The sequence below is a fragment of the Altericroceibacterium endophyticum genome, assembly GCF_009827595.1.
GTDB lineage: Bacteria > Pseudomonadota > Alphaproteobacteria > Sphingomonadales > Sphingomonadaceae > Altericroceibacterium > Altericroceibacterium endophyticum.
Genome location: NZ_WTYT01000002.1, coordinates 287,748 through 402,059, shown reverse-complemented (window position 1 = coordinate 402,059; position 114,312 = coordinate 287,748). Strand labels below are relative to the sequence as shown.

At 59.1% G+C, this 114,312-nt stretch carries 105 protein-coding genes and 2 tRNA genes (2 of these 107 running past the window's edge); 53 read left to right on the top strand and 54 right to left on the bottom strand.

The window, feature by feature from the left end; all coding sequences use genetic code 11:
• The 5 genes from GRI91_RS05900 to GRI91_RS05880 form a co-directional block, all read right to left on the bottom strand.
• Window positions 1–190, bottom strand: the beginning of a protein-coding gene (locus GRI91_RS05900) for a spinster family MFS transporter (protein ID WP_160735691.1). It extends 1,088 nt beyond the left edge of the window; 190 of the gene's 1,278 nt are visible here — the first part of the coding sequence; it begins with the start codon at window positions 188–190; its stop codon lies beyond the left edge, outside the window.
• 5 nt (window positions 191–195) lie between these two features.
• Complete coding sequence (locus GRI91_RS05895; protein WP_160735690.1) at window positions 196–1,824, bottom strand: thiamine pyrophosphate-requiring protein; 1,629 nt, start codon at window positions 1,822–1,824, stop codon at window positions 196–198.
• Between the two features lie 74 nt (window positions 1,825–1,898).
• Window positions 1,899–2,819, bottom strand: a complete 921-nt coding sequence (locus GRI91_RS05890; protein WP_160735689.1) for a TauD/TfdA dioxygenase family protein — start codon at window positions 2,817–2,819, stop codon at window positions 1,899–1,901.
• Window positions 2,820–2,888: 69 nt separating this feature from the next.
• A complete protein-coding gene (locus GRI91_RS05885; RefSeq protein WP_160735688.1) occupies window positions 2,889–5,258 on the bottom strand; it encodes a TonB-dependent receptor in 2,370 nt (789 codons plus the stop codon).
• Window positions 5,259–5,501: 243 nt separating this feature from the next.
• The gene (locus tag GRI91_RS05880; protein WP_160735687.1) at window positions 5,502–6,269 is read right to left on the bottom strand and encodes an IclR family transcriptional regulator domain-containing protein; all 768 of its coding nucleotides are present in this window, start codon (window positions 6,267–6,269) and stop codon (window positions 5,502–5,504) included.
• Between the two features lie 243 nt (window positions 6,270–6,512).
• On the opposite strand from GRI91_RS05880, the gene GRI91_RS16230 reads away from it, so the two are divergent.
• Window positions 6,513–7,172, top strand: coding sequence for a TonB family protein (locus GRI91_RS16230; protein WP_337190329.1), 660 nt, complete (start codon window positions 6,513–6,515; stop codon window positions 7,170–7,172).
• A 15-nt stretch (window positions 7,173–7,187) separates the two neighbouring features.
• Here GRI91_RS16230 and GRI91_RS05870 read toward each other — a convergent pair whose 3' ends face one another.
• Both GRI91_RS05870 and GRI91_RS05865 read right to left on the bottom strand, forming a co-directional pair.
• A complete protein-coding gene (locus tag GRI91_RS05870; RefSeq protein ID WP_160735686.1) occupies window positions 7,188–9,764 on the bottom strand; it encodes an HWE histidine kinase domain-containing protein in 2,577 nt (858 codons plus the stop codon).
• Window positions 9,761–10,354 carry a biliverdin-producing heme oxygenase gene (locus GRI91_RS05865; protein WP_160735685.1) on the bottom strand — a complete coding sequence of 198 codons (594 nt, stop codon included), beginning with the start codon at window positions 10,352–10,354 and terminating at the stop codon, window positions 9,761–9,763. Before GRI91_RS05865 ends, GRI91_RS05870 begins: the two co-directional genes overlap by 4 nt.
• A 110-nt stretch (window positions 10,355–10,464) precedes the next feature.
• Between GRI91_RS05865 and GRI91_RS05860 the strand changes: the two genes are divergently transcribed.
• Window positions 10,465–10,923, top strand: a complete 459-nt coding sequence (locus tag GRI91_RS05860) for a DUF2721 domain-containing protein (RefSeq protein WP_337190328.1) — start codon at window positions 10,465–10,467, stop codon at window positions 10,921–10,923.
• Window positions 10,924–10,935: 12 nt separating this feature from the next.
• Here GRI91_RS05860 and GRI91_RS05855 read toward each other — a convergent pair whose 3' ends face one another.
• Genes GRI91_RS05855 through GRI91_RS05845 form a run of 3 tightly spaced genes read right to left on the bottom strand, consistent with a single transcriptional unit; the run spans window position 10,936 to window position 13,201 of the window.
• Window positions 10,936–11,244 (bottom strand): polyhydroxyalkanoic acid system family protein, encoded by a 309-nt coding sequence (locus tag GRI91_RS05855; protein WP_160735684.1) that lies wholly within the window; start codon window positions 11,242–11,244, stop codon window positions 10,936–10,938.
• Window positions 11,244–11,993 carry a hypothetical protein gene (locus GRI91_RS05850; RefSeq protein WP_160735683.1) on the bottom strand — a complete coding sequence of 250 codons (750 nt, stop codon included), beginning with the start codon at window positions 11,991–11,993 and terminating at the stop codon, window positions 11,244–11,246. The genes GRI91_RS05855 and GRI91_RS05850 overlap by 1 nt, the downstream gene beginning before the upstream one ends.
• Window positions 11,993–13,201: a toxic anion resistance protein gene (locus GRI91_RS05845; protein ID WP_160735682.1), complete on the bottom strand. Its 1,209-nt coding sequence runs from the start codon at window positions 13,199–13,201 to the stop codon at window positions 11,993–11,995. The genes GRI91_RS05850 and GRI91_RS05845 overlap by 1 nt, the downstream gene beginning before the upstream one ends.
• 166 nt (window positions 13,202–13,367) lie before the next feature.
• Here GRI91_RS05845 and GRI91_RS05840 point away from each other — a divergent pair, with 166 nt between their 5' ends.
• Window positions 13,368–14,900, top strand: coding sequence for a TIGR00341 family protein (locus GRI91_RS05840; RefSeq protein ID WP_160735681.1), 1,533 nt, complete (start codon window positions 13,368–13,370; stop codon window positions 14,898–14,900).
• 88 nt (window positions 14,901–14,988) lie between these two features.
• On the opposite strand, the gene GRI91_RS05835 is transcribed toward GRI91_RS05840, so the two are convergent.
• The gene (locus GRI91_RS05835) at window positions 14,989–16,728 is read right to left on the bottom strand and encodes a fatty acyl-AMP ligase (RefSeq protein ID WP_160735680.1); all 1,740 of its coding nucleotides are present in this window, start codon (window positions 16,726–16,728) and stop codon (window positions 14,989–14,991) included.
• Between the two features lie 142 nt (window positions 16,729–16,870).
• On the opposite strand from GRI91_RS05835, the gene GRI91_RS05830 reads away from it, so the two are divergent.
• Genes GRI91_RS05830 through GRI91_RS05815 form a run of 4 tightly spaced genes read left to right on the top strand, consistent with a single transcriptional unit; the run spans window position 16,871 to window position 18,974 of the window.
• Complete coding sequence (locus tag GRI91_RS05830) at window positions 16,871–17,482, top strand: regulatory protein RecX (RefSeq protein ID WP_160735679.1); 612 nt, start codon at window positions 16,871–16,873, stop codon at window positions 17,480–17,482.
• Window positions 17,479–18,009, top strand: a complete 531-nt coding sequence (locus GRI91_RS05825) for a DUF192 domain-containing protein (protein WP_337190327.1) — start codon at window positions 17,479–17,481, stop codon at window positions 18,007–18,009. Before GRI91_RS05830 ends, GRI91_RS05825 begins: the two co-directional genes overlap by 4 nt.
• A gap of 45 nt (window positions 18,010–18,054) precedes the next feature.
• Complete coding sequence (locus GRI91_RS05820) at window positions 18,055–18,453, top strand: NADH:ubiquinone oxidoreductase subunit NDUFA12 (RefSeq protein WP_160735949.1); 399 nt, start codon at window positions 18,055–18,057, stop codon at window positions 18,451–18,453.
• Between the two features lie 2 nt (window positions 18,454–18,455).
• Window positions 18,456–18,974 (top strand): DUF2155 domain-containing protein, encoded by a 519-nt coding sequence (locus GRI91_RS05815; protein WP_237437684.1) that lies wholly within the window; start codon window positions 18,456–18,458, stop codon window positions 18,972–18,974.
• Here GRI91_RS05815 and aat read toward each other — a convergent pair.
• Window positions 18,926–19,621 carry a leucyl/phenylalanyl-tRNA--protein transferase gene (gene aat, locus GRI91_RS05810; protein WP_160735678.1) on the bottom strand — a complete coding sequence of 232 codons (696 nt, stop codon included), beginning with the start codon at window positions 19,619–19,621 and terminating at the stop codon, window positions 18,926–18,928. The genes GRI91_RS05815 and aat overlap by 49 nt on opposite strands.
• A gap of 115 nt (window positions 19,622–19,736) precedes the next feature.
• Here aat and GRI91_RS05805 point away from each other — a divergent pair.
• The 3 genes from GRI91_RS05805 to GRI91_RS15860 all read left to right on the top strand — a co-directional run bounded on the left by GRI91_RS05805 (window position 19,737) and on the right by GRI91_RS15860 (window position 21,587).
• Window positions 19,737–19,812, top strand: a tRNA-Trp gene (locus tag GRI91_RS05805).
• Between the two features lie 159 nt (window positions 19,813–19,971).
• Window positions 19,972–21,255 carry a 3,4-dihydroxy-2-butanone-4-phosphate synthase gene (ribB, locus tag GRI91_RS05800; RefSeq protein ID WP_237437683.1) on the top strand — a complete coding sequence of 428 codons (1,284 nt, stop codon included), beginning with the start codon at window positions 19,972–19,974 and terminating at the stop codon, window positions 21,253–21,255.
• Between the two features lie 182 nt (window positions 21,256–21,437).
• Complete coding sequence (locus GRI91_RS15860; RefSeq protein ID WP_202385473.1) at window positions 21,438–21,587, top strand: hypothetical protein; 150 nt, start codon at window positions 21,438–21,440, stop codon at window positions 21,585–21,587.
• 43 nt (window positions 21,588–21,630) lie between these two features.
• Here GRI91_RS15860 and GRI91_RS05795 read toward each other — a convergent pair whose 3' ends face one another.
• Entirely contained in the window at window positions 21,631–23,142 is a 1,512-nt protein-coding gene (locus GRI91_RS05795) for an alanine/glycine:cation symporter family protein (RefSeq protein ID WP_337190326.1), read from the bottom strand.
• A gap of 376 nt (window positions 23,143–23,518) precedes the next feature.
• Between GRI91_RS05795 and secE the strand changes: the two genes are divergently transcribed.
• The 4 genes from secE to rplA all read left to right on the top strand — a co-directional run bounded on the left by secE (window position 23,519) and on the right by rplA (window position 25,645).
• The gene (gene secE, locus GRI91_RS05790; RefSeq protein ID WP_160735677.1) at window positions 23,519–23,713 is read left to right on the top strand and encodes a preprotein translocase subunit SecE; all 195 of its coding nucleotides are present in this window, start codon (window positions 23,519–23,521) and stop codon (window positions 23,711–23,713) included.
• 61 nt (window positions 23,714–23,774) lie between these two features.
• Window positions 23,775–24,311: a transcription termination/antitermination protein NusG gene (gene nusG, locus GRI91_RS05785; protein ID WP_160735676.1), complete on the top strand. Its 537-nt coding sequence runs from the start codon at window positions 23,775–23,777 to the stop codon at window positions 24,309–24,311.
• A gap of 196 nt (window positions 24,312–24,507) precedes the next feature.
• Window positions 24,508–24,939 carry a 50S ribosomal protein L11 gene (gene rplK / locus GRI91_RS05780; RefSeq protein ID WP_160735675.1) on the top strand — a complete coding sequence of 144 codons (432 nt, stop codon included), beginning with the start codon at window positions 24,508–24,510 and terminating at the stop codon, window positions 24,937–24,939.
• A 4-nt stretch (window positions 24,940–24,943) separates the two neighbouring features.
• A complete protein-coding gene (gene rplA, locus GRI91_RS05775) occupies window positions 24,944–25,645 on the top strand; it encodes a 50S ribosomal protein L1 (RefSeq protein WP_160735674.1) in 702 nt (233 codons plus the stop codon).
• Window positions 25,646–25,721: 76 nt separating this feature from the next.
• Here rplA and GRI91_RS05770 read toward each other — a convergent pair whose 3' ends face one another.
• The 6 genes from GRI91_RS05770 to GRI91_RS05745 form a co-directional block, all read right to left on the bottom strand.
• Window positions 25,722–26,501, bottom strand: coding sequence for an SDR family NAD(P)-dependent oxidoreductase (locus tag GRI91_RS05770; RefSeq protein ID WP_160735673.1), 780 nt, complete (start codon window positions 26,499–26,501; stop codon window positions 25,722–25,724).
• Window positions 26,502–26,543: 42 nt separating this feature from the next.
• Window positions 26,544–27,506 (bottom strand): DUF8021 domain-containing protein, encoded by a 963-nt coding sequence (locus GRI91_RS05765; RefSeq protein ID WP_160735672.1) that lies wholly within the window; start codon window positions 27,504–27,506, stop codon window positions 26,544–26,546.
• 84 nt (window positions 27,507–27,590) lie between these two features.
• Window positions 27,591–28,352, bottom strand: coding sequence for a competence/damage-inducible protein A (locus tag GRI91_RS05760; protein WP_160735671.1), 762 nt, complete (start codon window positions 28,350–28,352; stop codon window positions 27,591–27,593).
• A 44-nt stretch (window positions 28,353–28,396) separates the two neighbouring features.
• The gene (gene folD, locus GRI91_RS05755; protein WP_160735670.1) at window positions 28,397–29,281 is read right to left on the bottom strand and encodes a bifunctional methylenetetrahydrofolate dehydrogenase/methenyltetrahydrofolate cyclohydrolase FolD; all 885 of its coding nucleotides are present in this window, start codon (window positions 29,279–29,281) and stop codon (window positions 28,397–28,399) included.
• 21 nt (window positions 29,282–29,302) lie between these two features.
• A complete protein-coding gene (purU, locus tag GRI91_RS05750) occupies window positions 29,303–30,145 on the bottom strand; it encodes a formyltetrahydrofolate deformylase (protein ID WP_237437682.1) in 843 nt (280 codons plus the stop codon).
• 58 nt (window positions 30,146–30,203) lie between these two features.
• The gene (locus GRI91_RS05745; protein ID WP_160735668.1) at window positions 30,204–31,076 is read right to left on the bottom strand and encodes a methylenetetrahydrofolate reductase; all 873 of its coding nucleotides are present in this window, start codon (window positions 31,074–31,076) and stop codon (window positions 30,204–30,206) included.
• Between the two features lie 118 nt (window positions 31,077–31,194).
• Between GRI91_RS05745 and GRI91_RS05740 the strand changes: the two genes are divergently transcribed.
• The 3 genes from GRI91_RS05740 (at window position 31,195) to GRI91_RS05730 (ending at window position 35,082) form a co-directional block, all read left to right on the top strand.
• On the top strand, window positions 31,195–31,884 hold the full coding sequence (locus GRI91_RS05740; protein WP_160735667.1) for an alpha/beta fold hydrolase: 690 nt from the start codon (window positions 31,195–31,197) through the stop codon (window positions 31,882–31,884).
• A 45-nt stretch (window positions 31,885–31,929) separates the two neighbouring features.
• Window positions 31,930–33,333: a syringate O-demethylase gene (gene desA, locus GRI91_RS05735; RefSeq protein ID WP_160735666.1), complete on the top strand. Its 1,404-nt coding sequence runs from the start codon at window positions 31,930–31,932 to the stop codon at window positions 33,331–33,333.
• Between the two features lie 201 nt (window positions 33,334–33,534).
• A complete protein-coding gene (locus GRI91_RS05730; RefSeq protein ID WP_160735665.1) occupies window positions 33,535–35,082 on the top strand; it encodes an MFS transporter in 1,548 nt (515 codons plus the stop codon).
• Window positions 35,083–35,109: 27 nt separating this feature from the next.
• Here GRI91_RS05730 and GRI91_RS05725 read toward each other — a convergent pair whose 3' ends face one another.
• From GRI91_RS05725 to GRI91_RS05715, 3 genes are all read right to left on the bottom strand, one after another.
• A complete protein-coding gene (locus tag GRI91_RS05725) occupies window positions 35,110–35,874 on the bottom strand; it encodes an IclR family transcriptional regulator (RefSeq protein WP_160735664.1) in 765 nt (254 codons plus the stop codon).
• A 2-nt stretch (window positions 35,875–35,876) separates the two neighbouring features.
• Window positions 35,877–37,004 carry a cobalamin-independent methionine synthase II family protein gene (locus GRI91_RS05720; RefSeq protein WP_160735663.1) on the bottom strand — a complete coding sequence of 376 codons (1,128 nt, stop codon included), beginning with the start codon at window positions 37,002–37,004 and terminating at the stop codon, window positions 35,877–35,879.
• 209 nt (window positions 37,005–37,213) lie between these two features.
• Window positions 37,214–37,609, bottom strand: a complete 396-nt coding sequence (locus GRI91_RS05715) for a nuclear transport factor 2 family protein (RefSeq protein WP_160735662.1) — start codon at window positions 37,607–37,609, stop codon at window positions 37,214–37,216.
• Between the two features lie 94 nt (window positions 37,610–37,703).
• Here GRI91_RS05715 and GRI91_RS05710 point away from each other — a divergent pair, with 94 nt between their 5' ends.
• Genes GRI91_RS05710 through GRI91_RS05695 form a run of 4 tightly spaced genes read left to right on the top strand, consistent with a single transcriptional unit; the run spans window position 37,704 to window position 41,045 of the window.
• Entirely contained in the window at window positions 37,704–39,362 is a 1,659-nt protein-coding gene (locus GRI91_RS05710; protein WP_160735661.1) for a GMC family oxidoreductase, read from the top strand.
• The gene (locus tag GRI91_RS05705) at window positions 39,359–39,748 is read left to right on the top strand and encodes a nuclear transport factor 2 family protein (protein ID WP_160735660.1); all 390 of its coding nucleotides are present in this window, start codon (window positions 39,359–39,361) and stop codon (window positions 39,746–39,748) included. Before GRI91_RS05710 ends, GRI91_RS05705 begins: the two co-directional genes overlap by 4 nt.
• Before the next feature lie 17 nt (window positions 39,749–39,765).
• Window positions 39,766–40,515, top strand: coding sequence for an SDR family oxidoreductase (locus GRI91_RS05700; protein ID WP_160735659.1), 750 nt, complete (start codon window positions 39,766–39,768; stop codon window positions 40,513–40,515).
• 11 nt (window positions 40,516–40,526) lie between these two features.
• Window positions 40,527–41,045 (top strand): DUF3237 domain-containing protein, encoded by a 519-nt coding sequence (locus tag GRI91_RS05695; protein WP_160735658.1) that lies wholly within the window; start codon window positions 40,527–40,529, stop codon window positions 41,043–41,045.
• A 63-nt stretch (window positions 41,046–41,108) separates the two neighbouring features.
• Here the strand turns inward: GRI91_RS05695 and GRI91_RS05690 are convergent, their stop codons facing one another.
• Complete coding sequence (locus GRI91_RS05690) at window positions 41,109–41,534, bottom strand: hypothetical protein (RefSeq protein ID WP_202385472.1); 426 nt, start codon at window positions 41,532–41,534, stop codon at window positions 41,109–41,111.
• 129 nt (window positions 41,535–41,663) lie between these two features.
• Window positions 41,664–43,079, bottom strand: coding sequence for a lignostilbene-alpha,beta-dioxygenase NOV2 (locus tag GRI91_RS05685; protein WP_337190325.1), 1,416 nt, complete (start codon window positions 43,077–43,079; stop codon window positions 41,664–41,666).
• Between the two features lie 219 nt (window positions 43,080–43,298).
• On the opposite strand from GRI91_RS05685, the gene GRI91_RS05680 reads away from it, so the two are divergent.
• On the top strand, window positions 43,299–43,799 hold the full coding sequence (locus GRI91_RS05680; RefSeq protein ID WP_337190324.1) for a MarR family winged helix-turn-helix transcriptional regulator: 501 nt from the start codon (window positions 43,299–43,301) through the stop codon (window positions 43,797–43,799).
• Between the two features lie 14 nt (window positions 43,800–43,813).
• Here the strand turns inward: GRI91_RS05680 and GRI91_RS05675 are convergent, their stop codons facing one another.
• Entirely contained in the window at window positions 43,814–44,359 is a 546-nt protein-coding gene (locus GRI91_RS05675) for a TetR family transcriptional regulator (RefSeq protein WP_160735655.1), read from the bottom strand.
• 99 nt (window positions 44,360–44,458) lie between these two features.
• Between GRI91_RS05675 and GRI91_RS05670 the strand changes: the two genes are divergently transcribed.
• Window positions 44,459–45,517 (top strand): aromatic ring-hydroxylating oxygenase subunit alpha, encoded by a 1,059-nt coding sequence (locus GRI91_RS05670; RefSeq protein ID WP_160735654.1) that lies wholly within the window; start codon window positions 44,459–44,461, stop codon window positions 45,515–45,517.
• Entirely contained in the window at window positions 45,514–45,945 is a 432-nt protein-coding gene (locus GRI91_RS05665) for a nuclear transport factor 2 family protein (protein ID WP_160735653.1), read from the top strand. The genes GRI91_RS05670 and GRI91_RS05665 overlap by 4 nt, the downstream gene beginning before the upstream one ends.
• A gap of 56 nt (window positions 45,946–46,001) precedes the next feature.
• Here GRI91_RS05665 and GRI91_RS05660 read toward each other — a convergent pair whose 3' ends face one another.
• The gene (locus GRI91_RS05660) at window positions 46,002–47,276 is read right to left on the bottom strand and encodes an MFS transporter (RefSeq protein WP_160735652.1); all 1,275 of its coding nucleotides are present in this window, start codon (window positions 47,274–47,276) and stop codon (window positions 46,002–46,004) included.
• Window positions 47,273–48,163, bottom strand: a complete 891-nt coding sequence (locus GRI91_RS05655) for a DUF8021 domain-containing protein (RefSeq protein WP_237437681.1) — start codon at window positions 48,161–48,163, stop codon at window positions 47,273–47,275. Before GRI91_RS05655 ends, GRI91_RS05660 begins: the two co-directional genes overlap by 4 nt.
• 192 nt (window positions 48,164–48,355) lie before the next feature.
• Between GRI91_RS05655 and GRI91_RS05650 the strand changes: the two genes are divergently transcribed.
• From GRI91_RS05650 to GRI91_RS05635, 4 genes are read left to right on the top strand one after another with little or no spacing between them, the layout of a single operon-like run.
• Window positions 48,356–49,120, top strand: coding sequence for an SDR family NAD(P)-dependent oxidoreductase (locus tag GRI91_RS05650; protein ID WP_160735651.1), 765 nt, complete (start codon window positions 48,356–48,358; stop codon window positions 49,118–49,120).
• Between the two features lie 15 nt (window positions 49,121–49,135).
• Window positions 49,136–50,698 carry an FAD-binding oxidoreductase gene (locus tag GRI91_RS05645; protein ID WP_160735650.1) on the top strand — a complete coding sequence of 521 codons (1,563 nt, stop codon included), beginning with the start codon at window positions 49,136–49,138 and terminating at the stop codon, window positions 50,696–50,698.
• Window positions 50,695–51,144: a c-type cytochrome gene (locus GRI91_RS05640; RefSeq protein WP_160735649.1), complete on the top strand. Its 450-nt coding sequence runs from the start codon at window positions 50,695–50,697 to the stop codon at window positions 51,142–51,144. Before GRI91_RS05645 ends, GRI91_RS05640 begins: the two co-directional genes overlap by 4 nt.
• On the top strand, window positions 51,141–51,689 hold the full coding sequence (locus GRI91_RS05635) for a hypothetical protein (RefSeq protein ID WP_160735648.1): 549 nt from the start codon (window positions 51,141–51,143) through the stop codon (window positions 51,687–51,689). The genes GRI91_RS05640 and GRI91_RS05635 overlap by 4 nt, the downstream gene beginning before the upstream one ends.
• A 78-nt stretch (window positions 51,690–51,767) precedes the next feature.
• Here GRI91_RS05635 and GRI91_RS05630 read toward each other — a convergent pair whose 3' ends face one another.
• The 3 genes from GRI91_RS05630 to GRI91_RS05620 are packed head-to-tail and all read right to left on the bottom strand — an operon-like array spanning window position 51,768 to window position 56,398.
• Window positions 51,768–53,237, bottom strand: coding sequence for an aldehyde dehydrogenase (locus GRI91_RS05630; RefSeq protein WP_160735647.1), 1,470 nt, complete (start codon window positions 53,235–53,237; stop codon window positions 51,768–51,770).
• Between the two features lie 39 nt (window positions 53,238–53,276).
• Window positions 53,277–55,487: a PQQ-dependent dehydrogenase, methanol/ethanol family gene (locus tag GRI91_RS05625; RefSeq protein WP_202385471.1), complete on the bottom strand. Its 2,211-nt coding sequence runs from the start codon at window positions 55,485–55,487 to the stop codon at window positions 53,277–53,279.
• A complete protein-coding gene (locus GRI91_RS05620; protein ID WP_160735646.1) occupies window positions 55,484–56,398 on the bottom strand; it encodes an SDR family oxidoreductase in 915 nt (304 codons plus the stop codon). Before GRI91_RS05620 ends, GRI91_RS05625 begins: the two co-directional genes overlap by 4 nt.
• Window positions 56,399–56,496: 98 nt before the next feature.
• Here GRI91_RS05620 and GRI91_RS05615 point away from each other — a divergent pair, with 98 nt between their 5' ends.
• Complete coding sequence (locus GRI91_RS05615) at window positions 56,497–56,991, top strand: nuclear transport factor 2 family protein (protein ID WP_160735645.1); 495 nt, start codon at window positions 56,497–56,499, stop codon at window positions 56,989–56,991.
• A gap of 76 nt (window positions 56,992–57,067) precedes the next feature.
• On the opposite strand, the gene GRI91_RS05610 is transcribed toward GRI91_RS05615, so the two are convergent.
• The gene (locus tag GRI91_RS05610; RefSeq protein WP_237437680.1) at window positions 57,068–57,607 is read right to left on the bottom strand and encodes a nuclear transport factor 2 family protein; all 540 of its coding nucleotides are present in this window, start codon (window positions 57,605–57,607) and stop codon (window positions 57,068–57,070) included.
• Window positions 57,608–57,715: 108 nt separating this feature from the next.
• Between GRI91_RS05610 and GRI91_RS05605 the strand changes: the two genes are divergently transcribed.
• Complete coding sequence (locus GRI91_RS05605) at window positions 57,716–59,731, top strand: TonB-dependent receptor plug domain-containing protein (protein WP_160735942.1); 2,016 nt, start codon at window positions 57,716–57,718, stop codon at window positions 59,729–59,731.
• Between the two features lie 173 nt (window positions 59,732–59,904).
• Entirely contained in the window at window positions 59,905–61,305 is a 1,401-nt protein-coding gene (locus tag GRI91_RS05600) for an aldehyde dehydrogenase (protein WP_160735644.1), read from the top strand.
• Here GRI91_RS05600 and GRI91_RS05595 read toward each other — a convergent pair.
• Complete coding sequence (locus GRI91_RS05595) at window positions 61,293–62,216, bottom strand: helix-turn-helix domain-containing protein (protein WP_160735643.1); 924 nt, start codon at window positions 62,214–62,216, stop codon at window positions 61,293–61,295. The genes GRI91_RS05600 and GRI91_RS05595 overlap by 13 nt on opposite strands.
• A gap of 98 nt (window positions 62,217–62,314) precedes the next feature.
• Here GRI91_RS05595 and pobA point away from each other — a divergent pair, with 98 nt between their 5' ends.
• The 16 genes from pobA to GRI91_RS05515 all read left to right on the top strand — a co-directional run bounded on the left by pobA (window position 62,315) and on the right by GRI91_RS05515 (window position 87,627).
• Window positions 62,315–63,481 (top strand): 4-hydroxybenzoate 3-monooxygenase, encoded by a 1,167-nt coding sequence (gene pobA, locus GRI91_RS05590; protein WP_202385470.1) that lies wholly within the window; start codon window positions 62,315–62,317, stop codon window positions 63,479–63,481.
• A 106-nt stretch (window positions 63,482–63,587) separates the two neighbouring features.
• Window positions 63,588–64,073 carry an RNA polymerase sigma factor gene (locus tag GRI91_RS05585; RefSeq protein WP_160735641.1) on the top strand — a complete coding sequence of 162 codons (486 nt, stop codon included), beginning with the start codon at window positions 63,588–63,590 and terminating at the stop codon, window positions 64,071–64,073.
• Window positions 64,070–64,993, top strand: coding sequence for a DUF4880 domain-containing protein (locus tag GRI91_RS05580; protein WP_160735640.1), 924 nt, complete (start codon window positions 64,070–64,072; stop codon window positions 64,991–64,993). The genes GRI91_RS05585 and GRI91_RS05580 overlap by 4 nt, the downstream gene beginning before the upstream one ends.
• Before the next feature lie 128 nt (window positions 64,994–65,121).
• On the top strand, window positions 65,122–68,280 hold the full coding sequence (locus tag GRI91_RS05575) for a TonB-dependent receptor (protein ID WP_160735639.1): 3,159 nt from the start codon (window positions 65,122–65,124) through the stop codon (window positions 68,278–68,280).
• A gap of 66 nt (window positions 68,281–68,346) precedes the next feature.
• Entirely contained in the window at window positions 68,347–69,753 is a 1,407-nt protein-coding gene (locus GRI91_RS05570) for a purple acid phosphatase family protein (protein ID WP_160735638.1), read from the top strand.
• Window positions 69,754–69,944: 191 nt separating this feature from the next.
• Window positions 69,945–72,257 (top strand): TonB-dependent receptor, encoded by a 2,313-nt coding sequence (locus tag GRI91_RS05565; RefSeq protein WP_160735637.1) that lies wholly within the window; start codon window positions 69,945–69,947, stop codon window positions 72,255–72,257.
• Window positions 72,258–72,277: 20 nt separating this feature from the next.
• Window positions 72,278–73,903 carry an alkaline phosphatase D family protein gene (locus GRI91_RS05560; protein ID WP_160735636.1) on the top strand — a complete coding sequence of 542 codons (1,626 nt, stop codon included), beginning with the start codon at window positions 72,278–72,280 and terminating at the stop codon, window positions 73,901–73,903.
• Window positions 73,904–74,152: 249 nt separating this feature from the next.
• Window positions 74,153–75,121: an FUSC family protein gene (locus GRI91_RS05555; RefSeq protein ID WP_202385469.1), complete on the top strand. Its 969-nt coding sequence runs from the start codon at window positions 74,153–74,155 to the stop codon at window positions 75,119–75,121.
• 65 nt (window positions 75,122–75,186) lie between these two features.
• Window positions 75,187–75,939 (top strand): ImuA family protein, encoded by a 753-nt coding sequence (locus GRI91_RS05550; RefSeq protein ID WP_160735635.1) that lies wholly within the window; start codon window positions 75,187–75,189, stop codon window positions 75,937–75,939.
• On the top strand, window positions 75,845–77,407 hold the full coding sequence (locus tag GRI91_RS05545; RefSeq protein WP_337190323.1) for a Y-family DNA polymerase: 1,563 nt from the start codon (window positions 75,845–75,847) through the stop codon (window positions 77,405–77,407). Before GRI91_RS05550 ends, GRI91_RS05545 begins: the two co-directional genes overlap by 95 nt.
• On the top strand, window positions 77,404–80,652 hold the full coding sequence (locus GRI91_RS05540) for an error-prone DNA polymerase (protein ID WP_160735634.1): 3,249 nt from the start codon (window positions 77,404–77,406) through the stop codon (window positions 80,650–80,652). The genes GRI91_RS05545 and GRI91_RS05540 overlap by 4 nt, the downstream gene beginning before the upstream one ends.
• Window positions 80,653–80,843: 191 nt before the next feature.
• A complete protein-coding gene (locus tag GRI91_RS05535; protein WP_160735633.1) occupies window positions 80,844–82,835 on the top strand; it encodes a BCCT family transporter in 1,992 nt (663 codons plus the stop codon).
• A 183-nt stretch (window positions 82,836–83,018) separates the two neighbouring features.
• Window positions 83,019–83,687: a hypothetical protein gene (locus tag GRI91_RS05530; RefSeq protein WP_160735632.1), complete on the top strand. Its 669-nt coding sequence runs from the start codon at window positions 83,019–83,021 to the stop codon at window positions 83,685–83,687.
• Window positions 83,688–84,130: 443 nt separating this feature from the next.
• Window positions 84,131–85,111: a glycosyltransferase family 2 protein gene (locus GRI91_RS05525; protein ID WP_160735631.1), complete on the top strand. Its 981-nt coding sequence runs from the start codon at window positions 84,131–84,133 to the stop codon at window positions 85,109–85,111.
• 151 nt (window positions 85,112–85,262) lie between these two features.
• Entirely contained in the window at window positions 85,263–86,168 is a 906-nt protein-coding gene (locus GRI91_RS05520; RefSeq protein WP_160735630.1) for a glycosyltransferase, read from the top strand.
• 10 nt (window positions 86,169–86,178) lie between these two features.
• A complete protein-coding gene (locus tag GRI91_RS05515) occupies window positions 86,179–87,627 on the top strand; it encodes an oligosaccharide flippase family protein (protein WP_160735629.1) in 1,449 nt (482 codons plus the stop codon).
• On the opposite strand, the gene GRI91_RS05510 is transcribed toward GRI91_RS05515, so the two are convergent.
• The 3 genes from GRI91_RS05510 to GRI91_RS05500 all read right to left on the bottom strand — a co-directional run bounded on the left by GRI91_RS05510 (window position 87,624) and on the right by GRI91_RS05500 (window position 89,855).
• Window positions 87,624–88,574 carry a formylglycine-generating enzyme family protein gene (locus GRI91_RS05510; protein WP_160735939.1) on the bottom strand — a complete coding sequence of 317 codons (951 nt, stop codon included), beginning with the start codon at window positions 88,572–88,574 and terminating at the stop codon, window positions 87,624–87,626. The genes GRI91_RS05515 and GRI91_RS05510 overlap by 4 nt on opposite strands.
• Before the next feature lie 290 nt (window positions 88,575–88,864).
• Window positions 88,865–88,951 (bottom strand) — tRNA-Leu (locus GRI91_RS05505).
• Window positions 88,952–89,069: 118 nt separating this feature from the next.
• Window positions 89,070–89,855, bottom strand: coding sequence for a zinc-ribbon domain-containing protein (locus GRI91_RS05500; RefSeq protein ID WP_160735628.1), 786 nt, complete (start codon window positions 89,853–89,855; stop codon window positions 89,070–89,072).
• Window positions 89,856–90,014: 159 nt separating this feature from the next.
• Here GRI91_RS05500 and ftsE point away from each other — a divergent pair, with 159 nt between their 5' ends.
• Genes ftsE through GRI91_RS05480 form a run of 4 tightly spaced genes read left to right on the top strand, consistent with a single transcriptional unit; the run spans window position 90,015 to window position 92,810 of the window.
• Window positions 90,015–90,707: a cell division ATP-binding protein FtsE gene (gene ftsE / locus GRI91_RS05495; RefSeq protein ID WP_160735627.1), complete on the top strand. Its 693-nt coding sequence runs from the start codon at window positions 90,015–90,017 to the stop codon at window positions 90,705–90,707.
• Entirely contained in the window at window positions 90,704–91,594 is an 891-nt protein-coding gene (locus GRI91_RS05490; RefSeq protein ID WP_160735626.1) for a cell division protein FtsX, read from the top strand. The genes ftsE and GRI91_RS05490 overlap by 4 nt, the downstream gene beginning before the upstream one ends.
• On the top strand, window positions 91,591–92,124 hold the full coding sequence (locus GRI91_RS05485) for a YdcF family protein (RefSeq protein ID WP_160735625.1): 534 nt from the start codon (window positions 91,591–91,593) through the stop codon (window positions 92,122–92,124). Before GRI91_RS05490 ends, GRI91_RS05485 begins: the two co-directional genes overlap by 4 nt.
• 5 nt (window positions 92,125–92,129) lie before the next feature.
• Complete coding sequence (locus GRI91_RS05480) at window positions 92,130–92,810, top strand: lysophospholipid acyltransferase family protein (RefSeq protein ID WP_160735624.1); 681 nt, start codon at window positions 92,130–92,132, stop codon at window positions 92,808–92,810.
• 41 nt (window positions 92,811–92,851) lie between these two features.
• On the opposite strand, the gene GRI91_RS05475 is transcribed toward GRI91_RS05480, so the two are convergent.
• From GRI91_RS05475 to GRI91_RS05410, 14 genes are all read right to left on the bottom strand, one after another.
• Entirely contained in the window at window positions 92,852–93,760 is a 909-nt protein-coding gene (locus GRI91_RS05475; protein ID WP_160735623.1) for a prephenate/arogenate dehydrogenase family protein, read from the bottom strand.
• Window positions 93,757–94,860, bottom strand: a complete 1,104-nt coding sequence (gene hisC / locus GRI91_RS05470; RefSeq protein WP_160735622.1) for a histidinol-phosphate transaminase — start codon at window positions 94,858–94,860, stop codon at window positions 93,757–93,759. Before hisC ends, GRI91_RS05475 begins: the two co-directional genes overlap by 4 nt.
• A gap of 132 nt (window positions 94,861–94,992) precedes the next feature.
• On the bottom strand, window positions 94,993–95,787 hold the full coding sequence (gene fdhD / locus GRI91_RS05465; protein ID WP_160735621.1) for a formate dehydrogenase accessory sulfurtransferase FdhD: 795 nt from the start codon (window positions 95,785–95,787) through the stop codon (window positions 94,993–94,995).
• On the bottom strand, window positions 95,759–96,043 hold the full coding sequence (locus tag GRI91_RS05460) for a formate dehydrogenase subunit delta (RefSeq protein ID WP_160735620.1): 285 nt from the start codon (window positions 96,041–96,043) through the stop codon (window positions 95,759–95,761). The genes fdhD and GRI91_RS05460 overlap by 29 nt, the downstream gene beginning before the upstream one ends.
• The gene (gene fdhF / locus GRI91_RS05455; RefSeq protein WP_160735619.1) at window positions 96,040–98,889 is read right to left on the bottom strand and encodes a formate dehydrogenase subunit alpha; all 2,850 of its coding nucleotides are present in this window, start codon (window positions 98,887–98,889) and stop codon (window positions 96,040–96,042) included. The genes GRI91_RS05460 and fdhF overlap by 4 nt, the downstream gene beginning before the upstream one ends.
• Window positions 98,879–99,409, bottom strand: a complete 531-nt coding sequence (gene mobA / locus GRI91_RS05450) for a molybdenum cofactor guanylyltransferase (protein WP_160735618.1) — start codon at window positions 99,407–99,409, stop codon at window positions 98,879–98,881. The genes fdhF and mobA overlap by 11 nt, the downstream gene beginning before the upstream one ends.
• A gap of 13 nt (window positions 99,410–99,422) precedes the next feature.
• Window positions 99,423–100,976, bottom strand: a complete 1,554-nt coding sequence (locus tag GRI91_RS05445) for an NADH-ubiquinone oxidoreductase-F iron-sulfur binding region domain-containing protein (protein ID WP_160735617.1) — start codon at window positions 100,974–100,976, stop codon at window positions 99,423–99,425.
• Window positions 100,973–101,398: an NAD(P)H-dependent oxidoreductase subunit E gene (locus GRI91_RS05440; protein WP_160735616.1), complete on the bottom strand. Its 426-nt coding sequence runs from the start codon at window positions 101,396–101,398 to the stop codon at window positions 100,973–100,975. The genes GRI91_RS05445 and GRI91_RS05440 overlap by 4 nt, the downstream gene beginning before the upstream one ends.
• On the bottom strand, window positions 101,395–102,234 hold the full coding sequence (fghA, locus tag GRI91_RS05435; protein WP_160735615.1) for an S-formylglutathione hydrolase: 840 nt from the start codon (window positions 102,232–102,234) through the stop codon (window positions 101,395–101,397). Before fghA ends, GRI91_RS05440 begins: the two co-directional genes overlap by 4 nt.
• 50 nt (window positions 102,235–102,284) lie before the next feature.
• A complete protein-coding gene (locus tag GRI91_RS05430) occupies window positions 102,285–102,674 on the bottom strand; it encodes a VOC family protein (protein ID WP_160735614.1) in 390 nt (129 codons plus the stop codon).
• 47 nt (window positions 102,675–102,721) lie between these two features.
• The gene (locus GRI91_RS05425; protein ID WP_160735613.1) at window positions 102,722–103,102 is read right to left on the bottom strand and encodes a VOC family protein; all 381 of its coding nucleotides are present in this window, start codon (window positions 103,100–103,102) and stop codon (window positions 102,722–102,724) included.
• 31 nt (window positions 103,103–103,133) lie between these two features.
• Complete coding sequence (locus GRI91_RS05420; RefSeq protein WP_160735612.1) at window positions 103,134–104,246, bottom strand: S-(hydroxymethyl)glutathione dehydrogenase/class III alcohol dehydrogenase; 1,113 nt, start codon at window positions 104,244–104,246, stop codon at window positions 103,134–103,136.
• A 21-nt stretch (window positions 104,247–104,267) separates the two neighbouring features.
• Window positions 104,268–105,641 (bottom strand): MFS transporter, encoded by a 1,374-nt coding sequence (locus tag GRI91_RS05415; RefSeq protein ID WP_160735611.1) that lies wholly within the window; start codon window positions 105,639–105,641, stop codon window positions 104,268–104,270.
• 29 nt (window positions 105,642–105,670) lie between these two features.
• Window positions 105,671–106,102 (bottom strand): Saro_0803 family transcriptional regulator, encoded by a 432-nt coding sequence (locus GRI91_RS05410; RefSeq protein WP_202385468.1) that lies wholly within the window; start codon window positions 106,100–106,102, stop codon window positions 105,671–105,673.
• A 95-nt stretch (window positions 106,103–106,197) separates the two neighbouring features.
• On the opposite strand from GRI91_RS05410, the gene GRI91_RS05405 reads away from it, so the two are divergent.
• Entirely contained in the window at window positions 106,198–107,682 is a 1,485-nt protein-coding gene (locus GRI91_RS05405) for a lignostilbene-alpha,beta-dioxygenase (RefSeq protein WP_160735610.1), read from the top strand.
• A 79-nt stretch (window positions 107,683–107,761) separates the two neighbouring features.
• Here GRI91_RS05405 and GRI91_RS05400 read toward each other — a convergent pair whose 3' ends face one another.
• The gene (locus GRI91_RS05400; protein ID WP_160735609.1) at window positions 107,762–109,423 is read right to left on the bottom strand and encodes a GMC family oxidoreductase; all 1,662 of its coding nucleotides are present in this window, start codon (window positions 109,421–109,423) and stop codon (window positions 107,762–107,764) included.
• Between the two features lie 109 nt (window positions 109,424–109,532).
• Here GRI91_RS05400 and GRI91_RS05395 point away from each other — a divergent pair, with 109 nt between their 5' ends.
• Window positions 109,533–109,994 carry a DUF3237 domain-containing protein gene (locus GRI91_RS05395; RefSeq protein WP_160735608.1) on the top strand — a complete coding sequence of 154 codons (462 nt, stop codon included), beginning with the start codon at window positions 109,533–109,535 and terminating at the stop codon, window positions 109,992–109,994.
• 46 nt (window positions 109,995–110,040) lie between these two features.
• On the opposite strand, the gene mdlC is transcribed toward GRI91_RS05395, so the two are convergent.
• From mdlC to GRI91_RS05375, 4 genes are all read right to left on the bottom strand, one after another.
• Complete coding sequence (gene mdlC, locus GRI91_RS05390; protein ID WP_160735607.1) at window positions 110,041–111,588, bottom strand: benzoylformate decarboxylase; 1,548 nt, start codon at window positions 111,586–111,588, stop codon at window positions 110,041–110,043.
• Entirely contained in the window at window positions 111,588–113,231 is a 1,644-nt protein-coding gene (locus GRI91_RS05385; protein ID WP_237437679.1) for an MFS transporter, read from the bottom strand. Before GRI91_RS05385 ends, mdlC begins: the two co-directional genes overlap by 1 nt.
• 97 nt (window positions 113,232–113,328) lie before the next feature.
• The gene (locus GRI91_RS05380) at window positions 113,329–114,186 is read right to left on the bottom strand and encodes an SDR family oxidoreductase (protein WP_160735606.1); all 858 of its coding nucleotides are present in this window, start codon (window positions 114,184–114,186) and stop codon (window positions 113,329–113,331) included.
• An 11-nt stretch (window positions 114,187–114,197) separates the two neighbouring features.
• Window positions 114,198–114,312 carry the final stretch of an amidohydrolase family protein gene (locus tag GRI91_RS05375; RefSeq protein ID WP_160735605.1) on the bottom strand. Its footprint extends 941 nt past the window's final position, so 115 of the gene's 1,056 nt are visible here — the last part of the coding sequence; its start codon lies beyond the right edge, outside the window; it ends in the stop codon at window positions 114,198–114,200.

Below are 114,312 nucleotides of genomic sequence, written 5' to 3'. Positions count from 1 at the left end.
AGACGACCACAAAGGCGAGGCCGGAAATCAGGCCCAGCACTGTGTCAGATACGTGCATTTCCTGCTTGATCGCCGGCAGGGCAAGACCAAGCAGCGATCGGTCAAGATAGTTGAAGGTGGAGATCAGGGTGAGGATGATCAGTGGCCACGTGGCATGCCAGGGCCAGGGTTCCTTTTGCTCTTCTGCCATGCCCGTCACAGCCGTGAAGCCCTTGTTTCCTTGGTGGTCATGAACTCGAGCAAGGCCGCCTGGCCGCGTTCCGTGGCTTCGATCCCGCGCCTGATCGCGGCACGAATATCGGCGGGATCTGTGACCCGCTCCCCATAACCGCCCAGGGCCTTGGCAAAATCTGCGTAATGGCCAGAAATATCGGTCGAGCGGAACTTCTCCGTCGCGGCTGGCATCTGCGGCAATTCGATGGCCATGGAATGGTTGTTCAGCAGGATGGAGAGGATCGGCAGCTTTTCGCGAACGGCCGTTTCGAAATCCATGCCGGTGAAGCCGATCGCCGCATCGCCCCAGACATTGATGCACAATTTATCGGGACAGGCGAACTTGGCGCCCATTGCCAGACCCAGACCGTAACCCAGCTGCGTGCTCTTGCCCCACCCCAGATAGGTCAGCGGCTGCGTGGTCTTCCAGAAAGGCGACAATTGATCGCGCGGGCTACCGGCATCATGGGTGATGATCGTGTTAGCGACATCCACCTCCTGCTGCAGATCCCACAAAACGCGGTAGGGGGAAATCGGCGCATCCTCACTGGTGAGCAGCGGCACCCATTCGCTCAGCCATTCACGCTCTACCCGAGCGATTTCTTCCGCAACCGGGGCCGGATCACGCGGCTCCTTGATCAGCGTGCGGCAGGCCTCGACCAGCATCGACAGGGTCAGCGCGGCATCCCCCATCAAAGCCAGCTCGCAGGTGACTTTCTTGTTGAAATCGGCGGGGTCGAGCGTGGCGTGGATCACGCGTTTGCCTTCCGGCATGGAGACGCCGAAATCGGTTTGCGCGAAGCTGCAGCCAATGCCGAAAATCACATCGGAATGGTTGAGGAAGTGGCGCAATTGTCCCGGAATGGCTGCCCCGCCAGAACCCAGCGCCAGCGGGTGCGTTTCGTCAAATGTGCTCTTGCCTTCCAGCGAGGTGGAGACAGGCGCGGCAAGCAATTCGGCCAATTCGCGAAGGGGGGCATAGGCATTGGCCCAGTGAACGCCTTGCCCGGCATGAATGACGGGCCGACTGGCTTCCACCAGCATCTTCGCTGCCTGACGAATGGCTTCGGGATCAGGTCCGCTCCGGGTGGAGACGACGGGCGTGTAATCCAGAGTGTCACCAATATCCTCACCCAGCACGTCGCGCGGCATTTCCACGATGACCGGGCGCAGCCTGCCATTGCGAAGCTGTGTGAACGCGCGGCGCAGAATGTTCGCGGTTTCGGATGCGACCGTGATGGGTTCGGCATGTTTGGAAACATCCCGCATGGAGATGGACGCATTGTAATTGTCGGGAACATGCGCGATCCGCCGGTCATAACCTTGCGGCAAAACCAGAACGGGCACGCTTTCCGAATAGGCCTGCGCCACCCCGCCATAGGCGTTTTCGGTTCCCGGACCGTGCTGCATGGCAAACACTCCCATGCGCTTTCCTCGCGTCAGGCGCGACAGGGCATCTGCCATATGCACCCCGGTGCGTTCCTGCCGTACGAATATGGGGCGTATGCCCAGCTCGGCGGCAGTTTCCAGCACGGCGTTGCGCGGATAACCGAAGATGACATCCACGCCTTCACGCTGGAGTATTTCGGCAATGGCGGAACTGACTTTCATAATTGGCTCTCCCTCCCATGTGGCCGCCTTTTCGGCGGCTCTGGTTTAATCTTCAGGCATATTGGTCAGGCACATCAGTCCTTGGGGCCAAGCGGTTTCTCGCCCTCGATCGTCGTGCGGATGAGGTGACGCTTTTCATATTTGAAATCATGCACACCCCGGTGCAGCGAGAAGCGGTTATCCCACACGATCAGCGTGTCCTTCTGCCACTTCACCCGGCAATGAAAATGGAGCTGCTGCGCGAGGGACTGGATATAGTCGAGCAGCGCTCTGCTTTCGTCTTCGGTCCAGCCGACGAAATGTTTGAAATAAGCGCGCGTGGCAAACACGGCCTTGCGCCCGGTTCGCGGGTGGACGCGCACCGCAGGGTGGATATTGGTCAGCTCATCCTCGGTGAAATCATGGCTCTCACGCAGCCTCAGCCGTTTATCCGGCGCGAGCTTTTCATTCTTCGACCAGATATCTGCCCCGGAATAGACCACTTCCAGCCCGTCGAGCAGCTCCTTCATCGCATCGGACAGGCTTTCATAGATCAGATAGGCGTTTGAAAAGGCCGTGTCCCCGCCCCAGCGCGGCACCTCCAGCGCGCGCATGACAATGCAGAGTGGCGGCTGGCGCAGGAACGGGCTGTCCGTGTGGAAATGCTCAAAGGAGGGCACGACATTTTCCGGCTCATCCGCTTCACGGCGCACTTCCTGCATGTCGCGGTTGCCGTCATAGATCGGGGCCTGCGGCAATTCGGTGAGGGCCCCGAAATAGTTCGAGAAGGCCCGGTGCTGGTCCGGTGTCAGATCCTGATCGCGGAACACGATGACGAGGAAATGTTCGAAGGCCAGCATCACTTCAGCCAGCGTTTCTTCATCCAGTGGCTGGCGAAGATCCACACCGGAGATTTCGCATCCGCATGCGCCACTGATGGGTTCGACGCCGATACGTTTGAACTCGGGCATGGGGCGACCGGACACGATCGGTGCATGAGAGGTCTTGGAATTCATATCAGGCACTTTCATTGGAGTTGGCGGGAGAATGCGGCCGATAGCGCCCGGCATTCTCCCGTCTGGGAATCAGAAGCGACGCTTTATGCTGACGGCAAAGGTGCGCGGTTGGCCGGGCGAACCCTGGACCACGCTGGTGGAGCCGCGATTGTCAAAAACATCGGTGTAATAGAGCTTGTCGGTCAGGTTCTTGGCTTCGAGCGCCAGCATCCAGTCGCCGTCCACCGTTTCATAGGTGAGGCGCGCGTTTAAAAGCGTCCGGCTGTCGATCTGACCGAAGATGTCCTTGCCGCCGGTGGCGGCATCGACATTGTTGGCGTTGCGGTTGAAGCTATCGTCAAAATTGACATCGACCCGCGGGGTCAGTGTTCCGACGGAGCCGAGATCGATCTGGTATTGTGCGCCGATGCTCCATTGCCATGGCATCGCATATTGGCCTTCATCCTCCAGGCCGACACCGGAAGCGACCGCGAGTTCGCTCATCTGGGTATATTTGAAATCGAGATAAGCGAGCGATGCGTCGATCAGCAATCCTTCCACAGGTTCGATCGTCGTTTCGACTTCAAACCCTTTTACGGTCGCTTTCCCGGCATTGATCGGCAGAGCGCACGGGTTGCGCGGTATGACACCTTCCGGGCAGGTGGTGACGGACACCAGAATATCATCATATTTGTTGATGAAGCCGCTGACATTAAGGCGCATCATCCGGTCAAACAGTTCGCTTTTGAAGCCGACTTCATAAGCGGTGAGGGTTTCGGGTTGATGGGGAATGGCCTGACTGGGCGTGAAGGGCCGCTGATTGGCACCGCCGCCTTTGAAGCCCGTGGAAATCTGGCCATAGGTCATCAGATTGTCAGTCCAGCGATACTGAACCACCCCGCGAAAATCGACATTGTCACCCTTGAAGGTGCTTTCCACGCCGTCGAGCCCGGCAATCTGGGGCGGAGGCGCGCCATCCAAATCCGACCCCGGAATCCCGCCGCGGCCATATTTGAAGGTCTTCTTCATGTCGGTGTAGCGGATGCCGCCGCCCACCGTGAGCCGATCCGTCAAGGCCAGATCCGCATTGGCGAAAGCGGCCCAGGTGGTGGACGGGATGACATTGTTTTCCATGAAATTGAGCGTTGCCAGCGTGACGCGTGAAATATTCTGGCTGCGCTTGTGGAGATACATGCCGCCGACGGTGACATTCACGATGTCGGCAAACTGGCCAGAGAGGCGCACTTCCTGACTGAACTGATGGTTGAAAATATCATTGGCGACTTGTCCCGGTGTCAGGGGCGTGCCGTCGGCTGAAGAAAAAACGCCATCATAATCGCGATAGGCGGTGATCGATGTGAGGGCGAGATTGTCGGACAGCTCAACATTGAGACTGGCGGACAGGCCCCAATTGTTGACCGCCGATTTCAGCGGTGCCTGCCAGGGGGCAGACCCATCCCGCGGATCAAGATCGATATAGGTTTCATAAGAAACATAGGGGCTGTCGGAAAAGCCATCGAGCGCGAAATTGCCATAGGGCGAATAGGTGATGAATTGCGAGCCTGACGCGGTGCCAAGCGGAACTCCGTTGAGGAAGTAGGCTGCCTGATCCGATGTACCCGTTACCTGCTGTCCCGGAGGAGCGGCTTGACCGACATAGAGCAGCGTCGATGCGCCCACTTCGCTATCATCGCGGGTGATGTCGCCGACAATATCGAGCGAAACCCGGTCGGACGGTTCCCACCGCACGGCCAGCCTGCCAGCGGTATAGTCGCGGCCCCCTTCAGTGCCCAATTTGCAATCTTCGGTGTTGGTTGTGACGGACGGAATTCCGCTATCGGGATGGGTGCAGCCATAATCGTAGCGGGTCACGAAGCCGTCGCGCTTTACTGATGCGCCGGAAATGCGGGCAAAGAGCTTATCGGTCAGTGCGAAATCCGCTGCGGCCTTTACTTCCAGCCGGTCATAACTGCCATAGGTCAGTTCCGCGAAGCCGCCGCCTTGGCCATCCGGTTTCTTGGAATAGAGCTTGATCGCGCCGCCGATGGAATTCATCCCGGCCAGAGTGCCTTGTGGCCCGCGCAGAATTTCCACCCGCTCCAGATCCAGCAGGCCCAGCATCGAGCCGTGAACGGTCGACAGGTAGACATCATCGACATAGACGCCCACGCCCGGTTCAAGCGCGAAACTGGAATCGCGCTGACCCACGCCTCTGATATAGGCGACCATAGCCGGACCATAGGTGGCGGGGCTTTGGCGCAAGGTCACGTTGGGGGCCTGTGCGCCGACATCTTCAACGCTCACTTGTCCCCGCGCCGCGAGCATGTCGCCGGTCACAGCCGTAATGGCGAGCGGTGTATCCTGAAGGTCCTGTTCACGAAATTGTGCGGTGACGACGATTTGCTGCGCGCCGGGTGAATAGACCTCATCCGCTGCGAGGTCGTCGGTCTCTTGTGCCATCGCGGCAGGAGCCATTGCTGAAACTATTAATGCAAATGCAGAAGTAGATCCTCGAATCCATGCATAATCGTGTTGCATGTCCATCTCCCAAATAGTCCTGCTCTGTGTGGCAGGTGCATCTATTCAATCCGGAAGCATGGTACGGATCAAGTTTATTCCATATTATGAAATCTAAATTCCATTATACGGAATTTGCAAGTGCGGGCTAAGGAAGAATTGGGACCTGTTGGATAGGCAAAAGGATTAGCTGTAAGCGATCGCGGCCAATTTGCTGACTTCCTGACCTGCTTCACGCGTGGCAATGGCCAGATCATCTTCAAGGTGACGCTGATAGCGATTGGACGGCATGGTCACGCCAATGCAGCCCAGCACTTCGCCATTGACCCCGAAAATGGGGCTGGCAATGCCCGCAATATCGTTTTCCGGATCGTAATATCTTGCATAGTTCTGCTGCCTGATCTGATCCAGATCCGCTTCTATCTGGGGGCGGGGGGAGCGCGGCTTTCCGCTGAGGGGGCCTATTTTGGCTTCGCGTATCACCACCTCTATTTCACCAGGCGGCAGAAAAGCCAGAATGGCGCGCCCCAATGCGCCCCAGGCCAAAGAGATTTCGCCTCCCACCTCGACGGTAAAGCGCAAGGGGTGCGGGGTGGCTGCCGTATCGGCAATCACGGCGTTTCGGCTGACCGGACTATAGGCGCACAGAACAGCGGTTTCGCGCCACTTGGCCACCAGATCGTCAAGAAAAGGGCGGGCGCTGCGAACAAGATCAAACCGAGCTACCAATTGCGACGCCATACGGTGCAATTCGCGGCCCGGCCGATAAAGCTGGCCCGTGCCGCGTTCGACAAAGCCGGCGACCAACAGCTCTTTCAGCAAGCGATGCACCGTGCTGGCTGGCAATTGCGCACGCTCAGCCAAGGCCCCCAGCGAAAAGACGTGCGGTCCGGTGGCAATCAGCTTCAGCAAATGAATAAGGCGGCCCGCAGAGCCGCTCGGGGCGTCGCTCACATTCTATCCTCGTTGATACAGCAACCCGGCTGATGCCGCGGATGTTCCCGATGCTGTGTCCCATGACGGAGGGTGGATGACGGCTCCTGCGCTGCGTGACGGGTTCTGTCCAGTACCTTGCTGAATAGATGCGGATATTTCCCGGCCTTGAAGGGTTCAGGATTCAGGACGTTTCAGGAGGACACTATCACGCCCGGCCCAGCACAATCCCGACGCCGTCCCAATTGGCGGGTGATTGCTCTGGTGGTGGGGTTTCACCTGCTCGCCTTCGCCGGACTTATACGCGCCTTTGCCCCTGACCTTACTGCTCAGGCAATTGACCGGATGACCGCCATCGTGACGGTCGATGTGGCGGAGCCCGATCCTCCTCACCCAAAAGCTGAGCCGCCTGCAGAGCAGGAATCCGGTGCCAGTGGCGATCCGGGCAAAGAAGCGGTTCCTCAGGAGGTTGCTGCTCCCAAACCGGCGATCACCCGCGCCCCGGTTGAACCAAAACCCGTCGCGGCTTCAACCGGCACGGCAACACGCTCTGGTGCGGCCGAGCAAGGGGATGGGACCGGCGCTGCCGGTGAGGGTGACGGTACGGGCAGCGGGGATGGCGGAAACGGGCCGGGCGCGGGCGTGTCACGCGGCCTTGTCAAAATCGCCGGAAATATAACCAGCGCGCGGGATTACCCGCGTGAAACCCGCGATCTGCGCCGGGGGCATGATGTTATCATCGAATTGCGGGTCGGAGCAGATGGCCGCGTCACACGCTGTGATGTACTGGACCCCAGTCCCGACCCTGCTGCGGATGCAATCACCTGCGATCTGGCGCAGCAGCGTTTCCGTTTCGAACCCGCGCTGGATGGTGCGGGGCGCCCCATCCCGGGGCGCTTCCGCTGGCGTCAGACCTGGTATTGAAGCAACACCGGGCGATCAGTCGGTCAGAATTCCGCCCGCGCGCAAGGCCTCGGCCACATCCTCTTGAGAATAGGGCTTCTTGAGAACACCCAGCGCTCCGGAATTGGCGATTTCGTCCATGGCCTCACCATAGCCGGTGGCGAAATAAAACGGGATGCCGGCTTCATGCAGCTGCTTGGCCACAGGATCGCTGGATTCACTGCCGAGATTATAATCCAGCAGCGCAAAATGAGGCTGTGCTTCGGCGATGCTTTCCAGCGCGGAGCCTACAGAGCTGGCCACGCTGATTCTCTCTATGCCAAGATTTTCAAGCATTTCCTCTGAATCGAGTGCGATGATCATGCTGTCTTCAACGATCAGGACATGACGTTTATCGCCCGAGGACACGGGGATACTCACCGTTGGTGAGGGACTGTCTGAGGCTGACTTGCCGTCCACGCTGTTTTCCCCTGCATTGCCGCTCACATATCGACATGGAATGACAAAGCATGCCTCCACACCTGACGGCTTGTAATCAATATCCGCTTTGCCGCGCAATTCATAAGGAATTGAGTTTTCGATGATTGTCGTACCAAAACCACGGCGTGTGGGCGGCTGAACCGGTGGGCCATCAAATTCATGCCAGTCGATCACGTAATCGCCATTGGCGTTGAGCTCGGTCGTTATCTCAAGCCGGCCTGTGCTGTCGCATAGCGCGCCATATTTGGCCGAATTGGTCATCATTTCATGCAGGACCAGTGCCAGCACGGTATAGGCTTCGGGCGCCACCAACGCGTCAATGCCGATGATCGAGACCCGGTCTTCCTTGCCCGTGAGATACGCCTCTGCCTCTGCCGTTATCAGAGCATGAAGCGAAGCGGGTTGCCATTGTTCGCGGGTGATATTGTCATGCGCCATCGACAGCGCGCGGATGCGGCCGCCGATGACATCGGCGAATTCGCCAACTGTGCTTGCCTCACCGCGTGATTGACCGACCAGAGAACGGATCAGCGTGAGGATATTGCGCACACGATGGTTAAGTTCCGCAATCAGCAGGTCCTGCCGCTCTTTTGCCCGGCTGCGTTCCTGCATCGCCTCATCGGTAATGCGCAGAATTACTTCCAGCAGCGACACGCGCAGCCCTTCGGCAATCGCGAGCTCTTCCTCCATCCAGGGTGCGCTGCGACCGGAGACGGATTCCTGCCACGCGGCAAAACTTTTGCGTGGGCTCAGCCGGACACCATCCGCGCCCGATTCCACGGGTTTGTCAGGATTACCCGCCCAGGTCACCACCTGCTGCAATTCCCGCCGCCACAGCACAAGATAGTCACGCGGTCGGCGCGACACCGGGATGACCAGCGCCCCGACTGCGCGATCGGCAAATGCCTCGGCGGCGGGGATCATCTTGCTGATTTCATCGGTGCTGATGATCTGGCTGGTCGAGCCGGTGTTCAGCGTGGGGATCAGCGCACGAAATTCCTCTTCACTGGGCGCGGACCCACGCCCCTTATAGGAATCATCGATAAAGGCGCTGGAGCCGTCATGCGGAATGACCGAGCCGATAATCTGGTCGATCGTCGCCAGGTTCTCGACCAGTGAGCCGCCGCTTGCCAGACGGGCCATCAGCCTGTCATGCAATTGCCGCCCCTTATCGGCCAGCCGCGTGCGTGCTGCGGCCAGAGTAAGCTCCAGCTTCAGCGAAAATAGCTGCGAAAACAGCTCCGCCGCAGTCCTCAGCGAATAGGGCAGGGGGCGCGGTGAGTAATGATGGCAGGCGAAAAGGCCCCATAATTTACCGCGCACAATGATCGAAATCGACAGAGACGCACCGACACCCATATTTTTGAGGTATTCGATATGGATCGGCGACACGGCGCGCAGGGTTGAAAGCGACAGGTCGAGCGGTTCTCCCTGCAAGCCTGTGGTCGGTTCGATGGCAATCGGCGCGGCATTCACATCTGCGATAATGCGGAAACGATTGCGCAGATACAGGCTGCGCGCCTGTTGCGGGATATCGGTCTTGGGATAGCGCAGGCCCAGAAAACTGCCGATGTCCGCATTTCTGGCTTCGGCCACGACTTCGCCGCTCTGATCATCGTGAAAACGGTAGACCATGACCCGGTCAAAGCCGAGCAGTCGCTGCATTTCCTTAGCTGCTATGTCGCAGAGTTCTTCGACAAGCTCGGTTTTTTCCAGACGCGCGAGAATGGGACGCAATACGCTTATACAATCGGCTTGGGTTTTCGGATCGTGCGGCTCGATCTCCAGCACGAACAGATGGCCTGACTGGTGCAGCGCGACATCGAACAGGCGGCGATCGTCGAACAAGGCGACGCCGAATATACGTTCCTGTGCATCCGCGTCGTCATCAGCCGGTAAGTGGTCACGCAAAATGCTCAAAGCATGCGCGCTGATAACAGTTGCCAGACGATCCCCGATTTCGGGTTTTGTACTCAGGCTCAATATATCGGCGATATTCGCCGACATGCGCGCAATATTGAAATCACTCGTGACGGCGATCAACGCGCCGAAGGCCTGAACCTGTCCGAGTTCGTGAATGGGTTCTTTGTCACAATTGGTGAGGTCGACTGTGTAGTTCTGTGTCGAGCTCATGCAGCTTGCCTCTTGCCCGGCGCGCGCATCGTCTCGAGAAAGAATGCAAAGGTGGCCTTGGCTGCGGAAAGCGCGGCGGTCAGGCGCTGAGCGCTGACGGATTGCTCAAGCTCTGGTTTCAGCGCTTTCCAGAACTGGATCATGCGATCATCATCCAGAAAACGGACGGGAAGTGACTGCGTGTTGCGCGTCTGCAAATCCGCCAACATCGCGCGATTGCCCAGGTGAGAACCCGCAAGCACCCATGAAAGCCCAATCGGATCTGCTTCATCCGGCAATGTGAAGGTACGATTGGGAAGCGAAAAGGGTTTGCCCAGATCGGTCAGGTCTTCCAGCAAGAGCGGGATCTGTTCGGGCAGTCGGTCTTCGACGGGCAGGTTTTCACGGGTCCAGCGCTCGATCGGAGCACGGGCACCGAGCTGGAAGCGTAGAAAACGTGCATAGTCCTCAGGCTCAGCCAGATCGAGATCGGCCATGCCATTATCCAGAACATCGTGCATTTCACGTGTGGCTGCGCGCATAGCATGCCGCAAACTGTCAGAAGACTTCTGATATTCGACCAAGCGCCCCGATCCCATAACTACGTCCATCGGGAGACCCTCGCGAAGCCCTATCCAACAGAATCCAATTTCTTTCAAATACATGGACCTTTGTGAGGTTCCAAAATTACCGCAAAAGGATTAACGAGTTCTGTCTGTCAGTGAAAGGTCCAAAACAGTTGATCGCGCAAACCATTCAGCTTGCTCTCGCGCCTGTTTTCATGCTGGTGGCGATTGGTAATATCATGAATATTCTGTCGACGCGGCTCGGTCGGGTGGTGGATCGCTCTCGCATTTTGCAGGAGCGGCACGAGACGACATCAGGCCCGGAGCATGATGCGATCGTGCGCGAGATCCGCCTGCTGGATCGCCGCATCAGCACGATCAGCCAGGCGATCCGGCTGCTCGTGCTCAGCGCGCTGACAGTCGGCCTGGTGGTGGCCCTGCTGTTTATCGAAGAATTTGCGGCGCTGGATATTCAGGTTGTGGTCGCGCTGATTTTTATGCTGGCGATCGGTTTCCTGATGGCTGCGCTGCTGCTGTTCATGCGTGAAACGCGCGCCGCCACGGATGCGCTGAGCATTCCGGAAACCTATCTGGAATGGGAACGCAAACTGTAAAAATCCCTCGGCTCAGGCCTTTGGCGGTGCAAGCAAGGTCTGGCTGTGTTTGCGGATGGCATTTTCGACCAGTGGTTCGATTACACCCAGCGCTGGCGGCAGGACGATAGTGAAAACCACTTGCTGCGCTTCAATCTCCACATCGCCTGACAGGTTCTGACCCATCGCGCGGATCATCATCTGCATGCGGTCTTCATTCGGCCAGTGCGTTTCCACTTCGGCCATGCCGCCGGGAATATGATCGGCAATTTCATGGGCGTGGCTGCGCAACCTTTCGCGTAGGGCCTCTTTGGTCAGTTCATGCGGTAAAACTACGCGCATCAGGTGTTCTCCGGCGAAGTGGTATCATCCACGCCATATTTGTAATCGAGATAACGGGTCTGAATCGCCAGATCGTCCAGCGCGCCATCGGCAAGTTTGCGCGTCACCTGATCAATTTCCCGGCTGATTTTGTTCAGACTATCGGTCAGTTGCGCATCGGGTGTGCCGCCAGCGCGTTCTTCACGGCGCAAATGGGCCGGCACACGGCGATATGCCTCCACCATTTCGGGCAGATGTTCCCCCACCAGCTTGCGCGTTTCAACCGCTGCCGGGTGGGTCTGATCTATTCCGTCCAATTGCACGCCCAGGCCATCCAGCTGCACGCCAATCTGGTTCACCAACGTAGCGGCCGGGGCGGGCAGTGCAGGGCGCTGCGCCTCCAGCCACAATTCGGTGCGGCTGACCAATTGCTGCACATTGCCCTTGTTCAGATCGCTGCGTTGCGGCGTTTTCATGCGTGGGAAGACGGAGAACGCGGTAACGGCCGCCATGATCGCCAGCAGCGTCAGCATCACGCCCGTAAAACCAATTCCGCCGATGATCGCGCCAGCAATGCCAGCGGCCACCACAATCGCGATGATAGCCACGATCACGCGTTTCACCTTGCGCAGCAGGTGGTTGCGCTTCGCTTCGGCCGATCCACGCCCAATGGACGGGTTGCGATGATGCCTGCCCCCGCTGCGATTGTCATCGCGAACGCGGCGAGCTTCTCCGATCAGGCGGTCGCTGTCACGGGTGAGGTCGCTCATCAGCTATCCAGTGACAGCAAGGAGGGTTCGCTGGCGGATTTTTGTGCCTTGGCCTGCCCTTCGGCGCGCGCGATATAGCCTTTCGACTTTTCCACTTCATCCGACAGCACAGTGACGGTCTGCTTCATGGAAGACAGCGCCTTCACCTTGAAATCGTCAACCTCGTCCATCGTGTCATAGATATTCTGGAAAGCGCGTTGCAGCGTTTCGAGCGGAATGGTCGAGCTGGCGGCCTGTTCATGGATTTTACCGGTCTGTTCGCGCAGCATCGTGCCGGTTGAATCGATGATGCCGGCGGTTGTTTCATTCAGCGCCGTGATTTGCTGCAGCACCAGCCGCTGATTGGTCATCGCCTGCGCCACAGTCACCGCTGTGCGCAATGCAGAGACAGTGGTGGTGCTGGCGCGATCGACGCCCTTTACGAGTTCGACATTGTTTTTCTTGACCAGATCAAGCGCGAGATAGCCCTGCACGCTGACGGCCATTTGCGTCAGCAGGTCCTGCGTGCGCTGACGGACATAGAACAAAGCGGTTTCGCGGATGGCCTTGGCCTTTGCCGGATCGGTCGCCTCGAGCTCGTCGGCCTTGCTTTCCAGCCGCCCGTCCAGCGATTTGGCGATGTGAATCATCTGTTCCAGCTTGCCCATCGCTTCCCACAATTTGGCGCGTTCCACGTCAATGGCGGCATTATCCATCAGCAATTCGTCTTTGCCGCTCGCCAGCCGCGCCAGAATTGCCTGAATGTGCCCTTGCGCCGATGTGTAGCTGTCGAAGTAATTTTTCAGCTTATTGCCGAAGGGAATAATGCCGAGGATCTTGCGCGGGCCGGATAATTTGCCCTGACGGCCGGGGTCCAGCTCCTCGACTGTGCGGCGCAATTCGGCCAGATCGGTGCCCACGCCGCTATCCTTGTCCATGGCGCGCACCGGGCGGTCGAGGAAGCGGTTGGATTGACCGGCGGCAGCGGCGATTTCCTGCCGCCCCATATTGGTTATCTGATCGACCTTCTGACCGAAATCAGGGGAATTGGCATCCAATGCGACCAGATCGGCAATGAATCCTTCGACCTTGTCGTCCAGTTTGCTCTTGGTTTCCTCGCTCACCGGAACGAGGCCTGCGGCCTTTTCGCTCTTAACCTCGGGCACCGGATCGGGCGGGGTCAGGGTGAAATCGGTGTCAGTGGCGGTCTTTGTCTCGGTGGTGGCCATGGCAGGCGTTATGCTCCGGTCCTAACGAAAAGCTGTCGATACTGTATTAAGGGCATAAGACACGTAAAACAAGAGAGGCCGATTTCAACGCTGTCTGCGCTGCGGGTTTGTGATCGGTGAAAAGCGCGGGTAAAAAGCCGCCGAAAATTTTCTTTTGGAATTCAGCATGTCAGAATCAATTGCGGCCCGACCGCGCTATCCCTTCGCCGTGGTGTTGCGCAGCATGCGGCGCTGGTGGCGTGAGGCCGTGGTCAATACGGTTGATCAGACGGAAGTGATCGAAAAGCGGCGTGAAGAATGCCAGATTTCGGCGCGTTATATCTTCATGTTGGCAATGTCTGCCGGGATTGCGATCCTCGGTCTGTTGCTCTCCTCCCCGGCGGTGGTGATCGGGGCCATGCTGCTTTCCCCTTTGATGGGCCCAATTATCGGGCTTGGGTTCGCGCTGGCCACCGGCGATTTCAACTGGGTGCGGCAGGCGGGGCGATCGCTGGTCGCAGGGACTTTGGTGGCGGTGCTGCTCTGTGCGCTGGTGGTTCTGTGTTCACCGCTACAAACGGTGACACCGGAAATCGCCGCGCGCACCCGGCCCAATCTGTTCGATTTGCTGGTGGCGCTTTTTTCCGCCCTTGCCGGTGCCTATGCGATGATCCGCGGCCGTGAAGGCACGGTTGTCGGCGTGGCGATCGCAACCGCCCTGATGCCGCCACTGGCGGTGGTGGGTTTCGGGTTGGCGACATTGAACTGGACGGTCTTTTCCGGGGCTCTGCTGCTTTATTTTACCAACCTTATGACCATCGCCTTCACTGCGGCGGTGATGGCGCGTTTTTATGGTTTTCGCACCAGCCTGTCCGACCGGCAAACGCAATTACAGGCGCTGCTGATCGTCGTGGCGTTTGTGGCGCTGGCTGTTCCGCTCGCCTTTTCGCTGCGCCAAATCGCGTGGGAAGCCAATGCTTCGCGCCAGACGCGCGGCACGGTGATGGACAGTTTTGATAATCGCGCGCGGTTGTCGCAGCTTGATATCGATTTTGACACTTTGCCGATCAGAGTGACCGCAACTGTCCTGACGCCCGAACTGGAGCCACAGGCAGAAGAAGTGGGCGAGCGGGCGCTGGCGCGTGAGCTGGGGCGGCAGGTGCAATTCTCGCTGACGCAATATCAGGTCGGGACCAGCTCCAGTGCAGCAGAAGCGGCGCAGCTTTCTTCCGCCCGTGCGCAGGAGGAGCAAACCAATCTGCGCCGGGCGGAGGAGCTGGCTGAAAGGCTGGCTTTGGTCGCAGGTGTCCCGGAGGATGAAGTGCTGATCGATCGTCAGCGTCGCCGCGCTCTGGTCCGGGCGAAGGAACTGGATGGGGCCAGTCTTGCGGCTTATTTTGCTCTGGAACAGCGGATCGCCGCGACTGAACCGGAATGGCGGGTGGAGCTGCTCCCCCCGGCGCGGCCACTGCCCGACGTGACATTCGATGAAGGGGGCAACGATGAAGAAAGCAGGCCCGATGCGGAGGGAATCGCGGCATTGAAACTAATCATATGGGCTGCGAAACGGGTGGATATGCCGGTGACCCTGACCGGACCGCAGGAACAGCGTGACGTGGTGCGCGAGGCGCTGCTGGCACAGGATGTCCGCGTTGCGGAGGGTGAAGACGGTCGCACACCGTTGAAAGTGCGCTGGCAGCGCCCGGATGGAGGGGAATAATCCTCTCCTTGGGTGTCTAAGGTCTGATTTTTACAACGTGCTGTCTGGCGCAGCTGGCAGGAGCCAGTCCGCGTCAGACAGCACGGGATCAGGCAGCCAGAGTAAGCGGCGCGATTTCACCTGAAAGATACAGCGTCTTCGCCTTGGCGCGGCTCAATTTGCCTGAGCTGGTGCGCGGCAGGCTGCGCGGCGGAACCAGTTCGACCACGCAATTCATACCCGTGATGGAACGGACTTTCTCGCGAATTTCCGTATGCAGACGCACCCGTTCTTCCGGGTCGGAAACACGGCAATGGACCAGCACGGCGGGCACTTCCTCGCCATTCTCGGTCTCCACGGCAAAGGCTGCAATATCGCCCTGATGGAAGCCGGGGAGCTGTTCCACCGCCCATTCAATATCCTGCGGCCAATGGTTCTTGCCATTGATGATGATCATGTCCTTCGCCCGGCCCACGATGAACAGATAGCCATCGGCCATATAGCCCATATCGCCCGTATCCAGCCAGCCATCGACCAGACATTCCGCAGTGGAATCAGGGTCGCGGAAATAGGAATGCATCACACTGGGCCCGCGGCACCAAACTTTGCCAATCTGGTGGTCGGCCCGCACATCGCCTTTTTCGCCGCGGATTTCGAGCTCCATGTCGAGCACGGGTTTGCCGCAGTTGACGATCGCGCGGTAACGCGCCGGGCGCGACAGGTCACGGGGCGATCCGGAAAGACGCTCCTCTTCCACCAGCTCCACTCGGATTCCTTCACCCGGCGGCATGATGGTGACGGCCAGAGTCGCTTCGGCAAGGCCATAGCTGGGCAGAAAGGCATTGGCCTTGAAGCCCGCCTCGGCAAAGGCATTGACGAAATTCTGCATGACGTCGGGCCGGATCATATCCGCGCCATTGCCCGCCACACGCCAGCGGGACAGATCGAAACGATCCGCCACTGAAGACTGGCTGGAAATACGGCGCGCGCAAATATCGTAGCCAAAGGTCGGCGAGTAAGACAGCGTCGTGCCTTCATTGCGGCTGACCATATCGAGCCATGCCAGCGGACGCCTGGCGAAATCTTCGGTCTTGAGATAGTCGGTCGAAACCTGATTGGCGATGGGCGACAGGAAGCAGCCAACCAGACCCATGTCATGATACCAGGGTAGCCAGCTGACGCAGCGATCGTCCTCGACGAGCTTCATGCCCATCCCGTGACCACGCAGATTGTTCAGCAGCGATCGGTGGGTAACGGCAACGCCATGCGGGAAACGCGTGGAGCCGGAGGAATATTGCAAATAGCAGATATCATCCGGTTTCGGCTGAGGGAGGTCGTCCTTTGCAATCGGCTTTTCGGCCAGTTGCGCAAAAGTGGCGGATGCGCATTGCTGCCTGTCTCCGGCCGCCTGAGCCATTTCTGCGATTTCCTCCGGGAAGAGGAACAGGGCCGGGTCGGAACTTTGCAGCTGAACGGCCAGCTGATCAATATAGTTACCCTTGCCGCCAAAGCTGGTGGGCAGGGGCAGGGGCACCGGCCAGGCACCCGCATAAATCGTGCCGCAGAATATCGCGGCGAATTCGACGCCGGTTTCGGCCACCAGGGCGACCCGGTCGCCCGGCTTGATGCCCGCGCTGATCAGGCGGCCAGCCATGGCCCGCGCATCATCGCGCAGTTCGGTAAATGGATAAGGACGAACCAGCTTGCCGCGCGGATCGTGAAAATTGAAGCCCTTTGTACCTTGGGCAGCATAATCCAGCGCTTCACCGAAGGTAGAAAAATCGGAGAAGCGGCGTGGCAGGTCGCAACGGTTCGGCGTCGGCGTAATTGCGGCGTCGTTTGTTATCATATCCTGCGTCTCTAACCCATTCCTATCAGACATGGCGCCGCTTATCGGTGCGGCAGTTTAACCAAAGCTGACCGGGATGTGACCCGATCATAGCTAATACAGCCTTTCCTATTTCAACCTGACTGTGGCACGAATGTGGCCAATGGACCGCGAATTTAACGAAAAGCGCCGCCCAAAACGTGCGCCAAGGCCGCTCAACCGGGAAAAACTGGAGGAGATGGCACTGGCCTATGTGGCCCGATTTGCGACCAGCGCAGCCAAGCTGGAGCGCTATCTGAAGCGAAAATTGCGTGAACGCGGGTGGGAGGATGAGGCGGAAGACTATCCTGATGTATCAGGATTGGTGGCACGTTATGTCGATCAGCGCTTCGTCGATGATGAAGCCTATGCGCAGGCCAAGAGTGGCAGCCTGCTGCGACGCGGCTATGGTGCGCGGCGCGTTGCGCAAGCATTGGGCGAAGCGGGTATTGCGGAAAATCTGCGTGAAGAGGTCGCCCCCGATGAAGCGCAGCGCCGGCGGGCTGCATTGGCGCTGGCGCGCAAACGGCGATTTGGTCCTTTCCACCAGAATTGGCGCGACGGCGATGATGACGAGGATGAGGCTCCGGCGCTCGACAGAGCCGTGCGGGAAAAACAGATTGCGGCCATGCTGCGAGCAGGGCATTCCCTCGATATGGCGCGCACCGTGATAGAGGCGAAGCGCGCCGAGGACGTTGAGCAATGGGTTGCTGAGGCGGAAGAAGAGGCGGAATGATGCTGCATAGGAACAAAATTGGCGGCGCGCGTCTGCGGCGCGGGGTAGTGGCGCTGGTCGCACCGCTGATGATGCTGGCGGCCTGCTCTGCGCAATCCGCCGAAAGCGCTTCGCCCGCAAATGACGCTGCTGTCACCGCCAGCCAGCACCCCATATCCGGGCTGGAGGTTATTCCGCTGAGCGTTGGCGAGGGTGAGCAGGCGCATCATTTCAAGGTGGAAGTCGCGCGCACGGCGGCGGAGCAGGCCAAAGGCTTGATGTTCCGGACTGAAATGGGCGCCGATGAAGGTATGTTGTTCCCGCGCAATGTCATGGCCCCGGCATCGTTCTGGATGAAGAACACGGTGATACCCTTGGATCTGATCTTTATCGGGCCGGACGGGCGCGTGCTGAATATTGCCGCCAATGCGGTGCCCTATTCCCTCGATCCGATTCGCTCTGACGGGCCGGTCCGCGCCATTCTGGAACTGAATGGTGGACGGGCCGCAGAATTGGGGATTTCACCGGGCGATCGCGTCGATTGGTGAGAGCCCGCTTGCGCCGCAGGCCGATCTGTGGCTAACGCGCATGCCATGGGTATTCTGTCGAAAATCTTCACCTGGTGGGATGGTGCCACGATTGGTACCTCTCTGTGGTCCTCGCGTAATGGCGAACATGTTGGCACCGATGCGCAGGGTAACACCTATTACCGCTCGAAAAAGCCGGATGCACGCGGCCGTGAACGCCGCTGGATCATGTATAACGGCGCCAATGATGCGAGCCGTGTGCCATCAGAATGGCATGGCTGGCTGCATCATTCCTATGATGATCTGCCGGAAAGCCATCTGGCCCCGCCCAAGATCTGGGAAGCGGATTATACGCCCAATGCCACCGGCACGGTGCAGGCCTATCGTCCGGCTGGTGCGCTGGAACGTGGCGGCAAACGTGCTGCGGCCACGGGTGATTATGACGCCTGGACACCGGACGCCTGATCATGCGGCGCGCAGCTTGCGGCACCGCGCTGCTGGCCCTGTCGCTGGCGAGTATGGCGCTTGGCGGATGCGGGCAGGACACGCCTGATTCTGAGCCTGAGCCCGAGAAAAGTGTTGCCGTAAAGGACACCACTGCGCCTGCGGCTGGCACGGATGCTCCGTCCGGGGCGGAGCAGGGCACCCCGATGGCGGATCGTGTGGCCACGATCGGCATAATCAACAAGCGCAACAATCTCTCACAGGATGTGGAGCTGAAGCCCGGCGAATCGAAGCGGGTCGGCAGTGTCACGGTGAAGCTGGAGGCTTGTGAAAAGACTCCGCCCTGGGAAGAGCCGCCCGAAACCGGCGCCTTCGTGCAAGTTCAGGTGCAAGAGCGCATCAGCAACGATGATGATGACATGGAATGGCACCAGATTTTTTCAGGCTGGCTGTTCAAGAATTCCCCGAGCCTGAATGTGGTGGAGCACCCGGTCTATGATGTCTGGGTGAAAGATTGTGCGATGAGTTTTCCGGGCGAGTGATCGCCGGCCTGCGCGATCAAGGCGCGGTATGCATCGGGCAGGCTGGATGAAGACGGCTGTTCGCATGCCTCACTCAGCAGCGTCAGATAATCGGCTTGCGGCATGGTCACCGCACCCAATGTGGACAGGTGACCGGTCATAAATTGACAATCCAGCAGCATGAAGCCCGCCTGGCGCATCATGGCGATCAGCCATGCCAGGGCCACCTTTGACGCATCATTGGCGCGCGAAAACATGCTTTCGCCGCAAAAGGCGCGTTCGAAAGACACGCCGTAAAGCCCGCCCGCCAATTCACCATCCTGCCAACATTCGATGGAATGGGCGTGTCCGGCGCGGTGTAGGGCGCTATAGCTGGCGGCGATCCGTTCACTGATCCAGCTTTCCGGATGGTCATCACGCGGCGCGGCGCAGGCGTCGATGACCTCGGTAAAAGCTGTGTCGCAGGTGACGGTGAAGCGATCCTGCCGCAAAACCTTGCGCAAGGTGCGGGCGCAATGAAAGCCATCCAGCGGAATAATCGCGCGCTCGCGCGGCTCAACCCAGAAAATATCGGGGTCATCGCGTGTGTCCGCCATTGGGAAAATGCCGCTGCGATAAGCGAGCAAGAGCATTTCCGGTGGTATCGTTTGCGGGCTTGGTGCGTGCATTGCGATACAGCGCTTAGCAGGCGCGGAGTGTTTCGTCTGCTATCTTGATACGCAATTATGACAGGAATGCGCCTTGCCAAGTGGTCGGTGACCCATTAGAGGCGCAAACCGCTGCAGGAGTGTAGCTCAGTTGGTAGAGCATCGGTCTCCAAAACCGAGGGCCGTGGGTTCGAGTCCCTCCACTCCTGCCAGTTTCCCCCGAAACAGGTTTGCTTTCTTCTCACGCTGGCATGTTGCTGGCGGTGTTTCTGCGCGTAAACCCCGCGAAATGCGCGATGATGCAACTTCTAATCAGCGAATGTGATTCACGTTCCTTGAAATCACATTATAATGTGATTAGGCCGCTGCTCATGAGCAATATTATTGAAAAAGCCCGTCGGATCATTGCTGACGGCACGATGTCGCGTTCCGGCCTTGCCCGTGCCGCTGGTCTCCATGCGAACAGCCTGAGGGATCTGCTTCAGTCCGATTGGAACCCCACATCTGACACGCTTGCGAAATTGGAGTCGGTTCTGCTTCAGAATGATGACCGGCCCGTGCTCGCCTCGATCGAGGAAATCATCGAGGAAGCGCGTAATGGGCGGATGTATATTCTGGTTGATGATGAAGATCGTGAAAATGAAGGCGACCTGATCGTCCCCGGTCAAATGGCGACGCCCGATGCGGTGAACTTTATGGCGACTCACGGGCGCGGGCTGATCTGCCTGGCGCTGACCTCCGAGCGCTGCGACGCGCTGGGTCTGCAGCCGATGGTCAGCAATAATCGCTCGCGCAATGAGACGGCCTTCACCGTGTCGATCGAGGCCCGCGAAGGGATCGATACCGGAATTTCTGCTGCCGATCGTGCGCGCAGCGTTTCGGTGGCGATTGACCCCACCAGCAGCGCAGACGCGCTCGTCAGCCCCGGCCACGTCTTTCCCCTGCGCGCCCGCAATGGCGGTGTATTGGTGCGGGCAGGGCATACCGAAGCGGCCGTGGATATATCCCGTCTGGCGGGACTGAACCCATCGGGTGTGATCTGCGAAGTGATGCGCGATGATGGCCAGATGGCACGGCTGGATGATCTCATCCCCTTCGCACGCAAACATGATCTGAAAATCGCCACGATTCGCGATCTGATCGCTTATCGGCGCAAGCATGACCGGATGATCGAAAAGACCTCCGAATGCAGCTTTACCAGCCGCTGGGGCGGTGATTGGGTCGCGCAGTCCTATTATAGCGACGCCACGGGGGATGAGACCATGGCGCTGGTGAAGGGCGGTAGTTCCGCTGAGAAGCCCACCTTGGTGCGGATGCATGCGCTGTCCTTCTTTGAGGACGTGTTTGGTGAAGAAACACAGCGTTCGCGGCTGCTGAGCAAGTCGATGGAGCTGATTGCGGAAGAAGGCGCCGGAGTGGTGGTGGTGATCAATCGCCAGTCTGCGGGCTGGATGTCGCGGATGATGCAGGCGCGCACCAATAATGCTGGCGATGATCAGCCGGTGGTTGAGGAACTGCGTGACTACGGCGTTGGGGCGCAGATTCTGGCCGAGCTGGGCGTGCAGGATATGGTGCTGCTGACGAACACCCGTCATTCACCGATTGCCTTGTCAGGTTACGGTCTGAACGTCGTTGGCGAACGTCCGATCACCTGACTATTGATCCGCGAAAGGGCGTGGTGGCTGATTTATTTATATTTTTTTAAGGATGGGGAACCCGGCAGAAAGCCTTGGCTTGCGTATGCATTGCTGCTGCTGACTCAGGCGGGGCCGGGAACTGTTGCGGTGAAGCGAGCATTATAAGCGCCAGACTGCAACAGTTTATGAGGAGCAGCATTATGTCGAGCTTGAGTTTTCGCACCAGCCGGCCCGATAGCTGGACCAACCCCCGGCCGCATCGCGATGCGAGCCAGCGTTTGATGCAATACGGCAAGATACAGCCGATGGACGAGCCAGGTTTTCTGGCTCGCCTTTTCGGCCGGCACTAAACTGCACTGACAACCATGTACTCCATGGCGCCGGAGGAACCGATCAATATTCGTTCGGTTCTTCCGGCGTTTCTTTATGGAAATCCTTGCCGGCCGTTTTGTCGCCGCGGGCTAGTTTGAACACAACGCCGGACAATGCGGCCAGCGCGATCAGGTTAGGCAGCGCCATAGTGGCGTTGGAGATATCACCCAGTCGCCAGACCAGCTCCAGCGGCTGACTTGCACCGAAAAAGATGATGACGCACCAGAGCACACGCCACAGCATGTGCAGGATGCGTTCGCCCTTCAGCGTGGAACCTGGAATGCGGTCATAGATGAAGGTGATCGCCCGTTCGCCATAATAGGACCATGTCAGCATGGTGGTGAACACGAACAGCATCAGGGCCAGCGACGCGATCAACGTGCCCAGCGGAACGCCGATGAGTTGAAGCGGGAATGCTGCGGCAAATGCGCCGGATGTCATGGAGAAGCCGGTCAGATCGGACTGCCAGGCATGTTTGACAGCCGCACCGCCACCCGAGAAATTGCCTTCCACAGTTAGAATAACCAGCGCGGTCATCGTGCAGATCACCACCGTATCGATGAATGTGCCCAGCATGGCCATGCGGCCCTGCGACGCGGGATCATCAGTCTGCGCAACAGCGTGGGCGATCGGGGTCGAACCCTGACCTGATTCGTTGGAGAAGAGGCCGCGCGCCACACCCGCGCGCAGGGCGATGATGATCGCCGCGCCGGTGAAGCCGCCCACCGCACTTTGTGCACTGAATGCGCCGGAGAAGATCAGGCCGAAGGCTTCGGGAATATCCTGAATGTCGAGCAGCAAGGCAAGGAGAGCCATCACGAGATAGGCTGCGGCCATGAAGGGCACGACCTTTTCCGCCACATTGCCGATGGATTTGATCCCGCCAATGATCACGACGAAGACGGCAACCGCCGAAATCAGGCCGCCCATCCACTCTTCAATGCCGAACAATTCGTTCATGCCGTCGGCCATGGCGTTGGATTGAATCGAATTGCCGGTCACCAAAGCGGAAAACAGGGTGCCAAGGCAGAAGATGATCGCCAGCCAGGTCCATTTGGGGCCGAGGCCGATCATGATGTAGCTCATGGGGCCGCCGCGATAGGTGCCATCGGATGTCTGCTCGCGGTAACGGATGGCGAGGGAGCCTTCCGCAAACCCCAGCGCCATGCCCAGCAAGGCGGTGATCCACATCCAGAAGATAGCGCCCGGTCCCCCCAGTGCGAGAGCGGTGGCCACCCCAGCCAGATTACCGGTGCCCACTTGTCCGGACAGCGCAGTGGAAAGTGCGGCAAACGGTGAAATCTCACCCGATCCGCTGCCCTTGCGCCCCTTGAACAGGCCGGAAAAGGCGGACCCCAGCTTCAGGATCGGATAGAACCGCAATCCGATCATTATGTACAAGCCAACGCCGAACAGAATGATAACCATCGGCGGGAAAGGAATGACTTCCTGCCCGTTCCATGTTCCGACCCATATGAAGTCGGAAATATTGGTAATGCGGTCGAGCAGGCTTGTTTGCACTGGTGCTGTCACTCGGAATGTCCCCCGTTAGCTTCCGAAGAAAGTATCATTGCTAACCATATGTTTCCGTGAAAACCAGCCCCCTTTGGGCTCTGCGCAACAATAATGCGCAGCTTTGACAATGATTAACGGCCAAGTCTGGCCCTTTACCGGCCTGCATAAGGGCCTGCGATGGGGAGCGAGAAGCGCGGACGGATCGCTCTCAAGCTCAGGCCCGCAGTATGCGAAAACTGCGAAGGCTTGCCTATCGGCGTGAGCCTCGCTAGATAGAGCGCGTCTTTCCGACATCGGAGCTTTGCAGCCCCTCCCGATCAACTGGATCGGGGCGGCGATGGCCCCTTGGCGGAAGCGGTGCGATAAGCAATTTGGATAATGAGGTCGAACAGCCATGGCGAAGACCAGCCCCGGTGAATTCATCCGCCAGGTTCGCGCGGAAGCGTCCAAGGTGGTCTGGCCAACGCGCCAGGAAACGGTAACCACTGCGATTTTCGTAGGGATCATGATGGTGATCCTGTCGATCTTCTTTCTGGGAATCGACTCGCTGTTCGGCGCCATCGTGCGCTGGCTGCTCACTCTGGTTTGAGCCTTACTTGACGTTCGATCAGACCTGAACGCCGCGCAAGCAGAAACGGATTAAGAGATACATGGCCCGTTGGTATATCATTCACGCCTATTCCGGTTTCGAGAACAAGGTGCGCGATTCGATCATCGCCGAGGCGGAGCGTCTGGGCCTGTCCGAAGCAGTCGAACAGATCGAAGTGCCTGCTGAAACCGTGACCGAAGTGAAGCGCGGCAAGAAGGTTCAGACAGAGCGCAAGACCATGCCCGGCTATGTACTGGCCAAGCTGCGCATGAATGACGACGTCTATCACCTCGTCAAGAACACGCCCAAGGTTACCGGCTTCCTTGGCAATAATGCCAAGCCGCAGCCGATTTCCGAACGCGACGCCGCACGCTATTTCGGCGCTGCCGAAGAAGCCGCATCGGCGCCCAAGCGGCAGGTTCAGGTCGATTACGAAATCGGCGATCAGGTCAAAGTGCTCGAAGGCCCCTTCGCCAGCTTCAATGGCGTGGTGGAAGAGCTCGATTTCGACAAGCAGAAGGTCAAGGTTTCGGTCTCGATCTTTGGCCGGGCTACGCCTGTTGAGCTGGAATTCGAACAAGTCGAACTGGTCAAGTAAGACTGTAAAATCTTTCGAACGGGCGGGGCTGTGCTCCGCCCGTTCTTGCGTTTGCGTGCATATCTGTTATGCGCGCGCATTCCCCTGACATTCTGCTGCGGGAATCCGTGCGGGAGGAAGCCTTCGGGCTTCTGTCTGACCGCTCAACATGAAGGCGCGTTGAATGCGCCTGACAGTGTGAAAAGGAGTGGCCCCTATGGCCAAGAAGATCGAAGGCTATATCAAGCTGAACGTGCCTGCGGGCGCGGCTAATCCCTCCCCGCCGATCGGCCCTGCGCTCGGTCAGCGTGGTGTGAACATCATGGAATTCTGTAAGGCGTTCAATGCCGCCACGCAGGAAATGGACAAGGGCGCGCCGATCCCGACGGTTATCACCGTCTATGCCGACCGCTCGTTCACTTTCGCGACCAAGACGCCGCCGGCGACTTACCTGATCAAGAAGGCGATGAACCTCAAGTCGGGCTCCAAGGAGCCGGGCAAGATCTCTGCCGGAACCGTCAAGCGTTCGCAGCTGTCGGAAATCGCTGAAGCGAAGATGAAAGATCTGAACGCCAACGATCTCGAAGCGGCGACGAAGATCATCGAAGGTTCTGCCCGTGCGATGGGCGTCGAAGTGGTGGAGGGCTGAAACCATGGCAAAACTGACCAAACGCCAGAAGATGCTCGCTGAAAAGATCGTTGCTGAAAAGCTTTACGGTTTTGACGAAGCGCTCAAGACCCTTCGCGAAGTAGCCGAAACCACCAAGTTCGACGAAACGCTGGAAGTCGCCATGAATCTTGGCGTCGATCCGCGTCACGCCGACCAGATGGTTCGCGGCATGGTTTCGCTGCCCGCCGGCACCGGCAAGACCGTCAAGGTCGCCGTGTTTGCGCGCGGTGACAATGCCGAGAAGGCTCAGGCCGCTGGCGCCGACAAGGTTGGTGCGGAAGACCTGATGGAAGACATGCAGGCAGGCAATCTTGATTATGACCGCGTGATCGCCACGCCGGACATGATGGGCGTTGTTGGCCGTCTTGGTAAGGTTCTGGGCCCCAAGGGCCTGATGCCGAACCCGAAGCTGGGCACCGTGACCCCGAATGTGGAACAGGCCATCAAGGACGCCAAGGGCGGCCAGGTCCAGTACCGCGTTGAAAAGGCCGGTATCGTGCATTCCGGCATCGGCAAGCTGTCCTTCTCCGACGATCAGCTGAAGGAAAACTTCAAGGCATTCACCGACGCCGTCGTGAAAGCCAAGCCGTCGGGCGCCAAGGGCAAATATGTCCAGAAGATCTCGATCAGCTCCTCCATGGGGCCGGGTCTGCAGATCGAAGCGGCGGAAGTCGAAGGCGCGTAATTTCGCGTTTTTGGTTTTTACCAGAGATCACCAAGGGGGCGGGAAGGCAACTTCCCGCCCTTTTTGTTTGTATGGCCTAGCCAGGTGATGCGGCGGAGCCAGCCAGTAGTCCGCCATCGATGTTCATCTCTGTCCCGGTGATATAGGTCGCATCGTCGCCTGCCAGCAGCAGCGCCAGCGCGGCGACTTCCTCGCAGGTGCCGAAGCGCTGCAGCGGGGTATCCGCCACCAGCTTGGCCATAGTTTCCTGACGCTGCGGCCCGTCGCCCAGCATTGGCTCCCAGATCGGCGTGAGGATGGCGGCGGGGTGGATCGAATTGCAGCGAATGGTCCAGCCTTGCTGGGCGCAATAGAGCGCCACAGACTTGCTGTGGTTGCGAATTGCCGCTTTGGATGAGGCATAGGCCGCCGCGCCCGGAATCCCCACCAGGCCGGAGCGAGACGAGATATTGATGATCGAGCCCGCACCCTTTGCCTTCATCGCGCCAATTGCATAGCGGCAGCCGAGGAAGGTGCCGTCGAGATTCACCCGGTGAACTTCGCGCCACTCTTCCAGACTGGCATGTTCGGGGTCATGCGGGCCGGTGCCATGTTCAAAACCGGTTATTCCGGCATTGTTGACCATGACATCACAAGACGGAACCTTAGCGGCAAGCCGCGCCCAATCGCCTTCGTCCCGCACATCGAGCACTTCCGACCGGCACCCGATCCGGCTGGCAGTGCCGCGAATTGCGGCTTCATCGCAATCGGTGGCGATTACCTCTGCGCCCTCGGAATGAAACAAAGCTGCTATCGCTTCGCCAATTCCGCGCGCAGCGCCGGTGATGACACATGTTTTGCCTGCCAGTTTGCTCATGAGCCCTCCAGTGGATGGGCGGACAAGCCGCCTTGATGCTACTTAGCGAATGTCATGCTCGGTCAGGGGCCAGTTTGGCCCCATGCCATAGGGCACTGGCGCCATCAGTGCTTCAATCCGGGTGAACAGGCCGTTTTCGATGCGGAAGGCTTCTGCGATCATCCAGGTGAAGGGCCGGTCAAGGCCGCCCGACACGGTCTCTCCATTGGCCAGCTGATAATCGCGAACCGTGCCGCTATGATCGAAAAAGGCATGGGTAAAGACGCAGCCGGTTTCGCGATCGACGATCGGGAAACGGCGGTGCCGGATACGGTCGACAAAGGCGAAGAAGCCGGTCTCGAACTGCTCGCGCGCCGACATGGTCAGGAAATTCCATGTATAAGGCGACTGACCGGCGCGGCTGTTGCCATCGGCTTCTGCGGCCCGCTGTTTCAGCTTTTCCGCTTCGCGCTGATCCAGCGGCGCGGTGGCGAGATAGCCATTCTCAACCCGGACGCAGTCCTCGGCAAAGGGATAGTGACCCCGGCCATCATTGCGCTGCAGCCCCGTGAAATAGCAATTGGCGACCCGGCGTAATTCGGCACGGCTCATTTGTTCAGCGGTCGGTACGGGCGCAAACCATCTGGGGTCTGGCGTGGGGGAAGCATCCAGTTTCTCCGCCCCATCTGCCATCAGTCCGGCGGCGGCGAAATCAGGACGTGCCACCAGCATTTCGATATCGGTAATCGCATCGCCGGTGATTCGCAGGCGCACATTCATGATCGAACGGGTGGCCCCTTCGCGTAAAGTCACGAAAGAGGCGATCTGGCAGCTGTCAGGATCGACGATATCGTGGCGATAGGGGCCGGTCGCATCCGCGGTCGCCCAAGCCCCTTCTCCGATGGAGAGTTCCACACCATTCTCGGTGTAGCGGGCGCGCTTATAGGGATTGTCAGCCTGCCGGTCGGTCAGCCTTTCAAGAAAACCATCCATCGCCGCTGTGAGCATTTCGCGATCGCCGCGCATTCAATTCGTCTCCATATATCCGGGCAGAGCGGTCATGTCGCAGAGCCTCATGCAAAGCATGCACTTAGCCTGCTGAAAGAAGCGTCAGATCCCTCCCGGGGTAAAATCATGACCAGCCGTGCCCAGCGCATCGCACAATGTGTCGACAGCGCTCTGCAATTCAGCTTTTTCCGTGGTGCGGATGACGAAATTGGCACCGACCTGTCCTTCGCGGAAGAAGGGATAGGACCCGATCTGACAGCCGGGATGCGCCTTTTCCACTTCGCGCAAGATGTCGGCCACTTCGCTTTCGGCTACCCAGCAGCCGATTGTTTCGGAGATCAGCGGAGCGCCGCCTTCCAGCGTGCCGGTCAGCGCGTCGAGCATGCCTGCGGTGATATGCGGCACGCCAGCCATCAGGAAAATATTGCCGACATGAATCCCCGGGGCGCCTGACATGCGGTTGGGGATCAAATCCGCTCCCTCTGGCACGCGGGCCATCCGCAGCCGTGCTTCGGTCAATCCGCCACGGGTTTCGTAATGCTTTTCCAGAATGGCGCGGGCTTCGGGATGGACCACCACCGGCACTTCCAGAGCGCCGGCCACGGCATCCACGGTGATGTCATCATGGGTCGGGCCAATGCCGCCGGTGGTGAAGAGGTAATCGTTGCGCGCGCGCAGGATATTCACCGCTTCGGCTATGGCATCCATGTCGTCCGACACCACGCGCACTTCATGCAGGCGAATACCCTGTACCTGCAGCCAGCTGGCGACTTGCGCGATATTCTTGTCATGGGTGCGGCCGGAGAGAATCTCATCGCCGATCACGATCAATGCGGCGGTCCAGATGCGTGAGTTAGCAGTCATGGATATGTCGTAGGCGATTTCTGCAGGCCGCGCCACCTGACTATCTATGCCGGTGCGTTAAGTTTCCGCATGGCTTCGAGATTTTCTGCCGCCTGCACCGTATTGGCGAGCAGACAGGCAATGGTCATCGGTCCAACACCGCCGGGGACAGGGGTGACTGCCTTGGCATGCTGCACTTCGTCATAGGCAACATCGCCGACCAGACGGTCCTTGCCATTGCCGCCCGGAATGCGGGTGATGCCGACATCGATGATGGTCGCGCCTTCTTTGACCCAATATCCCTTCACCAGATGCGGCACGCCGGCCGCCGCCACGATAATGTCCGCCTTGCGGCAAATATCGGGCAGGTTCTTGGTTTCGATATGCGTAACCGTGACTGTTGCCTCCCGCTCCAGCAACAGCATGGCAATGGGCTTGCCGACAATGTTGGATTTGCCGATCACCACCGCGTCGAGGCCGGTCAGGTCATCCAGCACTGTGTCGAGCAGTTTAAGCACGCCCAGCGGAGTGCAGGGGACGAGGCCGCCCGTTCCGGTGGACAGGCGTCCGACATTCACCGGGTGGAACCCGTCCACATCCTTGCTCGGGTTGATCGCGCCGAGGATGGCCCCTTCATCGATATGTGCGGGCAGGGGAACCTGCACCAATATGCCATGGACATTGGTATCGATGTTGAGACGGGCGATCAGGGTCAGCAGGTCTTCCTGCGACGTGTCTTCGGGAAGGCGGTGCTCATAGGAGCGGATGCCGACCTTCGCAGATTTCTTGATCTTATGCGCGACATAGACTTCGCTGGCCGGGTCGTGACCCACCAGCACCACGGCCAGGCCTGGGGCCTGACCGTTGCGCTTGGCATAGGCCTGCACCTTTTCGGCGGTTTCGTCTTCGATTGTGGTAGCGACGGCGCGCCCGTCAATCCGATCCGCCATGATACAGGCCCCTTTAGTAAATTAGTCGAACACAACTGTGCGGCTGCCGTTCAGGAACACCCGGTCTTCCAGATGCGCCTTTACGGCCTTCGCCAGAACGCGGCGTTCGACGTCGCGGCCCTTGGCGACGAGCTCATCCGGCGTTTCGCGGTGGCTGCAATTCTGCACATCCTGCGCAATGATCGGACCTTCATCGAGGTCGGTCGTCACATAGTGGCTGGTTGCGCCGATCATCTTCACACCGCGCTTATATGCCTGGTGGTAAGGCTTGGCGCCCTTGAAACCTGGCAGGAAGGAATGGTGGATGTTGATGCAGCGGCCCGACAGGAAGCCTGCAAGATCATCGGAGAGGATCTGCATGTAGCGCGCCAGGACGACCAGATCGGCGCCGGTGTCATTGACGACCTGCTTGATCTGCGCTTCCTGCTGCGGCTTCGTGTCCTTGGTGATCGGGAAATGGTAATAAGGAATGTCTTCGATCAGCGAGGTGGTGAGCACTTCGCGCGGGTGATTGTTGATCACCGCGACCACTTCCATGTTAATTTCACCAATCCGCATGCGATACAGCAGATCGCCCAGCGCATGGTCGAATTTGGATACCATCAGCACGACCTTGGGCGTGTAGCCCGGATCGCGCAGATTCCACATCATCGAATGTTCTTTGGCAATCGGCTCGAAATTGGCCCGAATGTCGTCATTGCCGCCATTGAAAACGGCGCGCATGAAGAACTTGCCGCTGATCGGATCGGAATATTGCTGCAGATCGACGATGTCGGCACCGTGCTCGGTCAGGAAACCTGATACTTTGGCGACCAGACCCGACTGGTTTTCGCAGGACAATGCCAGCGTGCTGCTGTTGCTCAACTTACTCTCTCCTTGAATTCCCTTAAGCCAGGGCGCGTTTGCCGCCCGCTCAGGGGTTTCAGCTATGTTTTGCGTGATATTCGTTGATCCAGTCGGCGGAGGCCTTGAGGCTGCCGAACGGATAGAAATGCAATCGGACCCGACCATGCTCGGGCGTGAGGCCCTGTTCAAGCGAATCGATCAGCTTGTCCGGGCCGGCCTTGCCGATGAGATTGGTCAGCGAAACGCCGTATTTCTTCATCACATTGGCCGATGCACCGACGCCGCAGCGCTTGGCAAAACCGATCAGGCGCTTGATGCCCGCGGGGCCAGGTACGCCGATACGGACCGGCGCATCGATGCCGCGCTCGCGCATTTCCTTGATCCAGTTGAGGATCGCTTCATCGTCAAAAGCGAACTGCGTGACGATCAGCGGGGTAATGCCGCGTTCGCGCAGAGCCGCAATCTTGCGTTCCATCCACACCCAAAGATCGGCCTTGGACACATTGGGGTGCCCTTCCGGGTGGCCGCCAATACCGGCTGCTTCGATACCGTATTTTTCCAGCAGGCCGGATTCGATGATCTGCATCGTATCCTCATAGGGGCCTTCTGGTTCGGGCGGATCGCCGGCAATCATGAAGACACGCTTCACGCCTGCTTCTTCGGTCACGCGCTTGAGCAGGTTTTCGAGCACTTCGGCTGATTCCAGCCGGCGGGCCGACAGATGCGGCATGGGTTCGAAACCCAGCTCACGCACCAGCTTGGTCGCGGCGATGCGATCTTCCATTTCTTCGCCCGGAAGGAAGGTGACGGCGATCGGCGTATTGGGGCGGATCAGTGGAGCGGCTTCGCGCAGATGATCCATCTCCTTGGCTGTCATTTCCAAGGAATATCCATCCACCATGTTACTGGCGGGTTTTTCCCAATCAGGGTGAATGGCGGCATATGACATAGAACTCTCCTCTTAGTGGGCCGCATAGCCTCACTCTGCTTTCACGAAAACCCCCTAGCGCAGAGCCTTTTATTCGTATAGGTGAAAATTTCACGAGAGCGAACTCTAAGGCGAATTTATGGTTGTTTTCCTGCCCGGACTGATCTGCGACGCGACAATGTTCACGCCACAAGTCGCGTTTTTTAGCGATTCACGCGCGATTGATGGGTATAAAAATGCTGATAGCATGGAGGAAATGGCACGAATCGTACTCGATTCAGCACCTGAGCGATTCGATTTGTTCGGCCATTCCATGGGTGGCCGGGTCGCGCTGGAGGTGTTTCGTCAGGCGCCCGAACGCGTTCGCCGCTTTGCTATTTCGAGCACAGGCGTGCATCCGCGTAAAGAGGGCGAGACGGAGAAACGCCACGCTTTGCGTCAGGTCGGCTATGATCACGGGTTTGAAGCGCTGGTCGATCAGTGGTTGCCGCCGATGATTGCCGAACAAAATCGCGCGAAGCCCGAAATCGTTCATCCGCTGAAAGAAATGTGCATGGCCGCTGGCCAGGATACATTCGACGCGCATGTCCGCGCATTGCTGGGCCGTCCGGAGGTGGAAAGCCTGCTGCCGCAGATCATGTGCCCTACTCTGGTCATGACCGGAGAGCTTGATCAGTGGAGCCCGCCCGCTCAGCTTGAAGCTATCGCCGATCAGATGCCCAATGCCGAACTGGTCGTGGTGCCCGGTGCTGGCCATATGATCACGCGGGAGGCCCCCGAGGCCGTGAATGCCGCGATTTCCGACTGGCTGGCCCGTCCGGCTGACTGACCCTTTTACGTTTCAACCCCAAGCCTCCCGAGGAGAGGATATCTTATGAGTGAACAAACCCTTCAGCAGAAGCTGGATGCAGCCGGTGATCTGGTCACCTTCCTGCGCAACCAGCAGGTTGGCCCCAACGTCTATCCCGGCGTTCCGGCAGAATATTCCAACTGGCGCAACGAACAGCGTGCATGGGCCGAAAGCGCCGTGCTGTTCAACCAGTCCTACCACATGGTCGAACTCTATGTATCCGGCCCGGATGCGGAAAAGTTGCTGTCCTATCTCGGCATCAACAGCTTCAAGAACTTCCCCGTCGACAAGGCCAAGCAGTGGGTTCCGGTAACCCCCGATGGCTATGTGATCGGCGACGTCATCCTCTTCCACCTAGAAGAAGACGTGTACAGCCTGGTCGGCCGTGCGCCTGCCATCGAATGGCTCGAATTCCATGCCGAAACCGGCGATTGGGACGTCAAGGTCGAGCGTGACGAACGCTGGGCGATGCGTAACGACGGCAAGCGCAAGAACTATCGTTTCCAGCTTCAGGGCCCGAATGCCATGAAGGTGCTGGAAAAGGCCATGGGCGAAACGCCGCCGGATCTGAAATTCTTCAACATGACGACCGTCAATATCGGCGGTAAGCCGGTTCGTGCCCTGCGTCACGGTATGGCTGGTCAGCCGGGTTACGAATTGTTCGGCCCGTGGGCGGATTATGAAGCCGTGCATTCGGCGCTGGTCGAAGCTGGCAAGGATTTCGGCCTGACGCTGGTCGGCGGCCGTGCTTATTCTTCCAACACGCTGGAATCGGGCTGGGTGCCTTCGCCGCTTCCCGCGCTCTATACCGGCAATGATCCGATGCTCGTCGCATTCCGCGAATGGGCCAGCGGCAAGTCCTATGAAGGCATGTGTTCGATTGGCGGTTCCTATGTTCCGGAAACCGTTGACGGCTATTACCTGACGCCGTGGGATCTGGGCTATGGCATCATGCTGAAGTTCGATCATGATTTCGTGGGCCGCGAAGCGCTCGAAAAAATGAAGGACGAAAAGCACAAGCAGAAGGTCACGCTCGCTCTCGACAATGAAGATGTGATGCGCGTGATGAGCTCGGTTCTGACCAAGGGCGACCGCGCGAAGTTCTTCGAATTCCCGAGTGCTGTCTATTCCATGCACCCGTTCGATGAAGTGAAGTGCGACGGCAAGGTGATCGGCGTTTCGACCTGGGTTGGCTATAGCTCCAACGAAGGCAAGATGCTGACCATCGCGATGATCGATCCCGACTTCGCCGAATTCGGCAAGGAAGTTTCGCTCGTCTGGGGCGAACCCAATGGCGGCACCACCAAGCCGACTGTCGAGCCGCATGTGCAGACCGAAATCAAGGCAACCATCTCGCCGGTTCCCTATTCGGAAGTTGCGCGTGATGCCTATGCCGATAGCTGGCGTCAGGCCGGCAAAGGCAAATAAGTCTATCTGACTATCGGCCGATAAGGCTTTGGGAAGGGCGGTTACCATCAGGTAGCCGCCCTTTCTTGATTCAAAGCAGGAATATACTGGCCTGTGCAGCGGAAAATCGATAGGTGCGCGCGCCTCTCAAGATCGGTCGATGCGGACCGATCCGACCAGTCTGTGCAGAGACTCCCTCTGGGCAGAGAAAGGTAAGCGGCCATGGCTCTTCTTGGAATCAATCTGGCTCCACAGACCGAAATCGGTCCGGACGAGATGCAGAAGGGCATGGACCGCCTTATTCTTGAGGCGGCTTTCTCCAGCGCGACCACCGCGCTGACCAGCGGCGTTATACTGACGGCTTTTGCTCTTTATCTCGGCGCATCCAATATGGTGGTCGGTCTGCTGGCCAGTGCGCCCTTCCTGGGGCAGTTGCTGCAAGGTCCGGCCATTCTGCTGGTGGAAAAGGTTCGTCAGCGCAAGAAGCTGTCCTTCATTGCCTGTACGCTGGCGCGGTCCATGTTGCTGGTCATGGCTGCGGCCGTATTTCTGCCGCGCGGTGTGGGGCTGGCGACAGTGGTGGCGGCGCAATGCCTGCTCTGCGGGATCAGCGCATTTTCGTCCTGCCCGTGGAATGCCTGGCTGCGCGATCTGACACCTGATCGCGAATTGGGCGATGTGGTGGCGCGCCGGACCGTCTATGCCACCGTGGTCAGCCTTGGGGCCGGTTTGATTGCGGCCTTCACACTGGATCAGCCCGGCAAGAACAGCGATTTTACGCAGATCGTCTATTGTCTGCTGTATCTCGCCGGATTTATCGCCAGCCTGTTCAGTTCATGGCTGGTGGGCCGGATTCCCGAACCTGCCATGCCGCCTGCCGGGCCGCGGATTTCTCTGCGCGGGCTGCTGGCCGAGCCATTTCGTGATCCCAACTTTCGCCATTTGATCCGGTTTCTGGTCAGCTGGCAATTCGCCGCCAATTTGGCGACACCGTTCTTCACGGTCTATCTGCTGCGGCAGCTCAATTTCGATATGACCTTTGTCATGGGGCTGAGCATTGCGAGCCAGCTCGCCAATTTGCTGGCACTGCGCAATTGGGGCACGCTGAGCGATCTGTTCGCCAACAAATCCGTCCTCGCGGTTGCGGCGCCGACGTATATTCTGTGCATCACGATGATGATCGGCGCATCGCAGATCGAGGATCGGACCATGTTGATGGCCTATCTGCTGGTGCTGCATGTGTTGATGGGCTTTGCCGTGGCGGGGGTGACGCTGGCGACCAGCAATATTGCCCTGCGCCTCAGCCCGCGCGGCGGATCGACCGCCTATGTCGCCTCGGCCGCACTGGCGAGCTCTTTTGCCGCAGGCACGGCCCCGCTGCTGGGCGGTATATTCGCGGATTTCTTCGCCGAGCGCCGTTTTCAGATCATGCTGCGCTGGGTTACACCGCAAAGCGACGTGCTTGTTTCGCCCCTCGAACTATCGAGCTGGGATTTCTATTTCCTGATCGCTGGTATTTTTGGCCTGTATGCACTGCACCGTCTGGCCTTTATCCGGGAAGAGGGGGAAATTGAGCGGCGCGACATGATCCAGCAAATGCTGCATCAGACCCGTCGGTCCGTGCGCAGCATGTCCACCGTTGCAGGCTTCCGCGGGGCGACCGAATTCCCGGTCAATATGCTGCGTGAAGCGCGTCTGCGGACCTTGCGGCGCAAGGCGATTGTCCGGCGAAACAAACAGCAATCACGCAAGCCAAAGACCAAACGCTGAGGCGCAGGCCAGGGACAGCGGCTGGCGTCAATCGGTGTTGAGCAGAGCGCCAATGCGGGCGAGTAAATCCATGGCCCGGCGTTCCACATCATTGTCATAGCGGACCTGCGGGATGGCGACGGACAGCGCGCCGATCGGTGCCCCATTCATTTTTACCACGCGGCCGATGGACCGGATGCCCAGCGTATATTCGGAATCGGTAAAGGCAAAACCGCTGCTGCGGATGCGAGCGATTTCCTCGCGCAATTCCTCTTCATCAGCATGTGTGGAGGGGGTGAAGCGCTTGCGAGTGACCCGGGCGAAGTAGGTTTGCAGCTCGTCTTCGCTGCATTCGGCCAGCAGGGCCTTGCCCGATGACAAGGCATGGAGCGGCAGCCGTGTGCCCGTGCTGACGGAATAGCGCAGCGCGTGATCACTGCTTTCGGTCACGATGGGTTCGACTTCCCATTCGGTCCTGATGAAGAAGCTGCAGGTTTCGTCCAACTGGACCCGCAAGGTCCGAACCAGCGGTGCCACTCTTTCTGAAAGTGTGAAATCGCCCGTGCGGGCTTTCAGTTTTTCCAGACCTGGTCCGGCGGAATATCGCCGTCCATCGCGGATCAGATAACGGCGGTCCACCAGCGTGCCCAGAAGATAGGACAGGCTGGAGACCGGAATCGCCAGAGCATTTGCAATTTCCTGGGCGACGAGGGGGCGGTCATGGGCCACCACATATTCAATAATGTCCAGCGTCCGGGTGGCCGATTTGACCTGACTCGACGCCGAAGGGCTTTGCGCCCCCTCATTCGCCATGATCAGCCGATCCGCTTTTCCGCAATATCCGCACCGCTGCGCAGATTTGCGAGTTTTTTCCAGGCGATGGACGGGTCGATCTTGCCGTAACCGGCAAAAGTGCCAAAGCCGCAATCCGAGCTGGCCATCACGCGGTCTTTACCAACGATATCGACATAGCGCTCGATCCGCTGCGCGATCAGTTCGGGCGTTTCCAGATAGTTGGAGCAGCTGTCGATCAGGCCGGGTGCCAGGATCTTCTCATCCGGCAGCTTGGCATCGCGCCACACGGCCCATTCATGCTCATGCCGCGGATTGGCGCCTTCGAACAGGATTGTCGCGGGGCGCGCGGAGAGCACGATGTCGATGATCTTTTCGAGCGGAATGTCGAAATCATGCGGGCCTTCATAATTGCCCCAGCAGACATGCATGCGCATCTTTTCCGGCGCGATATTGGCCGTCGCCGCATTCAGCGCTTCCACATTGGCCGTGATCGTCTTGAGGAATTCTTCCTCGCTCTGATCCTGATAGCCAGTGTGGCGCGACATGGCGAGATCGGGGCAATCGAGCTGGATCTGCAGCCCGGCATCGACGATCGCCTCATATTCCGGACGCATCGCATCGGCGAGGTCGGCCAGATAGGCTTCATGGGTCGGGTAATATTGGTTGGGCTGAAAGGCCGTGATCAGCCCCGGCGATGCGGAGTTCAGGAAGGCTTCTGCCCCTTTGCCATGTTTTTCCAGCGCATTTTTGAAGCGGCGGACATCATCATGCAGCGGTTGCAGATTGACCAGCTTGACCGGTGCGATGGCACTGGCACGGGTAAATTCCTGCGCGCCCATGATATGGGCCATCTTCTTGGTCAGTTCGGGAACCTGCGCCAGATCCTGCGCGGGCTTGCGCGGAGTGTGGCCGCCAAAGCCGGACAGACGTTCAATGATGTAGGTGGAGTAGCCGACCTTGCCGAGCTCACCATCGCTGACGACCGAGACCCCGGCTTCGACCTGTTTGCGGACGCCTTCATCGACAGCTTCCTGCACAACGCGGTCAAATTCCTGAGGATCATATTCCTCCCCCTTGTCGCGTGCGAGCAGGAGTGGAACGAGGTTTTCGCCGCGGGGCAGGCTGCCCACATGGGTGGTCTTGATCATATAATAAGGCCTCCAGAAATGGATATAGAGCCTTGTTTCATATATGCGAAAATGACGCAAGCGTGAAAGCGATTACGTCATTTTGTGGTACCCGCATGGCGTCACGCAGCCCGGTATTATCCGGCGCCGAATGTCGGTTCAGCGCCGGGACAATATCAGGTCCTTGACCGGCAGTACCATATCAGCAGGGGCAGCTTAGGAAGGCGAAGTCAAGCGACCAGCGCGCAGCCCACGCTCTCGATCTTCCCGCCCCGCAGATGATAATGGATATATTGCCGCATTTCCTGGACTTCACCCTTGGCGATGGGGAACAGGCCGGTGAGCCCCTTACGGTCCAGTTCTTCGCGGGTCAGATCCGCTATGCCTTCCACCCGCACAATGCCTTCCACAGCGGCAAGCTCATCACTGTTGGCATAGCGTTCCACGGTTACGCTTTCCTTCACGAAACGATGCAGGAAGCCGTAAAAATCCTTCAATTGTTCGCGGGTGGTGATTTCCACGCCGAAAAAGGCTATGCGCGGATCATCGACATAAAAGTCGAACACGGCATCATAATCGCGGTTATTAAAGGCCTCGACATAGCGGGCATAGTCGTCGCGCGTCATTATTCTCTCTCCCATTCTCTTGCCAGCAATCATAACGATCGTTAGCAAGTTGGAAAGAGCGCACTTTCGATCGCGCATGAGAGGATGCAGGAAAATGGCTGATACCGCCCCGAGCGAGAATTTCGATTATATCATTGTTGGCGCCGGAAGCGCTGGCTGCGTTGTGGCGGCCCGGCTGTCTGAAGACCCGAATGTGAATGTGCTGCTGCTGGAAGCGGGCGGCAAGGATGACCACGTCTATCTCAAAATGCCGGTGGCTTTCCTCAAGGCAGTGCCCGATCCGCGTTTCAACTGGCCCTATATGACCGAGCCGGAACCGCATCTGAACAATCGGCAGATGCCCTTGCCGCGCGGTAAGGTGATGGGCGGGTCGTCCTCTATCAATGGCATGTTCGCCATGCGCGGGCATCACCGGGATTATGACCAATGGGCGCAGATGGGGGCCAGGGGCTGGAGCTATTCCGAAGTGCTGCCCTATTTCAAGAAGCTGGAAAATAGCTGGCGCGGAGAAGGCCCTTATCATGGTGCCGATGGGCCGATGCAGGTCCGCCCGATCGAAAGCCCGCTATTGCACCACGAACCCTTGATGGAGGCGGCCGAGGGTGCAGGCTTCCATACGAGTGACGATCTTGCTGGCCGCAAGCAGGATGGCTTTGCCCGCGGTGAAATGACGGTGGATGATCGCGGCCGCCGCGTCTCCGCTTCAACCGCCTATCTCAACCCGGCAAAGGGCCGCCGTAATTTGGAAATTCGTTCCGGCGTGCTGGTGCGCAAGATGGCTTTCGAGGGCAAACGCTGCGTCGGTGTGGAAATAGACACGCCTGATGGTCCGCGCGTCATCCGCGCAAGGCGCGAAGTGGTGATTTCCGGCGGCACCTATAATTCGCCGCATCTGCTGATGCTGTCCGGCATCGGCCCGGCTGAGCATCTGCGCGAAATGGGCGTGGAGGTGCTGCATGACAGCCCCGGTGTGGGCCAGAATCTGCAGGAACATGCGAATGTTTCGATGGAATGGTTTGCCAAGAGTCCGGTCACTTTCCTGAATCAGCTGCGCTGGGACAAGCTGGCGGTCAATGCGGTGAAATGGGCGCTGTTTGGCAAGGGCTCGCTCGCCCTGCAGCTCAACAGCTGTAACGTGGTGATCAAGACCCGTGAAAATCTCGATCGGCCGGATATCCAGTTCATGGCCAATCCGATCCGCTTCGATGCGGAAACATGGTTCCCCTTCCTCAAACCGGGGCAGGAACATGTATTCTGGGCCGGGTTGGTCGCGCTGCATCCCGACAGCCGCGGCTGGGTGAGGCTGAAGAGCAAGGACCCGCAGGATGTGGCATCCGTCACGCTCAATCTGATGGCCGAGGAATCGGATCTGGCGACGATGCGCGCGGCCATCCGTGCGGCCCGCAAGATTTACAACACCGCGCCGCAGTCAAAGCTGATCGGCGAAGAGCGTATGCCGGGCATCAATGTCGACAGCGATGCTGAACTCGACGCGTTCATCCGTGAAACCTGCTATGTCGCCATGCACCCGACCAGCACCTGCGCCATGGGCATGGGGGAACGCTCGGTCGTCGATCCCGAATTGAAGGTGATTGGTGTCGAAGGCTTGCGGATTGCCGATTGTTCGGTGATGCCCACGGTGCCCGGTGGCAATACCGGCCTGCCCGCCGTGATGGTGGGTGAGAAATGCGCCGATCTGATCAAGGGGCAAAGCCTGCCAGCAGCCGAGGAAGCCGCGAGTCAGGCGGCATGAGCCGGACCGCAGCGGAAGAAGCCAATCTGAAACTGGTGCTCGACATGTTTGCCGAGGTGCTCAATCCTATGGATTCCTCGGCAGCAGAGCGCTTCATCAGCCCGGATTACATTCAGCACAATCAGGCGGTTGAGCCGGGTCTCGCTCCGTTCAAGGCGTTTCTGGACATGATCCGCGAACAGACGCCGGAGGCAGTGCATGATGTGAAGCGTGCCTTTGTCGATGGCGATCATGTGACGGTGCATTACCATGTCCGCCGCTGGCCGGATGATCTGGGCTGGGCGGTAATGGACATTTTCCGCATCGAAAACGGCATGGTCGCGGAACATTGGGATGTGATGCAGGATGTGGTGGAAGGCGGGCCAAACCCGCTATCACCCTTCTGACGATCCGGGAGAGAGAAATGCGTTTTGAAAACAAGACCGTCCTTGTGATGGGCGGCAATAGCGGCATGGGTCTGGCAAGCGCCAAGGCTTTTGCGAAGGAAGGCGCCAAAGTGCGCATCACCGGCCGCAATCAGCAGACGCTCGATGCGGCTGTTGCCGATATTCCGGGGTCAAAAGGCTATCAGGCCGACATTTCCGACATTGCCGCTACCGAGAAGCTGATCGATCAGATCGAGGCGGAAGACGGCCAGATCGACGTGCTGTATGTGAATGCCGGGGTCGGCGGTTTTGCGCCCCTGCGCGACATTACGGAGGACGACTGGGACCTCGTTCATTCGGTCAATCTCAAAGGCTGTGTCTTTGCCATTCAGAAGTCGCTGCGGCTGATGGGCAAGGGCGGCTCCATCATTGTGACGGGATCAATCGGCGCGCATGCCTCGCTGCCCGGCAATATCACCTATGCGGCGGCCAAGGGCGGCCTCTATGCGGCGGTGAAAGTCATCGCTGGTGAGCTGGTTTCCGAAGGTATCCGGGTGAACATGGTCAGTCCGGGGCCGATCGACACGCCGCTCCTCTATCGCAATCCGGGGATGAGCGATGAAGCGGTCGCCGCGCTGAAAGATCAGATGATCGAAGCGATCCCGATGCACCGCATGGGGGAAGCCGACGAAGTGGCGCGTGCTGTGCTGTTTCTCGCCTCGGAAGAGGCATCCTTTATCACCGCTGCCAATCTGTTCGTGGATGGCGGCGCACTCGAACTGCGCTGAGGAGTTTACCCATGGCCAATGGCCCCTTTGAACCGCCCTTTTCCACCTTTGACAATCCGCGTCTGGAATTCGTCATGGAAGTGCGGCTGAAATTCCCGGATGTCTACACCATCCCCAACACGCCCAATGGCGGCAATCGCAGCGCGGTCATCGTGTCCGAAGGGACGTTTGAAGGCCCGCATCTGAAGGGCAAGGCCGTGCCGCATTCGGGCGGCGATTATGCCTATTTCCGCCCGGATGACACCGCCTGCTTCGATGCGCGCTATCTGCTGCAGGAGGATGACGGCACGTTGATCCTGCTCAACAATAAGGGTTTCCTGTGGGGCCGCAAACCCGACACGATGGAGAAGCTGCGCGACTGGGCCTTCAATGATGGCGAGCCGGTGGAAAACCAGGAATATTACCTGCGCGGCCAGCCGAGCTTTGAATGCCCGGTGGGCAAGCATGACTGGCTGACCAAGCACGTTTTCGTCGGTGTCGGCGAGCGTCGGTCGGATGGCAATGTACTGCGCTATTACGCGCTGATCTGACTTCCTTCGGAAGCCATGCAAACAAGGGGGCGGGGCCAGAGCGGCTTTCCGCCCCCTTTCTCTTTAGCGGGGGACTTTGGGGTTGAGCGAATAATCTGCGTCACCCCGGAATACGAGCAGCGGCCAGTAATAGGCGCGCCAGGCCCACATCAGCACGATGTTGAACAGCACCGACAATCCGCCGAAGACCCATTCAATGACCCCATAATCGAGCACGAAATTCCAGTAGATGATGACGATGTTGATCGGCGTCAGCGCGATCAGCGTCAGCGGCATCCAGCGGTTCATGAGCATGGTCACGCCCAGGATCACTTCAATGATCTTGATCCATTCGAATAATCCGCTGTCGATCAGCGCCTGCGTGAAGGCGATCGCTGCCGGTTCCTGCCCCATGGGCTGCCAGCCGGGCACTAGGAAATGCATCAGCCCGGAATACAGCCACCACAGGCCGAAAATGATCCTGCTGCTGTGGTAAATCGCCTTTCCCATCGAATATCCCCTCCATCATGCGGCCATCTTGTGATCTGCGGCCGTCACTTTCGTGTGTCTTGAAAATCAAAAAAAAGGCCGGTCAGTGCAGGGTGAATGCAGTGCGACCGGCCTTCCAAAGCGATGAAATCAGCCTTTGAGTTTGCTGTCTTCAAGCTTAGCGCGGTTGACCCACGTCCCATGAACCTGGCTGCGCAGGGGCATGTTGAGCTTCACCTTGGCGACCGGCCCTTTCTCAACGTCATCAGCGGGGATGATCCAGAGTTCGGACAGATAGTTGGCCGGGTCCGGGCCATTCGGCTGATCAACCACCGACATCAGCCAGCCACCCTGTTCGGGATCGCTGGAGGGTACATAGACAGGTTCAGAAACACCGGCACCCGGGGGCACGCCCATCATGGTGATGCGGCCATTGCCCGGTTCTATCCGCACGATGGCATTGAAATTGGCACCCACCGGCCCGCCGGGCATGGGCGGCCCGCCTTCGGGGTTCATGCTGAGATACCATGCGCGGCGATAATTGCGGCCCTGTGCGTGGTCGGGCAGGCGGGGCAAATCACCCGGAGGGCCCATGTCGCGGCTTTCGAAACTGTCGCCGGGTTTCGACATGTCGAAAGTCCAGCGGGTCAGCGCCCCGCGTATGTCCTGCTGCTCACGCTCGATACCGCCGGCTTCCCGCATGAAGGAAAAGGCGTTCGTATCGCTCAGGCAAACATCCATATGGACCAGATCGCCATCATCATAGGCATTGACGAAATGGAAGGCCGAGACGCCTTTCGGCCCCTTGAACCAGCGCATTTCATCAACCTTGCCATAGCGCGGCATGATGCCGACCCAGCTTTCACGGTCCTGCTCATGCGCCCAATGCGCGCCGCCATCCTTGATCCGTTCCAGATCGGCCGTGGTCGGGAAAATCGGGAAGATGGCGTATTTTTCGGTGATGCAGAAATCGTGAATGGTTGAGCAATAAGGCTGATCAAACCACTGTTCAGAGGTCAGATTGCCATCCTTATCGGCGATGCCATAGGCCACGTCGAGCGAGCACAATCCGCCAGCTTCATAGCCGAAGAAGAACATTTCGCCGGTTTCATCGTCAATGCGCGGATGAGCAGTGAAGGTTTCGGATTTCAGCGCGCCGTAATAATCCCACTTGCCCGCTGTTTCGAGCGTGTGCGGATTGATTTCATAGCCGCGACCGTCTTCCTTGGTCATGAACAGGCGTCCGCCGTGCCACACGGGGGTGGTATTGGCGAGCGTGCGGTCCTTGCCTTCGACACTCGGATCATCGGTGAAAGGATTGCGATATTTGCCGAACAAGGCGCGGCGCGCTTCCTTTTCGGCGAGGTAGCGTTCGGTTTCGACATATTTGATGTCGTAATCGACCGCGCCTGCGCGGAAGTTGAAGCGTGCCACCATGCCGTCGGCATTCAGCGCGATATCGTCGCCGAACATCGGCACATGGGCATTGTCCGGCACTGCGCGGAAAAAGGCGCCTTCGATTTCCGCGGGAATTTCACCTTCTACTTCAAGGTTGCGAACCGACATTTCCACCCGCCGCGGGGTGTTTGTGCCAATAAAATGAATGGATTGCGGGAATGCTCCCATGGCTTTCTCTCCCAATTTGTTTACTCGCCAACAACTGTAACGAATGTTATGGTCCTCGCCAAGATTATAAGCATTGGCGAAGTTTTTCGTTTCAAACTGGGGATAGAGGTGGAGAGGAATATTGATCAAACGGATGCAGTCGGCGTAGCGGATTATCCTGTGGACAGCACAACATCAGAAAACCGCGTGGATACGCTGCACCAGTTGCTCAAATTGACCAACCGGTTGCTGGCGCCTTTTTCCACCCATCTGGCTCATCGTTACGACATCAGCCTGAATGAATTCCGCATGTTGATGGCAATCGGTCGGCTGGGCGAATGCGCCAGTCACGAATTGGCCGATCATACGGGCGTCAATGTCATGAGCGTAAGCCGCGCCGTGACCGCTCTCAAACGCCGCGACCGAATTTCCGTCACGCCAGATCCCGCCAATCGGCGGCGCAAGACCTTGCGCCTGACGAGTGATGGGCAGCGCTTGTTCGACCTTATGCTGCCGCAGAGTGAAAAAGTGGCGCAATATCTCCTCAGTGACTTGTCCGATGCGGATGTGCGCACGCTGGAGAGAATCACCCACCAGCTGATCGACACGCTCGAACAGCGGGACGAGGATGGGCAGTCGCTGTTTCTGGAAAAGACCAAGCCCGAGGGCGAAGGCGACTGACGCGGGTCCGGTACTTACAAATTCAGCCCGCGGATCAGAACGTTGACGGTCTGCGCGAAGCGTTCGCGCGGTTCACACCCTCGTGTCAGCAGAGCTGCTTTTCCAGATTGGGTGAAAACGGTCCAGCCGGTCACCAGCGCCTGTAAAGCGGCAAGGGCGATATCGCCTTGTTCACCTTCAAGTCCGGCGCGGGCGAGTGCATCTTCAAGCTGTCGCGCGACCGAACTTTCACGCTCGGCCACAGTCGGGGCGATGGCGATTAGAGCAGCAAGGTCGCGCGTATGTTGCTGCGTGTCCCAGATGGACCAGGCCAGCGCACGAAACCAATCAGCGCCTTGAAGATCTTGTGGCACAGCGGCGACCGCTTCGCTGAACAATTGCATCGACATCAGTGCCAAAAGACGGGCCTTGTTGCCGACATGGCGTGCCAGCGACGGAGCACTGACATCCAATTTGGCCGCGAGCTTCCGCAGGCTCAATTGCTCCAGTCCCCCTTCGTTCAGGAGAGCGATTGCTGCGGTCACAATCCGCTCTGAATCGAGTTTTGCGGGACGGCTCATAAACTCTCCATCGCGGGAAGCTGGACAAAAAACAAGTTTACAGTGTAAACATACTGAAGGGATTGAGATCCTTCCGCTTCATCTTTGGGAGAGATAATTATGTATCCATTCGAGACGGGTAGTTTTGCACCTCGCAACGCGTGGTACGTGGCCTGTTTTGCTGAAGAGGTTCGCCAAGAGCTGATCTCGCGTATCATCGTCAACACGCCGCTGGTCATTTACCGGAAACAAGATGGCGAAGTCACCGTGCTCGGCGGGCGCTGCCCACACCGGCATTTTCCGTTGGGCAAGAGTCATCTTGAAAATGATGTCATTACCTGCGGCTATCACGGTTTTTCGTTTGGTTCGGACGGGCAATGCGTGAACATACCGTCGCAGGATCACACGCCCAAGGCCTGTCGCATACCGCAATATCCTGCCGTGGAACATGGAATGTGGCTTTGGGTATGGGTGGGCGATCCTGAAAAGGCAGATCCCGACCTGCTTCCTTCACAGGAGGAATTGGCTCTCAAGAGCCACGGCCTGATTCCGCATACGATGTTCTTTCATGAAGTGGAATGTCGTTATCAGCTGCTCAACGACAATCTGTTCGATCTCAGCCATCTCGCCTTTCTGCATGGTACCAGTATCGGGACACTGGAGAATGCCTCGACTCCCGAAGAGCTGGAAAAACGTGAAGGCTTCGTCTCCAGCATGCGGCATATTCGCGATGCCCCGAGTCCGCCGCTCATGCAAAAGCAGGGACGCTATCCGACTGATCGGATTGATCGGAGCATGGGCATGGCCAGCTATCTGCCGGGCCTGCATATGGGCGTTACAGACGTTTCCTATCCGGCCAGCCATCCGCAGGTGCCAGGCGAAAAGATTTCGCATAACCGCGTTTATCACGCGATCACCCCATCCACGCCGGGCACGTGCTACTATCATTTCGCGGTGGCGGTTGAAGATGGCGTCGATGTCGATCAAATGAGGCACTCACTGGCGCCGGTGATCGATGAGGATATTTTTGCCTCGGTCGAGATTGAAAAAATCATCGCTCTCTATGATGGCGATCCGCCGGCGGAATTGATGGTGAAGAGCGACCGCAATGCCGTGGAAGGCCGGCGGATGCTTCAGGCCATGATGGATGCCGAACAGGCAGAAAAGGAGAGAGCGTGAACGATAATGAACGCCGTGCAATCGAGGCCGACTGTCAGCGGCTGATCAATCTCTATGTCAATCTGAACGATGCGCAGGATTGGGAGGCCGTGGCCAATCTCTATACGGCTGATGCGCGCTTCGCCCGGCCCAGCAAGCCCGATGAATTTATTGAAGGCCGCGCAGCCATTCTGGAAAGCTTCACCGCGCGGCCAGCCCGCGCGCAGCGTCATGTCATCGCCAATACGGTGGTCGATGTGGTCGATGCGGATAATGCCAAGGCCTTCAGCGTGATCGTGCTGTTCATGGGCGAAGCCGCCGAACCCGGCGAGCTTCCGGTGATGAATGCCAAGAGCCCGCTGGTGGGGACATTTACCGATAAATTGGTGCGCAGCGCAGAAGGCTGGCGTTTCGCCGAGCGTGTCGGCGGGCTTGATTTCAAACCCTGATATCCGGGGCAGGCCATCCGCCCGGTGAGTGGACGGCCTGCCTTTACTTGGTGTCTTCAGGCCTTTGCCTGCGCGCTGCTGCGGAGTGCGCGCGGCAGGATGAGAGACAATATCGCGCAAATGGCCACCGGCACGGCGATGGCGACAAAGAAGCCGGCCGTGCTGATGCCGCCCTTGATCAACCATTCCCCGACCATCGGCCCGGCAATGGCGCCCACGCGTGCAATCGCCACGCCCGCGCCAATGGCGGAGGATAATATGTGCGATGGGAAGAGCGAGGGGGTCAGCGCCATGATGGCCATATGGATGCCGGTGATTCCGCCGCCCGCGATCATCAACAGGATGCCCCACATCATCGGTTCTGCCGGCACCACGCCGATGGCCAGCAAAGCCAGCGCGACCAGAACATAGGTTCCGCCGATGGCCAGCGCGGGCTTCCACTTATCCAGCAGCCACGACACGGCGATGCCCACGACCAGACCGCCGCCCTGCAACAAGCCGGCAAGGCGGGATGACAGATCCTTGCTGAAGCCTGCATCGGGCAGGATGGTCGGCATCCAGCTGGTCAGCATATACAGCGCGATTGCATTGACGGCGTAGATCAGCGCAAACAGCGCGAAAGGCAGAATATAGGGCTGCGTGACCAATCGTAATAAAGGTGCGCGCGCACTCCCGTCCGCCGTTTTGTCGGTGCCCTGCCCCGCCGGGCTTGTATCCGCACCTGCATTCGGGCGTCCTTTCGGCAGCGTGAAGAACAGCGCGATTGCCAGCAGCAAAGCGAATATGCCGGGGGTGAAGAAAAGCATTTCCCATCCGCCAAAGCGGACCAGCTCCGGGGCCATCAAGCCGGCCCCCATGGCACCGACCGCGATCCCGGCCGAGACCAGCGACATGATGAAGGCGCGTTTGTCGGGCGGGGCAAGTTCTGCGGAGAGCGCGCTGACATTCGGCAGGCAGGCGCCCAATGCGACGCCGGTGGCCAGCCGCCACAAGGCGAAATGGGGAACGGTGTGTGCAAAGGCGGTGCCAAAGGTCGTCAGAGCGATCGCAGCGCAGGCACCCACAATGAGCGTTCGCCGGCCGAAGCGATCCCCCAGCGGCGCGATCAGCAGGGCACCTGCCCCGAGGCCAAGCAGCACGGCGGAAAAGACGATGCCGAAATTTTCCGGGGCCAGTTCCAGTTCGGGGGCCAGATAGGGCAAGGCGAGCGGCATCGCGTTGAGATCGAAGCCGTCGATCAGCATGACTCCGCCGATCAGGACCAGCGTGATGAAACGCAGCACGCCGCTCATCGCGGCGGCAGGGGCGGGGGCGGTACGGGACATATTCATGCGTTACGCAGCATCGGCTTGGCGCCGTCCTTCTGATCCCAGGGGGAGGGCATGTGATAGGGTACGGTGATGAAATTGGCTTCGATCTGTTCAATGGCGCCAGCGCGGATCTTGAACGCTTCGGCCAGATAGAATGTATGCGGGCGGCGGATCGGGCTGCTGACCTTGGTGCCATCGGTCAGTTCATAGTCTCCCAATTTGCCGCAATGGTCGATAAAGCCATAAGCGAGGACAATGCCGCGCTCCTCATCCATCAAAGGGAAACGGCGGGCGCGCAGGCGGTCGTCATATCGGTAATTGCCCATGCGGAATTGTTCCTCGCATCCCAGAGCGGCAACGGGCACGAAGAAATCGGGATTATTCGTGGTCTGGACGCCATTTTCCACCCGGTTGCAATCAGGGTGAAAGCGGGTGAAAATTGCGCCGTCATTCTGCTCAATCGTCATGAAATAGCCATTGGCCAGCGTCAGCAAACGCTCCCGCGTGGCGCGCTCATGCTCGGGCACGATTTCCTCCATCACCGGCTTGGGCAGGAATTGCGGGTTGGGGAATTTCAGCGCTTCATCCGCATCGCGCACCAGCACTGTTTCGACTTCGGCAATCGCGCCATCGCTGTTCATGCCAAGTCGGAATGTCGTGCCAGAGGACGCGTTTGTTTCCTCCACCGTAGTGAACAGGGCCACTTGCCCGGTGACCGGATCAGCAAAGCGCAGATCATAATCACCGCGCGCGGTGATCGTGTTCCACAATCCGTCACCGATCTGCAAGGCGACATTGTTTTCGGTGTTGAAGACATTCGGCGCCCATTTGACCCGCGACGGATCGCGGGCGAGCAACCCTTCCATGAACATGTCGAGTCCGGCGTAAAGCGCCTCGCGCGTCATCATAACATTTCCTCTCCCGAGCGGTGTGATCGCTCTTTCCCTTTCGCTGGTCAGCATTCATGCGCTGGACCCTGTTGGCGTCAAAGATAGCATTTGTTTTCGCGTCTGGCGCTTGACTCCTATTTACGCTAGTACAAAAGTAACGATCGTTAAAGTGCGGTGACGCCGAAAAAGCGGCGCGGAAATGGGAGAGGCATGAATCCAAGCAACAAGCTTGCTATTGTGACGGGCGGAAATTCCGGCCTGGGCGAAGCAACGACGAAAGCCCTGATGGCCGCCGGCGCGCGGGTCGTCACCTTCGATGTGAGCGGGGAAGCCCCTGCTGGCGCGATTTCTATTCCATGTGATGTCAGCGATCCTGCCGCGGTCAAGCAGGCCGTTGCGCAGGTGGCACAGGACCATGGCCCGATCGCGATTCTGGCGAATTGCGCCGGCATCGGCGGGATCGGCGGTATCGCCAATGCTGATGGTCCGGGTGATCTGGAGGCCTTCCGCCGCGTGGTGGATGTCAATCTGATGGGCGCGGTCAATGTCACCGCAGAGGTCGCGCATCGCATGATCGGCAACGATCCGGAGGGCGATGATGCGGAGCGCGGTGTGATTATCAATGCCTGCTCCATCGCCAGTTTCGAAGGACAGGAAGGGATGGGGGCCTATACCGCATCCAAATCGGCACTGGCCGGGTTGACGCTGGTCTGGGCGCGTGATCTTTCCCGGCACCATATTCGCGCCGCCGGAATCGCTCCCGGCTTTTTCGACACGCCTCTGGTGGCGGGCCTGCCTGAGGAAATGGTGGAAGAATTGCTGGCCGATAGCGAGTTTCCAAAGCGCGCCGGCCGGTCTGAGGAATATGCCGAAGCGGCCCTGTTCGTGATCCGCAATCCTATGTTCAACGGCGATGTGATGCGTCTCGATGCGGGTACCCGTCCGCCAGCGCGCACCCGCTGGACGGCGAATTGAGAAAGTTGATATTTAATGGCTGAGATTCCCCTTCCCCCCAAAATCAATGCATCGCTGCTGCGGCAGGCGCAGCGCGCTTTTGAAAGTGCGCTGGGTGCGGATAAGGTCTTTTTCGAAGAGCTGGACCGGATTTCCTATCAGGATGCCTTCGCCGTGGATGATGCCGCGCATCTTCCCTCTGGCGCCATCGCCCCCACCTCGGTGGAAGAAGTGCAGGCCGTGATGCGGATTGCCAATCAATATGGCATTCCCCTGTGGCCGATCGCGCGCGGCAAGAATCTGGGCTATGGCGGCACCGCGCCGGAATTGTCGGGCAGCGTCGTTCTGGACATGTCCCGGATGAAGAAGATCGAGTTTGACGAACAGATGGGCACCGTGGTGGTGGAACCTGGCGTCGGCTTCTACGATCTTTACGATTACATCCAGCAGAACAATTTGCCCTACTGGCTTTCCACCCCCGGCAATAGCTGGGGCTCGGTGATGGGCAATGCGCTGGATCGCGGTGTCGGCTACACGCCCTATGGCGAGCACACCAAGAAGATCTGCGGCATGGAAGTGGTGCTGCCGGAGGGCGACGTGGTGCGCACCGGCATGGGGGCCTTTGCCGGCGCACCAACCTGGCAGGCCTATCAGTTCGGCTTCGGGCCAAGCTGGGACCAGATGTTCGTGCAGTCCAATTTCGGCGTGGTGACCAAGATGGGTCTGTGGCTGATGCCAGAGCCCGAAAGCCTGATGGGAATGGATGTCGAATTCGACAGTCCGGAGGATCTCAAGGCGATGGTCGACACGATCGGCCCCTTGCGCCGCGAAGGCATTCTTCGTCAGAATCCGTCGATCGGCAACTGGCTGCGTGCTGCCGCTGTGCTGACCACGCGGCAGGAATGGACCGACAAGCCCGGCGCACTGGGTGACGATGTCATCAGCGCGATCCGCAAGCGCTTCAACATCGGCTGGTGGGGCGTCTCGCTGCGCCTCTACGGCCGTGAAGACGTCAACAAGGCATCCTACAAGATCCTGGAAAAGGCGATCAATGACATCAGCCCGATGTCGATCAAGCCGACGACCTGGGTAAAAGGCCAGCCGATGGAATATACCGGCTGGACCGGTACGCCGATGACCTTCCCGATGCAGAATGTGAACTGGTATGGTGGCAGGGGCGGCCATATCGGCTTTTCGCCGATCCTCCCGCAGGATGGCGATGCCGCGCTGGCGCAATTCAAGCGGACCTATGACCGCTACAATGAATGGGGAATGGATTATCAGGGCAGCTTCGCCTTTGGCGAACGCCATCTGACCAACGTCAATGCGATGATCTTCGACAAGGATAATCCCGAGATGATGGGCAAGATCGATCCGTTTTTCCGCACGCTGGTCGCCGATGCGGCGGATAACGGATATGGCGAATACCGGACCCATCTCGATTACATGGATCTGGTCGCTAAGACCTATGATTATAACAACAATGCGATGCGGCGTCTGAACGAGAAGGTGAAGGACGCGCTTGATCCGAATGGCATTCTTGCCCCGGGGAAGAGCGGCATCTGGCCCAGGAAATTGCGCGGGGAGCGGGAGGCATGAACATGCGGAACATCATGACAGCCGGGGTAATGGCCTTGGCCCTCGCAGCGTGTTCAGGCGGTTCGGATTCAGGCGAAGCACCCGCTGGCGGCCCGCCGGAAGGGCAGGGCGGTCCGCCACCTATGCCGCAACCGATCACCATGGCGCAGCGGCCCAATGCTACGGGCGGCGAGAAGCTCTATGTTGAAAAATGCATCATGTGCCATGGCCCCAATGGTATGGGCACCGGTCTGCTTGGCAGGCGGATGGACGTCGCTCTGCTGGAGGAGCGTACGGATCTGACGGTTGATTATGTGACCCAGGCAGCGCGGATGGGGATTGGCAATATGCCTGCAATTCCGCGCGGTGAGGTGAGCGATGATCAGATGAAGCAAATCGCACAATATCTTGCCAGCCATAATGCGGATGCGGAACAGGCTGCCGACGGAGAGGGAGCATCCGAATGATCCGTGCAACGCGTCGGAATGTTCTGGGCGCTGCCACACTGGGCATGGCAGCTATCCCAACGGTCAGCGGTCTGGCTGCATGGCGCTGGCGCCATGGCGATTCACGCGTGCTGCTGCATGATGCGGGCCTCAGCGGCGGAGAGCGCTTTGCCGCTGCGGCGCAGCGTCACGGGACAGCCAGCACGGCGATCACGGGCGACCGGGTTCGCTTCACGCGGCAGATTCTGGCTGACCGGCCAGCGCTTGTCGCTGGTGTCACACGCCATGCCGATCAGTTGATGATCGAAGATGTCGCGCGTGAACAAGGCTATATGCGGGCCGCCTTGCTGCATGGCAAACAGGGGCAATGTTCAGGTCTGGAGTGTCGTCAGGGCTGGAATGGTGTGGGCCGCATCGCGCGTCATGCCGGCAGCGACTGGATTGATGCGCTGGCTGAATTCGCAATTGCTCCGGCCGAAGCGGGGGCGAAAGCCCTGGCCCAAAGCGCTGCGCAAGCCGTTGATCCCGGGCTCATTCTGGGCTGGGTGCTTGTCCCGCGCGGATAAGGTTCATCCCCCAAACAATAAAAACCCTCCCGCAGATTGTCTGCGGGAGGGTTTTTTGTGCGGTGTAACGCCCTGTGATCAGATCGCGCTGGGCGTTCCGGTCAGCAGGATCGTCTTGGTTTCGAGATAGGCTTCGATCCCTTCGGGGCCGCCTTCGCGGCCAATGCCGGACTGTTTGAAGCCGCCAAAGGGCAGGTTGAAGTCCATCTGCATACCGTTCTGGCCAACCGCGCCGGTGCGGATCTGGCGTGCCACGCGGTACGCGGTGTCGGCATCATTGGTCAGCACCGAACCGTTCAGGCCGTAATCGCTTTCATTGGCGATACGGATAGCATCGGCTTCGTCTTCTGCCGGGATCAGGCATAGCACAGGGCCGAAGATTTCTTCCTGCGCGATGCGGCTGGTATTATCGACATTGGCGAACAGGGTCGGCTCCATGAAGAACCCCTTGTTCATGCTCGACGGACGCTGGCCACCGGTCATCAGATCGGCGCCCTTCTTGCCTTCTTCAATGTACATTTCAACGCGTTCGAGCTGACGCTTCATGGCGAGCGGGCCAAGCTGCGTATTCTCATCCGTGCTGTGGCCGATCTGAATGCCCTGCATCACCTTGGTGATAGCTTCGGCCAGTTCGTCATGGCGTTTCTTGGGGACGATCGCGCGGCTCAGCATGGCGCAAACCTGACCGCTCATGATGGTGATGGTGTTACCCAGCAGGCCGGCAGCGGCTTCGATCGGATAATCGTCGGAAATAATGGCCGCCGATTTACCGCCCAGTTCCAGCGTGCAGCGCGCAACGCGGCTGGCGCAGACTTCACCAATCCGCTTACCCGCGCCGGTCGAGCCGGTGAAGGACACTTTGTCGATACCGTGATTGTTGACCAGATGGTCGGAGGCTTCGCGTTCACCCACAGCCAGATTGACCGTACCGGCAGGCATGCCGACAGCTTCGGCGGCTTCCGCGATGATATAGGCTTCCAGCGGCGTTTCGGGTGACGGCTTCATGATGACCGGGCAGCCGGCGATCAGCGCATAGGCCACCTTGGCAGCCATAATGCCGAAGGGGGCATTCCACGGGGCGATCGCGGCCACGACGCCGACGGGTTCCTTGGCGACAATCGCCGTTTCCACCGCCATGCTGTCGCGCTTCTGAACGAACTGATAGGTGTTGCCGAGATCGGCAATCGCCTTCATCTGCATGAGCGCGCCGCCATGCATCATGGGGGCGAAGCTGGCGAGACCGCCGACCTGTGCCGTCCAGCTGGCGCACAGTTCCGGCATGCGCTTTTCAAGATATTCTGCCATTTCGAGCAGCTTCGCACCGCGCTCAGCGGGGGCGGTATGGGGCCAGGGGCCATTGTCGAACGCATCGCGCGCGGCGGCGACGGCCTTGTCCATATCGTCTTTGCTGGCCTCGGCGACACGGCCAACGACTTCTTCGGTATCGGGCGAGACAAGCTCGATCTCGCGGCCGCTGGTCGCAGCGATCCATTCGCCGCCGATAAACAGCTTGTCGGGGTGGCTGATATTTACACCTTCGGGTGTCATGGCATTCCTCCTGATTGTCCGCGCGGGGCGGAGAGTGACTTAATAATTGGACAAAATTTGCAGGGTTCTCGCATCGAGTGGCTTACCCTGCCGTTTCAATTCGGTTTCTCTTTCATGCAGCGCCTGTTGCTGGGAGATAAGATAGGCATGGATCGCGTCCACCTGTTCAGGCGACAAAACGTCGTCCCAGCGGGGCATACCGTTGGGCAGCAGCAATCCTTCCAGCACTATCTGGTGGAAAGAACTGTGAACGCTCTCGCTCATGCGCCGCAGATCGGGGGCACCGGCGCGCGGCTGGTTCGAATGGCAGATTGAACAATTCGCCAGAAACAGACCCTGACCCATGGCGATTTTTGCCGGTGTCATTCCTGAAATCTGCTTCGGCGCTGGCGGCGCTACTTCAAGCGGAGGCAGAGGTTCAGGCAGATCAACCGCAGTGCCGCCCAGCTTGAAAACCAGCAGGCGATTGGCATTGCCGCGGGCATAGGCTGCGGAATAGCCGGGCACGAAACCCCAGCCGCCGCCGCCGAAGCCGGTTGCCACCGCAATATATTGCACCCCGTCCACGCGGTAGGTCATCGGGGCGGCCATGATCGAGCTGCCCGTTTCAATCTCTTTCAGCACGCGGCCCGTATCGGCATCACGCACGAACAGCTTACCCGCCAGATTGCCATGGATGACCAGTCCCGCTGCGGTTGCAAGCGTGCCGAAGCGGTCTTGCCAGCCCTCGGCGGGCACGGCCCATTTGGTGGCACCGGTCAGCGGATCGATTGCCCTCAGTTCATTGGACCAGGGCATATCCTTGACCGACTGGAATTCGGGCAATTGCTGCACGGCCTTCTGGACTGGCGGGGGCAGGGAGCCCAGTGCTTCGACCAGATCGCTGGTGAAGATCAGCGCCGCGCCGGTGCTCAGCGTTTCGGGCCTATGCGGAAGATCTTCCTGACCCGGAGGAATGAACATCAGATTGCCCATGTCGAGGACATTGGCGAAATAGAGATTGCGCGTCGGATCGTAAGCGGCCGGATACCAGTTGCGCGCGCCGGGAGACGCGGGGAAGACGATCTTCGGACCATCCCGATAGTCCGAGCTTTCAGGCGTCAGATTGGGGCGTCCGGTTTCCAGATCCACCCCGTCGGCCCAGCTGGTCCGCACCAGCGCATTGGCCGCGTGGGGTTTCCCGGTTTCCCGATCGATTACATAGAAAAAGCCGTTTTTGGGCGTATGCAGGATGACTGGGCGGTGCGCGCCATCGATCTCCAGATCAGCCAGCACCATGGGCTGCACTGCGGTCAGATCCCAGCTATCCTGCGGCGTCTCCTGATAATACCACTTCATTTCCCCCGTCTCGCGGTCCAGCGCGACGAGTGAATCGAGATAGAGATTATCCCCGCCAGAAGGGGAGCGGGTGGCCAGCGGATAAGGACCGCCATTGCCGGTGCCGACGATCACCTGATCGAACTCAGGGTCATAGGTGATGGCGTCCCACGCCGTCCCGCCGCCGCCAATATCCCAGCGGCTGTCTTTGTCCCAGGTCTTCAGTGCGGCTTCCAGCGCGGGGCTTTCCTGCGGCCCTTCGGCGGGATCGTGCGGAATAGTGTAGAAACGCCAGGCCTCGCTGCCATCGGCGATATTATAAGCGGTGACATAGCCGCGCGTGTCATATTCCGCGCCGCCATTGCCGATAATAACGATGTCACCCGCCACTTCCGGCGCGCCCGTGATGGTATAGCCGCGCTCGGGCTGGGTGATGGTGTTCACTTTCCACACCACCGAACCGGTCTTCGCGTCGAGCGCATAGAGCCAGCCATCCAGCGCGGCGACCATCACCTTGCCATCGGCCAGGGCGACGCCGCGATTGGCTTGATCGCAACAGGCGGAGCGATTGGCCTGCATGTCGACATCGGGTTCAAACCGCCACAGTTCCTCGCCCGTCGCGGCATTGAGCGCATAGGCCCGGCCCAGATTGCCGCCGTGATACATCACGCCGTCAACCACCACCGGGGTTGCTTCCTGCACCCGCGATGTGCCCAGATCATATTCCCAGGCAAGGCCCAGCTCGCCGACATTATCGGCATTGATATCAGTCAGGCGTGAAAAACGGCTTTCGGCCCAATCGCCGCTGGGATTATCCCAATCATCACCCGCGCCGATATCCGCCCGATCCGTTTCGGAATCGGACGAGCAACCGCCAAGGGCGAGCGGTGCCAGCGCGAGCGCTGCGCCGGCGATCAGGCCGCGCAATGTCATGCCGGCCAAAGATGCCGGTTTTCTTCGAAGACTTCACGCAGGCTCTTGGGCTTGCGTCCGGTCACGCGCTCCACGCAATCGGTGACTTCCGAGAAGAAGCCTTTGCGGATGGATTCGCCAAAGGTGACCATATCGTCGCTTGACCACGGAATAGGTCCGTCAGGCACGATATCCGTTGCGTGACGCGGGGCGCCCATCGCATCGAAATATTCATACATCGCTTCGTCATCCACAGGCTGAACGTCGATCGGCTTGCCTGTCATGTCGCTGACGATGGCCATGGCTTCGGGGATGCTCAGCGCTTCCGGGCCGGTCAAAGGCAGGGCCTGATTTTCAAACCCGTCCTGCGTCAGCACGCCAACGGCGGTTGCCACGCAGTCATCGCGGCTGACGAAGCCGACTTTGCCATCGCCGCAATTATCGGGCTTTTCGCCCATTTGCAGCGCCGGAATGGCCATGGCCGTGGCAATGGCTTCGGCATATTGGCTGTCGCGCAGATGGGTCCAGGCGGCGCCTGATGCTTCGATGATTTCTTCGGTCGCGCGGTGATCAATCTTCACAATCGCCGGATTGTCATCCTTATGGGCATTGATCAGCGAGGTGTAGACGATGTGCTTCACACCCTGCGCCACGGCGGCATCCACGGCATTTTTATGCTGGCCGACCCGCGTGCCCACTCGTGCGGTGGAAATCAGCAGCATCCGCTCGCCGCCTTCCATGGCGGATGTCAGACTGGCTGGATCGTCAAAATCGGCGGTGCGGCAATGCACGCCGCGTTCTGCGAAAGCGGCCAGTTTCTCGGGTGTTCGTGACAGGAATATGAGATCTTCGGGGGCGCATTTTTCGAGCAGCAAGCGGGCGGCAGCGCCTCCAAAAGCTCCGGACGCACCGGTGACGATAATCTTACCCATAATGTCTTCTCTCCCAAGGGATATGATGCGATCGCTATCGCTTGCCGATGATAATAACGAGTGTTACGGTTGAGGCAAGAAAGGGAGAAGGAATTTCTATGAAACTTGCCGTTGAAGACCGTTTTGCACTGCAGGATCTGATCGCCGATTACAGCTGGGCGCTGGATACGGGCGATGTTGAGGCTCTGGTCGCGCTATACACCGAAGACGCCGTGATGATCGAGGAAGTCTTTGAAGAGCCCGATATCTGGGAAGGCCATGATGGCATTCGCGGTATTTCCGAACATTATCGTAATGCGGAAGGCTTCCCCGGCCGTCAGCACCATGTGACGCAAATCAAGTATCTGCCGCAGGATGATGGCACGGTGAAGATGAAGAGCTTTGCCTTCGTCACGGAATGCGAAGGTGAGCCGCCTTATCTGCTGCGTTTTACCGGCTGGTATGACGACCACGCCGTGAAATGCGATGATGGCGCATGGCGTTTCAAGCGCCGCACGATTCGTCTGTGGGATGGAGAAGTGCTGAAGAACTTCCCCGGCCGCGGCGAATGGGTGCCACGCAAACGCCCGGATTCGCTTATCATCAAGAAGTAAGCGGCGCTCTGCCCAAGTTGAAAACCCCTCCCATACATTGCGCATGGGAGGGGTTTTTCATGTCCGTCGCTGCGGATCAGTCGATCTGCTTGTCATTCGGATCGATCGGCGCTTCACCGCGCAGCATCGGGTCCCAATGCTCGGCGATCTTGCCGTCCTCAATCCGGAACAGGTCGAACCAGGTCGAATAATAGTCGTTGCCCTCGGCGTCCTTCTCCGGACGAACGAAGACGACACTCACCAGATCGCGCTCCGCCAATATGGTGACGAGCGGGAGTTCGAGCGTATCCTTGACTTCACGCACCGGGCGCGTGGAGCTGACATACTCTTCCAGTGCGGCCCGGCCGCTCACGACAGTGGGATTGTGCTGGATGTAATCCTCGCGGATGAATTCCTTGGCCTTATCGGCCTGCCCGGCCTGCAGCACGGTGCGATACATGTCGTAAACCAGCTGCTTGTTTGCTGCCAGTTGCGGGTCGTCGCTGGTCAGTAGCGCGTGCTGATCTTTGGCCAGGGTGGGGGGGGTCATATTCACCTGTTTGCTTTCCTCTGCGATGGAAGGGGTGGCGATGCTCGCCATTGCAAGGGCCGCCAATGCCGCAAATCGTATCCGCATAATTGTTCCTCTCCGTAATTTGTGACTGACCGTGCCAAACTCAGGGTGACGCAGCAAGGTGTGCGAGTTAGGGGCCAGGGAATAGTTTCGATGAAAGATGCGCGTTCCATGACTATAACCCGCTTCGCGGTAGCCTCCCTGCTGCTTCTGCCGACATCGTTATGGGCGCAGGCGGATTCGCCGGGGGCCAGTGCGCAAGAGATTCTGGTAACGGGGAAGGGGCTGCCCGACACGCCGGCGACCCCCGCTTATGATACGCAGGTGCTGCAGCGTGACCAGATTGTATCGAGCGGCTCTGGCCGGATCGAGGATGTGCTTTCCTCTATCGCTGGCTTTCAACAATTCCGCCGGTCGGATAGCCGCTCTTCCAATCCCTCAGCGCAGGGTGTGACGTTGCGCGCTCTGGGCGGCAATGCCAGCAGCCGCGCATTGGTGCTGCTTGACGGCGTGCCACTATCCGATCCGTTTTTCGGCTATATTCCGCTGAGCGCAGTGGCCCCCGAACGTCTGGAGCGTATCCGGGTCACGCGCGGTGGTGGCTCCGGACCGTTTGGCGCTGGCGCGCTGGCGGGTACGATCGAGCTGGAAAGCGCCGACCCGGCCGTATCGGGACCGGTCAATCTCTCGGCCCTGGTGAATGATCGGGCGGAAACCGAATTGTCGGGCAGTGTCGCGCCCAAACTGGGTGATGGCTTTGCGGTCGTCTCCGGAAGGTGGGACAGGGGGAAGGGCTTCTATACCGCACCTGTGGACCAGCGCGTTGATGCATCGGCACGCGCGCAATTCGATAGCTGGTCCACCAGCGCGCGGTTGGTACAGCCGCTGACGCAGGATCTGGAAATCCAGCTGCGCGGACTGGCCTTCAATGATGAACGGACCCTGCGTTTCGACGGGGCGGATTCCTCGCATGAAGGACAGGATATCAGCCTGCGGTTGATCAGCCGCGGCGCATGGCAGGTGGACGCCTTGGCCTATGTCCAATGGCGCAATTTTACCAATGTCGTGATCTCCTCCAGCAGCTATGCGAAAGTGCTGGATCAGAAGGATACACCCTCCACCGGCCTGGGCGGCAAGCTCGAAATTCGCCCGCCTGTGGGGGACCGGCATGTGCTGCGTATCGGAACGGATTATCGCCATTCCGATGGGGATCTGGCCGAAGATGGCTTTAGCGGCCGGACCGGCGCATTGACGAAGCAGAGTTTTGCGGGCGGTGAGAACAGCGATCTGGGTTTCTTTATAGAGGATGACTGGACCCTCGGTCCGCTCATTCTGACAGGCGGGCTGCGGGCCGATCGCTGGACCATTCGCGGTGGCTATTTCCGGCAATTGGGCGGTGATGGCAGCATCACAGCGGATAACAATTTTGATGACCGGTCGGGCTGGGATGTATCCTATCGCGCCGGTGCGGTGTTTGATGCAGGTGGCGGCCTGTCGCTGCGCGGGGCGGCCTATAGCGGGCTGCGCCTGCCGACATTGAACGAGCTATACCGTCCCTTCACCGTATTTCCGGTGGTCACCAATGCCAATGCAGAGCTTGAGAATGAGCGGCTGCACGGTGTCGAAGTGGGGCTGGACTGGCGCGCGATACCCGGCGTCACGCTGTCGTTGACGGCCTTCGACAATCAGGTGAAACATGCGATCGCCAATGTGACGCTGGCGGAAAATCTGCGAGAGCGGCGTAATCTGGATGCGATCGATGCGCAGGGGCTGGAGCTGGGCGCCGCTGTGCAACGGGGCGCGTTCTCCTTTGACGGATCGCTGGCCTATAGTGATGCGGTGGTGGATGATAATGGCGCGGCGGCCGATCTGGACGGCCTGCGCCCCTCGCAGACACCGGAATGGGCGGCCAGCGGGACGCTGCGCTGGAAACCGCGTAAAGGTTCAGTTCTGGCGGCAACAATGCGCTATGTCGGCGGCCAGTATGAAGATGACCGGGAAACCAACCTGCTGCCATCTGCCATAACGGTGGACCTCTTTGCCCAGACGCCGCTGGGCGGCGGCTTTTCGGCCGTTGCTCGGGCGGAAAATCTGCTGGATGAAGACGTCATCACGCGTAATCAGGGGGGATCGATCGATCTGGGCGTGCCGCGCACGATCTGGCTTGGCGTGCGATATGGTTTTTGAATCCGGCGCTGCGCATCCCATATGATGCGCAGTCCGTATTGATCGAGTTCGACTTGGCCTAATTGGACATTGGTCTTGTCACAGGTTCACGATAGCGTGACAGTGGGTTTGAGGATCTTTCGGCAGGCATTCCGATCCAGTAGAAGGCCGAAGGATAGTGAAAGGTGAGAGAGATGAAGTTTGAACGTATCAATCCGGTGACTGGTGACGTAGCCAGCACCGCTGAGGCGATGAAGGCGGGCGATATTCCTGCCGTGACGGCCAAGGCCGCCAAGGGCTTCGCCGAATGGTCGCAGATGGGCCCCAATGCGCGCCGCGCCGTGTTGATGAAGGCGGCTGATGCGCTGGAATCCAAAGCCGATGATTTCATTGATGCGATGATGGGGGAAATCGGCGCGACAGAAGGCTGGGTGCGTTTCAATCTTGCACTCGCCGCTGGCATGGTCCGCGAAGCTGCCGCCATTACGACGCAGATCAATGGTGAAATCATCCCCTCTGACAAGCCGGGCTGCCTGGCCATGGCCATGCGCGAACCGGTTGGCGTCATGCTCGGCATTGCGCCGTGGAATGCACCGATCATTCTGGGCGTCCGCGCCATCGCCGTGCCGTTGGCTTGCGGTAATTCGGTGATCCTGAAGGCCAGCGAAAATTGTCCGCGCACCCATGCTTTGATTATCGAAGCCTTTGCCGAAGCGGGCTTCCCCGAAGGTACGGTCAATTCTGTCACCAACGCCCCTGCCGATGCAGGCGATGTCGTGGGCGCGCTGATTGATGCGCCGGAAGTGAAGCGGATCAACTTCACCGGTTCTACCAAGGTGGGCAAGATCATCGCCAAGCGCGCGGCGGAACATCTCAAGCCGGTATTGCTCGAACTGGGCGGCAAGGCGCCGCTGGTCATTCTGGAAGATGCCGATCTTGATGAAGCCGTGAAAGCGGCCGCATTTGGTGCCTTCATGAATCAGGGCCAGATTTGCATGTCGACCGAGCGGATTATTGTGGTTGATGCCGTGGCGGATGAATTTGCCAAGCGCTTCAAGGAAAAGGTTTCCTCCATGCCCGTGGGCGATCCGCGCGAAGGCAAGACCCCGCTGGGCGCAGTGGTTGACCGTGCGACCGTGGATCATTGTCAGAGCCTGATCGACGATGCGCTGGCCAATGGCGCAGAGCAGTTGACCGGCGGTGAAACCACGCAGAATGTGCTGATGCCGGCCCATGTGATCGACAAGGTGACGCCGGGCATGAAATTGTTCCGCGATGAAAGCTTCGGCCCGGTCGTTGGCGTCATTCGCGCGCGCGATCTGGATCATGCCGTGGAACTGGCCAATGACACGCAATATGGCCTGTCAGCGTCCGTCTTCACCAAAGATGTGGCCAAGGGGCTGGAAACCGCTCGGCGTATTCAATCGGGTATTTGCCACGTCAACGGGCCGACTGTGCATGATGAGGCGCAGATGCCCTTCGGCGGTATGAAGGCATCGGGCTATGGCCGTTTTGGCGGCAAGGCCGGCATCGATTCCTTCACTGAATTGCGCTGGGTCACGGTTGACACCAAGGAAGGCCATTACCCGATCTGATCGATGGCCTCATGATCTGAGCGGGCGGCGCTCCCCTGTGTGGTGCAGAATTTCTCCGCACTGGGACGCCGCCCGGTCATCCGCGCATAAAAGCGCGAGAAATAGCTGGGATCGTCAAACCCCAGATCCAGCGCGACTTCCCCGATCCCGGCATTGGTAAAGCGCAGCATCCGGCGCGCTTCGGCAATAATCCGCTGATGGATCACATTTTTCGGACTGGTGCCGAAATGCAGCCGGCACTGGCGGGTCAGCGTCCTTTGCGTGCAGCCCATTTCCTCCGCATAGGCGCTAAGGGGGCGATGTGTGCGATAGTCCCGCTCCACCAATACGCGAAAGCGCTCCGCCTGCTTTTGTCCCGGTTCATCCGCGCTTTGGCCCATATCGGTTGCCAGACGCAGCCACCCCTCGGCCAGTGCATGATAGGCAGCCACGCTGCTGGGATAATCCCGCCGCTCCCCCGCCAGCAGCACCTGCGCACCGATAATCGACAGGCTCTCTGTCAGCTGACGGGACGGCTTGAGCAGCCTTGGCCGCGCGAAAAGTTGGCGCAGCGCATCACGTGGCGGCAATCCTTCCACAAAATCACACGCTATCGTTGCCACGATGCCCGACACGTCAGGCGCAAACATATAAGCGTGGATTGTCCCGCTGGGCATGGCGATCAGGCTTGGCCCGCTAAGCTTATGGCTGGACGGGCCGATCCGGGCTTCGAATTGACCGCGCTCGACAAACAGCACCTGCAACAGATTGGGGTGGCTGTGGAGTGAGATTTCCCAATCGTACCTGCTGCTGCGTGATGCGATGGTTTCGCAATGGATGAATTCGTCAAAAGCGGGTGCCCTATCGCCCGAATTGAGGGGGTCTTCGCCATAGAGCGCATAATGCGGAGCTGATGTTGGTGCGCCGGTCATGTCCGGTTTGTACCATTTCGCGTCCGCTTCGTCCCTTCCTTTCTTGCCGGATTCTCCGCAAATATATTGCAACAAATTTTCTTGGGAGAGCGAACCTCATGACTCAGGTATGTATTATTGGTGCTGGCCCGGCGGGCCTGTTGCTTGGCCATTTGCTGCGCGCAGAGGGCGTGGATTGTGTGGTGCTGGAACGGCGAACCCCCGATTACGTGCTCAGCCGCATTCGTGCCGGCGTGCTCGAACGCGTGACGGTTGAACTGATGGAGCGGCTTGGCCTGGATCAGCGATTGAAGGCCGAGGGGCTCGCGCATGACGGGTTCAATCTTGCGGATGGTGAACGGCTGATCCGCATTGATATGCAGGAACTGGTTGGGCAGCATGTGGTAGTTTACGGACAGACCGAGCTGACCCGTGATCTGATGGATGCACGCGAAGAACGCGGTCTGGAAGTGATCTATGAAACCGAAGACGTCACGCTGCATGATGTGGAGAGCGACAGCCCTCACGTGACCTATGTGAAAGACGGCAAAGAGCACCGCGTCGATGCGCGCTTCATTGTTGGCTGTGACGGATTTTACGGCCCCAGCCGCAAGGCTATCCCGGCTTCGGTGGGGCAGGAATTCGAACGGGCCTACCCCTTTGGCTGGCTTGGCATTCTGGCCGATGTGCCGCCCTGCAATCATGAACTGATCTATGCCAACCATGCGCGCGGATTTGCCCTCGCATCGCAGCGCAGTTCAACGCGCAGCCGCTATTATGTGGACGTGCCGCTGACTGACAAGGTGGAGGACTGGTCAGATGACCGTCTGTGGGACGAACTGGCCGCGCGTCTTGGGCCGGAAGCGGCAGCGCATATGACCCGTGGTCCGGCGCTGGAAAAGAGCATCGCTCCGCTGCGCTCCTTCGTCTTTGCGCCGATGCGTCACGGCAGTTTGATGCTGTGCGGGGATTCGGCGCATATCGTTCCGCCGACCGGTGCGAAGGGTCTGAATCTGGCCGCCAGCGATGTGCATTATGCTGCTGACGCGCTGATCCGTTTCTTTCAGAAGAACGATAATGATGCTGTTTCTGCTTATTCCGATACGGCGCTTTCGCGCGTCTGGAAGTCGGAGCGTTTCAGCTGGTCGCTGACCAAGCTGATGCACCGCTTCCCGGAAGACGGGGATTTCGAGCGCAAGATGCAAGTTGCGGAGCTTGATTACATTGCCTCGAGCCGGGCGGCACAGACATCCATCGCCGAAAATTATGTCGGGCTGCCCGTCTGAAAACCCGCTGGTAAAAGCCGGGCGCTGAGCCGCCCGGCTTTTACAGCCTCTGTCACAAAGGCGTATCTTTTGCGCCCTAGCGGCGACTTCCAAAGGAGGTCGCCAAATGATGAACAGCGCAATTCTCGAATCGGGGTGGAATGCGTTGCAAAGGCAGATATTTCGCCGCACGCATCACGATGATGCGGAGGATTTTCTGCAGACCTCCTTCCTCAGGATGATAGAGCGGAAGCCGGAAAATGTACGGAACCCTTCCGCATTTCTGATGCAGTCCGCCCTGAATGAAGCGCGCGACCAGCACCGCCGATCCAAACATCCTGCGGCCCCGCGCGCGATTGAAATTGGTGATCTGGCGCTGCGCGATACGGCACCGCTGCCCGATGAAACACTGATTGCACAGGAACGTCTCGCACGTGTAAGGGAAGGGCTTGATCGTCTGACGCCGCGGACCCGAGAGATTTTCCTGATGCACCGCCTCGATGGCCTGAAATATCGCGAAATAGCCCAAGAACTGGGTATCTCGATGAGCGCGGTGGAGAAGCATATCGCCAAGGCGATGCTGTTTCTCGACAATTGGGCCTCTGATTGGTGAGCGATTTCCCGAAGGGCCCACAGGCCGATGCTGCAGGCTGGCTTGCCCGGTTGCGGGCCGATGATCGCACGCAGGCGGATATTGATGCATTTCATCGCTGGCTGGATGCCGACCCTCGTCATGGCGAACATTTTGAGCGCCTTTCGACCATATTTGACGATGTTGGCGGGCTGAAAGAGTCGATCCGGCGCCCCGAGAAAGCCGGGCAGCCCAATCTCACAAGACGGTCCGTGCTGGCTGGTGCCTGCGTGCTGGCGGTTTCGGCGAGTGGATTGATCGCCTGGGACGATGCGCAGGCCAGGATTTATCAAACCGCGATTGGTGAACAGAAGCGTGTCACCTTGAGCGATGGGAGCGTGTTGCTGCTGGATACGGCGACGCGGCTCGAAGAATGTTTCGATGCTGATGACCGGCTGCTGAAGCTCTGTCACGGACGCATTAATTGCGTGGTCCCGCGCGGTCAGCGGCCCTTTGTCGTGGAAGTCGGCAATGAGATGTTGCGCACCGAGGCTGGCCGCTTTGATATTCGGCATGAAGGCGATGTCAGTGCCTATATCGCGCAGGAAGGGCGCGCGGTCATCAGGTCTGAGGATACTGCGCAACATGTGAAAATAGCGAGCGGAGAACGCGTGCGCGAAGAAAAGGGCCATTTCCTGCGCGACCGGCCCGAAGTGATGGAAGCCACTGCCTGGCAATCGGGTCGCGCAGTCTTCCGCAACGATACTTTGCGCGAAGCTCTGGGCGAAATGAATCGCTACAGCATGCAGTCCATTCAGCTGGCTGATCCGGCGATGGCAGATCTCAGGATAAGCGGGATTTACCGTGTGGGTGACAACCGCGCTTTCGCCAAGGCATTGGCGAATATCCTGCCGGTAAAGGCGCGGATCACGGACGGGAATATTTTGCTGCTTAGCGCCTGACAGGCAGCCAGACGGCTCCTGATTGCAGCGCAGCATTTTTTTGAAAATAGAGGGTGAGGAATTTCCACCCCGGTTCGTCGGTGAGGCACGGCTATTGCGCCGCACTGAATTTCCGGGGGTCCTTTATAATGTTACTTTGGCAGGCCAATCTGCTTGGCCGTAAACTTGCTGTTGCTCTGGTTGCGACTACGGCGATCACGCCGGTGGTTGCTCAGGCGCAATCCACCACGCTGAACGTTGAAATCACCACGCAGCCGCTCGGCTCCGCACTGGAAGCGCTGGCCCGTCAATCGGGCGTCGATATCCTGTTTACGCCGCAGAGCGTGGCCGGAAAGACCGTTCAGCCCCTATCCGGCACGATGAGCGTGCGTCAGGCGCTGGCGCGTATGCTGCAGGGCACGGGCCTCACCTATACGCAAAGCGGGTCAGGCGCGATTACGGTTCACAGCCAGCGGGGCGAGGCCGGCGAATATGGCGTGCTGGTGGGCTCTGTCACCGATGCGGCCAGCGGAACGCCGCTCAATGGCGCCAGCGTGCGCATTGCCGGGCTGACCCAGCGCGAAGCCACAGACCGGGAAGGGCGCTTCATCTTTCGCCGCATTCCTGCTGGCACTTATGATGTTTCTGTCAATTATCAGGGCAAGAAAACGGCCACGGCGACGGTGAATGTCAAGGGAGGGGAGAATTCTCGCCTGCCCTTCGCGCTGGTCGATACAGCAGGCATGGCGGTGGAGGCAGGCGAAATCATCGTCACCGGTTCGCCCATCGCCGATGCCGAAGCAGCTGCCTATCAGCAGCAGAAAGCATCCAACAATCTGGTCAACATCGTGGCATCCGATTCCATCGGTCGCTTCCCCGATCAGAACGTCGCAGCCGCCCTTTCCCGGCTCCCCGGCATTGCGGTCGAGCGTGACCAGGGGCAGGAGCGCTATGTCTCCATCCGCGGCGCGCCCAGCAAATGGACGACGCTGTCCTTCAACGGTCTCAACGTCGTGTCGCCATCAGGTCGCACGCCGCGTTTCGACATGATCCCCAATTCGATCGTTGCCTCGATTGTCACCACCAAGGCGATCACCCCCGACATGCCGGCAGAAAGCATCGCCGGCAATGTGAACGTGATCACGCAGACGGCGTTTGATCGGCCGGGCTTCAATCTGTCGAGCAGTCTGGGTGTCGGTTTCCGCGATCTGGGCGATCAGATGGAATACGAGGGTAGCTTCTCGATCTCCGACACCTTTGCCGACGACAAGTTCGGCTTTGTAATCTCCGGCGCGCATTATGAGCGCAATCAGGTGACCGATAATATCGAAAGCCGCTTTGAATATGCCAAGGAAGCGCGCGATACAGAGGGTGAGGATCTGATCTGGACCCGCCACACGGATTATCGTCTCTATCATCTGAAACGTGAAAATACGGCGGCTTCGGCAAGGCTCGATTTCCGCCCGTCAGATGATCACCGCTTGTTCGTTTCGACCATTTACAGCGAATTTCGCGACAATGAAACGAAGAGCGTGATGAGCCCGGATTATGATGATTCACTTGCTTGTTATGCCAGCGTAGCCTGCGGCAACACGCCGGTTAAGGGCACGATCTATGGTGTCGATCTGCACGGCAGCTTTAATCGTAGTGAATCCATTCAGGCGATCAGCACCACCACGATTGGCGGTGAGCATTATGTCGGCGGCTGGGAGATAGATTGGAGTGGTAACTACACCTATTCTCTCGACCGGGGCGAAAAGCTCGCCAGTGCTGCGTTTGTCAGCAATGATGATGTGTCGTCACGCTCGACGGTTGAGTATGATTACAGCGATCCGGATCTACCCAATATCACGCTTTATCCGACGATAGATAATGGTGATGGCACCTATTCGCGCGGCGCCAATGCCTATGAAGGATATCCCTTCGACACGCTGTTTTATCAAGACGGCAGTAAAGGGGTAGGCCGCGCGCCGACCAAGGCCTGGTCTGGCCGCATTGATTTTACGCGTGAACTCGCCACGGCGACTCCTGTCACCCTGAAATTCGGTGCTGCTTTTGATCACCGCAAGAAATATCGCGAAGAGCCGCAGACCAAGGTTACTGCCGATGCCGTGATGGAGGCAGGCCTGGGACCTGTCACCTTTGCCGACATTTCCAAAATGGAACCCTTTGACGGGAAATGGAAAATGTCTTTCATCGGGTATCAGCAAGATGCCGAATCCATGGTCGCCTTGACAAATAAGCTGATCGAAGCTGGTGCGGGCGAGTTCAATGAGCAGGATTACCTCGCCGATTACTACAATGTAACGGAGCAGATCCTTGCCGGATATGCGATGGGGACGATTGAGTTTCCCTGGGGTAATCTGGTCGCGGGGGCCCGCGCAGAATATATCAAGAATGATGGTGAGGCCTATGGCACCGTCGACGATGGCGACTTTGAGCTGTTCAATTCGGGATCGGACCATTTCGGCGTCTATCCCTCTGCCCATCTGAACTGGGATATTACGCAGGATCAGAAGTTCCGCCTGTCTCTGAACTCCGGCGTTGCCCGGGCAGGTTTCGAGGATCGAGCGCCGAATTTCAGCATTTCCGACATGGACGAAGTGATTGGCGGGGGTAACCCGTTCATCAAGCCGGAGCGGACCTATGGCGTCGATGTCTATTACGAATATTACCTCGCCCCGGTCGGTATTCTGTCCGTTGGCGCTTTCTACAAGAAGGTCCAGGATCCGATCATCGGCCTGACGACGATCTTCGGATCGAAAACCTTCGATAATGACGAGTATACCCGGTCCGAATATGCCTTTGAGACGAATGGTAACGGCAATGGTGGTTATTACTACGGGCTCGAACTCGCCTATGCGCAGAAATTCGATTTCCTGCCCGATTGGGGCCTGCCGGAATGGACCAGCGGCTTTGGCGTGAACACCAATCTGACACTGGCGGATTCGGAGATCGAGCTAAGCAATGGCCGCAAGGCCAAGATGAGCGGCACCTCCGATCTTACCTATAATGCTTCCATGTATTGGGAAGGTGAGGGCCTCTCGCTGCGCGTAAACTGGCAATATCGTTCCAAATGGATGAATTCCTACAATCTCGATCATCCCGAGCTTGATCGTTACTGGGATTCGATTGGCCGTTTGTCGCTGGGTGCGCGCTATCAGATTAATGAGAATATCGAATGGTTTCTCAACGCCAACAATCTGAACAATGAAGTCGGCAAGCGTTTCCGCGGAACGCGCGACCGGACCTATGAAATCGAAGGCTTCGGCCGCAGCTATACCACCGGTATTCGCCTGAATTTCTAAAATGATTGCGCATGGTGCCGGGGTGGCTGTGGCTGCCCCGGTCGCTGTGTCGATTGGAGATATTCCATGAAAATTGTCAGTTTTTTAGTGGGCGCTCTGGCGCTGGCCGTCCCCGTTTGTTCACCGCTTGCGGCGCAGGAAGCGATTCATCCCTCCTGGCAGCCGGCCTCGCACTGGCCCGACCGGATTGTCGCGACATTACCCGGTGATCCGCAAACCAGCTTCGCCGTTACCTGGCGCACTGATCTGGATGTGACAGAGTCAGTGGCGCAAATTACGCTGGCGCAGGATGGGCCGGAGCTTGAAGAGCATGCAGAGACGCTGCGCGGCAGTGTCGAGACGCTCGATCTTGAGCAGGTCGAAATCAATGGTGAGACATTCGATGCACATTGGAACAAGGGGCTGGGTGCGGTCAATTATCACTCGGTAGAGTTTAACGGGCTCAGCCCCGATACGCTCTATGCCTACCGCGTGAAGGGCGGTGACGAGGAATGGAGCGAATGGTTCCAGCTGCGCACCGCGCCTGAAGATGGTCCGGTGACCTTCCTTTATCTGGGGGATGCGCAGAACGATATTCTGTCACGCTGGTCGCGGGTCATTCGCGAAGCCTTCGCCACGGCGTCCGATGCCCGCTTTATCGTCCATGCGGGCGATCTGACAAATAAAAGCGCGCGTGATCGTGACTGGGGTGAATGGTTCAAGGCGCTCAGCTTCATCCATTCACGCATTCCGGCAATCCCGGCGACCGGCAATCATGAATATATGAAACTGGAGACCGATGGCCGTGTTTCGGATCGCGACATAACGATGTTGTGGCGCCCGCAATTTTCTTTGCCGGTTGAGGAGAGCTTGCCGAGAGAACTGGCGGAACTGGCCTATGATGTGCGCTATACGAAGGATGTGCATGTCTTCATCATCACCTCCACCGATGACGACCATCTCCAGGCGCAGGCAGACTGGCTTGACCGTGAAATGAGCCGCAGTGACGCAAAGTGGAAAATCGTGTCCTTCCACCATCCGATCTTCTCTTCCAGCGAAGGCCGGGATACGCCGGAAAAGCGGGATATCCTCTTGCCGGTCTTCCTGAAGCACAAGGTCGATCTGGTCCTCCAAGGGCATGATCACACTTATGCGCGCGGGGCGATCGGTTCCCCTTCTGACAAGCTGGGATTTGCGGATAGTGGCGCATTGATCGAAACGATGTTCGTCAATTCGGTTGGCGGCCCGAAGCAATATGACTGGAAAACCACCGGCTGGGACGAATATGCCGATGCTGGTGTAAAATTGGCACGCTCTGCCGCCGATACGCAGCTGTTTCAGGTGTTGCGGGTCGATGGCGACCGCCTGACGTATGAAAGCCGCACGGCCACGGGCGCGCTCTATGATGATTTCGTGCTGGATAAACAGCAGGATGGCCGCAAGCTGATCGTTTCTGCCGGAACCTCCACCATGCCGGAACGCATGAGCGATTGATCTCGGGAAAACGCATAAAAGCTGTGCGCAATCCGCTCTCACCAAACTGTCTTTTGCACAATTCAATGGCGCAAAAGACAGTTTGGTGACTCTATCCCGAAATCTGTCTTGAAAGCATAACCGTTTAGCCATTCTCGCGTCACAGAACGGCGCCAATTGGCCCTCACAATTAAAGACAATGAGGGCCAATCATGACACGTCGCATTTTTAAGGCAGCATCCCTGTTGCTCGCTTCCACTGCATTTCTGCCGTCGCTCGCTCAGGCTGAGGACGCGGTGGATCTGGCCGATCAAGGCCTTGATGCAAGCGAAATCATCGTCACGGCGCAGAAGATTGAACAGCGCGCGATCGATGTGCCTATGACCATTTCCGCCACCTCGGGTGAGGCGCTGGAACGGCTCGGCGTGTCCGATCTCGATGAATTGTCCAACTATGTGCCCGGGCTGAACATTCAGGAACAAAGCGCCAATAATCCGGGCATCGTCATCCGGGGCATTACGTCTGACAGCGGATCTTCCCAGCAGGCGGCACGTGTAACCCTCTATTATAACGGCGTGGACATCTCGCGCTCACGCGGCGCCTATCAGGCGATTTACGACATGGACCGGATCGAAGTGATCAAGGGGCCGCAGGCTACCTTGTTCGGGACTGCCTCGGCAGTGGGCGCGGTCAGCCTCATCTCCAAGAAACCGGAGCCGGGCTTTTCGGCTGAATTGACCGGCGGCTATGGCAATTACGATGCCACTTTGCTGAGCGGTTATATCAATGCGGGTAATGATGTCATCGCGGGCCGCATCGCCGGTGAATGGCGCAAGCGCGATGGTTATGTCAAAAACCTCTCTGACCGGCAGGATGATCTTTATGCGCAGGACCAGCTGGGTCTGCGCGCCTCTTTGCGCTTCACGCCCAATGATGATCTGATGATCGATCTGATCGGCACCTATGACCGTCAGCGCAATTCCGGCACGCCGTTCATTTCGGGCACCTATGGCACCTCGGCTGGTCCCGCCAATCCCTTTGGTCCGGCCAATCTTTCAGGCGCGCCGCGTGAAATTGGCGATGCCATTTTCGGTGATGGCAAGCTGGGTCTGGTGCGCGATGTGTATGACATCAACCTGTCTGCAGACTGGGAACTGGGCGGTGGCTGGACGCTCTCGCTCGTCAATGGCTACCGTGAATTTGACGCTGACGAAGTGTTCGATGCCGATGGCACCGCTGCATGGTTCCTCGAATTTGCGGAAGAAGCCTCTGGATGGCAGGCGAGCCAGGAAACCCGCCTTGCCTATTCCGGCGATACGCTGCGCGCATCCTTCGGCTTCAATTATTTCCATGAAGACAGCCATCAGATCGTTCCCTTTTCCAGCGAAGAGGGCACTTTCCTGCAATGCGCGGCTGGTGTGATTGCGGGGCTTGGCTGTATCGCAGAAGATGGCAGTGTCGCGGCAGCACAAGCTACCGGGCTGCTTACGGAAGGTGCGGCAAGCGTAATACCCTACACCTCGACTTTCGGAAATTACGGCAAGAACACCACCTATTCTGTTTTCGCCGATGCGACCTGGATTCCTGTGCCGGAACTGGAGCTGACGGCGGGCGTCCGCGCCCTGTGGGAAGACCGCGAATCCGGGTATTTTGCCGATGTTCCTGACACCGTTCTGACTGGCGGGCCGCTGATCCCCAGTCAGGTCGATACCGATGGCACGATCTGGGCGGATGACAGTTTCGATGCGATCCTGCCGCGCTTCAACGCACTCTATCGCATCAGCCGCCGGGTCAATCTTTACGCGACCATTTCCAAGGGCCGCCGCTCTCCAACGCTCAGCGTAAGCGCGACCGACATCAAAGTGATCCCGCAGGAAACCGTCTGGAATTATGAAGGCGGCATCAAATTTGCGGGTGACATGGTTTCGGGTTCTGTTGGCGTTTATTATCAGGAATATTCCAACTTCCAGATCAGCCGAATGGTCAGCGATGAAAATGACCCCTCGGGCCTGCCCGTGGGCTCCAGCATTACTGAAAGCGCCGGCAGCGCCAGCAATCTGGGCTTTGAAGGCGATCTTCAGATCCGCCCCAGCGATTGGCTGACCCTGTTCGGCAATGTCGGTTACATCGACGGCGGTATCGATGATGGTGAAAGCAATGGCATCTATGCTGGCGACCGTTTCCGTCTGCAGCCGGAATGGCAGTGGGCAGCCGGCTTCTCGATCGATGCGCCGCTGTCGGGTGGGGCGCGTTTCTTCGCCACGCCGTCGGTTACCTATCGCAGCAAGATCTACTTCGAAGTGCCCAATTCTGAAGTCGTCAGTCAGGGGCCGGTGACACTGGTGAATGCCAAGGCTGGTGTGAGTTTCGCCGATGACCAGTATAAAATCGCGGTTTTTGGCCGCAACATCACGGATGAAGATTATCTGCTCGATGCCGGCAATACGGGCGGTGCTTTTGGCATCCCGACCTTCATTCCCGCAGAACCGCGCATGTATGGCGTGGAACTGACGGCCCGTTTCTGAGCACAGGGAAGAAACGGACCATGACCTATTCTATCAACCGGCGTAACCTGATGAAAATCGGCGCATTGGGGCTGGGCGCAATGTCCGTCCCCGGTGCGGCGACCATCCTCAGTGCACGCGGCTTTACCCACGGCATCGCCAGTGGGGAGCCTTCTGCCAATTCCGTTTTGCTCTGGACGCGCTACGTCGCATCTGGCGACACGGTTTTGCGCGCTGAAATCGCGCGGGATGCGCAGTTTACGCAAGTCGTCGGGGGCGGTGATGTCACCGCGCGCGGGGAGGCCGACTTTACGGCCAAGATAACGATTGGCGATTTGCCGACGGGAAGCTGGCTCTATTATCGTTTCATCGCTCCCGATGGCACGATCAGCCCCTTTGGACGGACCCGCACCTTGCCGGTGGGCGATGTATCGCGTTTCGGCATCGGGCTGTTTTCCTGTTCGAACATGCCGTTTGGCTGGTTCAATGCCTATGGCCATGCGGCCCGCCGCGATGATCTGGATGTGCTGATCCATTGCGGGGATTATTTATACGAATATGGCAATGGTCATTATCCCGAAATCAAGGATGTCGTGGCGGGCCGCCTGGTGCAGCCGGATCATGAAATCCTGACGTTGGCCGATTACCGGATGCGCTATGCGGCCTATCGTCTGGACCCGGATTTGCAGCAGCTGCATGCGGCCTATCCCATGATTGCCCAGTGGGACGATCATGAAACCGCGAATGACAGCTATAAGGACGGCGCGGAAAATCATCAGCCCGAAAGTGAAGGTGACTGGGCCACACGCAAACGTATTGCCGAGCGGGTCTATCGCGAATGGATGCCGGTCTCCGATGAGGATTATTCCGCTTACCAGATCGGCACGCTGGCGACCATTTTCCGCCCGGAGACACGGCTGATAGGTCGGGTGAAGCAGCTGGAACTGAAGGATGCGCTTGCAGGCCGTCAGGACATTCAGCGCGCGCTGGCCGACTTCCGGGATGGTGCGTGGAGCGCAGCGGACCGGACCGTGATGGGGATGAAGCAGGAAAAATGGCTCTATGACGGCATTTCCGCCTCGACCAATTCCGGGACCGGCTGGCAAGTGCTGGCACAGCAGATCGTGATGGGCAATCTGCGCTCGCCTTCCCAGATTGTCGACTGGGTGCCGCAGGGCGCACCGGAAATGGTACAGCAGGCTGCATGGGCAGCTGTCACCGCATCACAGGCCGGGCTGCCCTTCAACCTCGATGCGTGGGATGGATATCCTGCGGCACGCCGCCGGCTTTACGAGGCATCGCTGAATGCGAATGCTGATCTGGTCGTGCTGTCGGGTGACAGTCACAACGCCTGGGGCAACAATCTGACCTATGGCACACAGCCGGTGGGTGTCGAATTCGCCGGCCACAGTGTCACATCCCCGGGGTTCGAGAAATATTTCGCGAACCAGAAACCGACCGATGTCGCCCGTGCCTTGCAGGAAACCAACCCCGGTCTGGTGTTCAACGATACCAGCCGCAGGGGATATGTCTCGCTGGATATACGGCCCGAAGCCGTAACGGGTAGCTGGCATTTCATGAAAACCGTTCTGCAGCGCGATCCCACTGTAGCGCAAAGCACCACCATGCGGGTGCGGCGCGGGGAACATGTGCTGGAACAGGTCTGAAGGCGGGCTGAGTTTGTGGGCCTTACCAGGGCCTTACATCTGGTCGCCAGTTGGCGAGTGTGATAGCGGAAAGGGGCAGCTGCGGGCGCCCCTTTTTGCTGTGAGCCAAGGATAATCGTTCTGCCACTCCCTGAAAAACGCACTATTTCCAGATTCGCGCGCGAGGAATGGCGCGAGCTTACGACATTCAAGCCCAGCGACCGTCCGTGGCAGCTCCCGCTGGCAGCGGGCTTGTCCAGCGGCCTGCCTATGGTGATTGCGGCGGCCTATGACCAGCTGGCGCTTGGCATCATCGCCTCCCTTGCCGGGATGGCATTTCTCTATTTGCCGCGCACGCCCTTGCATCACCGGATGAGCATGATGATGGCGTGCAGTTTCGGCATGATCGCCTGTTTTGCCTTTGGGCTCGCCAGCCAGTTGATACCCTTCGGTAAAGTGCCGGTGCTGACAGTTATAGCCATTTTGGTTACTATGGGTGTCCGGTATTACCGTATTGGCCCGCCCGGAAGCATATTCTTTGTTATGCCGGCGGCGATTGGCATGTACGCCCCTTTCGATTTCGAAAATTTCCCCGCCTATGTGGGGATGATGGCTCTGGGCTGCATTCATGCCTGTATCGTGGCCTTTATCTACAGCGTCTATATCCTGCGCAAGCGCGCAGCCCTTCCGGTTCCGCCGCGACCGGTGGCGTCATTCGATTTCGTCTGGCTGGATTCCATGATCATTGGCCTGTTCGTGGGATTGTCCTTGGCCGTGGCAGAGCTGTTGCAGCTTGATAAGCCTTATTGGGTGCCGGTCAGCTGCCTCGCCATCATTCAGGGGACATCGCTCCGGGCCGCGTGGACGCGGCAGATCCACCGTATCACCGGCACGATTATCGGACTGGTGCTGGCTGGTGTCCTGCTGTTTTTTATCCGCGATGGCTGGGTGGTGGCCTGCGCCATTATCATGCTGACCTTCGCGATTGAGCTGTTCGTGGTGCGCAATTACGGCTTTGCGGTTATTTTCATCACCCCGCTGACGATCCTGCTGGCGGAGGCGGCTACGCTTGGTTCCGGCAATCCGGGGCCGCTGATCACTGCGCGCCTGTTCGACACCGTGCTGGGGGCCGTTATCGGCTTTGGCGGGGCTGCTTGCTTGCACAATTCTGTGTTCCGTGAGCGGCTTGGCGCGCTCTACCGCAAGGTGGTTCCGCCCAGCCTGATCGTGGAAACCTGATCACGGAAAATTAAAGCATAAGAGAAGCTTGCATGGAGAGAGGATGAGAACATAATAAGAACATTATGTTCGATTCGCCTGATTCTCTCACCCGGATTTCCGCTGCGCCGGACAAAGCAGCGGCAGCGCATCGTCTGCCTCTGGGGGTGGCTGATGCTGACGAATGGCTGAAAGGCGGGCTGCGCCGCAATGCCCTGCACGAATTTCATGCGGGCGATACGGGGGATGAAGCGACCGTCATGGCCTTCGCATTGCTGCTGGGGACGCAAGCGGACCGCGAGCGGCCAGTGCTGTGGCTGCGGGCCGGACGGCGGCAGAAGCGGCTCCCTTACGGGCCGGGATTGCGGGAGCTGGGATTATCCCCTGACAGGGTGATCCTGTTGCAATTGCCTGATTTGCAAGGGCAGCTGCGGGCTGCGGCCGATAGTGTCCGGCATGGCGGGGCATCGGCGATTATTCTGGAAATGCCTGGGCGAGCGCCCTTGTTCAACCTGACGGCGTCACGCCGGCTGACGCTCGCGGCGGAACGCAGCGGCACCATGGTTTTGCTGGCGCGAAGTCAGGCTCCCTTGATGCCCAGCAGTGCCGAAACCCGCTGGCAAATGGCCAGCGCTCCATCGTCACCTTTGCCGGCGCAGGCGCCGGGCGGGCCTGTGTTTGACCTGACCCTGCTGCGACAGAAAGGCGGGCGTGAGGGGCTTCATCTGCAATTGGAATGGGACCGTGAAAAAGCTGCTTTCCAGGCGCCGCTATCTGGCGGCCATGCTGCCCTTCTTCCCGGCGGAGCGCAGGATCAGCGCAGGTCTCGCGCCGCCTGACACATCTTTCGCCCTGATTGAAAAACAGCGCGGCGCCCTGCGTATCATGGCGCTTTCTCCCGCAGCGTGCAGGCTGGGCCTGGCGCCGGGCATGATGCTGGCCGATGCACGGGCGCAAGTGCCCGAGTTGCTCGGCTTCCCGCATGAGGAGGAGGCGGATAGGGCTGTGCTGACCCGGCTGGCACTGGCTTGCGAAATATACACGCCACTGGTCGCCGCGGCGCAGCCATATGCGCTGCTGCTTGATTGCACGGGCTGTTTCGATGCCGTGGGAATGGATGAGGCGCAGCTGGGCGAAGATCTGACCCGCCGCCTTGTCAGGCACGGATTTCAGGCGCGTACCGCATGGGCCGCAACGCCGGATGCTGCGCTGGCCTGCGCGGTTTACGGCCAGGATAATCCGCATGATCTGCCGGTTGAGGCATTGGAGCTGGGGGCGGAGGTGCATCAGGCGCTGCGCCGGTCCGGTTTGATGGTGCTGGGTGATCTTGCCTGCCGGCCGAGCGCCCCGCTGGCGGCGCGTTTCGGGACTGCGCTGCCGATGCGGCTGGCCGCTTTGCTGGAGGAGCAGGATCGCCGTCTCACCCCCTTGCGCAGCGTGCCGCCAGTTCGGGTGGAGCGGCGCTTTCCCGAACCGCTGGCGCTGGTCGATACGTTGCTGAAAGTTATCGCTGATCTCGCCGGAGAGGCCGAAGCCCTGCTGGCCGAGCGCGGGGAGGGCGGACGGCGCTTTGAAGTGCTGCTGTTCCGAACCGATGGCCATGTGGCACAGTTGGCGGTGGATAGCGCGCTGCCCTTGCGCGATCCGGCGGCCATTGCCGATCTGTTTGGGGAACGGATCGCCTCGCTGGCCGATCCGCTTGATCCGGGTTTTGGCTATGATGTGATCCGCCTTGCCGTCAGCCATTGTGAAGCGCTGGAACAGGAACAATCAGGTTTTACAGAGGATAAGCGGGTCAAGGACACGCTGCCGCTGCTGAACCGGCTGGCGGTGCGTTTCGGTGCCGACAGCATCCGCCTGTTCCATCCGCGCAATGCCCATCTGCCCGAATATGCGGCGTCTTTTATGCCGGTGGGTGCGCCGGGATCAGGGCCAGTGCCGGGAACGGCAGCGAGTGGGCGAGCAGAGGCGGCGATGGACACATGGCCAGAGCCGGAATGCGGCGAGCCACCCTTGCGCCCGCTCTTCCTGTTCGATCCGCCTCAGCGCGTACAGGTGATGGCGCAGGTGCCCGACGGTCCGCCGCGGCGTTTCCAATGGCGGGGCAAAAGCTATCGCATCAGCTTTTATGAAGGGCCGGAGCGGATTGCCTATCCCTGGTGGAAACACCCCGAAGGTTCAGGGCCGACCCGCGACTATTACCGGGTGGAGGATGAGCAGGGCCACCGTTTCTGGCTGTTCCGTCACGGTTTGTATGAGCGGGAAAGCGATCATCCGCACTGGTATATTCACGGGCAATTCGCATGAGCGATATAGATTGCTTCTACGCTGAATTGGGTGCGGCAACCCATTTTTCCTTCCTGCGCGGGGCCAGTTCGCCGCAGGATATGGTGCTGCGCGCACTGCAACTGGGTCATGCCGGTATCGGTATTGTGGACCGCAACAGCGTGGCCGGCGTGGTGCGCGCGCATCGTGCCGTGCGTGAAATTAAGGAGAAGTCGGCGGAGGGGGGCAAGCCGCTTGATTTCCGCCTGATGGTGGGCGCGCGGCTGGTCTTTGCCGATGGCACGCCCGATATTCTGGCCTATCCGACGACGCGATATGGCTGGGGGCGGCTGACCCGCTTGCTCACCACGGGCAATCTGCGCGCGGAAAAAGGGGACTGCATTCTCCGTCTCGGGGATCTGCTGCATTTTCACGAGGATCTGCAGCTGATCGTGCTCCCGCCTGTGTCGCCGGAATTGCTCATCCGTCTGGCCCGCAAATTTGTGGGGCGCATCTGGCTGGGCGCCACCATGTTGCGGCGCGGGCGCGATGCACGCCAGCTGGCGGCCTTGCAGGATCAGGCGCAATTTGCGGATCTGCCGCTGATCGCGCTGAATGAAGCCTATTATGACGGGCCAGAGGCGCGGCCCCTGCATGATATTCTCACCGCCATTCGTGAAAAGACGACCGTGTCTGCGGCCGGACGCAGGCTGGATGCCAATGCCGAAAACCATCTCAAACCACCTGCGGAAATGGCGCGGCTGTTCGCTCATGCGCCGGAGGCCATTGCCGCGATCCGCCATTTCTGCGCCGGCATTCACTTCACGCTCGACCAATTGCATTACGAATATCCGCATGAGCCAGTGCCACCTGGCTATACGCCGCAAGGCTGGCTGACCGAGCTTGTCTGGACCACCGCGCAGGACCGCTGGCCAGATGGCGTGCCACAAAAATTGCAGGACCTGCTGCATGAGGAACTGGTGATTGTCGGACAGGCGGAATATGCGCCTTATTTCCTGACCGTGCATGACATTGTGCGCTTTGCTCAAAGCCGGGGCATTTTGTGTCAGGGGCGCGGATCGGCGGCCAATTCGGCAATCTGTTATGTGCTGGGCATCACGGCGGTTGATCCGGCCGAGCATAAGCTGCTCTTTGCCCGCTTCATCTCTCCCGAGCGTAAGGAACCGCCCGATATCGATGTCGATTTCGAGCATGAGCGGCGCGAAGAGGTGATGCAGTATATTTACAAAAGGTTCGGCCGCCACCGTGCCGGGATCGTGTCCACCGTCATTCATTACCGTCCGCGCAGTGCAGTGCGCGAAGTGGGCAAGGTGTTGGGGCTGAGCGAAGATGTCACCGCCAGACTGGCCAGCACGGTCTGGGGCAGCCGCTCCTCCAGCTATAATGACCGGCGCAGTGAGGAGACGGGACTGGACCCGGACAATCCGGAAATCCTGCGGCTCAACCATTATGTCGCGCAAATTTTGCAGTTTCCGCGCCATCTTTCGCAGCATGTCGGCGGTTTTGTGCTGACGCAGGACCGGCTCGATGAAACCGTGCCGATCCACAATGCGGTGATGCAGGACCGCACTTTCATCGAATGGGACAAGGACGATATTGACGAATTGCGCCTGATGAAGGTGGATGTGCTGGCACTGGGCATGCTGACCTGCATTCAGAAGGCCTTCACCCTGATTGAAACCCATATCGGGCGGCAATATCGGCTCGATTCCGTGCCTGATGATGCGCCGGATGTCTTTGCCATGCTGCACCGGGGCGAAAGCGTCGGCGTGTTTCAGGTGGAAAGCCGGGCGCAGATGAACATGTTGCCGCGCCTGCGACCGGCAAATTTCTATGACCTTGCCATTCAGGTGGCGATTGTCCGGCCCGGCCCGATTCAGGGGGATATGGTGCACCCCTATCTGCGCCGCCGCCAGGGTGTGGAAGCGGTTGATTTCCCGTCCCCGGCACCGCCGCATGACCCGGATGAACTGAAGAATGTACTGGGCAAGACGCTGGGCGTGCCCCTGTTTCAGGAACAGGCCATGCGGCTGGCGATCACTGCGGCTGATTTCTCACCGGCAGAGGCCAACCGCCTGCGCCGGGCCATGGCGACCTTCCGCAATCTTGGCCATATGGAGGATTTCAAGGGCAAGATGGTCGAAGGCATGGCCGCGCGCGGTTATGACCGGGCCTTTGCCGAACGCTGCTTCAAACAGATCGAAGGCTTCGGCAGTTATGGTTTTCCTGAAAGCCATGCACTGGCCTTTGCCCGGCTGGTCTGGGTCTCATCCTATCTCAAGTGCCGTTATCCGGCCGTGTTCGCGGCCGCTTTGCTCAATTCCCAGCCCATGGGTTTTTATGCGCCGGCACAGATCATCCGTGATGCGCGGGACCATGGCGTGGAGGTGCGCTGCATAGATATTCAGCACAGCGAGTGGGACAATTCTCTGGAAGCCCGGCCCGATGGCATTCTGACGCTGCGGCTGGGGCTGCGGCAGATCGGCGGTTTTCGCAAGGAATGGGCCGAACGGATGACGCAGTCGCGCCCCTTTACCAACATGGAGCAGATGGCCCGTGCGGCTGACCTGCCACCGCGCGCTCTGCGCTTGCTGGCGGATGCGGATGCTTATGGTTCGCTCGATCTGAAGCGGCGGGATGCCGTGTGGGAGGCGCGCCGCACACCCGGCGGTGAATTGCCGCTTTTCGCCGCTGCCAAGGCACGTGAATTGGGTGAAGAGCCGGCGGCGAATTTGCCGGCCATGGCTTTGTCAGAGGAAGTGGTGGCCGATTACCAGACCTTCCGCCTGTCGCTGAAGGAGCATCCGCTGACCTTCTTGCGCGAATCTTTCCTGCAAGAAGGAGTGACCGCCTGCGCCGATCTGAAAAACTGCGCCAATGGGGCGAAGGTGAAAGTGGTCGGGGTGGTGCTGGTGCGGCAGCGACCGGGCAAAGGCAATGCCATTTTCGTGACGCTGGAAGATGAAGACGGCATCGCCAATGTGGTGATCTGGGCGCGGTTGTTTGAACATTTTCGCCGCGAAGTGATGGCGGCGCGCCTGATGCTGGTAGAGGGGGAATTGCAGCGCAGCCCGGAAGGCGTGCTGCATGTTATGGCGCAGCGCATAGAGGATCGCAGCCCGGATCTGGCGCGGTTGACCCCAAAACACAGCGTTGGAGGCCATGGTGCGCGCATGGGTGAGGGGCGGGGCATGGCGGCGGATGAAACGCGGGCCCGCCATCCGCGCAATGCCCGGATCATTCCCCGGTCACGCGATTTCCATTAAAAATCAGCGGTGTGAGTCGCCCCCTCGCAGCCCGTTCCGCGGTTAAATGACGATATAGAATTGGCCAATAAGTCCAAAATCGCTTAGGGACGCGGCGAGCTCATATCCCGCCACCGACCGATGCTGCATTGCCCTGCCTGATCAGGCGGCATCCTGCGGGTATTTTGAAACATGACCAGCCAGGGGAAAATATGTCAGATTCGGTGCTTACAGAAGCGTCCTCAGTCGAAGACAGCGCGAGGATTAAGGTCAATCCACCGGTCTTTTTCATATCCGCCGCACTGATCATTGCCTTCGCCCTGTTCGGTGCCCTCATGCCCAAGGTGGCGGAGCGTGTGTTCAGTGCAGTTCAGGCCTTTGTCGTGCAGGATTTTGGCTGGCTCTATATCACTGCGGTGGCTGGCTTTCTGGTCTTCGTGATCTTTCTGATGGTCAGCCGTTATGGCAATATCAAGCTGGGGCCGGATGAGAGTGAGCCCGAATATAGCTATATTTCCTGGTTCGCGATGCTGTTCAGTGCTGGCATGGGCATCGGGCTCGTCTTCTTTGGTGTGGCAGAGCCGATTCAGCATTATTCCAACCCGCCTATCGGAGAGGCCGGAACGGTAGAGGCCGCGCGTCAGGCCATGATGCTGACCTTCTTCCATTGGGGGCTGCATGCCTGGGCCATCTATATCGTGGTTGGCCTGTCGCTGGCATATTTCTCTTTTCGCCGCGGTTTGCCGCTGACCATCCGTTCGGCGCTCTATCCCCTGATCGGGCATCGTATCGACGGACCGATCGGCCATGCGATCGATATTTTTGCAGTGCTGGGGACGATGTTTGGCGTCGCCACGTCGTTGGGGCTGGGCGTGCTGCAGGTCAATGCAGGCTTCGCCTATCTCTTCGGTGCGCCGGTGAACACGACAGTGCAGCTCATACTGATTGCGGTGATTACCCTGATGGCGACCGCATCTGTCTTCCTTGGCCTTGATAAAGGCGTGAAGCGGCTATCGGAACTGAACATCATTCTGGCGATTGGCCTGCTGCTCTTCGTGTTGATCGCCGGTTCAACCGTATTCCTGTTGCAGGCCTTCGTTCAGAATATTGGCACCTATCTTGGCTCCGTGGTCAGCCGGACCTTCCGCATGTATGCCTATGAACCCAATCCATGGCTGGCGGACTGGACGCTGTTCTATTGGGGCTGGTGGATCGCCTGGTCCCCCTTTGTGGGCATGTTCATTGCGCGCATTTCTCATGGCCGCACCATCCGCGAATTTGTGGGCGGCGTGTTGCTGGTGCCGTCCTTGTTCACCTTTCTGTGGATGACAGTCTTTGGCAACACGGCCATTTCTCTCGATATGGCAGGGGTGGCGCCGATCGCGAAAACTGTGGCCGACAATCTGCCGATTGCCTTGTTTGAAACGCTTTATGCGCTGCCCTGGGGCACGGTCACATCCTTCATCGCGACGCTGCTGGTCATTACCTTCTTTGTGACATCGGCGGATTCGGGCGCGCTGGTGATCGATATGATCACGTCGGGCGCGGCAGAAAATCCTCCGGTTTGGCAGCGTATCTTCTGGGCTGTCTGTGCCGGTGCTGTGGCCGCGGTTCTGCTGCTGGCTGGCGGGCTTCAGGCATTGCAGACGGCCGCGATCGCCAGTGCCTTACCCTTCACGGTCATCCTGATTTTCATTGCCTATGGCCTGTTCAGGGCGCTCAGAATGGAAACTCAGGGTAGCTCGACCGATCTTATGGTCGCCATCGCGCCCCCTCCCGGTGCGCGTGATTTCAATTGGGAAAAGCGCCTGACTTCGATCATGGGGCATTTCGGCAAACCGGAAATCAGCAAATTCCTGACCGGTACGGCGCGGCCTGCGCTGGAGGCTGTGGCTGAGCAGATGAAGGAACAAGGCCTGTCGCCAGAGCTGGTCGAGAAGGAAGACGGTATGGAGCTGACCGTACCGCATGGGGAACGCGGTGATTTCCGATACACCGTGCGCAGCCGGGCCTTCCTTTTGCCGAGCTTCGTCTGGGCGGAATCGCGTAAATCGCAGGAGAAGGAGCCGCGGCACTTCCGGGCGATGGCGCATACGTCAGAGGGTGAGACACCCCACGACGTGACCGGCTTTTCTCATGATCAATTGATCAATGATCTGCTCAATCGCTATGCAAGCTTCCGTCACAAGCGGCGGATTGCCTGACCTTGTCATTTACCGTGCCGGGGGCGTCAGATTGATCACTGGCCCCCGGCACGAATATTCGAGACAGGGCGTCAAACGGCCCCAAAGCCAGCCAACGCGTCAGAGGCAGGACAGAGTGTTATGCGCAATTCTTACCGCTTAGCCGCAAAGTCGCTTTTCTGCCTCGTGACAGGCGCGGCGGCTATGGCTGGCTGCACGCATACTTCAACGCAATCCCGCGCCGAATCCCCGCCTCCTGCCGTGCCGGCACCTGCGGATGATCCGGCGATTGGCAGCTATGTCATGCGCACTGTGGACAGCATCGCGCGAATCCGGCTCGGTGATGATCATCGCTTTGCCTATAATCTGATGGCCGGTTCGCTCGATCAGCGGGCCTTTGGTTATTGGCGGCGCGATGGTGCGGAGATCCTTTTCACGAGTGATCCCAAGCCGGTTCCGCCGGAGATCCATGCCGGACCTGTGCAAACCGGCACGGGCGAACCCTTCACATTGCGGGTGGTGAACGCGAAGGGACGGGATATTGCCGGGATAGATTTCTGCATCATGTTTGCCGAGGGCGCGCCGCTATGCAGTTACACGGATGGCGGCGCATGGAGCTGGCCCGCTGATGAGCAGCGCCTGCCGCGCAGCATCACGTTTGATCTGCACGGCTATAATCTTCATTCCGGCCCCATGCCGCTGACCGCAAAAGCCGGCCATGCCGCCAGCTTTATCCTGACGCCAAACGACTTCGGTGTGGCAGATTTCACCGGCGCGACAGCTATTGTCAGCGAGGATGAATTGTATTTGCGCGGTCCATCGCCGGATAATTTCAGCATCACCTTCCAGCGGCAGCACGCAAGCCCGGAGTAAAACCGGCGATCTCATGCGCCACCTGCGTTCTTTTGCCCGGTCAGGACGGCCACCATGTCCCGGGGTTGCATGTGCGAACCCGGCGCCAGCTTTTGACATGACCGATGTGCGATTGCGCTGCGCTGTGAGAGGGTTAGGCCGTAAACTCACAAACAGCACCGTCGGGGCGCCCAAATGGCGAACATATCGGGGCAAAGCGCCCGCCGGCAAGGCTGTTTGTCTTTCCAAGGGCGATTTGGTTCGAGAGGGAAGCCATTTGGGCGTCGCAAAGCGATTTGGCCAAAATGGCCCATCGCTGCGTCAAGAAGCCTTGAAATATCGACATATTTCCACGCCTTCTTTCCTTACGCTGAGCCATTTTGCCTCAAACCTCGATGGTGCTGTTTGTGAGTTTACGGCCTAAGGCTTTAGGGAAAATAATTTCTCGGCCTATAGGTGTGATAATGGACAGTGCCATCGCCCCTGTTTCGATAATTATCCCGAATTACAACCGTGCTGCGCTTATCCGGCGGGCACTGGACAGCGTGGCGCGCCAGTCGATGCCGCCGGCGGAGATTATCGTGGTGGATGATTGTTCGACCGATGATAGTATTCCGACGATACGCGAATGGGCGCGTTCCAGCCCCATTCCGCTGCGCTTGATAGAGATGGAGCGCAATGGGGGCGCGGGGGCGGCCCGCAATGCGGCCATGGCGCAGTCCCAGGAAACCTATTGTGCCTTTCTTGATTCCGATGATGAATATCTGCCGCATGCCGTGGCGACCCTGCTGGCTCCGCTGATCTCGGAACCCGACGCCGCACTCAGTTTTGCCGATGCCAGAATATGCAATAATGGAGCGCCAACCGACGATCTGCTGATGAGCAGGGCCTTGCCGCGAGATCACTGCCTCAGAACGCCGGTCACGGATGGCAGTGCGGAGGTTTTTCGGCTGAAAGACCCGCTTTCCACATTGCTGCTGTCGAGCATGATCCCCACGGCATCGGCCATGTTTCGGCGCGATGCCGCCAGACGCGCGGGATTGATGCCTGAATACCGCTATGGCGAGGATTGGCTGTTCTGGCTGAAATTGACGCAGCAAGGGCATTTTTATTGCCAATATACGGTGACTTCGCTGGTACATCGTCAGAACGATAATCTGACAGGTGGGGGGCATGAGCGGCAATGGGCCGGGACGTTGCTGGATACCTATCTACAGCTTCGAAATGGCGATGTAGCATTGCCGCTCACCGACGATCACCTCCGCACATTGGACCGCGCAATCGCCGACCAGACCCGAAGCTGGCGCTACCATCACTCCAAAGGCGGCCTGCGTGCGTATTTTCGCGCGCTGAGCAGTGAGAACGCGCAGCGAACCGGAGGGCTGTTGCGGCATTTGCTGAATGATCCGAAGAGCCTGCTGCGAGCGCTCTTGTCCGTCCAATGACAATTATGCGTTTCACAATTGGCCATTTCTATAACGCCTGTGTATCGCCGCCCTCGATCAATGCTATATTGTTTCATCAACGAGTGGCACTGGAAGCAGATATTCCAGCGAATGCTGATTACATGAGACCGATCAGATGGAGAGGGTGCGCGTGAACGACCATGCCAATGCGGCAAATGCGCCGCTCGTCTCTATGGTGCTGCCGGTTTATAACGGTGCGCGCTATCTGGTGGAGGCGCTGGATTCCATTTTTGCGCAGAGCTTCAGGGATTTCGAGCTGATCGCCGTTGATGATTGTTCGAGAGATGACACGCCCAAAATCCTGCAGGATTATGCCGACCGGCATGACAATATGCGCATCCTGACCAATCGGGTGAACAGCAAATTGCCTGCCAGCCTCAACAATGGATTTGCAGAGGCCCGCGGGAGCCTGTTCACCTGGACGTCGGACGACAATATTCTGCATCCCGATATGCTGACCGAGCTGGTCAAAATCGCGCAGGAAGAGCCGGAGAAGGATATCTTCCATGCCGATTACCGAATTATCGACGAGCATGGCCATCACCGCGCATTGGTTCCGGCCGGAACGCCGGCGGATCTGCTCCGCGTTAACGCAGTGGGGGCATGCTTCCTCTATCGCCGGAAAGTGGACGAGGTGCTGCACGGCTATGATGAAAAGCTCTTCGGGATTGAGGATTACGATTTCTGGCTTAGGGCGATGCAGGCAGGCTTCCGCTTTCGCCCGATCCACCGCGAACTCTATTTCTACCGCCGCCATGATCAGAGCCTGACCGATCGGCGTGCCCGGCATATCCAGGCGTTGGCAACACAGGCATTGCTGCCCGTAGTGCGCAGCCTGCCCCACGCGCCACAGCGGGCCTCAGCCTATATCCACGTGGCCTGCCGCGATTCCGTGACGCTGCGCTGGTATTTGCTGGGGAAGGCGGCTCGTGAACAGCCACTATCGCTGTTTTCTCATGCCGGGATGATTGCGCGCTGGTTGAAATATGCGCTGGGTTTGCGGGTGCGCGGCCAGATACGCGCTGACGCCGAATGAGGGCCCGCTGATGTCCGTACGTTCGGCGGCCTTATGGGCGGCGTCTTCGCAATATTTCGGCTTCATCCTGCAATTTATCTCCAGCGTCGTCATTGCGCGCTATTTCCTCGGGCCGGAGGAGTTCGGGGTCTTTTCCGTCGCATTTTCCGCCGCAGCACTGGTGCATGGGCTGCAGGATTTCGGCCTTAATCGCCATATTGTCGGCGCCCGGCAACTGGGCCGCAAACAGATCCGGCAATCGGTGTCGATATCGGTGGTGGTGGCGCTCTTCATAGCGGTTGTGATCATGGCCATGGCCTGGCCGTTGGCGCTGATTTACGGGAATGACGATCTGGTGGCTATCACCCTGGTGATTGGCGTCAGTTTCCTGTTCATTCCCTTCTCCGTAACATCCACCGCGCTGCTTCAGCGGGACATGGATTTTCGCCGCTGCGCCTTTGTTGATATTGGCTCAAACATCCTGAACGTCACCGTGCTGATCGGTTCGGCGGCGCTGGGCTATTCTTCGCTGTCGCTGGCAATCGGAGTTTTTTCCTATCAGATGAGCCGGGCCATTCTCGCCCAGTATTTCCGCCCGATCTGGCGTGATCTGCGCCTGACCTATCGCGGATCGTTCAGCATGTTCCGCTATGGTCTGTCCTCCAGCCTCGTCTCGCTGACCGGTTCGGCCAGTTCCAACGGTCCTTCGCTCATCATCGGCAAAATGATCAGCGAAGCGGCACTGGGTTTTTATGGCCGTGCCACCGGCCTTGCACTGCAATTCCGGCTGTTGGTCGGGGGCCCGATCGGCGCCGTCTTCTACCCCTCTCTGGCCCGTGCGCGGGACCGGGGGGAGAATTTGGGGGACCGCTATATCGCGCTGACTGCGGCACTTTGTGCTGTCACCTGGGCCGCAATGGCCGGACTGGCCGTCGCGGCCGAGCCGTTAATTCTAATCGTCTATGGTGATATCTGGCGCGAAACGGCACCGGTCCTGTTCTGGATCGCGCTGTCGCAGATCTTTTTCATCGCCATTCCGATGCAGATCGAGGTCGCCTATCTGATGGGGGGCTGGAAAAAGATCATCTGGCTTACGCTGGCCGAAACGATCATTTCTCTGCTGTTGCTCGCTATTTTCGCGCGATATGGGCTCGTCTGGGCGGCGATGTCCCGCATGCTGCATGGTGTGATCTGGTGGATGCTCCATGCTTTCTTCATCCGCCGGCTGGTGGGGTTCAGCTGGCGTAGCCTGCTCACCGTCTATGCGAAGACGGCGCTGGCCGCGCTGGTGGCGGTTGTCCCCTTGCTCGCTGGCTATCGCTTCTGGATGGCACCGGCGGATATGACGCTGATCCCGCTGATTGCCCTGTCCTGTGGCGGGGTGGTCTTATGGGCGCTGGCCTTGCACTTTGTGCGTCATCCCAGCGCGGCGGACTTACGAGAGATTGGCCTGGGATTGATAAGGAAAGTCCTGCCCTAACCCCGGGACCTTCGGCCGCGCTTCACGTCCTTTTCACGAATGATGCAGCGGAAACCGACATGGCTGGTGGAGCTTTCCACCGGCTGCGGATGACGCGCCGCCGGGCGATAGCGGCGGCAGTGATTGACCGCACAAAGGTGTGAACCGCCCTTCAGAACACGGCGCCCAATCTTGATGTCCGGCGTGCAGGGATCGAAACTTTCGCGCTTGGCCGCGCCGCGCGGATTGTCCGGCACGCAGCAGGCGCCGGGCTTCTTCTTTTCGATTTGCTTGGGCATGGCATACCAATCCGCCGTCCATTCCCAGACATTGCCGATCATATCGAACAGGCCATAGCCATTGGCCGGGAAGCTGCGGACGGGTGAGGTGCGCTCCCACCCATCAAGTAGCGAATTGTCATGCGGGAATTCACCCTGCCAGTAATTGGCCAGCATTTGCCCGCCTGGTGCAAGCTTGTCGCCCCAGGCATATTCTGCCCCCTCCAGGCCGCCCCGGGCGGCATATTCCCATTCTGCCTCACTGGCCAGGCTCTTGCCTGCCCATTTGGCATAGGCTTTCGCATCGTCGAAACTGACATGCACCACGGGGTGGTCTTCTGTCCCCTCGATCGAACTGTCCGGGCCAAGCGGGTGGCGCCAGTCTGCCCCAAAGCAGAATTCCCACCACAGCGAGAAATTCTTCAAATCGACGGGCCCTGCTGTTCGTTGGAACAATAGCGATCCGGGCTTTGCCATTTCTTCTGGCATACCGGGATAATCTGCCGGGTCAGGCGCGATTTCGGCTGTTGTCAGATGGCCTGTCGCCGCGACGAATTCGGCAAATTGCGCGTTGGTTACCGGGGCCTCATCAATCCAGAAGGAATCGACCTTCACTTTGCGGATCGGGGCCTCTTCGGGGTAGAATTTTTCCGACCCCATGGAGAATACACCGCCCTCAATCAGCCGCATATTCGCCGCCGGAGCATCCAGCTGATGGGTTCTTTCGTCAGGAATATTGGAAGCCATAGACTGTCATATATCCGGTCATATCGGAATATACGAGGACGAAATTCTGCGATTATGCTTCCGCTAGGTGGCCGCATAGGGAGCGTCTTGCACACCATCACAGGTCATGATTACGGGTGGGGAGGCAAAGGAGCATGGGCTCGGGACCCAGCGCAGTTATCGCTGACGCAGCCATTGTTCTCGGCTGCCCCCGGAGGGGAGGAGAACCCATAGTGCTCTGAAACAGGATAAAATGGTGCGGTCGAGAAGACTCGAACTTCCACGGACTTTCGTCCACAACGACCTCAACGTTGCGCGTCTACCAGTTCCGCCACGACCGCATCATGAACAAGGAACCGCGAAGGTCCCCTCGGTAGGAGCGCGCCATTAGCAAAGCGATTCCACTCCGGCAAGCGGCAGGACGCACAAATTTTGCAGTAAATTCGGTCTGCGAGAGATTTATTCCGGATTCCAGCCGATTTCTGCGACTCTGGCAGAGCGCGGAACATCGGTGACGGCTTCATTTATGGCCACACTTTCACCGGGCGCTAGTGTCCGCTTCGGGGCCAGAACTTCCCAGCTATAGACGATTCGGTCACGCTCATCGCGCAGAATGATGAGAATGGGCGGCACGCGCTGACTTTCGCTGCCAGTATTGGTGATCGTACCGCTGGCACCGAAAAATTCGGTGCCGTTGGGCAATTGACGGCGATCCTGTTTATCTGCCGGAAATTCCAGCTTCAGATCGGAATGGCCCTGCGCGAAAGTGGGGCGACTGACCGGCACCCATTCTGGCAGGCCCCAGAAATTTACCGCTACTATGGTTGCCAGGGCGAGGATAGCGAACAATGCCGCCGCAAAGCTCCATAGTTTCAGCGGATTGCGGCGCGCTCTTTTGCGTCGCTTGCCGCTCTCTGCAGTGGCGTGGCTGATGGGCGGGGGCGGTGTCAGTGCTGCCGGGGCGGTGGGCGCCTCTGTGGAGGCTTCAGGTGCAGGTGCAGGCCGCTCGGATGCTGTTGGATCTCCGCGCGCCGGTATTGGCTCTTGGGCTGCAGTCTGCGCGCTTGCCTGCTCTGTCTGCGCCGCGTCCCCGCTGGTTCCGGCGGGCATGTTGTCCGCCGTTTCAGGGCCATCCTGAAACCAGCTATTGCGGCATTTGGCACACCGCACCATGCGACCCTCCGGGCTGATCGCATTATCGGGCACAGCGTAACGCGTGTGGCAGGCTGGGCAGGCAATAATCATTCCGCGAATCCTAAGCATGACTGGAATGCGGCAACAAGACGCGATGACAAGGCCATGCACCTTTCCCTGGCTTTTTTCCACATGGAACAACGTCTATAGGGGCACTATCATGCTGATACGCGTTTCCTTTCGGCCGCTTTACAAGGCCGCCCCCCGCCGATGAATGCGGGCCGTGACCCCATTGTGCGGTTCGACAATGTGGGGCTGCGTTACGGAACCGATCGCGAAGTGTTGAGCGATCTCAACTTTGCGCTGCTTCCCGACAGTTTCTATTTCCTCACCGGGCCAAGCGGTGCGGGCAAGACCTCGCTCTTGCGGTTGCTCTATCTCGCGCAGAAACCATCGCGCGGCATTATCAGCATGTTTGGCGAGAATGCCGGCTTGTTACCACGCAAGGCGCTGCCGCCCTTGCGCCGCCGGATCGGCGTGGTTTTTCAGGATTTCCGCCTTATTGATCATCTCTCGGTGTTCGACAATGTCGCTTTGCCGCTCCGCATTGGACGGATAGCGGAGGAGGAGCTTAGGGAATCGGTCAGCGATATGCTCGACTGGGTTGGTCTGGGGCATCGCGCAGAGGCCCATCCGGCGGTTCTGTCCGGTGGGGAGCAGCAACGCGTTGCTATTGCCCGGGCGGTGATTGCCCGGCCAGAAGTTCTGGTCGCTGACGAGCCGACGGGGAATGTTGACCCCGCGATGGGCAGGAAGCTGATCCGCCTGTTCGAAGCGCTGAACCGGCTGGGGACGACGGTGGTTGTCGCTACACATGACCGCACATTGCAAAAAGAAGTGTCGGTCGCGCATATGATGAAGCTGGATCGCGGGCGTTTGACCATCGCGGAGCCGGCGGCATGAATGGCCGGTTGAAACTGCGCATCCGGCGGGCCTCCAACAAACGACTGGGCGGCCCGATGCCGTGGGTCGTGGCGATCATGGTTGCGCTGATGGTGATGATTGCGAGCGCGGGCATGGCGCTGAGCAATCTGGCGCGCACCTCGGAAGCGGATCTGTCGGGCAGCCTGACTGTGCAAATCATGGAAGCGGCCGAATATCTGCGCGACCGGGAGGCCGCCGCGGCCATGTCGGTTTTGGAAGAGCGCGATGATATTGCGCAGCTGCGCCGGGTTTCTGACCGTGAATTGCGTGACATGCTGGAGCCGTGGCTGGGCGATCTGGGGGAGGGCGGCGCCAATGTGCCTATTCCGGCACTGATCGATGCCCGTCTGGCCGTTCCGCTCAGCGAAGCGCGGCTGGCGCAGATCCGCCAGAGTGTCATCGAGGCTGCGCCTTCTGCAAGGGTGGAGGCGCAATCCACCTGGCTGGCGCCGGTATTGCGGGCGGTTTCTGCGCTGCAATATTATGCACTGGGTCTGGTCGCCTTGCTGGGCGTGACGACGGCGGCGGCAGTATGGCTTGCCGCGCGCAGTGCAATGGCAGCCAATCGCGACACGATTGAAGTCGTGCATCTGCTGGGCGGGACGGATGATCAGGTGGTGCGATTATTTCAGAAACCGGTTGTTCGTGACGCGGCGCTGGGCGGGGCTGTGGGCTTCATTCTGGGGGGCGGGCTGACCCTGCTGATGGCGCGTCAATTCGCCGCACTGGATTCGGGACTGGTCGCATCGGGGCGTTTGGGGGTTGCGGATTGGGCCGTTATCGCCTCCATACCGCTGGCTGCTGTCGCCTTGGCAGCACTAACCGCCCGCATCAGTGTGATGTCGGTGCTGAGGGGGATACGATGATAGGCCGGCTCGCCGCGGCAGCGCTGATTGTGTGGTTTCTGGGCTTTGTGTGGTTCGCCGCCGCCTTGCCCCAGCCCTTGGCCGATGATGTGAAAACCGATGCCGTTGTCGTCCCCACTGGCGGCGGCGGCAGGATCGAGCGCGGACTGCAATTGCTGGAGCGGGGAAGCGCGAAGGAAATGCTGGTCACAGGCGTTGATGCGGCGGTTCGTCCGCGCGAATTCCAGGTTCAGTATGACGTGCCTGACAGGCTGATGGAATGCTGCATCACTCTGGGATTCGATGCACTTGATACGCGGGGTAATGCGCGCGAGACGGTTCGCTGGCTTGAGGAAAGTGATGCCCAGAGCATACGGCTCGTCACCAGTGATTGGCATATGCGCCGGGTCCACCAGGAATTGGTCAACCGGTTGCCGGATAATATTTCGCTGATAGAAGATGCGGTGCCTACCGAACCCTCCTTATCCACTCTGTTTCTTGAATATCACAAATTGCTGGCCGTATTGCTGATACAGGCCTGGCCTGGTTGAAGCCCATGAACATTCTGCGCAGTCTTCTTTTCTATTCTCTCTTTTATGGCGGAACGGTTTGCCTGCTGCTGTTCGCTTTGCTGGTTGTGGCCGTGGCACCATCCCGCATTCGCGGCGTAGCTGATGGCTGGGCGCGGTATCACCGCTTCTGCGTCACGAAATTCCTGGCAATCACTGTTCGGAAAGAGGGAACGGAGCCGGATTATCCGGTGCTCTATGCCTTCAAGCATGAGAGCTTTTTTGAGGCGATCGATTTGCCTGTTGCGCTCAACTGCCCGGTGATCTTCGCGAAAGAAGAGCTGTTTCGCATCCCCGGCTGGGGCGCAGCCGCTCTTGCCTATGGTGTGGTGCCGGTGGCGCGCGATGGCGGGGCGAAAACGCTGCGGAAGATGATCCGCAGTGCCCGCGAATTTGTTGGCCAGGGGCGCCCGCTGGCTATTTTCCCCGAAGGAACCCGCGTGCCCCATGGTGAAGTGGCACCGTTACGTTCCGGCTTTGCAGGCATTTACAAGATGATGCGCATTCCCGTGGTGCCGGTGGCGGTCGATAGCGGCCCGCTTTATCACCGTTTCTGGAAGCGCAAGGGTACGATCACGCTGCATTTCGGAGACGTTATTCCTGCCGATCTGCCACGTGCAGAAATTGAAAGCCGTGTCCTGACGGCCATCAACGCGCTCAACGCCTGAAGGCTTCAACCCGGCTGGCGACCTGCACACACAAGCCGCATTTATTGATGATCGCCGCGACCAAAATCGGGTCGGGCATCGTCCTGCCCCAATGCGACGATAGACCGGCGGATGGCACGGGTACGGGTGAAGAGATCGAACATGCTCTCCCCATCGCTGGCGATGATGCTTTCGCGCATATGGGCCAGATCAGTCAGGAAACTGTCGAGCATTTCCAGCACGGCCTCGCGATTATTCAGGAAAACGTCGCGCCACATGGTCGGGTCACTCGCGGCGATGCGGGTGAAATCGCGGAAGCCGCCAGCAGAATATTTGATGACTTCGCTGCGGGTCACTTCTTCCAGATCAGACGCGGTCCCGACGATGGTATAGGCGATCAGATGGGGAATATGGCTGGTCACGGCCAGCACGCGGTCGTGATGTTCCGGGTCCATGGTTTCCACCATCGCGCCCAGACTTTCCCAGAAATCGACCAGCCTATCGAGCTTGTGCGTATCCGCGCCAGTGGGCGGAGTTATAATGCACCAGCGCTGATGGAACAGCGTGGCAAAGCCGGCATCGGGGCCGCTATTTTCCGTACCCGCCACCGGGTGGGCCGGAATAATCGTGTGGTCGGGCAGCGCTTCGGACAGGGCCTTGGTAATGGCGGCTTTGGAGGAGCCGACATCGCTCACCACCGCATCCGGCCGCAAACCACCACTGATAGCAGCGGCGGCGGCACCCATTGTCCCGACAGGCACGCAGAGGATCACCAGATCAGCATCCGCCACCGCTTGTTCCGGCGTGTCGGCGATATGGCTGGCGAGGCCCCGTTCCCGCGCGCGAAGGCGGACATCTGCATCGCGGTCATAGCCCGTGGTGGTTACGCCAGGGAGATGCTTCTGCACGGCCAGCCCGATTGAACCGCCCAGCAGGCCCAGCCCGATAATGGCGACATGCTGAAAACTCATGACGCAGCCTTTGCCTGTTCACGCAGACATGCGGTGACATCGGCCATCTGCTCGCTCGATCCGATGGTGATGCGTAGTGCTTGCGGCAGGCCCTGGCCGGGCAAATGGCGCACGGCATAGCCGCGTTCGGCCAGGGCATCCTGTGCCGCCGCAGCGCTCAGTGCGCCTTCAAACAGGACCAGTACGAAATTGGCCTGACTGGGCAGTGGGCGGATGCCGTAATTGCCCAGTTGAGCCATGGCTTCGGTAAAGCGGGCGCGTTCGGCGCTGTTATGTTCGCGCGTCGCGGTTACGAAATCGCGGTCACGAATGGCGGCTTCGGCGGCAGCCTGCCCGGTCGCATTGACGTTGAAGGGGCCGCGAATGCGGTTGAGCGCCGCGATCAGATGCGGTGCGCCGGTGCCCCATCCGATCCGATCAGCAGCAAGACCGTGAATCTTGGAAAAAGTCCGTGTGACCAGCACGTTTTCATGGGCTGCGGCCAGGTCCAGACTGCCATCGTCGAGCTCGGGCGCAACATATTCGGAATAGGCCTGATCCAGCACCAGCAGGACATTCCTGGGCAGACCTGCATGAAGCCGCGCCAGTTCTTCACGGGGCAGATAGCTTCCCGTGGGATTGTTGGGATTGGCGAGGAAAACCAGCGCGGTACGCTCCGTCACACAACCGAGCAGCGCATCGACATCACAGCCAAAATCTGCATCGGGCGCTTCCACCGGCTCTGCTCCGCAGCGCCTTGCTGCGATCTCATACAGCGAGAAACCATAGCGGACGAACAGAACTTCATCGCCCGGACCGGCAAAGGCGCTGGCCGAAATTGTCAGCAGTTCACCCGAGCCGGTGCCGCAGACGATGCGGCTTTCATCCAGCCCATGCGTCTGGGCGATGGCTTCGCGCAGAGCGGTGCTGTCCGGGTCCGGGTAACAAGCTGGTGTGTTTGCGTGGCTCCGGGCCTCCAGCGCTTTAGGGCTGCAGCCCAGCGGGTTCTCATTGGCGGACAGCTTGATCAGCTTGTTGCCAGAGCCGGATTTGGATTTGCCGGGGACATAGGCGTGGATCTTTTCGATCCAGGGCTTCATTTCGGGGCGTGTCGAAGTCATGATCCACGCGCATAGCTTCCCCTTACGCCAATTGACAGCCTGCTTTGTGCAGCGAAGCTGCCTTTCTTATGGCGCGCCTTGCCGGGGCTGAATGCAGTATTCAACGCAAGCGCGAGGATGTGAAATCTGGCGTTACTGCGATCCGTCATGCACCCATAAGACACTGTCATCGCGTGCGAGAGACCACAGGCTGAGCCCTGCTTGTTTCGCGCGCTCCACTGCCATGGATGTGGGCAGCGAAATGGTGACGAGCCGTGTCGCACCAGCACGCACGGCTTTTTCGACAATTTCATAGGAACAACGCGCGCTCGACAGGATGAAGCCGTTTGCTGGATTCTGTCCCTCTATCGCCAGCGCGCCCACGAGCTTGTCTAGCGCATTGTGCCGTCCGACATCCTCCCGCGCATGAAGGATATTGCCCCGGCGATCGGCGAAGGCAGCCGCATGGGCCGCGCGGGTGGCCTGGCCAAGTGGCTGGAAATCGCGCAACTGGCCGAGAGCTTTGAATATGGCGTCTGCGGGCAGGGCAGAATGCGGCATGACAGGGGGAAGCGGGGCTGACAGGGCTTCGAGATTTTCGATCCCGCACAGGCCGCAGCTCGATTCGGCTACGCGGGTACGGACACGCTCGGTCAGCTTTTCGATCCCGAGCCCGGCAAGCGAAGCGCGCACAATCCAGCCCTTGTCGACCTCGGTCACGGCAATCTCGGTGATGTCTCCGGGCGCCTGCGCCAGTCCTTCATTGAGTGCGAAACCCCGTGCGAAATCGTCGAGATCACGCGGAGATGCCATCATGACGGCATAGGAAAGCCCGTTGAATTCCAGCGCGACCGGCACTTCAGGCACCCACTCCCGCTTCACGGAAACGAAGGTGCCGTCGCGCTGGATTTCGCGCAGGTCAGCCGGCGTCGGAATGGCCTGCCTCATGGGCGCTGTTGAACACAGTCGCCCGCGTCTGATGGGCAGGTTCCACGCCTTCAGCCAGTTCATCAATCGCTGCACGGGCAATGGGAGACAGCGCGTCACGATCATCAGCAAATATCTGCTGCTTCATCCGCGGGTCCCAGAACATATTGATATGGTCGGCAGTCGCCTCAACCGCATCGGTATGTCCCATCACTTCGAAATTGCGCGCGATCTGGTCGGCCATGCGGCGCAAGGTCTCGATTGTGCTCCCGCTCATTCGGCTGGCTCCATCTCGCCTTCGATCCGGCGGGCGCGTTCGGTCAGGTCGACATAGCCTTCCTGCCAGTCGGAGGGGCCATTGGAAGGCATCACCTGCACCGCCGTTACCTTATATTCCGGGCAATTGGTCGCCCAGTCGGAGAAGTCGGTGGTGACCACATTCGCCTGCGTCGCGGGGTGGTGGAAGGTCGTATAAACCACGCCCGGTGCCACGCGGTCGGTGACTTTAAGGCGCAAGGTGGTCTCTCCCGTGCGGCTGGTCAGTTTGGTCCAGTCGCCATCCTTCAAGCCACGATTATCGGCATCAGAGGGGTGCATTTCCAGCAGGTCTTCCTCATGCCACTGCACATTCTCAGTCCGCCGTGTCTGTGCGCCGACATTATACTGGCTGAGGATACGACCGGTGGTGAGCAGCAAGGGGAAGCGCGGACCGGTCTTTTCATCGGTGGGCACATATTCGGTGACCACGAATTTGCCCTTGCCGCGGACGAAGCCATCGACATGCATTACCGGCGCGCCGTCGGGATATTGTTCATTCACCGGCCATTGCAGCGAGTCTTCGCGTTCGAGGCGCTCCCAGGAAACACCGGCAAAGCTGGGCGTCAGGCGGGCGATTTCGTCCAGAATTTCACTCGGATGTGTGTAGTTCCAATTCAGATCGAGCGCGTTGGCCAGCGCCTGCGTCACTTCCCAGTCGGACATGCCATTGGCCGGTTCCATCACCTTGCGCACCGGCTGAATGCGGCGTTCGGCATTGGTGAAGGTGCCGTCCTTTTCAAGAAAGGTCGAACCGGGCAGGAAGATATGCGCGTAATTGGCCGTTTCGTTCAGGAAAAGGTCGTGAACGATCACGCATTCCATCGCCTCCAGTCCGGCTGCGACGTGTTTGGTGTTGGGGTCGGACTGAAGAATATCCTCGCCCTGAATATAGATCGCGCGGAATTCGCCATCGACGGCGGCATCCAGCATATTGTTGATCCGCAGGCCGGGTTCGGCATCAAGCGTGACGCCCCAATCCTGTTCAAACAGGGCGCGCGTTTCGGCGTCTGAAATATGGCGATAGCCGGGCAGTTCATGCGGGAAGCTGCCCATGTCGCAGGCGCCCTGCACGTTGTTCTGTCCCCGCAGCGGGTTCACGCCCACGCCATCGCGGCCAATATTGCCGGTTACCATCGCCAGATTGGCAATCGCCATGACGGTGGAGGAACCCTGACTGTGCTCGGTTACGCCCAGACCGTAATAGATCGCGCCATTGCCGCCGGTGGCGAAGAGACGGGCCGCTTCGCGTACGCTCTGCGCAGGCACGCGGGTTACGCCTTCCAGAACTTCAGGGCTGTGTTTTTCGTCCGAGACGAAGCGCGCCCAGTCCTGATATTCGTCCCAGTCGCAGCGTTCGCGAATAAAGTCTTCATGCGCCAGACCTTCGGTCACGATCACATGGGCGATTGCGGTCAGCAGGGCGACATTGGTACCCGGCTGCAGCGGCAGATGATGGGCGGCTTCGATATGCGGCGATTTGACGAGGTCGATCCGGCGCGGATCGATCACGATCAGCTTTGCACCCTGACGCAGGCGCTGCTTCATGCGGCTGCCGAATACGGGATGGCCGTCGGTCGGGTTGGCGCCGATGACCAGAATGACGTCAGAATGTTCGACCGAATCGAAATCCTGCGTGCCCGCAGATGTACCGAAGGTGGTTTTCAGACCGTAGCCGGTCGGTGAATGGCAGACACGCGCGCAGGTATCGACATTGTTGGAGCCGAAGCCACCGCGGATCAGTTTTTGCACCAAAAAGGTTTCTTCATTGGTGCAGCGGCTGGAGGTGATGCCGCCCAGCGCACGGGCACCATGTTTCGCCTTGATCGTCTTCAGTCGGTCCGCAGCATAGGTGAGCGCTTCGTCCCAGCTGACTTCACGCCAGGGCTGGTCGATGCTGTCGCGGATCATTGGCGACGTGATCCGGTCCTGATGGTTGGCATAGCCCCAGGCGAAGCGCCCTTTCACGCAGCTATGGCCGCGATTGGCCTTGCCATCCTTATAGGGCACCATGCGGACCAGTTGTTCGCCGCGCATTTCCGCGCGGAAGGTGCAGCCCACGCCGCAATAGGCGCAAGTGGTGACGACGGAGCGTTCCGGCTTGCCGACTTCCTTGACTTTCTTTTCCTGCAAAGTGGCGGTGGGGCAGGCTTGCACACACGCACCGCAGCTGACGCATTCGCTGGACATGAAATTGTCGAGAGTCTGGCCCGCACTGATTTCGGAGGCAAAGCCGCGGCCATCCACGGTCAGTGCGAAAGTGCCCTGCACTTCATCGCAGGCGCGCACGCAGCGCGAACAGACAATGCACTTGCTGGGGTCGAAATCGAAATAGGGGTTTGAATGGTCGGTCGGCTCGGCCAGATGGTTCGCGCCTTCATACCCATAGCGCACATCGCGCAGGCCCACGGCTGCGGCCTGATCCTGCAGCTCGCAATCATTATTGGCGGAACAGGTAAGGCAATCGAGCGGGTGATCGGAGATATAGAGCTCCATCACGCCCTTGCGAAGTTTTTCGAGGCGCGGTGTCTGGGTTTTGACCACCATACCTTCGGCAACCGGGGTGGTGCAGCTGGCGGGGGTTCCGCGTGCGCCCTCGATCTCGACCAGGCAGAGGCGGCAGGACCCGAATTGCTTCAGATTATCCGTTGCACAGAGTTTGGGGATGGACCCACCGCTTTCGGAAGCGGCGCGCATCACCGTCGTACCCTCGGGCACGGTCACCGCGCGGCCATCAATCGTCAGCGTTACCTGACTTTCCGAACGGACTGCCGGCGTGCCGAAGTCCTTCTGCCTCTCATAACCCATAATTATTCTCCGCGGCGGTCAGATCCGCCTGCGTGTTGATATTAGCAGTTTTATGCGTGGATTTCACGGGGGTTGCGCCGATTGTTTCGGCGAAGGCCCTCATGGAATGTTTGCCGGTGCCTTCAAGAATGTCTTCCACTGCCGTTGCGGCACTGACCGGCCAATGGCCGATCACCGGCTGGCTTTCCAGAAAGGCCGGGGCCGGGGACAGCAGATCGGGCAGATTATCGGGCAGGCTGACCGAATCCACGCCGCAGGTCAGGATCGAATGATAATCCATATCCAGCGCATGACGCAGACCGGCGGCGATACCGCCTAGTGGCCCCATATGCGGCCGCGGCCAATCGGGAATGCAGGGGGCAGGGCCAGTTTCGCGCCCGGCAATCACCACCATTTCGCACCAGAGCGAAAGCGCGTCGACTGCCCGGATGAGCAGCGAATGCCCACCGAGTTCGGCCAGCGCCTTATCGCTGCCAAAACGGGAGCTCTCACCCCCGGCAAGGACTACCCCCAATATCATGCGTGTTTCCGCATTATGTGCCGATCCGTTCCAGCGCGCGGGTCACGCTTTCGGGATCGTCGCTGAAATCCTCGGGCCAATACCGCATCGCGCTCACCACCGGATAGGGAGTGAAACCGCCCAATGCGCAGAGCGAGGAGGACTTCATCACGTCGCACAGATCGGCCAGCAGGACGACTTCATCCTCGGCCGAGCGGTCCTGTTTCGGCGTGTTGTGCATTTGCGGCTGGCGTTCCAGCGTGCCGCGGCTGCGACCTTCGCGCATACGGTCGATGATTTCCACGCCGCGCACCGAACCGATGCGGCAGGGGGTGCATTTGCCGCAGCTTTCCGCCGCGCAGAATTCCATCGCGAAACGGGCCATCCCGCCCATATCGGCCGTGTCGTCGAAGACGGTGATGCCGCCATGCCCGATCAGCGCTTCGCTGGCGGTGTATTCCTCATAATCGAACTTGATGTCGAATTGATCAGGGTGGAGATAAGCGCCCAGCGGGCCGCCAACCTGCACGGCCTTGACCGGGCGGCCCGATGCGGTGCCGCCGCCAATATCGTTGATTAGTTCGCCCAGCGTGATGCCGAAGGCGGTTTCATACAGCCCGCCATGCTTGATATTGCCGGCGAGCTGGATCGGCATGGTGCCCTTTGATCGGCCCATGCCCAGCGCTTCATAATCATTCGCCCCGCCTTCGCCCAGAATATGGGGCACGGCGGCAAGGGTCAGAATATTGTTCACCACGGTCGGGCGGCCGAACAGCCCCTCGATCGCGGGCAGGGGCGGCTTGGCACGCACTTCGCCGCGCTTGCCTTCGAGGCTGTTGAGCAGGGAGGTTTCCTCCCCGCAGACATAGGCCCCGGCACCGACGCGCACTTCGCATTTGAAGGGCGCGATAATATCCGCGCAAAGCTCCAGCGCGCGGTTCATCTTGGCGATGGCATCGGGATATTCGCTGCGCAGATAGACATAGCCCTGGCTTGCGCCCACGGCCTTACCGGCAATCGCCATGCCTTCGATCAGGGCATAGGGATCACCCTCCATCACCATGCGGTCGGCAAAGGTCGCGCTGTCGCCTTCATCGGCATTGGCAACGATATATTTCTGTGCGCCAGGTGTCTGGGCAACGGTGCGCCATTTGATCCCGGCGGGAAAGCCTGCACCGCCGCGTCCACGCAGGCCGGAATGCAGAACTTCTTCGACAATCTGCTCTGCGCCGATTTCTCGGGCGCGTTTCAATCCGCTCCACCCGCCGGTTGCCGCGTAATCTTCCAGGCTGGTGGGGCGTGTCTTGCCCGCGCGGGCAAAGGTCAGGCGCTGCTGACTGGCGATGAAGGGATGATCTTCGATCGCGCCGATCGCAAGATCGCTCGACCCGTCGAGGATGGCGTCCACATCGTCAGCGGTAGCCGGGCCGAAGCCCTTGCCGTCAATCTCGACCAGCGGTTCGAGCCATTGCATGCCCCAGCTCGATACGCGGTGGACTTCGCAGCCCTTCTTTTCAAAGGCGGCGGCCAGCGCATCGGCGCCGCAGGCGCGGGCGAGGGCGTCATCGGATATCTTGACCAGTGTCATGCGGATTCAATCAGTTTGGTAAGGCGGGTGGAATCGAGCCGGGCGTGGAGATCGTCGCCGATCCGCGCATTGGGGCCGACCGAACACAGGCCGAGGCAATAGACGGTGGAAAGCTTCACGCGCTCGCCAGCGGCCGCCTCCGCATCCGTCATCAGGGCCTCGACGCCGCGTGCCTTGCAGGCTTCGGCGCGGCAGATCTGCACCTCGGGACGCTGATCGGCTGCGGTATGAAAATCGTGATAGAAGCTGACCACACCGTGCACATCGGCGCGCGAGAGATTGAGGCCCTTGGCGATGATCGCTTCGCTTTCGGCATCGACGCAGCCGAATTCGGCCTGCACATCATGCAGGATCGGCATCAGCGGCCCTTCGCGGCCATGATGCTCGGCAATGATCTCTCCAAGGCGCTGTTCTTTACTCACGTATTCAGCCTCTCCGCGGCCCAGGCGATGTGGTCGCCCATAAAGGTGGAAATGAAGAAATAGGAATGGTCATACCCATCCTGTAGCCGGATCGTTGCCGGAATGCCTGCCTTGCTGCAGGCCTGATCCAGCAGCGGGGTCTTGAGCTGCTCTTCCAGGAAATTATCGGCGCGGCCCTGATCGACCAGCAGATCGGGCAGACGGGCGCCATCTTCGATCAGTGCAACCGCGTCATATTCCCGCCAGAGCTGCTTGTCGTCGCCCAGATAACGCGGCAGACCCTTGTCACCCCAGGGGCAATTCATCGGGCTGGCGATCGGTGCAAAGGCGCTGACCGAACGGAAGCGCCCCGGATTGCGCAGTGCAATCGTTAGTGCGCCATGCCCGCCCATGGAATGGCCCATGATCCCCTGACGATCCATATCGACGGGGAAGTTCGCCGCGATCACGTCAGGCAATTCGCTCTCGATATAGGAGCGCATACGGTAATTTGTCGCCCAGGGTTCCTGCGTGGCGTCGAGATAGAAACCCGCCCCCTTGCCGAAATCATAGGCGTCGTCATCGGGCACATCTTCGCCGCGCGGGGACGTATCCGGCGCGACGAAGATAATGCCATGTTCAGCACAAAAGCGGCGATATTCACCCTTCTCCATGACATTGGCATGGGTGCAGGTAAGGCCGGAAAGATACCACAGAACGGGCATTTTCGTGCCCGCCTTGCAGTCCGGCACATAGACCGCAAAGGTCATGTCGGTGCCGGTTTCTGACGATGTATGTTTATAGACACCCTGGATGCCGCCGAAGCTCTTGTTCTCGCTGAGTGTCTCTATCGTCATTCTTCTCTTCCCGTAATCACGCTGGGTGCTGATGATGCCTTGGGTGGCTGTCAGTCCCTGGGGCCAACATTCGGCGCATAGGCGCACAGTTTCTGGCCGCAGGGGTCATACAGATAGGCACCATACATATTGCCGGGCGAGTTTTCACGGAAACCGGGTTCACCGGCATCCTTGCCGCCATTTTCCAGACCAGCCTTGTAGAAGGCCTCGACGGTCGCATAATCTGCGGCCTGAAGGCCCAGAGTGAAACCGTTATAGGCCGGTGCGGCTTCGCCATCGGCTGGCGGTGCGACGATGAAGGTGCCGCCTTCGCCGGGGTAGGCGATGCCGCCATTGGGCAGGTCGATGGCCGTTTCGCGGCCCAATGCGCTGAAAATAGCGCCGTAAAACTTGCGTGAGGCATCCATGTTGTTGGAGCCGATGTAAAGATGATTGAACATTCTTATAGTTTCCTTTCAGACCGTGCGTGTTTTTGAGTGCCGGCTATTCAGCCGTAAACGGCACATAATTTGTTGCCATCGGGATCGCGCAGATAGGCGACACGAACCTCCAGCCCGGTTGCGGGGGAAATACGGCTTTTCGGCTCACCTTCACAGGCTTGCCCGCCATTTTCCAGCCCAAGTCTGTGCCATGCATCCACTGCGTCGGACGAAGGTGCGGTGAAGCCCACCGTCCCGCCATTGGCATGGGTGGCGGCTTCACCGTTGATCGGGCGACCGATAATCAGCAGCGCGCCTTCATGCCGGTAAATCACCCGGCCCTGTGCATCCTGTTCCCCCGCAGCTACGCCAAGAGCGCCCATGGCCGCGTCGTAAAAACGGCGCGAGGCGTCGATATCATTGCTGCCGAGGACCAGATGACGGAACATGGGGTGCTTTCTCTCTCCGAAACTCAGTAGATCAGTAAACGACGACGGAACGGATGCTCTCGCCCTTATGCATCAGGTCGAAAGCCTGATTGATGTCTTCGAGTTTGAAAGTGTGGGTGATCATCGGATCAATGGCGATCTTGCCGTCCATATACCAGTCGACGATCTTGGGCACATCGGTGCGGCCCTTGGCCCCGCCGAATGCCGTGCCGCGCCAATTGCGCCCGGTGACGAGCTGGAAGGGGCGGGTGGAGATTTCCTTGCCCGCTTCGGCCACGCCGATCACGATCGATGTGCCCCAGCCGCGGTGGCAGCATTCCAGCGCGGTACGCATGACTTCGGTGTTGCCGGTACAGTCAAAGGTATAATCTGCACCGCCGTCGGTCATTTCCAGAACCTTGGCGATCGTGTCGTCGCGGCTCATGCCTTTGGTGTTGAGGAAGTCGGTCATGCCGAATTTGCGGCCCCATTCCTCACGGTCATTATTCAGATCGATGCCGATGATCTTGCCGGCGCCAGCCATGCGGGCACCCTGGATAACATTGAGGCCGATCCCGCCAAGACCGAAAACAACGACGTTGTCGCCCACTTGCACCTTGGCCGTGTTGACCACGGCGCCAACGCCGGTGGTCACGCCGCAGCCGACATAGCAGGAGGTTTCAAAGGGCGCATCTTCACGGATTTTTGCCACGGCGATTTCCGGCAATACGGTGAAGTTCGAAAAGGTGGAGCAGCCCATATAATGGTAAATCGGCTGACCCTTGTAGGAAAAGCGGGTTGTGCCATCGGGCATCAGGCCCTTGCCCTGTGTCGCGCGGATTGCGGTGCACAGATTGGTTTTGCCCGAAAGGCAGGATTTACACTGGCGGCACTCCGGCGTGTAAAGCGGGATCACGTGGTCGCCCGGTGTGACGCTGGTCACGCCTGCACCGACTTCGCGCACAATGCCGGCGCCTTCATGGCCGAGGACAGAAGGAAAGATTCCTTCTGAATCATGGCCGTCCAGCGTGTAGGCATCGGTATGGCAAATCCCGGTCGCCATAATCTCGATCAACACTTCGCCAGCCTTCGGCCCTTCAAGGTCGAGTTCGACGATTTCCAGCGGTTTGTTGGCTTCAAAGGCGACGGCTGCGCGCGTTTTCATGATGAGGGTCTCCTAAGGAATTCAGTCGAGCGGGGTGCCCGCGGGAAGGTCGGCGGCACTGACCATTTCATCGCCGTCACGCTCGGGCAGCATCAGGAACAGCACCAGCGAGATCACCGAGCCCATAGCCATGATGATCGAGACGGTGAGGAGTTCCGAATTACCCAGCAGTGAGAACAGGGCGCCTGCCAAGAGCGGGCTGCCCGCCGCCCCAAGCCGGCCGATCCCCAGCACAAAGCCGGTGCCGGTGGCGCGGGCATAGGCGGGGAAGCCACGTGCGAAAGCGGCGTAATAGCCCGAGATCGCGGCGTTGGTGAAGAAGCCGGTGATGACGGTCGCCCATTGCCATGCATCGAGCGAATCGCGGCCCAGGCCGAAGCTGGCCACGGCCACTGAGCCGAGCAGCAGCATGAGAGCAGTTGGCCAGCGGATGCCGAGGCGCGCCATCACGAAGCCGAACAGCGCCGAACCGAAGAACCCGCCGACATTGGCATAGGTGAGCACGGTAGCCGCTTGCGAAGGCGGATAGCCCGGCGGATAGTCGGCCACGATCTGCACCGCGAACTTGAGGATGTAGTAGAAGGTGATGGTGTGGAACATATAGCCGAAGGCCAGCAGCAGCGTGACCGGGCGCAGTTGAGGGTTCGACAGGATGTCGGTGACCTTGGGCCGCGTCGCGGAAAGGTCGAGCGCCGGCAGCTTGTCGAGTAGCGGCTTGCGGAAGGCAGCGAGCGTCTTGTTGACGCCGGCGAGATTGCCCTTGCCCGCATTGTAGGCTGCCGTTTCGGGCACCAGAATATAGAGAACCGGGATCAGCGCAGCGGTGACGATAGCGCCGAAATCAAACACACCGCGCCAGCCATAGGCGTCGAGCAGCCACTCCGACGCGGCGATGCCGCCGAAGATTGCGCCCAAGGGGTAGCCTGCCACGTAAATTGCGATCGCGGCCTTGCGCCACTTGGTGTTGGTGCTTTCGGCGGTTACCGCGTTGGTCGCGGCGAGCATGCCGCCGATGCCGATGCCGGTGATGAAGCGGAAGATCACCAGCGGCGTCACCGCATTGGCGTGACCAGCAGCCCACATGCCGATTGCCATGAACAACAGGCACACCAGCATGGTGCTCTTGCGGCCGAATTTATCGGCCGCGCCGCCCAGTAGCACCGAGCCGAAGCCCATGCCGACCAGCTCGGCGGACAGCACGACACCCAGTGCGGCGCGTTCGATGCCCCATTCGGCGGATATGCCCGGCGCTGCAAATGCACTGGAAAGCACATCGAAGCCGTCCAGCGCGTTGAGCATGACCATCAGGATCACGACAATCCACTGCCGCAGTGCCATGGGATTTTCATCAATCACCACGCGCGGATCATTCGACAATGCGGGATTGCTAGCCATTATTGTGATTCCCTCTCCAGAATGCGGCCTCAATCGTGGATTTTGGCGAGCATTTCCACCAATTTTTTGATTTCTTCCGGGTTCAGCCGGCTGCGCAGCCATTCTTCATGCTGCGCGACGGCCGATTTGGAGAGCGCCAGCGCTTTGGCCCCTTCATCGGTCAGGAACAGCGATTGTTTGCGGCCATCGGTGGCGGAGCGTTCCCGCCGCAGGAAGTTGCGTTGCTGCATCCGGTTGACGATGGTCATGGTGGTCGCCCGGTCCATTTGCAGTTCACGGCCAAGCTCGATCTGCGACAGGCCGGGATTGTCGGACACCAGCCAAAGTACGGATACCTGCTTCTGTGTCATTCCCAAATCGCAAAAAGTTTCCGTGAAATGGCGGTTCACCGCACCATGCGCGAGGCGAATGTGAAACCCGACAATATCCTGCAAACTGCTAATAACAGGCGCTTCGGCCAATCCAATTACTCCCCGCTATATTTGACTTAGATCAATCTCTTTAGCCTTGCGAATTGGTTAGTTGAGCATACAATTGTTAGCAAGGAGAGGATAAAATGGCACATTTCCCGGATACCCCTAATTTCACGGGGTTCAATACACCATCGCGTATCGAAGCCGATATTCGCGATCTCGCTTATGAAGGCGAGATTCCGAAGGGAATCGATGGCGCTTTCTACCGCGTTCAGCCCGATCCGCAATTCCCACCGAGACTGGGTGACGACATTGCTTTCAATGGTGATGGAATGGTTACGCGTTTCCACATCCATGATGGGCAGGTGGATTTCAAGCAACGCTGGGCCCACACCCAGAAGTGGAAAGCTGAACGTGAAGCGGGCAAGGGCCTGTTTGGCGCTTATCGCAACCCGCTGACCGATGATCCTTCGACCGAAGGAATGTATCGTTCCACCGCCAATACCAATGCCTGGGTCTATGCCGGCAAATTATGGGCGATGAAGGAAGACAGCCCCGCGCTGATCATGGATCCGGTCACGATGGAGAGCGAGGATTTCCAGACCTGGGACGGCGCCATGAAGAGCCAGACCTTCACCGCCCATCCCAAGATCGACCCCAAAACCGGCAATATGGTGGCGATCGGCTATGCCGCGACGGGCCTGTGCACGGATGATGTCTCCTATATGGAGATCAATTCCGATGGCGAGCTGGTCCGTGAATTCATGTTCAAGGTTCCGTACTACTGCATGATGCACGATTTCGGCATTACCGAGGATTATCTGGTGTTGCATATCGTCCCTTCGATCGGCAGCTGGGAGCGGCTGAAAGAAGGCAAACCGCATTTCGGATTTGATACGACCATGCCGGTCTATCTCGGCATCATCCCGCGCCGCGATGATGTGACGCAGGAGGACATTCGCTGGTTCAAGCGTGACAATTGCTTCGCCAGCCATGTGCTCAACGCCTGGCAGGAAGGCAGCAAGGTGCATATCGTCATGCCGGAAGCGAAGAACAATATGTTCCCCTTCTTCCCGGATGTGCATGGCGAGCCCTTCAACGGCCTCGAAGCGATGAGCAAGCTCACCCGCTGGACGGTGGACATGTCCTCCAATGGTGACGAATTCGCCGAAATCGAGCAGCTGACAGATACGGCTTCCGAATTCCCGCGGATCGATGACCGTTTCACCGGGGTGAAGAACCGGTATGGTTGGGGTCTGGAAATGGACATGTCGCGGCCTGTCGAGCTGAAGGGCGGTTCGGCCGGCGGATTGCTGATGAACTGCCTGTTCCTGAAGGATCTGGAAACCGGTAAGGAGCAGCATTGGTGGTGCGGCCCGGTCAGCTCGCTGCAGGAACCGTGCTTCATTCCGCGCAATGCGGATGCACCGGAGGGTGACGGCTGGATCGTACAGATCTGCAATCGGCTGGATGAGCATCGCTCTGATCTGCTGATCTTTGATGCGCTGGACATCGAAAAGGGACCCGTGGCGACCGTCAATATTCCGATCCGGATGCGCTTCGGCCTGCATGGCAATTTCGTCCCGTCCGAACAAATCGGTTTGCAGGATGCCGCATTGGCCGCCTGAACCGGTTTGACGAATTAGAAAAGGCCGCTTCCGGGTTTTCCGGAAGCGGCCTTTTCTTTTGTCTGCTTTACGGCGCGTGTCAGGCCATTGCGGCTTCTTTCGCGTCCTTCAGAACCATCTCGGCACCCTTTTCACCGATCATGATGGTCGGCGCATTGGTGTTGCCCGAAATCAGTTTAGGCATGACCGATGCGTCGATCACGCGCAGGCCTTCGACGCCGCGCACTTTGAGATCTGGCGTGAGGGGGGAGCGTTCATCTGGCCCCATGGCGACCGTACCAACCGGGTGATAGAGCGTTCCGCCGGCGACTTTCGCATAGCCGAGCATTTCTTCATCGGTGGAGCCGAAGGGGTCACCCTTTTCCTTGAGATAGGGCGCAAGCGCGGGCTGTTCCCAGATCTTCCGGATCAGTTTGAGCTGCGCGATGGCGGATTCGCGGTCGAGCGGATCGGACAGATAGTTGGGCACGATCTTGGGTGCTGCCATGCCATCTGGCGACTTCGCGTGGATTGATCCGCGCGATTCCGGGCGCAGCTGGCACGGGTTGGACGCGAGGCCGGGTTCCTTTTCGAGCTGCAGCGCCTGTGTGGTGCCGAGCACTTCGAGATCCATGCTGGCAGCCATCACATGGATCTGCACATCCGGGTTTTCCAGCTCTGCACGGGTCTTGGCGAAAGCTGTGCCATGCGCCACCGCGTAGGACAGCAGGCCATTGCGGCTCAAGCCATATTTGGCCACTTCCTTGAGCAGATTGAGCCCTGTGCTGCGGTGATTGATTGAATGCCAGTCTTCACGCAGCCGTGCCTGACAGCCAATCATGAAGTGATCCTGCAGATTTTCACCGACCATGGCGGATTCATGCACCACCGGCACGCCCAGATCCTTGAGCAAGGCACCCTGACCGATGCCGGAAATTTCCAGCAATTTCGGGCTTTCGACCGAACCGGCCGAGAGGATGACTTCGCGGCCCACCATCACGCGGCGGGTCTGGCCGCGCTGCGTGAATTCAACGCCAACGGCTTTCTTGCCGTCAAACAGGATGCGGGTGGTCATCGCACGGGTTTCCACCGCGAGATTGGGACGCTTCATGGCCGGATGCAGATAAGCGACCGCGGCGCTGTGGCGGCGACCGTTTTTCCAGGTGAGCTGGAACCAGCTGACCCCTTCCTGATCACCGGTATTGATATCGTCGCGATAGGGGATGCCGGCTTCCACGCAGGCTTCGATCAAAGCCGCGCTGACGGGGTGTTTGTCCGGGAAATCCGCGACATTGAGCGGTCCGCCCTGTCCATGCACGTCGCTTTCGCCGCGTTCCTGATGCTGCGCCATGCGGAAATAAGGCAGCACATCGTCATAGGACCAGCCACTGGCGCCCATTTGCGCCCAGCCATCATAATCCGCGGACTGGCCGCGAATATACAGCATGCCGTTGATCGAGCTGGAGCCGCCGAGCACTTTGCCCTTGGGCCATTTATGAGACCTGCCGCCGGAGCCTTCATCCACTTCGGTTTCATAGAGCCAGTTCACCTTCGGATCGTTCAGCGTCTTGCCAAAACCAATCGGTGTCTGGATCATCATGTTGGACATGAATTGGCTGGGCTCTTTCGTCGGGCGATCATCGCCCCCGGCTTCAAGCACCACCACCTTGTGCTTGCCATCTTCTGTCAGGCGGTTGGCTAATACACATCCAGCGCTACCGGCCCCGATGATGACATAGTCCGCATACAGGTCCACTGCCATTCGTCTTTCCTCTCTCATTAACTATCGCGTTCAAATCGCGATTCGCTTGCCTAGGAAGCTATGATTGTTCACCCTGCAGGTCACGCAAAAATTCGGAGAATTTAATCAAATGATCAAACCGGAGCTTGAGTTTGTCTATGAGGCGGGGGGTGATCTCGAACCACCGCGAGAAATCGGCAATACCATGGATGGCATGCGGCGGATTATCCCGATCGTCGGCGGTGGCTATGTGAAGGGCCCAAAGATCAGCGGCAAATTGATGGGCAATTCCGCCGACTGGCAACTCACCCGCAATGATGGAGTGACCGTCGCCGATGCGATCTACGCGATTGAAACCTATGATGGCGCGATAATCCAGATCCGCAATCGCGGCCTGCGTCACGGACCGCCAGAGGTGATGAAGCGGCTGGCTGGCGGCGAGGAGGTCGACCCGGCGGAATATTATTTCCGCACTGTGCCTGAATTCATCGCGCCAGAGGGGCCATATGACTGGATGAACAAATCCATCTTCATCTGTTCCGGCGCGCGCTATCCCGCTGGCATCAAGCTGTGGGTCTGGCGGGTTCTGTAAGGAACAAGCGGAGCGGAACCCGTGTGGGAGCCGCTCCGCCTGACACTCATTTGATCCGCAGATCGACCAGGCTTGGCCCGTCCTGCGCGAAGGTCCATTGCAGAACTTCATCCAGATCCGTAACATTGTCCGCCATACGCGCCGGGATTCCCTGCGCGGCGGCGAGTTGAACGAAATCAATCCCAGTCAGATCGGTGCCGGGCACGGAATTCATGCCGAAATGCGCGGCGAAACCCTGCAAGGCGGCATAGCGTGAATTGTTCAGGATCACGAAGCTGGTCGGCTTTCCTGAAAGATGCGCCGTATAAAGCCCTTGTATCGTGTACATCGCTGCCCCGTCGCCGAGTACGGCGATAACCGGTTCTGACTGTCCCTGAGCGACACCCAGAGCAGCGGGAAGCCCATAACCAAGACCGCCGCTGGCGCAGGTGTAAAAGCCGCCTTCGCGCGTGATCGGCAGATTGTCATGCATGGGTGTGCGGGCAGTCGGTGCCTCTTCCACGATCACCGCATTGTCGGGCCGCAAGGCTGCCACCCGCGACAGGACATAGCGATCGGTCATCTCCGCCTCGGGCGTGTCCAGTTGCCGCTGCTTGCCGGTAAAGTCGCGGTCGCGAACCTTTTCCGAAATCGCGGCGAGGCCGGTGCCGACGTTGCCCAGCACGCCAACCGCATTGCCGGGCAAAGAGGCCAGATGCTGTTCATTGTCGCTCAGCATGCCGAGCCTTGCCCGTTCGGGCCAATGGGGGCCTTTGCCCTCGACATGGTAGGTGAAGACCGGTGCGCCGGCGACCAGAATGGCATCATGGTCGCTCAGCAGTTTCACGATATCCTCGCGCATGGCGGGCAGGAAACCGGCAAATTGGGGATGATCTTCGGGGAAGACTTCACGTGCGACAAAGGGCGCGACCCAGACGGCCGCACCGCTGCGTTCGGCAAGCTCGATGGCCGCATCCCAGCCGCCGCCATTGGCCGATCCGGTGCCCAGCACCAGCGCAGGATTGCGGGCGGTTTCGAACAAATCGGCGAGCAGGCTGATCCCGTGCATATCGGGCAGGGTGCGCAGTGACAGGTGCGGCAGAGACGGCATTTCGCATTCGCGCTCCCAGTCATCGACCGGGATCGAAACGAAGACCGGGCCCATGGGCGGGGTAAGCGCAATGGCAAAGGCGCGGGCCAGCGCCTGCGGCACATCTTCCGCGCGTGCCGGTTCGCAGGCCCATTTGACATAAGGCTGCGGGAATTCGGTTGGCCGCTCGGCAAAGAGGAAGGGGTCATAAGGCAGGATGGAGCGGGCTTGCTGCCCGGCGGTCACCACAATCGGCGCGTTGTTGCGAAATGCGGTGAACAGATTGCCTAGTGCATGCCCCGTGCCGGCCGAAGAATGCAGATTGATCAACGCCGGCTTGCCGCTGGAGCGGGCGAAGCCATCCGCCATGCCGGCAACAACGGCTTCGTTGAGACCGAGCACATAATCGAAACCCTCCGGCATCGCCTTCAGCATCGGCAGTTCGGTGGAGCCGGGATTACCGAACAAACGGTCCACTCCATAATGCTGAAAGATGGCAAAAGCGGCTTCGCGAACATTGGTCATCAGATATCTTCTCCTGCGGCACGGGCACGGTCGACAAGGGTTGCTTCATCCCGGCGGACCCGGATTGCGACAATCACCAGTAGCACAACGATTACAGGTGAAACCAGATTGATGGCAATGATCGCTCCGGCCAAATCGCCGCCATTCGCATCGCTGATCATGCCAACCGCATAGGGGCCGATGCCGAGGCCCAGCAGGGTCATGATCACGATATAAAGCGAGCTGGTTATTCCGCGCATCCGCGGCAGCACCAGATCATACATCATCGCATACACCGGTGGCATCCACATGGTGAGGATCAGGCTGTACAGCGTGAAGCGCAGATAGAAACTGCCCGCATCATCGGCGCTGAAGGTCCAGATGCCGAAAATGGGGGATACGCCAAGCGCCAGCAGGGCGAGCAATACGCGGCCTACACCGGGCATGCGGGTGTTCACCCAATCGGTCAGCGGTCCGGCAATGACCGGGCCCAGAATACCGAGCGCTGCTGCCAGCAATCCGAATTGCAGGCCAGCCTCTGCCGGTGACAATTCATAGGTGCGGATGATGAAGGACGGGGTGAAGCCCATCACGCCGTAATTGATGGCGCTTTGCAGTCCGCCGACGATCATCAACAACAGCAGCGAAGGCGACAGAACCACCGCATAGGTCGGCCGGTCGGACAATTTGAAGGACTGGAACAGATTGAAAATGACAAACAGGCCAAAACCCACCACGAACCATTGCAGCAAATGCGGGTCGAGAGTTCCCACGCCCAGTTCCAGACCCGGCCGGGGTGAGAAACCCTGCGCCCAGGATATGATGCTGATGCACAGGATGAGAATGAAGGCGAGGGCGGAGATATTGGCGAGCCATTGTTTCGCACCGGCATCACGCCGCCACAGCATCCACCAGTTGAGGCCCGGTGTGACGGATGTCAGTACCGCACCGCTGGCCCGGAAAGGGTGCGGGTCGGGTTTTGTCGGGATGCCTTCCATCGCGCCGCGAACCGGCTCTTTCAATTTGTAGAGCAGGAAAGCGAGGATCAAGCCCGGCGCTGCGGCCACCAGAAAGGCGAATTGCCACCCCGCCAGATCAAGCGGCGCGGGCACTGAGGCATAGCGCGTATCCCACCATTCAGCGGCGACGCCGCCCAATATCATGGAGGCACCCAGGCCAATGGCAACGGCAATGGCCATAGCCGCCATGGCGATTCCGCGCCGGTTTTTGGGGAATGTGTCGAAGATCAGGCTGTTACCGCCCGGCTGTGCGGCTGCTTCACCGATGCCGACGCCCAGTCTGGAGAGGGCCAGCATCGCGAAACCACCTGCAAAGGCGGCCATGCCGGTGGAGAGTGACCAGATGGTGATACAGATCGCCAGCAGCTTCGTGCGGATCCAGCCATCGGCCAGCCGCCCGAGCGGAAGCGAGAACAACGCATAAAACAGCGCGAAAACGGTGCCGTAAAGCAGCCCCAGCTCGGCATCGCCAATCCCCAGGTCATCGCGGATATTGGTGGCCAGAATGGACAATATCTGGCGATCGAGCAGGCTCATCGCCTGCATCGTGGACACCAGAAAGAGGGTGTACCAACCGGCTTTGCTGACTTTTGAACTGGGGTTGGGTGCCGCCATCTGGGCGTCTTGCGCAGCCGCTTCAGCCATTATTCTCTCTCTCCCAAAGCGCCTTTTGGGACGGCGCCATAACATTGTGTGTCCCGGGCCCGGTGGACTGTTGCCCTACCTGGCCCGGGTGGCTGGATCAGTTTGCCAGAGCTTTCGCCACGGTTTCCGATATCGGCGTGGTGGGACGCCCGGTCAGCGTGCTCAATGTGCGGCTATTGTCATACAGCGCATTCTTGCTGGTGCTGTAATTGGAATTGGCGATCACCTTGGCGATGAAATCGGGCATGCCCGCAGCTTCCACGGCCTTGGCGAATTCTTCCTCACTCATATTCTTGTAAACGACCGTCTTGCCGCTTTGGCGTGATACTTCCGCGGCCAGATCATCCATCGTCCAGGCTTCATCACCGGCGAGCTCGTAAATGTCGCCGCCTTTGCCATTGACCAGCACTTCAGCCGCACCGGCGGCCAGATCCGCACGGGAGGCAGAGGAAATCTTGCCCTGGCCCGCGGCACCGGCGATGACCCCTGCTTCAATCTCCTGCGGCAAGGAGCGGACATAATTCTCATTATACCAGCCATTGCGCAGCAGATCGTAAGTCAGGCCGCTCTCGGCCAGTGACTGCTCGGTCGCGCGGTGTTCTGCGCCCAGTTTGATCGGCGTTTCATCCGCATGCAGGATCGATGTGTAAGCCATATAGCTCACACCCGTCTGCTTGGCCGCATCGATCACGGCCTGATGTTGCCGGGGGCGCTCGCCCAGGGCACTGCCGGATATCAGCAGCAGCCGATCAATGCCTTCAAACGCGGTGAGCAGCGTTTCCGGGGCATCATAATCCGCCGCCCGTACCGTCACGCCCTTGGCTGCGTAATCAGCCAGCTTGCCGGGATCGCGGGCGAAAGCAACGATATCCTCCGGCTCAACCTTGGTCAGCATTTCATCCAGCACCAGCTGGCCAAGCTGGCCGGTCGCTCCTGTGACACCGTATAGCGGCATTGTCAGTCTCCTCAGAGTTTGAACCAGCGTTCCGCGTTGGTCTGCATGACCTTCTTCTTCTGCGCGTCGCTAATATCGAGATTGTCCATCAAACGTACTTCGTCCGGCACATATTCATAGGGATAA

Excerpts from the sequence above, each read along its gene's own strand:
- GRI91_RS05895 (WP_160735690.1), bottom strand. The coding sequence starts at position 1,824 with ATGAAAGTCAGTTCCGCCATTGCCGAAATACTCCAGCGTGAAGGCGTG.
- GRI91_RS05890 (WP_160735689.1), bottom strand. The coding sequence starts at position 2,819 with ATGAATTCCAAGACCTCTCATGCACCGATCGTGTCCGGTCGCCCCATG.
- GRI91_RS05885 (WP_160735688.1), bottom strand. The coding sequence starts at position 5,258 with ATGGCACAAGAGACCGACGACCTCGCAGCGGATGAGGTCTATTCACCC.
- GRI91_RS05870 (WP_160735686.1), bottom strand. The coding sequence starts at position 9,764 with ATGAGCTCGACACAGAACTACACAGTCGACCTCACCAATTGTGACAAA.
- GRI91_RS05865 (WP_160735685.1), bottom strand. The coding sequence starts at position 10,354 with ATGGACGTAGTTATGGGATCGGGGCGCTTGGTCGAATATCAGAAGTCT.
- GRI91_RS05855 (WP_160735684.1), bottom strand. The coding sequence starts at position 11,244 with ATGCGCGTAGTTTTACCGCATGAACTGACCAAAGAGGCCCTACGCGAA.
- GRI91_RS05850 (WP_160735683.1), bottom strand. The coding sequence starts at position 11,993 with ATGAGCGACCTCACCCGTGACAGCGACCGCCTGATCGGAGAAGCTCGC.
- GRI91_RS05845 (WP_160735682.1), bottom strand. The coding sequence starts at position 13,201 with ATGGCCACCACCGAGACAAAGACCGCCACTGACACCGATTTCACCCTG.
- GRI91_RS05840 (WP_160735681.1), top strand. The coding sequence starts at position 13,368 with ATGTCAGAATCAATTGCGGCCCGACCGCGCTATCCCTTCGCCGTGGTG.
- GRI91_RS05835 (WP_160735680.1), bottom strand. The coding sequence starts at position 16,728 with ATGATAACAAACGACGCCGCAATTACGCCGACGCCGAACCGTTGCGAC.
- GRI91_RS05830 (WP_160735679.1), top strand. The coding sequence starts at position 16,871 with ATGGACCGCGAATTTAACGAAAAGCGCCGCCCAAAACGTGCGCCAAGG.
- GRI91_RS05825 (WP_337190327.1), top strand. The coding sequence starts at position 17,479 with ATGATGCTGCATAGGAACAAAATTGGCGGCGCGCGTCTGCGGCGCGGG.
- GRI91_RS05820 (WP_160735949.1), top strand. The coding sequence starts at position 18,055 with ATGGGTATTCTGTCGAAAATCTTCACCTGGTGGGATGGTGCCACGATT.
- GRI91_RS05815 (WP_237437684.1), top strand. The coding sequence starts at position 18,456 with ATGCGGCGCGCAGCTTGCGGCACCGCGCTGCTGGCCCTGTCGCTGGCG.
- aat (WP_160735678.1), bottom strand. The coding sequence starts at position 19,621 with ATGCACGCACCAAGCCCGCAAACGATACCACCGGAAATGCTCTTGCTC.
- ribB (WP_237437683.1), top strand. The coding sequence starts at position 19,972 with ATGAGCAATATTATTGAAAAAGCCCGTCGGATCATTGCTGACGGCACG.
- GRI91_RS15860 (WP_202385473.1), top strand. The coding sequence starts at position 21,438 with ATGTCGAGCTTGAGTTTTCGCACCAGCCGGCCCGATAGCTGGACCAAC.
- secE (WP_160735677.1), top strand. The coding sequence starts at position 23,519 with ATGGCGAAGACCAGCCCCGGTGAATTCATCCGCCAGGTTCGCGCGGAA.
- nusG (WP_160735676.1), top strand. The coding sequence starts at position 23,775 with ATGGCCCGTTGGTATATCATTCACGCCTATTCCGGTTTCGAGAACAAG.
- rplK (WP_160735675.1), top strand. The coding sequence starts at position 24,508 with ATGGCCAAGAAGATCGAAGGCTATATCAAGCTGAACGTGCCTGCGGGC.
- rplA (WP_160735674.1), top strand. The coding sequence starts at position 24,944 with ATGGCAAAACTGACCAAACGCCAGAAGATGCTCGCTGAAAAGATCGTT.
- GRI91_RS05770 (WP_160735673.1), bottom strand. The coding sequence starts at position 26,501 with ATGAGCAAACTGGCAGGCAAAACATGTGTCATCACCGGCGCTGCGCGC.
- GRI91_RS05765 (WP_160735672.1), bottom strand. The coding sequence starts at position 27,506 with ATGCGCGGCGATCGCGAAATGCTCACAGCGGCGATGGATGGTTTTCTT.
- GRI91_RS05760 (WP_160735671.1), bottom strand. The coding sequence starts at position 28,352 with ATGACTGCTAACTCACGCATCTGGACCGCCGCATTGATCGTGATCGGC.
- folD (WP_160735670.1), bottom strand. The coding sequence starts at position 29,281 with ATGGCGGATCGGATTGACGGGCGCGCCGTCGCTACCACAATCGAAGAC.
- GRI91_RS05745 (WP_160735668.1), bottom strand. The coding sequence starts at position 31,076 with ATGTCATATGCCGCCATTCACCCTGATTGGGAAAAACCCGCCAGTAAC.
- GRI91_RS05740 (WP_160735667.1), top strand. The coding sequence starts at position 31,195 with ATGGTTGTTTTCCTGCCCGGACTGATCTGCGACGCGACAATGTTCACG.
- desA (WP_160735666.1), top strand. The coding sequence starts at position 31,930 with ATGAGTGAACAAACCCTTCAGCAGAAGCTGGATGCAGCCGGTGATCTG.
- GRI91_RS05730 (WP_160735665.1), top strand. The coding sequence starts at position 33,535 with ATGGCTCTTCTTGGAATCAATCTGGCTCCACAGACCGAAATCGGTCCG.
- GRI91_RS05725 (WP_160735664.1), bottom strand. The coding sequence starts at position 35,874 with ATGGCGAATGAGGGGGCGCAAAGCCCTTCGGCGTCGAGTCAGGTCAAA.
- GRI91_RS05720 (WP_160735663.1), bottom strand. The coding sequence starts at position 37,004 with ATGATCAAGACCACCCATGTGGGCAGCCTGCCCCGCGGCGAAAACCTC.
- GRI91_RS05715 (WP_160735662.1), bottom strand. The coding sequence starts at position 37,609 with ATGACGCGCGACGACTATGCCCGCTATGTCGAGGCCTTTAATAACCGC.
- GRI91_RS05710 (WP_160735661.1), top strand. The coding sequence starts at position 37,704 with ATGGCTGATACCGCCCCGAGCGAGAATTTCGATTATATCATTGTTGGC.
- GRI91_RS05705 (WP_160735660.1), top strand. The coding sequence starts at position 39,359 with ATGAGCCGGACCGCAGCGGAAGAAGCCAATCTGAAACTGGTGCTCGAC.
- GRI91_RS05700 (WP_160735659.1), top strand. The coding sequence starts at position 39,766 with ATGCGTTTTGAAAACAAGACCGTCCTTGTGATGGGCGGCAATAGCGGC.
- GRI91_RS05695 (WP_160735658.1), top strand. The coding sequence starts at position 40,527 with ATGGCCAATGGCCCCTTTGAACCGCCCTTTTCCACCTTTGACAATCCG.
- GRI91_RS05690 (WP_202385472.1), bottom strand. The coding sequence starts at position 41,534 with ATGGGAAAGGCGATTTACCACAGCAGCAGGATCATTTTCGGCCTGTGG.
- GRI91_RS05685 (WP_337190325.1), bottom strand. The coding sequence starts at position 43,079 with ATGTCGGTTCGCAACCTTGAAGTAGAAGGTGAAATTCCCGCGGAAATC.
- GRI91_RS05675 (WP_160735655.1), bottom strand. The coding sequence starts at position 44,359 with ATGAGCCGTCCCGCAAAACTCGATTCAGAGCGGATTGTGACCGCAGCA.
- GRI91_RS05670 (WP_160735654.1), top strand. The coding sequence starts at position 44,459 with ATGTATCCATTCGAGACGGGTAGTTTTGCACCTCGCAACGCGTGGTAC.
- GRI91_RS05660 (WP_160735652.1), bottom strand. The coding sequence starts at position 47,276 with ATGAATATGTCCCGTACCGCCCCCGCCCCTGCCGCCGCGATGAGCGGC.
- GRI91_RS05655 (WP_237437681.1), bottom strand. The coding sequence starts at position 48,163 with ATGATGACGCGCGAGGCGCTTTACGCCGGACTCGACATGTTCATGGAA.
- GRI91_RS05650 (WP_160735651.1), top strand. The coding sequence starts at position 48,356 with ATGAATCCAAGCAACAAGCTTGCTATTGTGACGGGCGGAAATTCCGGC.
- GRI91_RS05645 (WP_160735650.1), top strand. The coding sequence starts at position 49,136 with ATGGCTGAGATTCCCCTTCCCCCCAAAATCAATGCATCGCTGCTGCGG.
- GRI91_RS05640 (WP_160735649.1), top strand. The coding sequence starts at position 50,695 with ATGAACATGCGGAACATCATGACAGCCGGGGTAATGGCCTTGGCCCTC.
- GRI91_RS05635 (WP_160735648.1), top strand. The coding sequence starts at position 51,141 with ATGATCCGTGCAACGCGTCGGAATGTTCTGGGCGCTGCCACACTGGGC.
- GRI91_RS05630 (WP_160735647.1), bottom strand. The coding sequence starts at position 53,237 with ATGACACCCGAAGGTGTAAATATCAGCCACCCCGACAAGCTGTTTATC.
- GRI91_RS05625 (WP_202385471.1), bottom strand. The coding sequence starts at position 55,487 with ATGACATTGCGCGGCCTGATCGCCGGCGCAGCGCTCGCGCTGGCACCG.
- GRI91_RS05620 (WP_160735646.1), bottom strand. The coding sequence starts at position 56,398 with ATGGGTAAGATTATCGTCACCGGTGCGTCCGGAGCTTTTGGAGGCGCT.
- GRI91_RS05615 (WP_160735645.1), top strand. The coding sequence starts at position 56,497 with ATGAAACTTGCCGTTGAAGACCGTTTTGCACTGCAGGATCTGATCGCC.
- GRI91_RS05610 (WP_237437680.1), bottom strand. The coding sequence starts at position 57,607 with ATGCGGATACGATTTGCGGCATTGGCGGCCCTTGCAATGGCGAGCATC.
- GRI91_RS05605 (WP_160735942.1), top strand. The coding sequence starts at position 57,716 with ATGACTATAACCCGCTTCGCGGTAGCCTCCCTGCTGCTTCTGCCGACA.
- GRI91_RS05600 (WP_160735644.1), top strand. The coding sequence starts at position 59,905 with ATGAAGTTTGAACGTATCAATCCGGTGACTGGTGACGTAGCCAGCACC.
- GRI91_RS05595 (WP_160735643.1), bottom strand. The coding sequence starts at position 62,216 with ATGACCGGCGCACCAACATCAGCTCCGCATTATGCGCTCTATGGCGAA.
- pobA (WP_202385470.1), top strand. The coding sequence starts at position 62,315 with ATGACTCAGGTATGTATTATTGGTGCTGGCCCGGCGGGCCTGTTGCTT.
- GRI91_RS05585 (WP_160735641.1), top strand. The coding sequence starts at position 63,588 with ATGATGAACAGCGCAATTCTCGAATCGGGGTGGAATGCGTTGCAAAGG.
- GRI91_RS05575 (WP_160735639.1), top strand. The coding sequence starts at position 65,122 with ATGTTACTTTGGCAGGCCAATCTGCTTGGCCGTAAACTTGCTGTTGCT.
- GRI91_RS05570 (WP_160735638.1), top strand. The coding sequence starts at position 68,347 with ATGAAAATTGTCAGTTTTTTAGTGGGCGCTCTGGCGCTGGCCGTCCCC.
- GRI91_RS05565 (WP_160735637.1), top strand. The coding sequence starts at position 69,945 with ATGACACGTCGCATTTTTAAGGCAGCATCCCTGTTGCTCGCTTCCACT.
- GRI91_RS05560 (WP_160735636.1), top strand. The coding sequence starts at position 72,278 with ATGACCTATTCTATCAACCGGCGTAACCTGATGAAAATCGGCGCATTG.
- GRI91_RS05555 (WP_202385469.1), top strand. The coding sequence starts at position 74,153 with ATGGTGATTGCGGCGGCCTATGACCAGCTGGCGCTTGGCATCATCGCC.
- GRI91_RS05550 (WP_160735635.1), top strand. The coding sequence starts at position 75,187 with ATGTTCGATTCGCCTGATTCTCTCACCCGGATTTCCGCTGCGCCGGAC.
- GRI91_RS05540 (WP_160735634.1), top strand. The coding sequence starts at position 77,404 with ATGAGCGATATAGATTGCTTCTACGCTGAATTGGGTGCGGCAACCCAT.
- GRI91_RS05535 (WP_160735633.1), top strand. The coding sequence starts at position 80,844 with ATGTCAGATTCGGTGCTTACAGAAGCGTCCTCAGTCGAAGACAGCGCG.
- GRI91_RS05530 (WP_160735632.1), top strand. The coding sequence starts at position 83,019 with ATGGCTGGCTGCACGCATACTTCAACGCAATCCCGCGCCGAATCCCCG.
- GRI91_RS05525 (WP_160735631.1), top strand. The coding sequence starts at position 84,131 with ATGGACAGTGCCATCGCCCCTGTTTCGATAATTATCCCGAATTACAAC.
- GRI91_RS05515 (WP_160735629.1), top strand. The coding sequence starts at position 86,179 with ATGTCCGTACGTTCGGCGGCCTTATGGGCGGCGTCTTCGCAATATTTC.
- GRI91_RS05510 (WP_160735939.1), bottom strand. The coding sequence starts at position 88,574 with ATGCGGCTGATTGAGGGCGGTGTATTCTCCATGGGGTCGGAAAAATTC.
- GRI91_RS05500 (WP_160735628.1), bottom strand. The coding sequence starts at position 89,855 with ATGATTATTGCCTGCCCAGCCTGCCACACGCGTTACGCTGTGCCCGAT.
- ftsE (WP_160735627.1), top strand. The coding sequence starts at position 90,015 with ATGAATGCGGGCCGTGACCCCATTGTGCGGTTCGACAATGTGGGGCTG.
- GRI91_RS05490 (WP_160735626.1), top strand. The coding sequence starts at position 90,704 with ATGAATGGCCGGTTGAAACTGCGCATCCGGCGGGCCTCCAACAAACGA.
- GRI91_RS05485 (WP_160735625.1), top strand. The coding sequence starts at position 91,591 with ATGATAGGCCGGCTCGCCGCGGCAGCGCTGATTGTGTGGTTTCTGGGC.
- GRI91_RS05480 (WP_160735624.1), top strand. The coding sequence starts at position 92,130 with ATGAACATTCTGCGCAGTCTTCTTTTCTATTCTCTCTTTTATGGCGGA.
- GRI91_RS05475 (WP_160735623.1), bottom strand. The coding sequence starts at position 93,760 with ATGAGTTTTCAGCATGTCGCCATTATCGGGCTGGGCCTGCTGGGCGGT.
- hisC (WP_160735622.1), bottom strand. The coding sequence starts at position 94,860 with ATGACTTCGACACGCCCCGAAATGAAGCCCTGGATCGAAAAGATCCAC.
- fdhD (WP_160735621.1), bottom strand. The coding sequence starts at position 95,787 with ATGAGGCAGGCCATTCCGACGCCGGCTGACCTGCGCGAAATCCAGCGC.
- GRI91_RS05460 (WP_160735620.1), bottom strand. The coding sequence starts at position 96,043 with ATGAGCGGGAGCACAATCGAGACCTTGCGCCGCATGGCCGACCAGATC.
- fdhF (WP_160735619.1), bottom strand. The coding sequence starts at position 98,889 with ATGGGTTATGAGAGGCAGAAGGACTTCGGCACGCCGGCAGTCCGTTCG.
- mobA (WP_160735618.1), bottom strand. The coding sequence starts at position 99,409 with ATGATATTGGGGGTAGTCCTTGCCGGGGGTGAGAGCTCCCGTTTTGGC.
- GRI91_RS05445 (WP_160735617.1), bottom strand. The coding sequence starts at position 100,976 with ATGACACTGGTCAAGATATCCGATGACGCCCTCGCCCGCGCCTGCGGC.
- fghA (WP_160735615.1), bottom strand. The coding sequence starts at position 102,234 with ATGACGATAGAGACACTCAGCGAGAACAAGAGCTTCGGCGGCATCCAG.
- GRI91_RS05430 (WP_160735614.1), bottom strand. The coding sequence starts at position 102,674 with ATGTTCAATCATCTTTACATCGGCTCCAACAACATGGATGCCTCACGC.
- GRI91_RS05425 (WP_160735613.1), bottom strand. The coding sequence starts at position 103,102 with ATGTTCCGTCATCTGGTCCTCGGCAGCAATGATATCGACGCCTCGCGC.
- GRI91_RS05420 (WP_160735612.1), bottom strand. The coding sequence starts at position 104,246 with ATGAAAACGCGCGCAGCCGTCGCCTTTGAAGCCAACAAACCGCTGGAA.
- GRI91_RS05415 (WP_160735611.1), bottom strand. The coding sequence starts at position 105,641 with ATGGCTAGCAATCCCGCATTGTCGAATGATCCGCGCGTGGTGATTGAT.
- GRI91_RS05405 (WP_160735610.1), top strand. The coding sequence starts at position 106,198 with ATGGCACATTTCCCGGATACCCCTAATTTCACGGGGTTCAATACACCA.
- GRI91_RS05400 (WP_160735609.1), bottom strand. The coding sequence starts at position 109,423 with ATGGCAGTGGACCTGTATGCGGACTATGTCATCATCGGGGCCGGTAGC.
- GRI91_RS05395 (WP_160735608.1), top strand. The coding sequence starts at position 109,533 with ATGATCAAACCGGAGCTTGAGTTTGTCTATGAGGCGGGGGGTGATCTC.
- mdlC (WP_160735607.1), bottom strand. The coding sequence starts at position 111,588 with ATGACCAATGTTCGCGAAGCCGCTTTTGCCATCTTTCAGCATTATGGA.
- GRI91_RS05385 (WP_237437679.1), bottom strand. The coding sequence starts at position 113,231 with ATGGCTGAAGCGGCTGCGCAAGACGCCCAGATGGCGGCACCCAACCCC.
- GRI91_RS05380 (WP_160735606.1), bottom strand. The coding sequence starts at position 114,186 with ATGCCGCTATACGGTGTCACAGGAGCGACCGGCCAGCTTGGCCAGCTG.